Source organism: Shewanella sp. QJM3NY_23 (assembly GCF_056173105.1).
Window position 1 is genome coordinate 3,517,957 of record NZ_CM149657.1, and the last position, 115,343, is coordinate 3,633,299.

The following is a 115,343-nucleotide window of genomic DNA, read 5'->3' on the forward strand; positions in this document are numbered from 1 at the left end:
GCATCACGGGTATCGACCTTCACCACAGCGCTAAGCCCCGGCACTATGTGCGTGTCAGCCTCTAAGTTTAAGCGGATACGCACCGGAATACGCTGCACTATCTTAGTAAAATTACCTGTGGCGTTTTCCGCTGGTAAGAGGCTAAATTTGGCGCCCGAGGCGGGTGACAGACTATCGATAACACCGGTAAAGGTTTTGTCGGGAAACGCATCAAGATAGACCTGCACTTGCTGTCCGGGCTGCATATGTTGGATCTGGGTCTCTTTAAAATTAGCCGTGATCCACACCGCGCCATCGGGTACCAAACTGTATAGCGCCTGCCCTGGTTGCACATATTGCCCCGACAGGGCACCGCGCTTACCTATCACGCCAGAAAAAGGCGCTCTAATTTGGGTATCGGCTAGCTGAATCTGTGCTAACTCCAGCTCTGCACTGGCTAAATCCACCTGAGACTGACTTTGCAACAACTGCGCATTTAATACTGATAATTCGGCGCGTTTAGCCACCAGCGCGGCATTGGCCTCATCGAGCTGGCCTATTGCGGCATCAAAATCGGCGGTGGCTTGGTCGACATCATCCTGTGAACTGTAATCTTTATATTTAAGCTGTTGTGCGCGCTTAAGTTGCTGCGCCGCTCTCACCTGCTTGGCTTGCGCAGTGGCAACGCCTGCGGCGGCTTGGGTGATTAACGCATGCTGTAAATCTACTTGGGCAACCAGTGTTTGCAATTGGGCTTGACTGCTCTGTAACTTAGCTTGGCTCTGAGTCACTTTAGCCTGATATTGATTAGCCTCCAAAGACGCCAGAAGCTGCCCCTTGTTGACATGCTGATTATCGGTAACTTGGGTGCTAGTGACATAACCGGGCACCTTAACGCTAATATTGGAAATATCGGCTTCCACGTAGGCATTGTCTGTCGATTCGATAAAGCGCACTTGGCTCCACCAATAATACCCGCCAGCTGCCACCATCATCACCGCCAGTGGTAACCCAATAAATAATCCACGCTTTGCCATTCACACTCCAATTCATAAAACCCTTGATTAGTGTGCGCTAGTTTACTACTGTCTCACTATATTTATTAGATAGCTAAAAAATTACCAACTGTTTCACAGGTGCAACAATAGATGGATTTAAATCGTATTCAGATGTTTGCTCAAGTCGTCGATAAAGGCAGCTTTACTGCCGCAGCGAAGGCCATGGGGCTCACCAAAGCTACCGTCAGCCGAAAAATTGCCGAGCTCGAAACCGACTCCGGAGTGCAATTGCTGTATCGCACCACTCGATCCTTGAAACTCACCGAGGCAGGCAGCGTCTACTACAACAATATCCAACGGATTTTAAGTGACTTACAAAGCGCAGAAGATCAACTGAGCGCCAGCCAGCAGACGATTAAAGGCAGCCTAAGAATCGTCTGCCCAATCGAATTAGGACAACTGTTTTTTGGACGGATCTTTGCCCGCTTTCTTGAAGCCTATCCAGAGATGAGCTTAGAAGCCGAGCTCACCAACCGAAAAGTCGATGTGATTGAAGAGGGTATCGATATTTTATTTCAAGTCACAGACGTCAACGACAGCCGCCTGCAGAGTTACAATATTCTCAATACCGATAAAATCTTAATGGCTAGCCCTGATTATTTGGCTCGCTTTGGTACGCCAGCATGCCCACAAGATCTTAACCAACATCGTGCCATTCGACTCAAGTCTTCCCATATCGATGGTCGTTGGACCCTATTTAACGATAAAAAGTGGGTAGAATACCAACCTAAGGCCCAGTTAACCGTCAACAATGTCACCCTAGCCAGAGAAGCCGCAATCGAAGGGCTGGGTATCACTACAGTGCCTAGCCTAGTGGCCCAAGCCGCATTGCAAGATGGCCTATTGGTTCCGTTATTAGAAGATTTCCCTATGGCGCAAACTAAGGTCTCACTGAGTTTTCCGCGCCGAGCATATCTACCGCGCAAGTACCGCGCTTTTATTGAATTCTTTTATAACTCCCTGTTTGCCGCCCGAGTTGAGGCGATATTAGAGATCCCCGATTTCATTAACCGGCCAGAGCAAAAAACCTCGCAATAGTGATACTTAGCGCTGTTTTGATAAATTCATTATCCAAGTCTGCAAAAATGCCAATAAAACTGCTAACATTGGGCCAATTTTTTTAGCTTAAAGAGATAGATCAAGATGGGAAGAGCATACCAAAATCGCAAAGAATCTATGGCCAAAACGGCTGGGCAAAAAACTAGACTGTACTCTCGCTACGGCAAAGAGCTCTATGTTTGCGCAAAAAATGGTGGTTTCGATCCAGATGGCAACTTAGCACTGCGTCAAATGATCGCTAAGGCTAAAAAAGATCAGGTTCCGGCTCACGTGATAGATCGTGCCATCGAAAAAGCCCGTGGCGGCGGCGGTGAAGACTATGAAACAGCCCGTTATGAAGGCTTCGGCCCGGGTGGCGCCATGGTCATCGTCGACTGTTTAACCGATAACGGTAAGCGCACTTTCACTGAAGTGAGACAAGCCTTTGTTAAAAATGACGCCAAGTTAGGCGGCCCAGGCACGGTTGGTCATATGTTTGATCACCAAGCGGTATTTGTCTTTAAAGGTGACGATGAAGAAGCCATTTTAGAGCTGCTGATGATGGCCGATGTGGATGTTAGCGATATTGAAGTCGAAGACGGCATGGTCAGTGTTTTTGCTCCTCATACCGAATTTTTCAAAGCCAAAACCGCCTTAAACGAAGCGCTACCCGAAATCGAATTTGAAGTGGAAGAGATCACTTTTGTGCCGCAAACCATGACAGAGGTGACCGATCCTGAAGTGATCGCGCAATTCGAGAAGTTTCTAGCGGCGCTAGAAGATTGTGACGACGTGCAAAACGTCTACCACAATGCGGAATTTGCAAACTAACTGGTTGATTTATTAAATAGCGACGGCGGCTTTAATTTGAGCAACTCAATTCAAAGCCGCTTGATTTTTTCACCACCTACAGTAGTTAACCCACAAGCTGTTTTCAGCAAAGACTCATCACTCTTAATGGGTAAATAATCTATCCATATTACCCCTAACTAAATTAATTCTGGTTCATATCTCCCTATTGTTAATGTCTCAGACTTAAGACTGACAACGAAGTGTGTCTATAATGTATCTATATACGTCGTTCACTTCGCCTAGCGGCGTGAATTAACTCTTTTACACTCACTCTACACATGATGAACAGGTGATCTATGAAGTATTCTACATCGTTAATGGCCATCGCACTGACCAGCGTCCTCACCGCTTGTGGCGGCAGCGATAGCAATGACACCCCTGATGCACCCCTGTCAGGCAGCTTCAGTCTAGGGGTATCGGATAATCCTGCCGATGCCCAAATTGTCAATATCGCCTTTAAACAGGTCGTGCTCAAAGGTAATGGGCAGTCACTGTCGTTTGATGTATCAGATAACGGCGACCTCAAAATGGTCGACTTACTTACCGTTCAAGGCCAAGAGATGGCCACATTAGTCAGTGGCCAATCGGTTCCCGTCGGTGAATACCAAATGTGTATTTACATGAAAAACAGTCAAGTCGCCGATACCAATAGCTCCTACGTGAAAACCATGGACGGGACTGACGCAGGGCTAGTCACCAATAGTAATGGTAGTTGCGGTGGCGTAGGTGCCGATGACCCCGATACTGGCCGACTGTTTTTTAATAAGGCTTTTACTATCGCCGCCGGTAATAATCTGTTTGTTGCCGAGTTTAACTTAGCTAAAGGCATACAAGCTCCTCATGGCAATAAGGCATACTGGACACTCAAACCTACCTCGGTGCAACTGGTTAATAATGCCGAGGTGGGCGCCATTAGCGGTCAAATTAGTCTCGATACTGTGACAGCATGTGAAACCGATGCTGGGGGCTCAGAGTTTAGCCAAGCAGTCTATCTATACCCAGCAGAAACTGCACTGACTGACATGGTCGATTTCCGCCCAGATGCCGATATCACGCCACCTCAAGTGGCACCAATTGCCTCCTCACGAGTGCAACCAATACTGGATGACACCGAAACGCTTATCGGTTACCAATATGAGTTTGGCTTTGTCGCTGCAGACACTTACAGCTTGGGTTACACCTGTTTAGCCCAACATGATGATCCAGAATCAAGCAACGACGCAGACGACCCACAAGCTCCTTTCGTAATTCATGCCGATGAACAGAATGTCAGCGTTACCAAGGCTGCGGTAACCGAACGCAATATCCCTATGGATTTTGTCCCAGCCAACTAATTTAAGCGCTCAGCTTTACCCCACAAAAAAGGCACTCATTGAGTGCCTTTTTAATTATCTCCTGCGAGTAAGATTCAGGTGAAGCTTTAAATTAAGTTCTATGAGCAACAATCACGGCGCCACCAATTTTTAGGCAACTTTTCCAGCAACACCTTCAACATTAAGATTGCTAGCACAACGCCAGAGGTATAGACAATAGGCGCTGGCAACAGGCTGTGCTGCTCACCCACTTGCGGCATCACCTCAAAGCCAAAGGTATCGACAAGATAATTTACTATCACCCCAGAGACTAAGGCGACACCGAGTACGCCGCCCAAATAACCATACAAGGCGCGCTTACCCAGCTCTTTAGTGACCACGCCCAAGGTGGCGATATTCGTCGCAGGGCCTGCGAGCATAAACACCAATACCGCGCCGGGTGACACCCCGGCAAGTAATAGTCCTGCAGCAATCGGCGTCGATGCCGTAGCGCAGATATACATAGGCACAGAGATCAGTACCATCACCAGCATGGCAAGCAGGCCATCACCCCATTTCGCCATAAAATCGCCAGGGACATAAGTTTGTACCAAGGCCGCAAAGAACAAGCCAACCAGCAGCCAGATGGTGGTATCACGCACTAAGTCGGTTGCGGCATAATGCAGCCCTTTGCCCATTCTGGCGATCACCGAGGTGCCTTTTAGGTCACTGGCCATATCTTGGGTCGATTCGCAGCAACTGTCAGCTTCAGGGGCTTTGTTTGCCGTGCTGCAACAGCTCGATGCAGACTCGACTTTAACGGTAGCCTTATCACGACAACAGCTGGCGCTGGCAGCGACTGGCTTAAGGCGAGCCACTTGCGTCGTGCCTTGAGGCGACATTGCCATCATGCGCCTACTTTCACCTAATGGGCGCATGACGAGCGACTTATCCCCTTGGCTAGCACCACCGCCACTTTTTACGGGCGTTGCGGCTTTGCTACTGCAACAAGACGCCACCACGACCTCGGCTTTATTACTGCTACAGCAGCTCGCGGTTGCCGCGTCCTTGTCTGACACTGAGGTTGCAGGCGCTACTTGGTCATCATCGCGGCCAACTAACAAGCCTGCCACAATGGCGCTGGCAATAGCGGCAATCGGTCTGACAATCGCCATAAATGGCCCAAGCAAGACATAAGATACGCTGACAGAATCGACACCCGTTTCTGGGGTCGAGACTAAAAATGAGGTGGTCGCCGCTTTTGACGCGCCAGAGCGACGCAGCCCTACTGCGGCAGGGATCACGCCACAAGAACATAAGGGTAAAGGCGCGCCCAGCACCGCCGCCTTAACGGTGGTTTTAAAGCCATGGCCACCGAGCTGCTGTTGCATCCACGCCATGGGCACAAACATCTTTAACATACCCGCCAACACTAATCCCAGTAGCAACCAAGGGGCTGACTCTAAAAACAGATCGATAAAATGACTTAATAACATAACTAGCCCTTACGCTTACAGCTTGCTTTATTTGGGTTATCTTGATGCTGATGAGTATGGTTTTCAGGCTTTACTTCAGCAGAGTTTGATTCTAGCGCTTCTAATATTGAACAATGTTCGGCACTTTCAGGGCCGCCACAACAGGCATCGGACAAGCGCTTAAGCGACACCTGAAAATGATTAAGCTCGGCGATTTTTGCGCTCACCTGAGCTAACTTGATATCCACCATCCCTTTGACATCGGCGCACGCCCAATTGGACTTATCCAAGTCAATCGACAACAGCTCAGCGATTTCGGCCAGCGTGAACCCCACCGCTTTGGCCCGCAAGATAAAACGTAACCGCTCAGCGTCTTGTTCGGTGTACATGCGATAACCCGCTTCGGTTCGCATCGAAGGCGATAACAAACCATGTTTTTCATAAAACCGCAGGGTGTCGGCCTTCACCTCACACTGCTTTGCTAGTTCACCTATTCGATACATGCTTCATCCAAATCGCTTGGGATCATAGTCAATACCCCTGAGTATAAACCTTAGAGTTAAATCTAAGGTCAAGGGTTATTATGCGTATTTACAATCAAGATGCTTGTTCGCTTACGCGTATTGTGAAATCGTGCAGAAAAAAACAGCATGGCACACCATTTTACGATAAAATACGCGCGCCGCGATGGACAGTAACAATAGATTGAGGGACTTTTGGAAAGCAGAGCAAGGCACTAACTAAAGCCTTGTATTGTTTTCCGAAAGATCCTTAAAAATAACTACTGGACCCTGTACCCAAAATGAATAATGCCAGACCTATTCGTCGCGCGCTGTTAAGCGTTTCTGATAAAACCGGAATCCTCGAGTTTGCCAAAGCCTTGCATGCTCAAGGTGTTGAGCTGCTCTCTACTGGCGGCACCGCTGCCCTACTTGCAGACAACGGTGTGCCTGTCATTGAAGTCTCTGACTACACAGGTCATCCAGAGATCATGGACGGGCGCGTAAAAACCTTGCACCCCAAAGTGCACGGCGGCATCTTAGCACGCCGTGGTATCGATGAGCTGGTCATGGAACAAAATGCCATCAAGCCCATCGACTTAGTTGCCGTTAACCTCTACCCCTTTGCCAATACCGTTGCCCAAGAAGGCTGCACCCTAGCCGATGCGGTAGAAAATATCGATATTGGCGGCCCCACCATGGTGCGCTCGACCGCTAAAAACCACAAAGACACCACGATTGTTGTCAACGCGTGCGACTACGACCGCGTGATTGCCGAGATGCAAGCCAATAACGGTAGCACCACGCTTGAAACCCGTTTCGATTTAGCCATCGCCGCATTTGAGCACACCGCGGCCTATGACGGCATGATTGCCAACTACTTCGGTACTATGGTGCCAGCCCACAGCACCGATGAGTGCCACGCTGATTCTAAGTTCCCGCGCACTTACAACACCCAACTGGTGAAGAAACAAGATCTTCGCTATGGCGAGAACAGCCATCAGAGCGCGGCGTTCTATGTGGATCTGAATATCGACGAAGCTTCAGTCGCTAGCGCAGTACAGCTACAAGGTAAGGCGCTGTCCTACAACAATATCGCCGACACCGACGCGGCTCTTGAGTGCGTTAAAGAGTTTGACGAACCCGCCTGCGTTATCGTTAAGCACGCTAACCCATGCGGCGTGGCGATTGGTAGCGATCTGCTCGATGCTTATAACCGCGCGTATCAAACCGACCCAACCTCAGCCTTTGGTGGCATTATCGCCTTTAATGGCGAGCTCGACGCCGCCACCGCGAGCGCGATTGTTGAACGTCAGTTTGTGGAAGTGATCATCGCCCCAAGCGTGAGCCAAGCCGCACGAGAGGTGGTTGCCGCTAAAGCCAATGTGCGCCTGCTAGAGTGCGGCCAGTGGAACACTAAGACCACCAGCCTAGACTACAAGCGTGTCAACGGTGGTTTGCTGCTGCAAGACCGTGACCAAGGCATGGTGAGCCAAGCCGATGTTAAGGTTGTTTCGAAGCGTCAGCCGACCGAAGCGGAAATGAAAGATCTGATGTTCTGCTGGAAAGTGGCTAAGTTTGTTAAATCGAACGCCATTGTCTATGCCAAAAACAGCATGACCATTGGTGTAGGCGCCGGCCAAATGAGCCGCGTCTACAGCGCTAAAGTGGCGGGTATTAAAGCCGCCGACGAAAACCTCGAAGTGGTAGGCTCTGTCATGGCATCGGATGCGTTTTTCCCCTTCCGCGATGGTATTGATGCCGCAGCAGCCGCAGGGATCAGCTGTATCATCCAGCCAGGCGGGTCGATTCGTGATGAAGAGATCATCAACGCTGCCGATGAGCACGGCATGGCGATGGTGTTTACAGGTATGCGTCACTTCCGTCATTAATTTGTTGGCGCGAATTAAATTAAAAACGACTTAATTCGCGGATTAACCACATTCATTTTTAACGTTTAGCGCAAGCCATTTTCTCTAGGTCAAAGCAAGCAGGCGCACTGTTATAGGTAAGGATATACCCATACACAGGCATGCTTGATACAGAGAGAGGAAATGGCGCAGCTATAAAAGGTAAAGACATGAAAGTATTGATTATTGGTGGCGGCGGACGTGAACATGCATTAGCGTGGAAAGCCGCTCAATCAGCACACGTTGACACCGTCTTCGTTGCACCAGGTAACGCAGGCACGGCTTTAGAGCCTAAACTAGAAAACGTCGCCATTAACGTTGAAGAGATTAGCGCACTAGTCGAGTTTGCTCAGTCCAATAACATTGAGCTCACCATCGTTGGCCCAGAAGTCCCCTTGTCTTTGGGGGTTGTCGATGCCTTTAACGAAGCGGGTTTAGCGATTTTTGGCCCCACGAAAGGCGCAGCGCAGCTCGAATCCTCTAAAGCCTTCACGAAAGATTTCTTAGCCCGCCACAACATTCCAACTGCGGCCTATGCCAACTTTACCGAGATTGAACCCGCCAAAGCGTATGTGGCTAACGTCACCGCCAATACTGGCTACCCAATCGTCATCAAGGCCGATGGTTTAGCGGCAGGTAAAGGGGTGATTATCGCCCAAGACCAAAACGAAGCCGATGCCGCCATTGAAGATATGCTCGCAGGCAATATGTTTGGTGAAGCAGGCTCACGTGTCGTTATCGAAGAGTTTTTAAAGGGGGAAGAAGCCAGCTTTATCGTGATGGTCGATGGGCAAAACATTCTGGCTATGGCCACCAGCCAAGATCATAAGGCCCGTGACAATGGCGATAATGGCCCGAACACTGGCGGTATGGGTGCCTATTCTCCCGCGCCGGTGGTGACCCAAGCGGTGCACGACTGGACCATCGCTAATGTTATCCGTCCAACCGTCGATGGCATGGCCGCTGAAGGCAATGTCTACACAGGTTTCCTTTATGCAGGCCTAATGATCTCACCCGATGGCAGCGCTAAGGTGCTTGAATACAACTGCCGTTTTGGCGATCCAGAAACTCAACCTATCATGATGCGCCTTAAATCAGATTTAGTTGAGCTTTGCTTAGCCGCTACCCGTGGTGAACTAAACCAAGTGACTGCCGAGTTTGATGCGCGCGCCGCCGTTGGCGTAGTCATGGCTGCCGGTGGTTACCCCGATGCGTACCGTAAGCATGATGTCATTGAAGGCTTAAGCCTTGGTGATAATAACGCCAAAGTGTTCCATGCCGGCACTTGTATGCAAGAGGGAAAAGTGGTCACCAATGGGGGGCGCGTGCTATGCGCTACCGCACTGGGCAATACCGTTACCGAGGCACAACGTGCTGCATACGCCTTAGTGGATACCATCCATTGGGACGATGTGTATTTTCGTACCGATATTGCTTATCGCGCCATTGCTCGCGAAAGCTAACCCTAAGCTAGCATAATAAAAAACCGGCCATGGCCGGTTTTTTATTATCCACTCGCTCGCTGATAAACAATTAACAAACGTGAACTAGTTCACACATGAATATTGTTACCAAGTGCACTATATTCACTTGAGCGTTTTCAACTAAATCAGGAAAGCATGATGACATATACAATTGGCGATCTTATCTATAATGGCGAAAGAGCTGGCGTACATCACTGGAACACCCTTGCTGGTACGGCCTTTTATTGGCATCCTGACTGGCTACATATTGCAGAAGACATGACAGGCTTAAGGTCGACCACACCAGTGGTCGCGAGCGATGATGATGCGGCCACCCAAGCCGATGCCGAGCGCGCCATCATCAAACATTTAAACGAGCAGGAGTAAATCCCTCTCTCACGTGAGCGATAAAAAGGTTAATGGCCCGCGGCGATCGCTTTTTTGGCAATCTTATCGATAAGCTTAGGCGCGAATAGACGCAGCCAACGACCGACTCGCCCGCGCATTGAGGTGATCATCATACGTCTACGCTGAGCAATGGCAGGTAACATCATCTGCGCACATTGCTCGGCGCTAATAATTTTAGACTCCTGCATTGGGCTACGCCCCAGTGGCGCGCCTTGGCCATCGAGTGCCCGCTTATGGATTTCTGACACCACAAAATCGGGACAAATCACAGTCACCGCCACATTGTCATCGGCTAACTCAATACGCAGTGAGTCAAAAAAGCCCATCACCGCATGCTTAGATGCACTGTAACCACTGCGGGTTGGCACGCCCGTCAAGCCTGCCACAGAAGAGATCACCACCACTTGCCCTTGGCTGGCTTTTAAATGGGGTAACGCACTGTGGGTTAAATAGGCGGGGCCGAGATAATTGACCGTCATCACCTTGGCAAGAATGGTCAAATTCTCTAACTCATCGAAGCGTGACCACATAGTCATGCCCGCATTGTTAACCACAATATCGAGATGACCAAAATGGCTAATGGCACTATCGACGATATGTTGGCAACTGTCGGGTGAGCTAATATCGGCGCTGATCACCAAGGGGGTGTGATGACTCATCTGGGCTAACTCTTGTGCCAGTGAATCAAGCCGGGCTTGATTGCGGGCGGTTAATACTAATTTACACCCCAATGGCGCCATGGCTTTGGCCAATGCACGCCCTATTCCTTCAGAGGCGCCGGTAATGATCACCACTTTATCTGTCAATCCTTGCATCTTTGCTCTCCCTACCCGTTAACCACTTAAGCGACATAGACTTAAGCTCACACAGATAGCAGCAAAGCACAAGCATCACACCTTAACGCCCCTGTGCTGCGGCCTCTTGGATTAGCTGTAATTGTGGGTGCGAATCAAGATAGGTCTCTAGGCTCTGAGGCCGGCCAATGGCATAACCTTGCGCATAGTTAATGCCGATAGACTCTAGCCTGTCGATGATCTCTTCATTTTCGACAAACTCGGCGACCGTCTCTATGCCCATGACTCGGCACACATCATGAATCGATTTGACGATGGCATAATCTTTGGCATTTGTGGCCAACGTTTTGATAAAGCAGCCGTCGATTTTCACATAGTTCACAGGCAGCTCGCGCAGATAACCATAGGAGGCGAAGCCGGTACCAAAATCGTCGAGCGCAAATGCAAAGCCTTGTTTACGTAGGCGGTTTAGCATTTCCATCGCCCGATCGCGATTTTGAATCGCGCTGGTTTCAGTGATCTCAAAGCAGATGCAACTGCTAGGTATAGCAAAATGCTGCAACTGAGCGATGATATAATCGACCATGCCTTCGGCGCCTAAGCTATTGCCCGATAAATTAATCGATAGACAATGGTCATGCCATAGCTCTGGGTGAGAAGACAACCACAAGAAGGTTTTGCGGATCACCTCTTTATCAACCTCAGTCATTAGCTTAAAGCGCTCAGCAGCCTCAATAAATTGCGCTGGCGGCAAGATCCGCCCACAGGGCTCTTGGATCCGCAGTAGGATCTCCATGCGCTTATGTTGTGCGTTGCCACTAATGCCTTTAATCGGCTGATAATAGAGAATTAACTCATTACGTTCTATCGCCTGCGCAATTCTTACCGCCCATTTGGGTGCATTACGCTGATAGGTTAACTCTTTGTCTTTATTGTCATAAAAATGCACCTGATTACTGCCCTTACGTTTAGCGGCAATACAGGCAATATCGGCATCTTTGAGCAACTCAAGCGGTAAAATATAGGGCGAACGCGCCACCGCAACCCCAGCACTTATCCCTACGCGGTATTGGCATCCTTGGTGCTCCATGACCTGCTTGGCCACATTATCCATAATGCGTTTCACTTGCTGGGCAACCTGCAACAGGGTGTTGTCTTTAAGGGCTAAACCAAACTCGTCGCCGCCCAGACGAGCGACTAACACATCCCCCGTCAGACTCGATTGTATCGCTTTAGCGACTCTCTTAAGCATCACATCGCCTTGGCTATGACCACAAGAGTCGTTGATCAACTTAAATTGTTCGAGATCGAAATAACACATTGCCAGTATCTTGGCGTCGGCAGCAAAGTTCACTAAGCGTTCTTCAAAGGCGCTGCGGTTTAATAACGAAGTGATACCATCAAAATTAGCTTTACGTCTTAATTGATGTTTCAGCAACTCCTCTTGGGTGATATCCCTCAGCACAATCACACTGCCAATCACCTGGTTGTGTGGATCGCGCAAATTGTTAATGCTGCGCTCCATTATCTTACTGTTATCATTACAACATTTAACTTTACTTAATAAGGGTTGACTCACGCCACTTTGCATTAAAGCAAACAAGGTTTGGTTAATCTGCTTATCTGACTTAAACAGCCGCTCGATACTCTCGCCCACCGCCATATTAGACTCACACTGCAGTAAACGCTCTGCCTGAGGATTGAGATAGATAGCCTTCGCAGAGACATCGGTGAGAATCACCGCTTCGGCAATCGCCTCTAAGGTGGTTTTTGAACGCTCTTTTTGCTGGAAGATACGTGCCATCAAATGATTCACTTGTTCGGCGATGCCAGCCAACTCTTCACAGCCATCACCTCGCAGGGGCACATAGGTCTTAGCCGCAGGATCGATACTGGCTAATTCAGTCAACAATTGCCTAAAAGGGCTCACCAATCCCACTCTAAGCCATAAATACCCCATAAACAGCAATAAGCCACTCAGGCCGATAACACCATAGAGCAACAGGGTCGGTTGTTGATGAATATCGTTAAAGACACCATCAGAAAGAGTTATCGACAGATGCAGGGCTTCATCGTCAAGCAGGCTAGGCACATCCAGTTGGTGTGACAGGGTGGCGTAGTTTGGTATAAGACCTTTGGCTTTGCCACGCCCAAGTTGCAGGCGACTCAAGGCATCGTTAACTTGATAGCGATTTAACAGACTAACATCAACCCCTCTCACAAAGACGATAGATAAGCTCGGATCAACAGGAGCAACGCTGATAATAAAGCCCTTATCCTCTTGCAGGTAAAAGCCCGTTTTAGCTTGAGTGAGCTCAAACAGTGATGCGGGTAATTTGTCGGAGTCGAAGTAATTTATGGTTCCGCCACTGGAGGCGAAGGCGGTGGCTTTATCCTGATCCAAATAGAATAGACTGCGATGTTCGGCTAATCCGCTATTGAGCCAAGCCTGCTCAAAGCGCTGACGACTGGGGCGATCTAATGCCGAAATAGGCACACCGTATATTTGGGTGAATAACGCCAAACGCTCAAGCTCAGTATCAATTAGGCTGGCAATATTATCGAACTCGGCATCGATAGAGGCGTGTTTAAGCTGCTCGACCCGGTTGTCGAACCACAGATTGAGGGAGACTGTGATAGCAATGATGGCTGGCAAGCAAAATCCGACAACAAAAATCACTAATTTTTTGCTAATACGCATGTATCTACAGCCATCCTGTGTTAATTCATATTCGCATTAATACAAATGCGGCAGGCAAAATACCCTATTTAGCCAAGGGATTAAATAGCTTTTCGCACTCACCACTCCAAAAGTACTCATAACGACCGTATTTATAAAAAACTGTTGTGTTAAATGATAACGCCAGCCACTAACCACCTAAGCAAGCTTTACTGTGTATGCTGCCTAACAGAACAATGCACACTCGTCACGACTTAAAGCTTGTAAACAATCATAATTACGCGCCATAAGATCAAAAAAGCCCGTTTAACGGGCTTTTTAATAAGACTCATCTCAAGTACTGACTACTTATGATATTGAGGAGACAGTGCATGCACCGACTTGATAAATGAACCAGCACGCTCAGGATCAACATGTTGATGAATACCATGGCCAAGGTTAAATACATGGCCTGTACCTTCACCGTAAGAAGCTAAGATTTGATCCACTTCTTGATGAATACGCTCAGGAGTACCATATAGCACTGAAGGATCCATGTTGCCTTGCAGGGCAACTTTATCACCCACGCGGCGACGCGCATCGCCAATATCTACAGTCCAGTCGAGACCTAAGGCATCACAACCCGTTTCAGCCATCGCTTCTAACCACAAGCCACCACCTTTGGTGAATAGGGTCACAGGCACTTGACGACCATCGGCATGACGCGTCAGTCCATCAACAATCTTCTGCATGTAACGCAGTGAAAATTCACGATATGCGTGATGCGATAATGCGCCGCCCCACGAATCGAAAATCATCAATGACTGGGCACCGTTAGCCACTTGAGCATTAAGGTACAAGGTGACTGAATCGGCAAGCTTGTCGAGCAGCATATGCAGTGTTGCTGGCTCTTCGTAGGCCATTTTTTTAATTTTTTCGAACGCCTTGCTTGAACCACCTTCAACCATATAGGTCGCCAATGTCCAAGGCGAGCCAGAGAAACCAATCAGCGGCACTTCACCTTTAAGCTCGCGACGAATCGTGCTTACGGCATTCATCACATAGCCCAGTTCATCTTCTGGATCAGGAATGCACAGCTTTTTAATGGAATCGATGGTATCGGTAGGACGCTCGAAACGTGGGCCTTCGCCCGCTTCAAAATAGAGACCAAGCCCCATAGCATCAGGCACAGTCAAAATATCAGAGAACAAGATTGCGGCATCTAAGTCGTAACGACGAAGCGGCTGAAGAGTGACCTCACAGGCCAGATCTTGGTTCTTGCAAAGAGACATAAAGTCACCAGCTTCGGCGCGGGTAGCTTTGTATTCTGGAAGATAACGCCCAGCTTGACGCATCATCCAGACAGGAGTTCTATCAACAGGTTGTTTTAGTAAGGCACGCAAATAACGATCATTTTTTAGTTCTGCCATGGGGCTCTATTCCTACGCTTATTGATTTCCGCTGGGACAGTAGTTTAGCATTTACGTGAATAAAGTAACCTCCATCAGTACATTTATGTGACAAACGCCGCTTGATTATACTTTTATCGTCTACCTGTTTGTTTTTACACCAGACTATCGATGGATAATGGGGTAAAGGTTCACAATTCGTTAGAAAAACGTTGCACCACATCAAAGCCTTTGATATAAAAAGTCTGCGCTAGCAAGAACAATCAAGAAGCTCGTCGCATCGAGCCCGCAATACCTTTACTCGCCCAGCGATAGATTTCTATCGCTGGGCATTTTATTTTCAGCACCCCAGTGGCTCACCCATTCGTTTTACATACAAAACCAGCAGATTAGACCAGATGCAGCTTGATTCGGTTTACGCTAAAAAAGAGTTGATCAAAGCTGTGTTTGTCACCTACATTAGAAGTCATAGAACAACGTCGATGGGGAATGTCATGCTAAAGCAATTGGAAAGAGCTGAGCAAAAATGGAGAGGCTCCAATTCACTGATTGATCAATGGCTCAATCATCGACGTAAGTTGCTGATCCATTACTGCCAAGTTGCCGGATTGCCCCCCTATGAGTCTCACGATAAATCACTCCCCAGCTTTCAATCAGTTAAAGAGTTTTGCGATCTGTTAGTCGATTACGTGTCAGAAGGTCACTTTGAGGTTTACGATCGCCTGATTAGCGCCTGTGACAACAATGGGCAATCGAGCCAAAGCCTAACTCATGAGGTGATGCCAAAGATCAGTGAGACGACCGATCTAGCGCTCGACTTTAGCGACAAATACACCGAAGCCGATGATGACAAAATTCTGTATCAACTCGACCATGATTTATCATCCCTTGGTGACGCTATGGAAACCCGTTTTCAACTAGAAGACCAACTATTAGAAGCACTGCATCGTAAATCTGCTTAAGGTTGCACTTAAGTGATAGATTACATTTAAACAGCAATTTACTCACATTAAAAAGGCCAGCTAATAAGCTGGCCTTTTTGCTGTTTACCTAATCGAATCGATTCATTTATACCGCAGACTGGAAGATCACTTCGCCCGCTTTTTGAGTATAAGATTCAATTTTGTCGAAGTTCAAGTAGCGATAAGTATCTGATGCTGTCGCATCGAGCTCTTTAGCATAATCTTGATATTCAGTGACGCTTGGTAGACGACCCAGTAATGCCGCCACCGCCGCTAGCTCAGCCGAGGCTAAGTAAACGTTAGCCCCCGTACCTAAACGGTTAGGGAAGTTACGCGTAGAGGTTGAAACCACAGTTGCGCCTTCGGCTACACGTGCCTGGTTACCCATACACAATGAACAGCCAGGGATCTCGATACGCGCACCGACACGACCGAAGATAGCGTAGTAACCTTCTTCAGTGAGCTGGTCTCTGTCCATCTTAGTTGGCGGCGCGATCCATAGACGTGTTGGCAAGGTCGTTGCAAACTTGTCTAGCATCTTACCGGTTGCGCGGAAGTGACCAATGTTAGTCATACAAGAACCAACGAAGACTTCGTCAATCTTAGTATCGGCAACCGATGACAATAGCACTGCGTCATCTGGATCGTTTGGCGCACACAAAATAGGCTCTTTGATCTCATTCAAATCGATTTCGATCACTTCAGCGTATTCAGCGTCGCTGTCGGCTTCCATCAACTCTGGGTTCGCAATCCACTCTTGCATCGCAGTAATACGGCGCTCGATAGTACGACGGTCACCATAGCCTTCGGCGATCATCCACTTTAACATGACGATGTTAGAGTTGAGATATTCGATGATAGGCTCTTTATCTAGCTTGATGGTACACCCTGCAGCACTACGCTCGGCTGAGGCATCAGATAGCTCAAACGCTTGCTCAACTTTCAGCTTTTCAAGGCCTTCAATCTCCAGTACTCGACCAGAGAAAGCATTAATTTTACCTTTCTTCTCAACGGTCAGTAAGCCCATTTCGATAGCTTTGAGCGGAATAGCATGTACCAAGTCACGCAATGTGATACCGGGCTGCATCTCACCTTTAAAGCGTACCAATACAGATTCAGGCATATCCAGCGGCATAACACCTGTCGCGGCAGCAAACGCCACTAGACCGGAACCTGCTGGGAATGAGATACCGATTGGGAAACGCGTATGCGAGTCACCACCCGTACCAACCGTATCAGGCAGTAGCATGCGGTTTAACCACGAATGGATAACCCCGTCACCTGGACGCAGTGACACACCGCCACGGTTCATGATGAAATCAGGTAGCGTGTGATGCGTGTTCACGTCAACTGGCTTTGGATAAGCCGCGGTGTGACAGAAAGACTGCATGGTCAAATCGGCGCTAAAGCCAAGACAAGCCAAATCTTTTAGCTCATCACGGGTCATAGGGCCGGTCGTGTCTTGAGAACCGACAGAGGTCATCTTAGGTTCGCAGTATTGGTTTGGACGCACACCAGCAACACCACACGCCTTACCGACCATCTTCTGCGCTAGGGTGTAACCCTTGCCAGAATCAACCACATCTTGTGGACGAACAAAAATATCTGATGCAGGTAACCCTAGTGTTTCACGTGCACGATCAGTCAGGCCACGGCCGATGATCAATGGAATACGTCCACCAGCACGCACTTCATCTAACAAGACTTCGGTTTTCAGTTTGAATTCTGAAATCACTTCGTCAGTGCCGTGACGCTTAACCACACCTTGATATGGGTAGATATCAATCACATCACCCATGTTCATTTCGTTAACATCAAGCTCGATAGGCAAAGCGCCAGCATCTTCCATGGTGTTAAAGAAAATTGGGGCAATTTTACCGCCTAGACAGAAACCGCCAGCGCGTTTGTTAGGCACATAAGGAATATCATCGCCCATAAACCACAATACTGAGTTAGTAGCTGATTTACGTGAAGAGCCGGTACCGACAACATCACCCACGTACACGAGTGGATGACCTTTCTCTTTAAGGCTTGCGATCTCTTTGATTGGACCCACAACACCTGGCTCATCGGGTACGATACCGTCACGGGCATTTTTTAGCATAGCTAAAGCGTGCAATGGAATATCAGGACGAGACCAGGCATCTGGCGCGGGAGACAAGTCGTCGGTGTTGGTTTCACCGGTCACTTTGAATACGGTCAGGGTCACTTTTTCAGCTAGCTTCGGACGGTTCAAGAACCACTCGGCATTCGCCCAAGACTCAACCACTTGCTTAGCATGAGCGTTACCCGCTTGCATCTTCTCAACGACATCGTGATACGCATCAAACATCAGTAGGGTATTTGATAAGGCTTTCGCCGCTAACGGTGCCTGGGCATCGTTGTCCAGCTGAGCAATCAGTGGCTCAATGTTGTAGCCGCCTTGCATAGTGCCAAGCAGTTCAACAGCGCGCGCTGAAGATAGGATAGGTGAAGTCACCTCACCTTTGGCAAGTGCATCAAGAAAGCCTGCTTTGACGTATGCAGCTTCATCGACACCGGGTGGAATTCGATTTTCTAGCAGGTCAAGAATAAATTCTTGCTCACCCGCTGGCGGATTTTTGACTAATTCGATTAACTCGGCCACTTGATGGGCATCTAGTGGCTTAGGGACTACGCCCTCTGCAGCACGTTCTGCGACGTGTTTACGATATGCTTCTAGCACGGCAACATTCCTCTTTGTTTGGCGTTCTAACAGCGAAACTGCACGTCTTCAATTTTGAAGTAACATTTTGAAGTTAACAGTCAAGCAGGCTTAACCCGTATTTCCGGCCGCATTATACTACAGCTTTGCAAAAGTATGAATCAGATCACACTCTTAGAAGTGAGAAATTACCGGGATTCTCTAGGGCGCAAGGCAATTTATCTCAGTGATAAAACAAATGAAATTAGACAATAGTTTGAAACAAGCAATAACTAGTTGATAAACATTAATTTTGGTGCTTAACAATAATTTATTATAAACGCACTAAAAAGCGCATTTATGCGCAAAAATATTTTAAAAAACTTCACCTTATCGGTCGTATTTACCCCAGAAATACGCATAATATTCCATCGACAATGCGTAAATAACCATCAGGAATGGCTCAATGACCCACAAAAGAGTAGCTGCGGTGATCTTCGACATGGACGGGGTATTAATCGACTCTGAACCCAGCTGGCAAGCGGCTGAAATCAATGTATTTAGCCAATTAGGGTTGCCAATTTGCCTACAAGATACGCTACAAACCACCGGATTGCGTATCGACCAAGTGGTCGACTATTGGTATCGACGCCACCCTTGGCCAAATTATGATAATCAAGCCACGGCCAACGCCATTGTGCAGCAAGTCGCGGCAGAAATATTGCGCAGCGGTGAGGCCATGTGTGGCGCCATATCGGCACTGCAAGCCTGCCAAGATAAGCAATTAAAAATTGGCTTAGCCACCTCTTCATCATCGCCACTCATCGAAGCCGTACTGCAAAAACTGGATATAGGCCATTATTTTAATGCCATCTGCAGCGCCGAGTCGCTCACCTTTGGTAAACCGCATCCCGAGGTCTATCTTAATTGCGCAGCCGCTTTACAGGTCACACCCCAAGCGTGTATCGCCATTGAGGATTCCTTTAATGGCCTTATCGCCGCCAGAGCGGCCAATATGCATACTGTGGTGGTTCCGGCAAGCCATGAGGCCGAGCACGCTAAGTGGGCTGCAGCGCACCGTAAACTGGATGACTTGACTCAGTTAAATCACTATTTAACCCAGCTCATGTTTACCCAATAGCGCTAATCACCAGTGAATAAACGTAATGCCTGCTGCCGATTCAGCCATGAAGTAAAAAAGCCCACATCCAGTGATGTCGGCTTTTGCTCGTAATCCAATCACTCGGCTTACATAGGTGGTTGCAATCAAGGCCCAGTGAATATGCTTTAATTCAGGGTTACCAATTTTTACCTAAAAATAAAAACACCGATCTTTCACCGTCATCGGCCCAGCCAAAACCAAAGGCCGCCGGGCCTACCGAGGTATCGGTGCCAAAGTACAGACTGCCGCCATAGATTAACTCATTCATATTGATATCATCGCGTGCCAACCACACGTTACCGGCTTCAATACTGACCCCTAAATAGAGGGGGTAATCGGTCATTCCCAGCATATCGCGGCCAAGATCGTATTGGTAAACAAAGGCGCCAAACGCCTTATGTGGCCCAACGAGCGCATTTTTATGATAACCAGATAAATTAAGGAAGCCACCTAACTCTGAAACGTGCACACTAAATTGATCATCATTATCGACCGTTGCAAACGAAGCCATCCCCACCACGGCATGATTATTAAAACTTAAAGCGCCGCGCCAGCTACCCTCAAATTGAAAAGAGATATCTGATGGATTGGTCGCAATCTCCTGCGGGCTCTCATCTTTGCGATAATAAAAATCCAGTGTAATACGGTTACCCGAGGTCGGGAAATTAATACTGTCGAGATCGTCAAAGCCAAACTTAAGGTAAGCCCCATAGGACTGATAATCTAAATCCCCAGGTAAGAAGCCATTTTCCAAATAGCCGCTCTGCGCGGTAAAGCCTAACTCTACCGCTCCTTGATTGACATAATTATAACCAAGCCCCAGATCGGCAGCATAATTGGTTTGCCCTAAACGCAAAACTCGATTGTTTTTTTCGTAAAAATCCCAATCTTTGCGCTGATAAGAGAGTTCGGTACGAGCAAAAAAACGTTGATCAGAGTCGAGCGGTACATACAGCTCTGACGACAACAGTTTCTCAAACCCCAAGCGTAATTCGTTACGCCACTCCCCCCCATACTCGGTGAGGTCGGTTACGGTGTAAGCCACATCCAATGACACTACAGAATCGAGACTAAAATCATCTTCCCAGCTAAAACCGAGCTGAAAATAATTGGGCCCCCATGATTTAGCTTTAGTGGTCAGTATCAATATTCTGCCAGCATCAGTATCGATAAATTCGGCATTGACTCGCTCAAATTTATCTAATGCATAAATATTTTTAATTCCTTGTTCTAGCGTCTTTTTATCAACAACATCCCCTATATCAACCCCTAAGGTTTCACGCAATAGTTTGGCACTAACTTTAGAGTTGTTTTCAAAACGCAATTCGACCACAGGTTGCAAGATATTATTGTTCCAGCTTGATCGCCGGGCATCTTTTTTTACTTGATAATCGAGGTAGGATGCTTGACTGACTGATAAGCTTTTCAGTTTGTCGATTTGCGCCAATACTGCAGCATCTCCGAGATGATAGGCTTCGGGCATAATGGTGAAATCAGTGGTACTCAGCTCGCCCACATCTGGACGTATCAAAATATCTTGCTCAGTTAGCAGCTGCTTTTGGCGTTCGGTACTGGCGTTGGTCAACATGGTCGATAGCTGATTCAATACCGCTACCGTGCTGGCCAGCTGATCGCGCTTAACCAAAGAAGAGCCAATATCAACCGCAATCACAATATCGGCGCCCATCGCTTTAACCACATCGACAGGCATATTGTTGGCGATACCGCCATCAACCACCATCTTGCCATTGTATTGCGCCGCTTGCAGTGCACCGGGCACCGTTGCCGAGGCTTGCATAGCATCAACTAGACTACCGTGATCCATCACCACGGGCAGGCTAGTTTCTAAATCGGTGGCAACTGCACGATAAGGGATCGCTAGCTGATCGAAGCTACTAAATTTATGGACTAAATCTGTAGAACGTTGCAGCAATATCGACATAGTTTGACCACGAAGCAAGCCATTCGGTACCTTGACCTCTTTGTCGCTGTATCCCACATTGATGGGAATATTAAACCTGTCTCTTTGCTGCTTATCACGGTAACTTAGCGCCTCACGCGGGATGGTATCAGAATAACCATCACTCCAATTTTCCCCCATCATAATGGCTTCAATCTCACTGGCACTGTAGCCCAGCGCATACATGCCACCCACATAAGCCCCGATACTGGTGCCTGTGACAAAATCCACGGGGATCCGTTGCTGTTCGAGCGCCTTCAATACCGCCACGTGAGCAGCCCCTTTTGCACCACCACCACTAAGCACTAGGCCCACTTTGGGTCGAACATCGTCAGCAAGGGCGCTAACGCCATAAAGCAATGTTAAAGATAGCAGCAAAAAACGCATCATATGGGGGTCTTTATTCGAGTGATTGATACAAAGAAATACAGTCTAGCAAACATCTTAACAAACTAAAAAGTTTGCTTTTTATTCAATAACATTAGCAATTAATACTGTGCTGACTTGCGTTGTGGGTGTTGAGGTAAGCCTCAAACTCCGCCACCGCCATGGGCTTAGCAAAGTAGTAACCTTGAATGATGTAACACCCTCGACTAAAGACCTGTTCTAATTGCGCCTTAGTCTCTATACCCTCGGCCACAACCGTTAACTTAAGGTTACGCGCCAGCTCAATAATACTGCTGACAATAGCCTGATCGGCCTCATTATTGGCGATATCGATTAAGAAACAGCGGTCGATTTTTAAGGTGCTGACATCGAAACTGCGTAAATAAGCCAGCGACGAATAGCCGGTACCAAAGTCATCAATGGCCACATCAATGCCTAAAATGCGTAAGGCTTGTAGGTGCTCTTTGGCGATATGAAGCTCCTTCATCAACACCCCTTCGGTGATCTCCAGCCCTAACATTTGCGCTGGCATCCCAGATGTTTGCAATGCCTGTTCAATCCCTTGAATGAAGTCTGGCTGCCTAAAATGCACCGCAGAAATATTGACTGACAGTTGCAATGCATCGCCGTAACGTTTGGCCCATTGAGCCCCTTGCATACAGGCCTGCTTTAGCACCCAGCGATCGATATCAATAATCAAACCACAAGACTCGGCGACCTTAATAAAGATATCGGGACTGATATACCCCTCCTGCGGATGACGCCAACGCAGCAGTGCCTCCATGCCAACCACTGTATCATCTTTTAACATATCGATTTGCGGTTGGTAGTGCAGCTCAAACTCCTCTCGAGCGATAGCTTTATGCAGATCAGCCTCAAGCTTAAGATGGTATAAGGATTCTGCATTGCGCTTTGCAGAGTAATATTGGAAATTGCCCCGCCCCACCTCTTTAGCATGGTACATCGCCTGATCGGCATTTTTAATCAAGGTCTCCGCCTGCTTGGCATCATCGGGCCAGAGACTCACGCCGATACTGGTGGAGATAAAAAACTCACGACCAAAGAGTTCAAACGGCAGCTCAATTTGACGGATTAACGATTCGCATAGATGGTTTATCGCATCTATATCGTTAATGTTACGCAATAAAATCAGGAACTCATCACCACCAAAACGGCACAAAATATGCTCATCAGACACACAAGATTGCAGTCGCTTAGCCGCCTCAACCAGAAGAGCATCGCCCATGCTATGACCATAGGAGTCATTCACACTTTTAAAACGATCGAGATCGAGAAAGATCAGCGCCAACGTCTGGTTATTGGCTTCGGCGCGCTGAATACTTTTATCCAATCGAGTGGAAAATAACGAGCGATTGGGCAGCCCAGTCAACACATCATAGTTAGCTAACTGTCGCAGTGACGCCTCTGTCTGCTTGCGCTCTGAGATGTCGGAGAACACGGCCACATAATGGGTAATCCCTCCACCTTCATTGGTCATCGTCGATAAATTTAACCATACCGGGCACATTTTTTCAGCGGGGGTACAGAAACTATGCTCGCCAGTCCAGGTGTGGTCATGCTCAAGTAAAAGACGAATATCATTATTAGCAGCGTCCATATTTGCAGTTGAGCCATGATGGTGCAGCAATTGAGAGAAGGCACAATCAATCAACTCCTCTGCGCTCATCTGTAATATGGTTTGTGCCGCCTTATTTGATACCTTAACCTGTTCATCAGCATCGAGGATCAGTACCCCTTCTGAGGTGTTACTAAAGGCCTGAGCCAGCAACTTAACGTCATCCTCTAAGCGCCGCTGGGTGGTGATGTCGGTATAAATTCCAGCCACTTTCTTAATCGCACCACTAACAGGGTCAAATTCAAGCGGCTTGCCACTGACACGGGTCCAACCCCAAGTGCCATCGAGACGCCAATATCGATAGTCAACATCTAAACGGTCATCTTGTTGAGTAATTAAGCGTTGCCAGGCTTTAACCACTTTTGCGCGATCATCGTCATGAACAGGAAACTCCTTGATGCTGAGTAACAGCTGCTGTTCATGACTGGGGAAATTGCCACCGTGATTCTCCAAATTGAATAAACCATTATCACTGTGCCATTCCCATAATTCAGAGTCGCTGCCACGCAACGACTGCCGTAGACGGTCTTCACTTTCTCGCAGCGCGCGATTGACTCGTTTAAAGGCCGATAATTGCTTTTGCCTCACCATTAAAAAGCAGAATCCAATGGCGATCGTAGTCATAATAATCAAGGCTTTAAACCAGTCACTGGTTCACCAATAGTCTTGCACACTAAAGGAGTAAGAAAATGGCCTTGGTGACCAGACATCATTTTGCTCACTGAGAATATCTAGGGTGTAATGACCTTCGGGTAAGCCCGCAATATTGACCTGGGACTGCCCTTGCAACAACACATAGTTAGCGGGAGATTGGCCATTATCGCGCCGTAGGCGATACTGCAACTGCAAGGGTAAGTCTGTAAGATAATTTAAACTGGTGAGTTGAAAACTGATCATGTGAGCACCGGGCGCAACAACACTGTTGGGCTCAGGTAAAAGTGACCTTTCGGTGGTTTCATCAAAAAATACCGACATCGACTCCAGCATAATGCCATCAGCAGCCAAACGGTTGCTCAATTTGGAGACATCAATAAGTTCAACCCCATCAGGGCTGCCAATATACAAGCCAATTCCAGGCTCATAAAACGAGGCGCCATCGTTAAGCTCTTCGCTCAAAAGCCCATCTTGCTGCTCGATAACCAAGAGTTTTCCACTGGCTAAATCTTGGCGGATCAATGAAGTGTTGCAGCCCAACACCCGATAATCGGCTAGTTGCTCAATAAAATACACCGAGCCGCATTCAAGTTGCCAATCTTGGGTTAACGTATAATGCTGCCCTGTTTTAGGATAATATTCGACCAACCCATTAGGCGAGGTTCCCAGCCACAATACGTCCGAATCCACTTCACTGATATAACTAATATCGACCGCTCGCTCACCATCATCAATCACATCGCTGCGCGAATAGTAGATCCCCCGATTATCAACATAGCCAAAATGATCACCACCGCCCAACCAGAGCTTACCGTCACTGGCACGAAAAATAGCACGCAGGGGGCTTTGATATTGCTTTCCGTCTATATCTTGTAATGAAAAAGCGTACAGAGCTTGGCTACCTTGATCCCAGTAAAATAATCCTGTCGCCGTGACAAACCACCAACGATGGGTCAACAAGGGATCGTGGTACACCAAATAAATAATCTTATTTTCTAGCGACGATTGACCTCCAGTCCACTGCGCAAAACGTAACATCTGGTTATCATCGCGGTTATAGACAAACAAGCCATTGGTGGTGCCTAGCAAGAGGTGCGCCTCATCAAGTGGCTTAATGCTATATACACTATCACTGACCTCCATCGCATCAATGGAGATCAACTGGCTGCGGCGTTGCTCACGGTTGATTTCAATCAAGCCTTGATCTGTGCCTAGCCATAACCACTCTTGCTGAGCAAAAATACTCCACACCATATCATCGACAAGTTGGTAGGGGGGCTTACGCGTATAGCTCTCTATGACAAACTCGGCGGTATCGGCTAGGATAGCCAGCTCACTTCCTGAGCCACCGACCCAGACAAGATCGTTGCTATCAACCGCGATTTCATGCACATAGTTGAGATCGGCTACTAACTTAATCTGATCATCAAACAGCTTAAATAGCGCGGTATCGGGATGCCATTTTGCCAGTTCATCTCGACCCGCAAGCCACAAAAACCCACTTTTATCTTGGTCAATATCTGAGATATGAAATGAAGCCTGACTCATTTTTTCGACCGTTAACGAATCAGGATGCACACGATATAACCCGTTCGTCGACCCCAACCACACTCGCTGCTGGCTGTCTTCAAATAGGGTATTTATCTGCCCCATCGCTTCGATCCAGGTAAATACTCCCTTTAGCATGCCTAAGCTGTCTCTTAGTTGCAGTTCTCTTTTCTTGGCAAAAATAAATTGGTTGTTAGCACTGGCCGATAACGTTAACCATCTTGAATCCGGATCGTGAGGAAGAGCGTTGACAAAGGTCAATGTCATGGCTTGATAATCAAAACGATACAGCTCTGCAACGTTATTAAGCAGCAGATAATTGCCGTCGCTTAATAAAGATAGACCACGTAAACCACTGCGACGTACATCGCTAAATAACCTCAGATCGGTTTAACGTAACACTGAAATCACGTTGAATTCTGCTGATGTAATATTGAGTTGTGGCTTATTCTCTTTGAGTTGATAAGCCACTAAACCACCTATCACATTAAGCATGAAACCATGTACGCTGCGGTGCCGTGTATGCTCTATTTGTGAGATGTTTTTTAGCTGGTCATTGATTGTTTCGATAATAAATCGTCTAGAAAGCATGGCTCTATCCCATAATGATAAAGCCTTTGCTTTCATATTTTTACGCACGTTATTAACGATAGTTACCCCACGTTCTAATAGGTCGCCTGCTAACGCTTTGCCGATATACCCCTTATCAGCATAGAGTTTATCCATTGATTCAACGACCATATCTTTTACGGGTTTCGTGTCATGAACATTCGCAGGTGTTATTTTGGCTGCAACGATGCCACCTCGATGGTTCACAATAAGATGAAGTTTAAAACCATAGAACCAGCCCATCGTGCCTTTTCCTCGGCTGGCGAGACCTGCTAGCGTTTTATGCCTTGGAATTCGTAAATTATGACAAACCTTAATGCTCGTTGAGTCAACGAACTCGATGCCTGTCGGTTCGCTTTTTAAAGAGGAAAAATAACTGCACATTGGAATGACTGCACTCGGCATGACTTCAAGAAATCGAGTGTAGCTGAGTAAGTTTGGAAAATCAGATTTGTAGAAACGAGCCAGATATCCTGTGTAAAAATTCTTGAAGTCACGATGATTAGACATATGGAAGGCGATGATAATTGTCATAATTTCACTCATCGTCATTCTGCCTGCGCGCTTACGCTTGCGAGTTCCATCGGTTAGGCACTGTTGTTCCCATTGAGGAATAAAAGCATTACAAAAATCATCGACATCACAAAATACATCCACTAAATTATTCATATGCCCTCTGCGTGATTGATTAATCTTGGTCGAGAGATCTGATCACAAAGAGGGCTATTAGTTCAATTTCTTATCCCGAGTTCAGGTTAAATAATGCGTCGCTACCAAATAGGCTAAACTCATCGGTGACCATATTGTACAGATAGGTGTTGGCATAGGTACTGACCAACAAGTGGGTGTCACTCAACGACTCTGTCAAAGTGATAAATTCGTCTGACAGGCGGATACCATCGATATTCTTATCGATTCTTCGTGCCTTGATATCGCTAATTCGATAAAGACCCTCTTCGGTCGACAGCCAGGTGTAACCATGCTTATCGAAAGTAATGTCATTAACCTTCGCATTTTGTAAACCATCACGGGCACTAAACACCCGCTGCACCAACTGATCACCATAAGCAGGCAATAGCAAGCCAACCCATAGAATAGGCAGTAAAAGTAGACGCAAGAGTAACGTCATATTCATAAAAAATGCAGCTCAGCCAGACGAACGGTGAACCATAATAGAGGTGTTGTTATCGCACTCAACCTTTTGTAACAGAAATGATAAAAATAAAGGTGGAATTAGATTAACAAAAAAAAAGCGCTCAATGAGCGCTTTTTTTAATAACTTGAGGTTATTTTTTCTTCTTTGCCTTAGGATTAGGCAAATCAGTGATTGAACCTTCGTAGATTTCAGCAGCAAGACCCACTGACTCATGTAAGGTTGGGTGAGCATGGATCGTTAAGGCTAAATCTTCTGCGTCACAACCCATTTCGATTGCAAGACCAATTTCACCCAGTAGTTCGCCACCGTTAACACCCACGATAGCACCACCAATAACGCGATGAGTCTCTTTATCGAAAATCAGCTTAGTCATGCCGTCAGCGCAGTCTGAAGCGATTGCACGTCCACTGGCCGCCCATGGGAAAGTTGCCGTTTCGTAAGCAATGCCTTGCTCTTTAGCTTCTTTCTCGGTAACACCTACCCAAGCCACTTCTGGGTCTGTGTACGCAATTGATGGGATCACTTTTGGATCGAAGTAGTGCTTCATGCCCGCAATCACTTCAGCGGCAACATGGCCTTCATGCACACCTTTGTGAGCCAGCATTGGTTGACCCACGATATCGCCAATAGCGAAGATGTGCGGCACGTTAGTGCGTAGCTGCTTATCTACATTGATGAAACCACGCTCATCGATGTTAACACCCGCTTTATCAGCGTCGATTAACTTACCGTTTGGCGTACGACCAATGGCAACCAATACTGCGTCATAACGCACAGGCTCAGCCGGGGCTTTTTTGCCTTCCATTGACACATAGATACCATCTTCTTTGGCTTCTACTGCGGTCACTTTAGTTTCAAGAATAAGGTTAAACTTCTTCTTAATCTTCTTCGTGTACACGCGCACGATATCTTTATCGGCAGCAGGGATCACTTGGTCGAACATCTCAACCACGTCAATTTCACTACCCAGTGAAGAGTACACAGTACCCATCTCTAAACCGATGATACCGCCGCCCATAACCAGCAGCTTACCAGGAACTTCTTTCAGCTCTAGCGCGTCAGTTGAGTCCCAAATGCGTGGATCTTCATGAGGAATAAACGGTAACTGGATTGGACGAGAACCCGCAGCGATAATGGCTTTTTCAAAGTGGATCACTTTAACACCATCTTCACCGGCCACTTCAAGCGTGTTAGGACCAGTAAACTTACCTAGGCCATTAACGACGTCGACTTTACGCATCTTAGACATGCCGCCAAGACCGCCAGTCAACTGGCTAATGACGCTTTGCTTAAACTCACGTAGTTTATCAAGATCAATCTGTGGCTCGCCAAAGACCACACCGTGATGAGAAATCGCTTTCGCTTCTTCAATCACTTTAGATACATGCAACAGCGCTTTTGACGGGATACAGCCGACGTTTAGACATACACCACCAAGGGTGCTAAAACGCTCAACGATCACAGTCTCTAGCCCTAAGTCGGCAGCACGAAATGCCGCTGAATAGCCCGCAGGACCCGCCCCTAATACCACTACCTGAGTTTTGATTTCGTTACTCATGTTTTCCTCTATTCTTTTTCATTCCGTTGGGAGGAATCCCGGCCCAACGCTGTATGACGCCAGCTTTTGAACGTATGTTCTTGTAAGGTGGCCGCATTTTAACCTTTCAACGAGTTAAACAAAAGGCTACTCAACCTGAGTAGCCTTAATCATTACAAAATAAGTGTGCGTATGTCGGACAGCATACTTGACAGCGTCACACTGAAGCGTGCGGCCATAGCGCCATCGATAACGCGGTGATCATAAGATAAAGACAGCGGCAACATTAACTTAGGCTCGAAATCTTTACCATTCCACTTAGGTTTAATCTCTGACTTAGACACACCAAGAATCGCCACATCAGGGTAATTCACAATCGGTGTAAATGCTGTGCCACCAATACCGCCAAGGCTAGAGATGGTGAAACAGCTGCCCTGCATGTCGGTCGCTTTTAGCTTACCGTCACGGGCCTTGATAGAGATCTCCATCAGCTCGGCAGATAATTCAAGAATGCCTTTCTTATCGACATCACGTACAATCGGCACGACCAAACCGTTAGGCGTATCGACCGCCACACCGATGTGGTAGTACTTCTTCTTGATCAGCGACTCGCCATCAGGGCTCAAGCTAGCGTTGAACACTGGGAACTGTTGCAGTGTCTTAGCAACGGCTTTCATCATAAACACCAATGGGGTGATCTTGATGCCGCTCTTCTGCTTAGCCGCCAGCTCATTTTGCTGCTTACGGAACGCTTCCATCTCAGTGATATCGGCCTCATCAAACTGTGTCACATGCGGGATCGTGACCCAGTTACGGTGAAGGTTTGGACCCGAGATCTTCTGAATACGGCTCAGTGGTACTTCTTCCACTTCACCAAACTTAGCAAAATCAACCTTAGGTGCGGCAATCACATTCAGCCCACCAGCGCCACCCGCAACGGCTGTCGCCGCAGTGGCTTTTGGACGGCTTAGCTCATACTTGATAAACGCCTGAACGTCTTCCTTAAGAATACGTCCTTTACGTCCAGTACCAGTAACTAGGTTTAAGTCGGCACCAAATTCGCGTGCTAAACGGCGCACTGCAGGTGAGGCATGAACCGCGCCTGTCTTAGGCGTGCTACCGGCACTTGGGTGATGCGGTACTGGCGGCTTACTGGCCGCTGGAGCCTGTACAGGCGCAGCAGGAGCAACTGGCGCGGGCGCTGCGGCTGGTGTAGGTGCTGCAGCTGGCGCAGCAGACTGAGTTTCAACCGTAGCAATCACACTACCTTGAGACACTTTATCGCCCACCTTCACCGTTAACGACACCAGTTTACCGGCAAATGGCGCTGGCACTTCCATGGTCGCTTTATCGGTTTCAAGCGTGATAAGGCCTTGGTCGGCTTCAATCATATCGCCGACAGCCACCAACACTTCAATCACATCGACATCAGATGCATCGCCAATATCTGGCACGGCAATCTCTTTCACTTCAACCCTAGTTGCTGCTTGCGCGGCCGCAGGAGCTGGAGCAGCCTCTGCAACGGGTGCAGGCGCAGCGGCTTCACCGCCAGCAACTTGCAGCATCAATACTAGCGAGCCTTGAGACACCTTATCACCCACAGCGACTTTCAGTTCAGTCACCACACCCGCAGCAGGTGCAGGCACCTCCATGGTGGCTTTATCGGTTTCAAGGGTGATAAGCCCAGTATCCACATCGATACTGTCGCCCACAGCCACTAAGACTTCAATCACATCAACATCTGACGCATCGCCGATATCAGGCACGGTCACTTCAATGATTTGTGACCCAGATGCAGGCGCGGCAACAGGAGCAGGTTCAGCGGCAGGCGTGGCAGCGGGTGCTGACGTTTCTGCTGCTGGTTTTTCTGCTGCTGGCGCAGGCGCTGCAGTCTCTGCCCCCGCGGCGCTCATCATCGCAATCAAGGTGCCTTCTGACACTGTGTCGCCTACGGCCACTTTCAGCTCAGCAAGGGTGCCAGCGAAAGGCGCAGGAATATCCATGGTCGCCTTATCGCTTTCTACCGTAATGATCGACTCTTCTGCTTCGATACTGTCACCGACAGCAACACAGATCTCGATAACTTGTACTTCATCCCCACCAATATCGGGGACTAACACTTCTTTTAATTCAGCCATTATCTGTCCCCTTACGCGTACTGTGGGTTGATCTTATCAACGTCGATGCCGTATTCAGCAATCGCTTTAGTCAACACATCCACTGGCAATTCATTGCGGTCAACAAGTGACTTAAGTGCAGCGATAACAATAAACTTAGCGTCCACTTCAAAGTGATGACGTAAGTTTTCGCGGCTGTCAGAGCGGCCGAAACCGTCAGTGCCCAATACTTTGTAATCGGTTGGCACATACGCGCGCAGTTGCTCGCCGTATATCTTCATGTAGTCCGTCGCCACAATGGCAGGTGACTCACTCGACAGTACTTGGCTAATGTAAGCCTGCTTTGGCGTTTCAGTTGGGTGCAGCATGTTGTAACGCTCAGCAGCCTGACCATCGCGAGTTAGCTCGTTGAAGCTAGTGACGCTAAAGACATCTGACGAAATACCGAAATCTTTTGCCAGCGCTTGCGCCGCTTTACGCACTTGCTCAAGGATGGTGCCACAGCCCATAAGCTGTACCTTACCTTTGCCGCTACCCGAAACAGACTCAAGCTTGTAGATACCTTTAACGATACCCTCTTCTGCGCCTTCAGGCATTTCTGGCTGAACGTAGTTTTCGTTCATTGTGGTCAAGTAGTAGAAGATATCTTCTTGGTTTTCGCCATACATACGACGGATACCATCTTGAACCACAACCGCAATCTCATAACCGTAAGTTGGATCATAAGAGATACAGTTTGGAATTGTGTTGGCTAATACATGGCTGTGACCATCTTGATGCTGCAGACCTTCGCCGTTAAGCGTGGTACGCCCTGACGTGCCACCGACCATAAAGCCACGCGCACGCATATCACCAGCAGCCCATGCCATATCACCAATACGTTGGAAACCAAACATAGAGTAATAGATATAGAAAGGAATCGTTGGCATGTCGTTAACCGAATAACTGGTTGCCGCCGCGACCCAAGATGACATTGCACCTAGCTCGTTAATCCCTTCTTGCAGTACTTGGCCCGACTTATCTTCGCGGTAGTAAGCCACTTGATCAGAGTCTTGTGGGATATACTTCTGCCCTTCGTGTGCGTAAATACCCACTTGACGGAACAGACCTTCCATACCAAAAGTACGCGCTTCATCAGGAATAATCGGCACGATACGCTTACCGATTTTCTTGTCTTTGAGCAGTGCAGTCAAAATACGCACAAACGCCATGGTGCTTGAAATTTCACGGCCATTAGAGCCTTTAAGCACTGAATCAAAAATCTTCAGTGATGGCACTTCTAGATCTTCTGAGAATTTAGAGCGACGCGCAGGCATTGCCCCATGCAGCTCTTCACGACGTGCTTTGAGGTACTTAACTTCTTCAGAATCAGCACCTGGATGATAGAAAGGAATATCTTCTAATTGGTCATCGCTAATCGGAATATTGAAACGATCACGGAAGTATTTAAGCGATTCAACACCCATCTTCTTCACGTTGTGGGCGATGTTTTTACCTTCACCCGCATCACCCATACCATAACCTTTTACGGTTTTAGCTAGGATAACCGTTGGACGACCCTTAGTGTTTTTAGCATGCTGCAGCGCAGCAAAAATCTTAACTGGGTCATGACCACCACGGTTTAGACGCCAAATGTCATCATCTGACATGTTAGCGACCATCTCGGCAGTCTCTGGGTACTTACCAAAGAAGTGCTCACGCGTATACGCGCCGCCTTTGGCTTTACAGTTTTGGTATTCACCATCAACGGTTTCTTCCATCAACTGCAGTAGCTTACCGCTAGTGTCACGCGCTAATAGTGGATCCCAGTAGCGACCCCAAATCACTTTAACCGCTTCCCAGCCTGCGCCGCGGAATTCGCCTTCAAGTTCTTGGATGATCTTACCGTTACCGCGAACAGGGCCATCGAGGCGCTGTAAGTTACAGTTAACAATAAAGACTAAGTTATCCAGCTCTTCACGGGCAGCAAGGCCGATGGCACCTAATGTTTCAGGCTCATCACACTCACCATCACCCAAGAAGCAGTATACGGTTTGCTCAGAGCAATCTTTCAGACCACGGTCGGTAAGATACTTAAGGTAACGTGCTTGGTAAATCGCTTGAATTGGACCAAGACCCATAGAAACCGTAGGGAACTGCCAGTAGTCAGGCATTAACTTAGGGTGTGGGTATGAAGAGAGACCTTTGCCATCAACTTCTTGACGGAAGTTGTTCATCTGATCTTCGGTAATACGCCCTTCAAGGAATGAACGCGAGTAGATACCCGGTGCAATATGACCTTGGAAATAAACCAAATCGCCGCCATCTTTTTCATTAGGCGCACGGAAGAAATGGTTAAAACACACATCGTAAATCGTGGCACTAGAGGCGAAACTGGAAATGTGACCACCTAGCTCAAGATCTTTTTTCGATCCGCGCAGTACCATAGCCAAAGCGTTCCAGCGCACGATAGCGCGAATACGACGCTCCATCTCTTGGTTGCCAGGCATATGTGGCTCTTGGCCAGCTGGAATCGTATTTAAATACGCAGTCGTCGCTTTATAAGGTAGATGGGTACCGTTACGACGCGCCTTATCGATTAGCTTTTCTAACAGATAATGAGCACGCTCTGGGCCTTCCTGCTCTAATACAGCTTGCAGTGAATCAACCCACTCTTGAGTCTCTAACGGATCTAAATCTTGTAGCATATGTTCAGACATTTCGCAGTCCTTCCCTATATACATGAATAATATGAATTAAGTGATAAAAAATGGCGCTTAGGATAATTGCCTAAACGCCACTTTTTAGGCGGCGCAGACTACGCTGCAACCGACTGTCTTCTTCCCGTACAGACAACATCACTTCCTCGATATAACTTAAATGTTCGTTCGAGGCTTCTCTTGCTGCTTCGGGATCGCGGCGCACGATAGCGGCAAGTAAATCTCGCCGATGCTCATTTGCCATCTTAGAGGCGTCAGCTCTACGCTTAAGCAACTCTAAGTTTTGCGCCACATTCTTATGCAGCACGGGAGATAAACTTAGTACCAAGTGTAGCATCGCCACATTGTGCGATGCCTCGGCAACCGCGCGATAAAAACACACGATCGCTTCGGCCTGCTCCTCAATATTAGGAGCCGCTTCTACCGCTTGGATTTTTTGTTTGATGTTTTGCATATCCGCATCGGTACCCCGAAGCGCCGCAAAATAAGCCATCATGCCTTCAGTGGCGTGACGAAACTCGAGTAGGTCGTATTGACTCTCAGAATCGCTGTGCATCAGCTCCACAATAGGATCGGCCAAACTCTGCCAAAGTTGTTCTTTGACATAAGTGCCACCGCCTTGACGACGGAGCAACAATCCTTTTGCTTCTAACTTTTGAATGGCTTCACGAAGAGAGGGTCGAGAGACTTCAAATTGCAGTGCCAATTCACGCTCTGGCGGTAATTTTTGTCCCGGTTGCAGACTACCTTCAAGGATCATCTGCTCCAACTGACCCATGATCACGTCAGAGATTTTTGGCTGGTTGATTTTGCTATAAGCCATATGGGCCTCAGCTCCTATTGTAAATTGGTCTTACCAATTTAATTGACTGAGCGCACTTTATCAAATCACATTTGAGATGTCTAGTTCGTGATCTGCTTCATATTGCCTCAGGATTTGTGAGGATAGCTGATATTTTGCTGCAGGGGGTCTGACCATTTGCCAATAACAAGGTCAACGGCAACCCCCCGCGCTATCGTGGTGTGAGTCGGTGGCGCTATGCCACCACGCCAAATATCGTTAACAAAGATAATCCCGTGACTAACAGGATAAAATTTCGTTTACTCAACTGTAGCAAAGAGATAGTCGATTGCACGCATATGGGCGTCGCCGATGAAGCCTCGATAGTTTCGGCAGCCAAGGCCACCTCGGCTATCACGGTTCTGGCAGGCATTCGCCATTGCAGTGCCAAGCGGCGCCAGCGACTAAATGCAGCCGAAAAATGACCGCTCAAAACATAACCAAACGCGATCAAGCGACTCGGTAGCCAATCAAGCACAGCCAACGCCGAGTCCACCAGCGGTAAGCTCATTTTTTGGCTAGCGGCCTCATCAGAAAAATAACGCACGGTACAATAAAGCACGGCGCCAGCAGGCCCAAAGAAAATTAAATACAGCGCCACTGCGCCATAAAAACGATAATTAAGCCAAGCCACAGTCTGACCCACTTTAGCGCCTAAGTCCGTTTCCGATATCGCATCGAGGCTAACGCTGGGATCAAGCGCCTCGGCAAAGTGAAAACATGCTTGCGCATCCCCTCGGCACGCCGCTTGAATATATTGCTTAAAGACTTGCCGCTGTTTGAGGTGACTAAAGCATAAAATCGCCACCGCCACCCATAACAGTAAGCTAATAAGCCCCCAAAACATCCCCTCAACAAACCAAGCCAACACCTGTACACTCACCGCGGGTAACAGCAGTGCCAGCAGCATCATGGGTTCATTTTTCAGCGCATTATCACCAAAAAAAGCCTTGTTATACCAAGCCAACAAGGTCTCTAGCTGCCAGGCTTGTGGCAACAGTTTTAACCGCTCAATCATAATCGCTATCAACAACGAAAACAGCGCCATCTCAGTCTCCTTACCTTGTCAATCAATCGTCTTATCGGTATATCCGAGTAGACTCTGTTTAAACCTAGACCAGTCAAAACTCGCGCTTCGCACCGAGTTCGGTTTTACGCCAAGGCGCTATATCACTTAAATAACAATACCTTGCCAATCAATCGGCTTACCGGCTTACCCGAGTAAACCCTTTTTATACCTAGACCAGTCAAAACTCGCACTTCGCACCGAGTTCGGTTTTACGCCTAGGCGCTATATCACTTAAATAACAAAATCTTGCCAATCAATCGGCTTACCGGCTTACCCGAGTAAACCCTTTTTATACCTAGACCAGTCAAAACTCGCACTTCGCACCGAGTTCGGTTTTACGCCCAGGCGCTATATCACTTAAATAACAATATCTTGCCAATCAATCGGCTTACCCGAGTAAACACTGCTTATACCTAGACCAGTCAAAACTCGCACTTCGCACCGAGTTCGGTTTTACGCCCAGGCGCTATATCACCTAAATAACAAGACCTTGCCAATCAATCGGCTTACCGGCTTACCCGAGTAAACCCTTTTTATACCTAGACCAGTCAAAACTCGCTCCTGGGTCGGTTTTACGCCCAGGCGCTATATCACAGTGTCCTACTATTCGCTCGCCATTGAGCATAGGGTAGGCGTCAAACAACGCTAAGGTTAATTGTTGTAATGTTGCATATTGGGCATCGGTATAAGCAATATCATCTGTGCCTTCTAACTCAATCCCAATGGCAAAATCATTACACCCTTCGCGCCCCTCATAGCACGACACGCCCGCATGCCAGGCTCTGTCATCACAGCTGACATACTGCACTAATTCCCCATCGCGACGAATTAAAAAATGGGCCGATACCGTTAATTGGGCTAACTCACAAAAGCTGTCGTCAGCGCTAACATCGATGCAGCCTTGAAACAGCTGGTCAATATAAGGCAAACCAAATTGCCCCGCCGGTAAGCTAATGTTGTGGATCACCAATAAACTCACCTCGCCATGAGGGCGCGGATTAAAGTGTGGCGATACACAGCGCCTTGCATGGCTGACCCAGCCATCATCTTGCATTGTTAGTTTACTCATCTTGCCTCGAATGCGGCCAACTTGCCTATCTCTATATTGTCTAAATAGGTGTATGGCTCTATGCCAGCTATTGTTAACATTAATCACTGAGTTTAAAAGCCAATAGCTGCGAATTCACCCGCCTAAAATAGCAAAAAAAAGCGCGAAATCCACTTTACCTGCATTTGTCTCGCCCCGCCAGTTAAGGCGGAGTGAATCGATAAAACCTCATCAACAATCATCGCCATACCCACAGTGACTAACACTTATCACTGATTACAACCGCTTTGCTATATAAGGGCGGTAATTCAATCTACAATTTACGCTGCTTTTTCAGATTCAGATTTGCTATCATCCCGGTACAAAACACCAGTGCTAGCAGCTAATACGGGCACAACGCCATAAGGCATTTACGCCACTCTTAATGTCTCCACAAACGGGATAATTAACCACAGGTCGCTAACCGCCACGAGAGACTGCTACTCACAGAGGACAGAAACATGTTGGAAAATGATATAAGACTCGCGGTTAAAATCGCCCTCGAAGAAGATTTAGGCTACCAAGCCGACAGCAATTTGAGTGCCCAAGAAAAACTCAGCGCCGATATTACCGCCCAACTGATCCCAAGCGATCGCTATGCACAGGCCACCCTCATCACCCGTGAAGAGGGAGTCTTTTGCGGTAAGGCATGGGCAGAGCAAGTCTTTAATCAGCTCGGCAGCGAAGTCGCCCTCCATTGGCATGTCGACGACGGCGATCTACTCGTCCCCAACCAAGTATTGTGTGAACTGTCCGGCCCGGCGCGCGCCATTTTAACCGGTGAGCGCACCGCCATGAACTTTATCCAAACATTATCGGGCGTGGCCACCCTAACAAAACATTATGTCGATAGGATCGCAGGCTCTCACTGTAAACTACTCGACACTCGCAAAACCATCCCAGGGCTGCGCACCGCCCAAAAATACGCGGTCACCTGCGGTGGCGGACAAAACCATCGTATCGGGTTATTCGATGCCTTTTTAATCAAAGAAAATCACATCATGGCCTGCGGCTCAATCGCTAAGGCCATTAACGCCGCTCGTCAACTGGCCAGCGATAAATTGGTCGAGGTTGAGGTCGAAAGTCTCGACGAGTTAACCCAAGCCTTAGACGCCCAAAGCGATATTGTGATGCTGGACAATTTCGACGTCACCATGATGTTACAGGCAGTCGAGCTTAATAACCGCTACCCTGAGGCCCAGCGCGCTAAGCTTGAGGTATCTGGCAACGTCACTTTAGACACCATCGGCGACTTTGCCAGCACAGGTGTCGACTACATCTCAGTCGGCGCGCTCACCAAACACCTTAAAGCGCTCGACCTATCGTTAAGGCTGAAAGATTAGCCCCAACCGACTCGCCCTAAAGGTCATCAGTCTTACGCCATAAGCATGAGGTGACGCTCAAGGCCATACGCTAGCACCTCATCTATCTGACTTATCGAGCCGCATCACCAGCGGCTCGGCTTAATCACAACCACCTGAGTATCGCGGCGCCACCTTTAATAAGCCTGCGAACTCGATCTTAAATAGACATCAATTCACACGCTCGTGCAGTCGACATAGCTCGCGCGCTAATCAATCTGAGGTGATCAATAAACTGCGCTAGCTAAGCTAAAAGATAAGCCAAAAGATAAACCAGAAAATAAATCAAAAGAGACAGTCGATGCTGTACGACTGACGACTAAAGCCAGCCTAATCACAAGCTCTATTACGAGCCCTAATGGCAAGCCCTAATTACAAACCAAAGTTATGAGCCCTAATTACAAACCAAAGTTACAAGCGCTAATTACATTCTCAGAGCCGTGATACCACCACCGGTTTGTAACAAAAAAGATAATGCCAAGTTACTTTTAACGTGAGTTCCAACATACAATCAAGGCTAAATCACTCAAGCCAGTTATCGCGACCCAAAACCACAGCAACTACCTATAAATGAGTAAACAAGATCAATCCATATAAAACTTACGACTGACAATAATTTGGCTAAAAGGTCCAAGGTCACAACTGGTCTGCTCACTTAACAAACAACATTTTTTTGACTAACTGAAGAAATGTGCCATTTATTTAGACAGCGACAAAAATATGTTAGAACTGTTTTTACAAAAACACCCAAGCATTAGACAAATTTATCGCTAAATTAGTACTTTGTTGTCATTGGTAGTTCCATTTCAGTTAACTTTGTACTAACTTTGACAGCAGGTGAGACGGCCATTTTGGTCACCTCACCACCAAGCTAGACTAAATACTCAGTCGAAAGTATTAATATGGCGAAAATGAGCTAGTATTGCAGGGTATGCGCCACCAAAACAGGCTAAACAAAAAGATAAGATGAGTTAAATTAATTAACATTTATCTTTATTTTTGAAACCAAGGTGTTACATTGCCCGCTGGCAAATTTCAGCTAAAAAATAGCTAAAAAAGAGTTAAAGAGTGGCTAGAAGGTGGTGGTTGAAACTGAGGTTTAAACTGAGGGTTAAACTGAGGTTGAAACTGATAAACTTGCCCAAACGACATACAGTACACCAACAATGTTGTACAACTTATTAATGCACTACATTAACCTAGGATAACACCAGCATCATCGCTGCTAAATCCTCAAGTTAATGGCAATTGATAAGCCAATTACCTAAATTAGGTAGTTACTCTTTAGTGGCTAACTCGTTTTTAGGTAAAAAATAGTAAACGAAATAGTAAACGAAATAGTAAACAATAAGATAACATTATCGTCCGACGGAGAGCGTAACAATGAAAGGTATCCAATTGAACAAACAAATGAACAACGCTAAGGGTTTCACCCTAATCGAATTGATGATCGTAGTCGCGATCATCGGTATTCTAGCAGCCATCGCACTGCCTGCTTATCAAGATTACACTAAGAAATCTAAGTTTTCAGAAGTTGTGACGGCTGTTGGTGCTGCTCGTACAGCCGTAGAACTTTGTTATCAAGAAGAGGGAGCTCTAGCCAATTGTGATGCGGGCTACAGAGGCATCCCCGCAACAGTCGCAACTGGTACTTATGGTAATTTGGACACAATGACAATTGTTGATGGGGTGATTACTGCAACCGCAGTTGCAGGAATTGACTCGGTGAACCTAGTTGCTACACCGGTCCCAGACACAACTACTAAAGTTCTAGTTTGGACAGCAACATCTACTACAACCCCCAGTTGTTTAACAAATGGATGGTGTAAGCAGTTTAAATAACACTCCGACACGTATAATGCCAACCTCAGGCCTCCATCTAGGATTATCAACGCTATTTATCCGTAAAGGGCTGCTCAATGAGAGCAGCCTTGCGGAGGCCGTCAAGCAGTCTCAAAAAACCAAGCAAGCTCTGGTCACCACCCTAGTGACCAGTAAGCTTTTATCAGCCCGTGAGATTGCCGAGCTCTGTTATGAAGAATATGGCACGCCGCTACTAGACCTTAATGAATTCGACCTAAGCAGCATCCCCGAAGACTTTCTCAATCGTAAACTCATAGAGAAACACCGCTGCCTGCCGCTGTTTAAGCGCGGTAACCGCCTCTATATTGGTACCTCAGATCCCACCAATATTGCTGCCCTTGAGGATTTTCAGTTTAGCGCCGGCCTGCACGCCGAGGCGATATTAGTCGAAGATGATAAACTCACCAAAGCGCTGGAAAAGGTGCTCGAAGAGGATATCTCGGCGCTGGATTTAGACGGCATAGATGCCGACTCCCTCTCAGGTATCGAAATTACCGATACCGACAAGCGCCATGATGAGCCGACAGGGGACACCAGTGACGATGCCCCGATTGTTATCTATATCAATAAAATTTTGACCGATGCCATCCGTAAAGGGGCGTCGGACTTACACTTTGAGCCTTACGAGAAGCGCTACCGCATCCGCTTTCGGGTCGATGGCATATTGCATCAAGTCTCCGAGCCACCGGTGAATCTCTCTGGCCGCATCTCCGCGCGGCTAAAGGTAATGTCAAAGCTTGATATTGCCGAGCGCCGCGTGCCACAAGATGGCCGCATCAAGATGAAGCTGTCGCGCACTAAATCTATCGATTTTCGGGTGAGCACCCTGCCCACCATCTGGGGCGAAAAAATCGTAATGCGTATCTTAGACTCATCCTCGGCGCAGCTCGGCATCGAAAAGCTCGGCTATGAAGACGATCAGCGCGAGCTGTATGAGCAGATGCTGGCTAAACCCCAAGGGATGATCTTGGTCACCGGCCCTACAGGCTCGGGCAAAACCGTCTCTCTCTATACCGGGCTGAATATTCTCAACACCGAAGAGCGCAATATCTCCACCGCCGAAGATCCAGTCGAAATAAACTTAGAGGGCGTTAATCAGGTTCACATTAACTTAAAAGCAGGCCTCACCTTCGCCTCGGCGCTGCGCTCATTTTTACGCCAAGACCCTGACGTGGTGATGGTGGGGGAAATTCGCGATCTCGAAACCGCCGAAATCGCCATCAAGGCGGCGCAAACCGGCCACTTAGTGCTCTCGACCCTGCACACGAACTCGGCGGCCGAAACCTTAACCCGTTTGATCAATATGGGCGTGCCCGGTTATAACATCGCCAGCTCGGTCAACTTAATTATTGCCCAGCGCCTTGCCAGACGCCTATGCACCGAGTGCCGCGAGCCAGAAGAGGTGCCAGAAGATGAGCTGTTAAGGCTCGGCTTCACCCAACTGCAAATCGATGAGGGCTTTACCGTGTATAAGCCAGTGGGGTGCGACCTCTGCTCTGGTGGCTATAAAGGCCGCGTCGGTATTTATGAAGTGATGAAGATGTCAGATGAAATAGCCCGCACCATCATGGAAGGCGGTAATTCATTGCAAATTGCCACCCAAGCCAAGGAGCAAGGCATGCGTGACCTGCGCGGTTCTGGCCTGCGCAAGGTGATTGCCGGCGTCACCAGCATTGCCGAAATTAACCGTGTGACCAGCTTCTAGCCTAAAACAATAAGTGATTGGCGACTTACAGCCTAAGATTTACAACTTAATACATACAGCTCAATACTAAATACTTACGAGTTAAGGACACACCATGGCCAGCGCATCACTTGCCAAGTCAAAAAGCCTATCGAAAAGCAAAAAGAGCAAAGCGGCCAAGGCGCAGCCAAAGGTCGTCACTTTTGAGTGGAAAGGCACCAATCGCGATGGTAAAAAAACCGGTGGCGAGCTGCGCGGCACCTCGGCTGCCGAAATCAAAGCCCAGTTAAAATCCCAAGGGGTAAACCCCAAAGTCGTTAAGAAAAAAGCCGAATCGCTATTTAAGCGCGACCCTAAGATCACCGCCATGGATATCGCCATGATGACCCGCCAGATTGCCACTATGTTGGCCGCCGGCGTGCCCATTGTGACCACCTTGGAGATGCTCGGCCGCGGCCATGAAAAACCTAAGATGCGTGAACTGCTCGCCACCATAGTCGGCGATGTGCAATCGGGTATCCCGCTGTCGGACTCACTCAGACCCCACCGCAAATATTTCGACGATCTGTATGTCGACCTTGTGGCCGCGGGCGAGCACTCAGGCTCTCTCGATGCGGTGTTTGACAGAATCGCCACGTACCGCGAAAAAGCCGAGGCGCTCAAGTCTAAAATCAAAAAAGCCATGTTTTATCCGGCCGCCGTAGTGATAGTGGCAATTTTGGTCACCTCTTTGCTACTACTCTTTGTGGTGCCCCAGTTTGAAGAGATCTTTAATGGTTTTGGCGCCGAGCTGCCAGCCTTTACCCAATTAATTATTGGCCTGTCTCGTTGGCTGCAAGGCTCATGGTATTTCTTTGTCATCGCCATCATTATAGGGGTATGGGCATTCAAACGCGCCCACTTAACCTCTGAATCCTTTCGTAACCGCGTCGATGAAGCAGTATTAAAAATTCCAGCCATCGGCAATATTTTGCATAAAGGCGCCATGGCGCGTTTTGCCAGAACCTTAGCTACCACCTTTGCCGCCGGTGTGCCATTGATCGATGGCTTAGAGTCGGCCGCCGGCGCATCGGGCAACTATGTCTATCGCAAAGCCCTGTTGAATGTGCGCCAAGAAGTGATGTCAGGCATGCAGATGAACGTTGCCATGCGCACTACCGGCCTATTTCCCGATATGCTGACCCAGATGGTGATGATTGGTGAAGAGTCTGGCGGCCTCGATGAGATGCTTAATAAGGTGGCTAATATCTACGAAATGCAGGTAGATGATGCCGTCGATGGTTTATCTAGCCTTATCGAGCCCGTTATGATGGTAGTGATAGGTACCGTGGTGGGTGGCTTGATTGTCGGCATGTATTTACCCATCTTCGAAATGGGTAATGTGGTAGGCTAACCCTTGAATGAAGTGCGTTAATAAATAGCATTTAAAGCCATTATTTACATAAGCTATTGGTTAAATAAGCTATTGACTGACAACTTGACATAGAAGATACCATTTTTAGTAACTATTTAGCATTAAGCAGATAAGAATAATAATGACTCAATTTATCAATTTAATGGCGCAGCACCCTTGGCTGTTTGCCGCCATCAGTTTTGTCTTTGCTGCCACTATTGGCAGCTTTCTCAACGTGGTGATCCACCGTTTACCTGTGATGATGAAACGCGAGTGGCAGCAAGAGTGCAACCAATACCTCAAAGAATATCATCAGCCCCTGATTGCCCCTATCGCCGATAAACTCGGTGCGCCTATCGATGCCTTTCCAGCCAAATACAATTTGATTGTCCCTGGCTCGGGTTGCCCCAAGTGCAACACCGCGATCAAACCTTGGCATAACTTACCCATAGTGGGTTGGTTAATGCTTAGAGGCCGCTGCGCCAGTTGCAGCATGCCGATTTCACCTCGCTATCCGATAATTGAAGCGATAACCGGCGTTGCAGTAGCGTATTTAGCCCTGCATTTTGGTCCCACCTGGCAATTTGCCTTGGCAACATTGCTCACCTTCGCCCTACTGGCACTGACCTTTATCGATCTCGACGAAATGCTACTGCCAGATCAAATCACCTTACCGCTACTCTGGCTAGGTTTACTCATTAACCTCAACGGTACCTTTGCCACAAGCACTGACGCCATTATTGGTGCCGCTGCGGGTTATTTGAGCCTGTGGAGCGTCTTTTGGGGCTTTAAATTACTCACAGGCAAGGAAGGCATGGGCTACGGCGACTTTAAACTACTCGCCGTTTTTGGTGCCTGGTTAGGTTGGCAGATGCTGCCTTTAATCATATTGTTATCATCGGTTGTCGGGGCTGTGGTCGGCATCGCGATGATCGTCAATAAGAAAATCAACTCGGGTAACCCTATTCCGTTTGGCCCTTATATCGCCATCGCAGGATGGATAGCCATGTTATGGGGCGAGCAGATAGTCAACGCTTATTTAGCGACCCTATAGCCCTCTATCTTTGTCTATAACACTACTTTGAGAATTTAAGAGCCAGCCATGTCAAATTTTGTTGTCGGATTAACAGGGGGAATTGGCAGTGGAAAAACTACCGTGGCCAACCTGTTTGCCGAGTTAGGTATCACCTTGGTTGATGCCGACATCGTCAGCCGAGAAGTGGTTGCCAAAGGCAGTGAAGGATTAGCCAAAATAGTCGAACACTTTGGCGAAACCATCTTACTCGATAATGGCGAGCTTAACCGAGCAGCATTAAGGCAACGTATTTTTAGTAATACAGCCGAACGTGAATGGCTTAATGCCCTTTTGCATCCACTCATTAGGGCAGAAATGCTGTCGCAATTAGAAAAAGCCGACTCACCCTACGCTATTTTAGTTGTGCCCTTGCTATTTGAGAATGGTTTAGATAGCTTAGTCAATTGCACTTTAGTGGTTGATATTTCGCCTGAACTACAAACCAAGCGAACCATCGAGCGTGATGCGGTCAGTGCAGAACAAGTCCAAAATATAATAAACAGTCAGGCCAGTAGAGCCGAGAAACTGTCAAAAGCTGATGATGTCATCGACAATCAAGGAACGATATCAGCATTAAAAGGCAAGGTAGCTGTATTACATAATAAATACCTAACACTAGCCGGTCACACTTGATACTGTCATGAATGAATTGATCTATGAACAGCCACTGAATGAGAAGACCCGCAGTTATTTGCGGCTCGAATATCTTGCCAATCAGCTGCAAAGCAATCTAGATCAAGATCATCAACACCGATGCTTTTATCCGCTGTTTTCCTTGTGTGAACTCACTGAGCGTTGTGACTATCGCGGTGAAATCATCAAAGATATCGATAAACAGCTGCAACACTTAAAACAGTGGCAAAATCAAAATGAGATCGATAAACAACAGCTCACAGACTTTATCGATAAATTGCAAGATGCCAGAAAATGCTTAATCCACTGTCAACGTCCCGGACAAATACTCAAACAAGACCGCTTCTTATCCGCACTGAGACAACGATTTGGCATGCCCGGCGCCTGTTGCAATTTTGACTTACCCCAACTGCATTTTTGGTTAGCAAAACCCTTCGAAACCCGTCAGCAAGAATATAGAGCCTGGATAGCACACTTCGACTGCTTACTCACCCCCATCAAACTGCTACTTGAATTAACTCGCCAAACCACTCATTACACCGATGAAACCGCCGCAGCAGGTTTCTATCAAGGCAGTAGCGACCAAGCCCTATCATTGATTAGAGTGAAACTTGACGCTGCACAAGGCTGTTACCCCACCATTAGCGGTAACCGCAATCGTTACGCCATCCACTTCGTCGGCTTTGAGCAACAAAAACATTCAGACCAAACCATCGACTTTATGTTGGCAACCTGTCGCTAAACTGATTACCATTGGGCTTAATGCCAATCCAATTAATTAAGCGATCGACTTATTAATTCGCTTGGTATAAATCACCAAAGCGTCAATGGGAGCTTTTATGCCAACTGTAGTAAACTGCCCAACCTGCAAAGCCCAAGTAGAATGGACTGCAACATCTAAATTCAAACCTTTCTGCAGCGAACGCTGTAAGCTTATTGATCTTGGCGACTGGGCATCAGAGAAGCACGCCATTCCAGTGAAACCTGAGTTCGATGCCGAATCCTTAGATGCACTCGGGTATGATGAAGCAGATTTTTTCAAGGACAACTAACCGATGAAACGAGTACATGTCGCCGTTGGTGTTGTCATGAATGCCGCTAACCAAGTACTGCTAGCTAAACGCCCAAACCACCTTCATCAAGGTGGAAAATGGGAGTTTCCAGGTGGTAAAGTTGAAAACAATGAAACAACATCACAAGCACTAATCAGAGAGTTGCAAGAAGAGGTCAACATCACAGTTAGCGATACAACGCCTCTAATGACAATTGCTCACGATTATCCCGACAAACAAGTCCTACTCGATATCCATATAGTGAAAACCTTCTCTGGAGAGCCTAGAGGCCTTGAGGGACAAAAAGTGGAGTGGGCAGACTTACATAAGTTACAGCACTACGACTTTCCCGCTGCTAATGCACCAATCATAGATAAACTCCTCTCTTTATAGCCCTATCAGTCCAATATCCATAGATATTGGACTTTTCAAAGCCCCTACGTGGATGTAGAGAGTGCAGTAAATGCATGAGCTATTCACTACCCATCACATGAATTGAAGCTACTTATAGCCTCATATTCGAATGATTATTGCAAAGCAGTTAAACGAAAAAATCCCCAACACGCAGTGCTGGGGATTTATCGTTACTGTTTTGCCTTCACTTTTCTAAAAAGTGAAAACCAAAGTGGCGTCTGTTATGGTCAGCTTCGAGCTAGCTCTCCGCGTTCAGCGCCAGCATCAAGCTGCGCTTGATAAGCGCAGACGCTTCACCCTACTCTACATGGGTTTGAGCCTCACTACGTTCGGACTTTTTATTTCCCCATGTTCGAGTGGTTATCTCCAGGCTAAAACGAAAAAAGCCCGTTGCATTAGCAACGGGCTTTATCGTATTAGGCGTCTGGAAATGACCTACTCTCACATGGGGGTGAAAGTAAGCTGTTTTGAATACGCAGTATTCAGGCTTGCTTGAACGCGGAGAAGCTTGCCTTCGTAGCGGGGGAGCCCGCTCAGCGGCGGGTCGACATCGGGGTAGGCATTGCACGTACGTGCTTAAGTGGAAAAACCACCTGCCTACATTGAAATTTGCTATGGAAAGCAACGCTGAAAACTTATAAAACCCAAACGCAAAAAAGCCACCTTATGCAGGTGGCTTTTCGACTTAAATAGGCGTCTGGAAATGACCTACTCTCACATGGGGAGACCCCACACTACCATCGGCGCGATTGCGTTTCACTTCTGAGTTCGGGATGGGATCAGGTGGTACCACAATGCTATGGTTTCCAGACAAATTTGGAAATTTAGAAAGCTGTTTTAAATTTGAGTACACTAAATCAAGTGTCTGTATTCTTTCGCTAAAGTTAACCATTAACTGGAAACCCTTTTGGGTTGTATGGTTAAGCCTCACGGGTCATTAGTACAAGTTAGCTCAACGCCTCACAACGCTTACACACCTTGCCTATCAACGTAGTAGTCTCCTACGGCCCTTTAGAGGACTTAAAGTCCTAGGGATGACTCATCTTAGGGCTCGCTTCCCGCTTAGATGCTTTCAGCGGTTATCGATTCCGAACGTAGCTACCGGGCAATGCCATTGGCATGACAACCCGAACACCAGCGGTTCGTCCACTCCGGTCCTCTCGTACTAGGAGCAGCTCCCTTCAATCATCCAACGCCCACGGCAGATAGGGACCGAACTGTCTCACGACGTTCTGAACCCAGCTCGCGTACCACTTTAAATGGCGAACAGCCATACCCTTGGGACCGACTTCAGCCCCAGGATGTGATGAGCCGACATCGAGGTGCCAAACACCGCCGTCGATATGAACTCTTGGGCGGTATCAGCCTGTTATCCCCGGAGTACCTTTTATCCGTTGAGCGATGGCCCTTCCATTCAGAACCACCGGATCACTATGACCTGCTTTCGCACCTGCTCGACGTGTATGTCTCGCAGTTAAGCTGGCTTATGCCATTGCACTAACCGTACGATGTCCGACCGTACTTAGCCAACCTTCGTGCTCCTCCGTTACTCTTTGGGAGGAGACCGCCCCAGTCAAACTACCCACCAGGCACTGTCCTCAACCCCGATTCAGGGGCCAGAGTTAGAACATCAACACTACAAGGGTGGTATTTCAAGGTTGACTCCACAAGAACTGGCGTTCCTGCTTCAAAGTCTCCCACCTATCCTACACATGTAGGGTCAATGTTCAGTGCCAAGCTATAGTAAAGGTTCACGGGGTCTTTCCGTCTAGCCGCGGGTATACGGCATCTTCACCGCAATTTCAACTTCACTGAGTCTCGGCTGGAGACAGCGTGGCCATCATTACGCCATTCGTGCAGGTCGGAACTTACCCGACAAGGAATTTCGCTACCTTAGGACCGTTATAGTTACGGCCGCCGTTTACCGGGGCTTCGATCATGAGCTTCTCCGAAGATAACCCAATCAATTAACCTTCCGGCACCGGGCAGGCGTCACACCGTATACTTCCTCTTGCGAGTTTGCACAGTGCTGTGTTTTTGATAAACAGTTGCAGCCACCTGGTATCTGCGACTCCCGTCAGCTTAGAGAGCAAGTCTCATCACCAACAGGAGCGTACCTTCTCCCGAAGTTACGGTACCATTTTGCCTAGTTCCTTCAGCCGAGTTCTCTCAAGCGCCTTGGTATTCTCTACCCAACCACCTGTGTCGGTTTGGGGTACGATTCCTGCTAACCTGAAGCTTAGAAGATTTTCCTGGAAGCATGGCATCAACTACTTCAGTTCCGTAGAACCTCGTCGTCAACTCTCAGTGTATGTGCACCCGGATTTGCCTAAGTGCACCACCTACAGCCTTAAACGCGGACAACCAACGCCGCGCTAGCCTAGCCTTCTCCGTCTCTCCATCGCAGTTAGCAGAAGTACAGGAATATTAACCTGTTTCCCATCGACTACGCCTTTCGGCCTCGCCTTAGGGGTCGACTCACCCTGCCCTGATTAACATTGGACAGGAACCCTTGGTCTTTCGGCGTGGGGGTTTTTCACCCCCATTATCGTTACTCATGTCAGCATTCGCACTTCTGATACCTCCAGCGTGGGTTACCCCTTCACCTTCAACGGCTTACAGAACGCTCCTCTACCGCACTAGCGCAAGCGCTAGTACCCATAGCTTCGGTGTATTGCTTAGCCCCGTTAAATCTTCCGCGCAGGCCGACTCGACTAGTGAGCTATTACGCTTTCTTTAAATGATGGCTGCTTCTAAGCCAACATCCTAGCTGTCTAAGCCTTCCCACATCGTTTCCCACTTAGCAATAACTTTGGGACCTTAGCTGATGGTCTGGGTTGTTTCCCTTTTCACGACGGACGTTAGCACCCGCCGTGTGTCTCCCGAGTAGTACTCATTGGTATTCGGAGTTTGCAAAGGGTTGGTAAGTCGGGATGACCCCCTAGCCTTAACAGTGCTCTACCCCCAATGGTATTCGCTCGAGGCGCTACCTAAATAGCTTTCGAGGAGAACCAGATATCTCCCGGTTTGATTGGCCTTTCACCCCCAGCCACAAGTCATCACCGCATTTTTCAACATACGTGTGTTCGGTCCTCCAGTTGATGTTACTCAACCTTCAACCTGCCCATGGCTAGATCACCGGGTTTCGGGTCTACACCTTGCAACTAAACGCGCAGTTAACACTCGGTTTCCCTACGGCTCCGCTATTCGCTTAACCTCGCTACAAAATGTAAGTCGCTGACCCATTATACAAAAGGTACGCAGTCACGGTCTCAAGAACCGCTCCCACTGCTTGTACGTATACGGTTTCAGGTTCTATTTCACTCCCCTCACAGGGGTTCTTTTCGCCTTTCCCTCACGGTACTGGTTCACTATCGGTCAGTCAGGAGTATTTAGCCTTGGAGGATGGTCCCCCCATGTTCAGACAAGATGTCACGTGTCCCGTCCTACTCGTTTTCACGTAAAGTTAGTTTTCATGTACGGGGCTATCACCCTGTGCCGCTGTGCTTTCCAACACATTCCACTAACACCCTCTACGCTTAAGGGCTAATCCCCGTTCGCTCGCCGCTACTAGGGGAATCTCGGTTGATTTCTTTTCCTCCGGGTACTTAGATGTTTCAGTTCCCCGGGTTCGCCTCACAACACTATGTATTCATGTTGTGATACATGCTTATGCATGTGGGTTTCCCCATTCGGACATCGTTAGCTCAAATGCTTGTTACTAGCTCGCCAACGCTTTTCGCAAGTTACTACGTCCTTCATCGCCTCTGACTGCCAAGGCATCCACCGTATACGCTTAGTCACTTAACCATACAACCCAAATGAGTTTCACAAACTAATGTTTACAAAACACATCCTATCAAGCGGGTAAGCTTGATGGCTGTATCGCAACTAATGGTGTTTACTTTCGCCAAAAGAATACTCATGAATCATCATTACAATAATTCGGCACTTGATTTAAGTGTTTGAGAACTCAATTTTAATTTTCGCGTCAATGCTACAAATAACCACGTACAAGTACGTCATTATCCCTTTCACATTAACACTATCAGCTTTCCAAATTTTTAAAGAACAAGCATCGCCGTTAAGACGTGCCACCTGCTCTAACAAGAACAAGTTATCTGTGTGAACACTCAACAAACATTAAGTTAGTCGTATAGGTAAGGAGGTGATCCAGCCCCAGGTTCCCCTAGGGCTACCTTGTTACGACTTCACCCCAGTCATGAACCACACCGTGGTAAACGCCCTCCCGAAGGTTAAGCTATCTACTTCTGGTGCAGCCCACTCCCATGGTGTGACGGGCGGTGTGTACAAGGCCCGGGAACGTATTCACCGTGGCATTCTGATCCACGATTACTAGCGATTCCGACTTCATGGAGTCGAGTTGCAGACTCCAATCCGGACTACGACAAGCTTTGTGAGATTAGCTCCACCTCGCGGCTTTGCAACCCTCTGTACTTGCCATTGTAGCACGTGTGTAGCCCTACTCGTAAGGGCCATGATGACTTGACGTCGTCCCCACCTTCCTCCGGTTTATCACCGGCAGTCTCCCTAAAGTTCCCACCATTACGTGCTGGCAAATAAGGATAAGGGTTGCGCTCGTTGCGGGACTTAACCCAACATTTCACAACACGAGCTGACGACAGCCATGCAGCACCTGTCTCAGAGCTCCCGAAGGCACTAAGCTATCTCTAGCGAATTCTCTGGATGTCAAGAGTAGGTAAGGTTCTTCGCGTTGCATCGAATTAAACCACATGCTCCACCGCTTGTGCGGGCCCCCGTCAATTCATTTGAGTTTTAACCTTGCGGCCGTACTCCCCAGGCGGTCTACTTAATGCGTTAGCTTGGGAACCCAGTGTTCAAGACACCAAATTCCGAGTAGACATCGTTTACGGCGTGGACTACCAGGGTATCTAATCCTGTTTGCTCCCCACGCTTTCGTACCTGAGCGTCAGTCTTTGTCCAGGGGGCCGCCTTCGCCACCGGTATTCCTTCAGATCTCTACGCATTTCACCGCTACACCTGAAATTCTACCCCCCTCTACAAGACTCTAGTCTGCCAGTTCGAAATGCAATTCCCAGGTTGAGCCCGGGGCTTTCACATCTCGCTTAACAAACCGCCTGCGTACGCTTTACGCCCAGTAATTCCGATTAACGCTTGGACCCCTCGTATTACCGCGGCTGCTGGCACGAAGTTAGCCGGTCCTTCTTCTGCGAGTAACGTCACACCTAAACGCTATTAACGCTTAAGCTTTCCTCCTCGCTGAAAGTGCTTTACAACCCGAAGGCCTTCTTCACACACGCGGCATGGCTGCATCAGGCTTGCGCCCATTGTGCAATATTCCCCACTGCTGCCTCCCGTAGGAGTCTGGGCCGTGTCTCAGTCCCAGTGTGGCTGATCATCCTCTCAGAACAGCTAGGGATCGTCGCCTTGGTGAGCCATTACCTCACCAACTAGCTAATCCCACCTAGGTACATCCAATCGCAGAAGGCCCGAAGGTCCCCTCTTTTCCCCCGTAGGGCGTATGCGGTATTAGCAGTCGTTTCCAACTGTTATCCCCCTCGACTGGGCAGTTCCCTAGGCATTACTCACCCGTCCGCCGCTCGTCAGCAAAGAAAGCAAGCTTTCTTCCTGTTACCGCTCGACTTGCATGTGTTAGGCCTGCCGCCAGCGTTCAATCTGAGCCATGATCAAACTCTTCAATTAAAGTTTTGTTGTTTGACTTACGTCAAACGGCTCAACGAATTCTGTTCGAACTAATCTTGCGATTAATTCTTTGTACATATTGCTATGAACACTCATCACCTCTCGTGAGAGAAAGTGAAAGAATTGGTTGATTTAATTCTTTGATTGCCAACCCGAAGGTTAGGCAATTTCGATTAACTCAACACCTGTGAGTGTCCACACAGATTTCTTGTTCCATCTTGTTAAAGAGCGTTGCTAACATCAGAGCAATTAATGCGTTAAGTTAGCCGCCGTTGACGCTAGGTCGTTGGCTTAGGGATGCGTATTCTACACGTCCCGTTGTTGGCGTCAAGTGCTTATTTTAAGAAGTTTTCCAAGCGATGATTTCTTAAACAGAAGCCATCAAGCGAAGCCCTTAAAAGCGCTTATCACCTGAATTAAATCTCCGAAGAGTTTAACTCGCTAACACCGCTGCAAGTCCTGTACTACCTAGGTAGTTGGCCTGCTGTGCCGTGTCAGTGGATGCGCATTATAGGCAGTTCTCGGATGGGCGCAAGGGCTTTTTTCACTAAAAAAGCAATTAGTTTTTATACCTCACTTAAGCACATAGACCACACTGGTTATGCACAGACTTACCCACAAAATAACAACCTAACGCATAAACTAATCAAACTTATCACTGCTTCACGACGAAACTATCACAGCGAATAAGGTTCGCTTGGAACAACAAAATTACATAATTCCCCTATGGTCTAAACCTTTACGGGCTAACGAAGGTATTTAAAACAGCAGCAGCTTAAATATAGTTACTTATCGGTGCTGTACGAACATGTACAAAATAAAGTGAAGCCATAACATTCCTTTATAAATAATGCAGCAATGACACTTCGCTAATAGCACTTCACTTTAGGCAGATTTCACAAGCATCGCCCAACTGGACGTGACTCACTTGTCAGTACAGACGTACTTACTGGCATATAAGGCGACTCCAGCCCTTTAATCATTTCTCATTGCTCAAGCTTCCGCCCTACCCAGCATAACTAAACCTTAATTGCACAGTGTTGGCAGTGTCTTAACCAGAGTTCCTTATCTAGTAAGGTATTCTAAAATTTTGCTAACAGATTTGAGCAAATATCTGATGTAGAACACTGATATTTCTGTTCGAAATAGAGTCAGCAGCCACCTGTAATTGTCTTAAGCAATGTAGGTAAGTATAAAAACAATAAAGCCCTAGCCACTTCTTTCCATTCGAGATTTGCTAGGGCTTTTTCGAATCTCTTTCGAAAATAATTAGGTATCTGGAAATGGCAGGCTACGAGTAACCTCTTCGCGTTGACTCACATGGATGTGAGCAATGTCATAAACGCATGGATGTAGTTTCTGATCAAGCTCAGCCAGGTGGCGACCATCACTGATGGCGGAAGTGTCGATATTGAACGACGATAAGGATATAGGAAGTAACGTAACGCATGCAGTTGTTACCGAGGAGCTGCTATCGACCGACCTAGGGGTAGTGATTCATGCTTAGTTCGAGGCGGAGAGTTAAACATCTTACACATCCCCAAACGCAAAAAAGCCACCTTATTCAGGTGGCTTCTCTACTACTCTTTACGAGTAAAATAGGCGTCTGTCATGGTCAGCTTCGAGCTAGCTCTCCGCGTTCAGCTCCAGCATCAAGCTGCGCTTGATAAGCGCAGACGCTTCACCCTACTCTACATGGGTTTGAGCCTCACTACGTTCGGACTATTTACTTCCCCATGTTCGAGTGGTCATTTCAAAAACGGTTAAACGAAAAAATCCCCAACACGAAGTGCTGAGGATTTATCGTTTATTAGGCGTCTGGAAATGACCTACTCTCACATGGGGAGACCCCACACTACCATCGGCGCGATTGCGTTTCACTTCTGAGTTCGGGATGGGATCAGGTGGTACCACAATGCTATGGTTTCCAGACAAATTTTGTTGATACTGTGTATTTAAACTCAATATCTAAATAATGGTGCTGATACCCAGAATCGAACTGGGGACCTCATCCTTACCAAGGATGCGCTCTACCGACTGAGCCATATCAGCACAAAACTCTACGTGAATCAGATGTCTTACATAAAATTGCATCTTTCACTTAACTATTTCATTTTCATATCGAAAACAAATTAGGCGTCTGGAAATGACCTACTCTCACATGGGGAGACCCCACACTACCATCGGCGCGATTGCGTTTCACTTCTGAGTTCGGGATGGGATCAGGTGGTACCACAATGCTATGGTTTCCAGACAAATTTGGAAATTTAGAAAGCTGTTTTAAATTTGAGTACACTAAATCAAGTGTCTGTATTCTTTCGCTAAAGTTAACCATTAACTGGAAACCCTTTTGGGTTGTATGGTTAAGCCTCACGGGTCATTAGTACAAGTTAGCTCAACGCCTCACAACGCTTACACACCTTGCCTATCAACGTAGTAGTCTCCTACGGCCCTTTAGAGGACTTAAAGTCCTAGGGATGACTCATCTTAGGGCTCGCTTCCCGCTTAGATGCTTTCAGCGGTTATCGATTCCGAACGTAGCTACCGGGCAATGCCATTGGCATGACAACCCGAACACCAGCGGTTCGTCCACTCCGGTCCTCTCGTACTAGGAGCAGCTCCCTTCAATCATCCAACGCCCACGGCAGATAGGGACCGAACTGTCTCACGACGTTCTGAACCCAGCTCGCGTACCACTTTAAATGGCGAACAGCCATACCCTTGGGACCGACTTCAGCCCCAGGATGTGATGAGCCGACATCGAGGTGCCAAACACCGCCGTCGATATGAACTCTTGGGCGGTATCAGCCTGTTATCCCCGGAGTACCTTTTATCCGTTGAGCGATGGCCCTTCCATTCAGAACCACCGGATCACTATGACCTGCTTTCGCACCTGCTCGACGTGTATGTCTCGCAGTTAAGCTGGCTTATGCCATTGCACTAACCGTACGATGTCCGACCGTACTTAGCCAACCTTCGTGCTCCTCCGTTACTCTTTGGGAGGAGACCGCCCCAGTCAAACTACCCACCAGGCACTGTCCTCAACCCCGATTCAGGGGCCAGAGTTAGAACATCAACACTACAAGGGTGGTATTTCAAGGTTGACTCCACAAGAACTGGCGTTCCTGCTTCAAAGTCTCCCACCTATCCTACACATGTAGGGTCAATGTTCAGTGCCAAGCTATAGTAAAGGTTCACGGGGTCTTTCCGTCTAGCCGCGGGTATACGGCATCTTCACCGCAATTTCAACTTCACTGAGTCTCGGCTGGAGACAGCGTGGCCATCATTACGCCATTCGTGCAGGTCGGAACTTACCCGACAAGGAATTTCGCTACCTTAGGACCGTTATAGTTACGGCCGCCGTTTACCGGGGCTTCGATCATGAGCTTCTCCGAAGATAACCCAATCAATTAACCTTCCGGCACCGGGCAGGCGTCACACCGTATACTTCCTCTTGCGAGTTTGCACAGTGCTGTGTTTTTGATAAACAGTTGCAGCCACCTGGTATCTGCGACTCCCGTCAGCTTAGAGAGCAAGTCTCATCACCAACAGGAGCGTACCTTCTCCCGAAGTTACGGTACCATTTTGCCTAGTTCCTTCAGCCGAGTTCTCTCAAGCGCCTTGGTATTCTCTACCCAACCACCTGTGTCGGTTTGGGGTACGATTCCTGCTAACCTGAAGCTTAGAAGATTTTCCTGGAAGCATGGCATCAACTACTTCAGTTCCGTAGAACCTCGTCATCAACTCTCAGTGTATGTGCACCCGGATTTGCCTAAGTGCACCACCTACAGTCTTAAACGCGGACAACCAACGCCGCGCTAGCCTAGCCTTCTCCGTCTCTCCATCGCAGTTAGCAGAAGTACAGGAATATTAACCTGTTTCCCATCGACTACGCCTTTCGGCCTCGCCTTAGGGGTCGACTCACCCTGCCCTGATTAACATTGGACAGGAACCCTTGGTCTTTCGGCGTGGGGGTTTTTCACCCCCATTATCGTTACTCATGTCAGCATTCGCACTTCTGATACCTCCAGCGTGGGTTACCCCTTCACCTTCAACGGCTTACAGAACGCTCCTCTACCGCACTAGCGCAAGCGCTAGTACCCATAGCTTCGGTGTATTGCTTAGCCCCGTTAAATCTTCCGCGCAGGCCGACTCGACTAGTGAGCTATTACGCTTTCTTTAAATGATGGCTGCTTCTAAGCCAACATCCTAGCTGTCTAAGCCTTCCCACATCGTTTCCCACTTAGCAATAACTTTGGGACCTTAGCTGATGGTCTGGGTTGTTTCCCTTTTCACGACGGACGTTAGCACCCGCCGTGTGTCTCCCGAGTAGTACTCATTGGTATTCGGAGTTTGCAAAGGGTTGGTAAGTCGGGATGACCCCCTAGCCTTAACAGTGCTCTACCCCCAATGGTATTCGCTCGAGGCGCTACCTAAATAGCTTTCGAGGAGAACCAGATATCTCCCGGTTTGATTGGCCTTTCACCCCCAGCCACAAGTCATCACCGCATTTTTCAACATACGTGTGTTCGGTCCTCCAGTTGATGTTACTCAACCTTCAACCTGCCCATGGCTAGATCACCGGGTTTCGGGTCTACACCTTGCAACTAAACGCGCAGTTAACACTCGGTTTCCCTACGGCTCCGCTATTCGCTTAACCTCGCTACAAAATGTAAGTCGCTGACCCATTATACAAAAGGTACGCAGTCACGGTCTCAAGAACCGCTCCCACTGCTTGTACGTATACGGTTTCAGGTTCTATTTCACTCCCCTCACAGGGGTTCTTTTCGCCTTTCCCTCACGGTACTGGTTCACTATCGGTCAGTCAGGAGTATTTAGCCTTGGAGGATGGTCCCCCCATGTTCAGACAAGATGTCACGTGTCCCGTCCTACTCGTTTTCACGTAAAGTTAGTTTTCATGTACGGGGCTATCACCCTGTGCCGCTGTGCTTTCCAACACATTCCACTAACACCCTCTACGCTTAAGGGCTAATCCCCGTTCGCTCGCCGCTACTAGGGGAATCTCGGTTGATTTCTTTTCCTCCGGGTACTTAGATGTTTCAGTTCCCCGGGTTCGCCTCACAACACTATGTATTCATGTTGTGATACATGCTTATGCATGTGGGTTTCCCCATTCGGACATCGTTAGCTCAAATGCTTGTTACTAGCTCGCCAACGCTTTTCGCAAGTTACTACGTCCTTCATCGCCTCTGACTGCCAAGGCATCCACCGTATACGCTTAGTCACTTAACCATACAACCCAAATGAGTTTCACAAACTAATGTTTACAAAACACATCCTATCAAGCGGGTAAGCTTGATGGCTGTATCGCAACTAATGGTGTTTACTTTCGCCAAAAGAATACTCATGAATCATCATCCTAACTAAAGGTAATGATTCGGCACTTGATTTAAGTGTTTGAGAACTCAATTTTAATTTTCGCGTCAATGCTACAAACAATCACGTACAAGTACGTCACTATCCCTTTCACATTAACACTATCAGCTTTCCAAATTTTTAAAGAGCGGGCTTAAAAAAGCCAAAGATAAATTTTGCATTTATCTTTGGCATCTCTATCCATGTGCAAGTAAATGGTGGAGCTATGCGGGATCGAACCGCAGACCTCCTGCGTGCAAGGCAGGCGCTCTCCCAGCTGAGCTATAGCCCCATTTACATGCAGTCAAACAAAAACATACGTTACTTATTGCTAAGTCATTACCAAATCGAGTGATACAAGGCATGTAGAGAGGACGTTTAGCCTGCTAAACGACGAACTACATAACGCAGTAACACGAAGATTTTGGTGGGTCAGAGTGGACTTGAACCACCGACCTCACCCTTATCAGGGGTGCGCTCTAACCAGCTGAGCTACAGACCCATTTATACTTGTTTCTTTGCTTCAATTCAGCGTTGCTTTCGTCGTTCAATCAGTCATGTAGCGAACTACACTCCCTCTTTCTCTCCTCAAGCGCCTTGACTTGAAACAAATTAACGTCGTCTAAATAGACACGTATATTTTTGCTCTTTCTTTCTATCAAGTAATCTGTGTGAACACTCAACAAACATTAAGTTAGTCGTATAGGTAAGGAGGTGATCCAGCCCCAGGTTCCCCTAGGGCTACCTTGTTACGACTTCACCCCAGTCATGAACCACACCGTGGTAAACGCCCTCCCGAAGGTTAAGCTATCTACTTCTGGTGCAGCCCACTCCCATGGTGTGACGGGCGGTGTGTACAAGGCCCGGGAACGTATTCACCGTGGCATTCTGATCCACGATTACTAGCGATTCCGACTTCATGGAGTCGAGTTGCAGACTCCAATCCGGACTACGACAAGCTTTGTGAGATTAGCTCCACCTCGCGGCTTTGCAACCCTCTGTACTTGCCATTGTAGCACGTGTGTAGCCCTACTCGTAAGGGCCATGATGACTTGACGTCGTCCCCACCTTCCTCCGGTTTATCACCGGCAGTCTCCCTAAAGTTCCCACCATTACGTGCTGGCAAATAAGGATAAGGGTTGCGCTCGTTGCGGGACTTAACCCAACATTTCACAACACGAGCTGACGACAGCCATGCAGCACCTGTCTCAGAGTTCCCGAAGGCACTAAGCTATCTCTAGCGAATTCTCTGGATGTCAAGAGTAGGTAAGGTTCTTCGCGTTGCATCGAATTAAACCACATGCTCCACCGCTTGTGCGGGCCCCCGTCAATTCATTTGAGTTTTAACCTTGCGGCCGTACTCCCCAGGCGGTCTACTTAATGCGTTAGCTTGGGAACCCAGTGCTCAAGGCACCAAATTCCGAGTAGACATCGTTTACGGCGTGGACTACCAGGGTATCTAATCCTGTTTGCTCCCCACGCTTTCGTACCTGAGCGTCAGTCTTTGTCCAGGGGGCCGCCTTCGCCACCGGTATTCCTTCAGATCTCTACGCATTTCACCGCTACACCTGAAATTCTACCCCCCTCTACAAGACTCTAGTTTGCCAGTTCGAAATGCAATTCCCAGGTTGAGCCCGGGGCTTTCACATCTCGCTTAACAAACCGCCTGCGTACGCTTTACGCCCAGTAATTCCGATTAACGCTTGGACCCTCGTATTACCGCGGCTGCTGGCACGAAGTTAGCCGGTCCTTCTTCTGCGAGTAACGTCACACCTAAACGCTATTAACGCTTAAGCTTTCCTCCTCGCTGAAAGTGCTTTACAACCCGAAGGCCTTCTTCACACACGCGGCATGGCTGCATCAGGCTTGCGCCCATTGTGCAATATTCCCCACTGCTGCCTCCCGTAGGAGTCTGGGCCGTGTCTCAGTCCCAGTGTGGCTGATCATCCTCTCAGAACAGCTAGGGATCGTCGCCTTGGTGAGCCATTACCTCACCAACTAGCTAATCCCACCTAGGTACATCCAATCGCAGAAGGCCCGAAGGTCCCCTCTTTTCCCCCGTAGGGCGTATGCGGTATTAGCAGTCGTTTCCAACTGTTATCCCCCTCGACTGGGCAGTTCCCTAGGCATTACTCACCCGTCCGCCGCTCGTCAGCAAAGAAAGCAAGCTTTCTTCCTGTTACCGCTCGACTTGCATGTGTTAGGCCTGCCGCCAGCGTTCAATCTGAGCCATGATCAAACTCTTCAATTAAAGTTTTGTTGTTTGACTTACGTCAAACGGCTCAACGAATTCTGTTCGAACTAATCTTGCGATTAATTCTTTGTACATATTGCTATGAACACTCATCACCTCTCGTGAGAGAAAGTGAAAGAATTGGTTGATTTAATTCTTTGATTGCCAACCCGAAAGTTAGGCAATTTCGATTAACTCAACACCTGTGAGTGTCCACACAGATTACTTGATAAATTGTTAAAGAGCGTTAGCACATCTTGGTAGTTCCAAGTGGCTAGGGCTGCGTATTCTACGCAATCCTTGGTTCGCGTCAAGCAGTTTTTAAAAACTTTTTGATGCGGCACTTTTCAGTGCCTGACCACCCTGTAAGCTAGGTGTTTAACCAAGTTACTTAGTGCTTTACGACTTATCTCTGCGAGCTTCGCCGTGTCAGTGGTTGCGCATTATAGGGAGTTATCTTGGGGGCGCAAGCTGTTTTTGAAGAAAAGTGGCACTTTTTGCAATCTTTTTAGATAGCCACATAATACGCACCTCTTACCCCCAACTTTATCCACAGAACACGGCTAAGCGAGCAAAAATCACACTATACACTGCACTGAGATTACTGGCTCGTCCACTTAATAGGTCTACCTTATTAGTGGATCACTGTGCTGACTTGGTTTATGCAGTGATTAATTGCCATGTTCTTTAAAGCGATAGGGCAACATAGGCAAGCGATAGCGATTTATACGTTTATAGCATTTGGTTAATGCATGCTAACTGGTGTGCTGCTGCCCTCCACTTTGTGTAAGGCAGCATTATCCACGTAAAGCACCATTATCACCGTAAAGCACAGCGCGAGTGGAGTAAGATCAAAAAAGCCATCCTTAAGGATGGCTTTTTAATTAGACTGCCAGCATTAGCTTAATTTGCCGTGGCACTGTTTGTACTTGCGACCCGAGCCACAAGGACAGGGATCGTTACGGCCCACCTTTTCACCTTCGCGCACGACAGGCTGTGTAGCAGCAAGCGCTTGAGCCTCTTCGGCGCCAACCAATGCCTCAGCTTCTGCGTGTTGATAATCGCGACGGATTTTCGCTTCTTCTTGACGACGACGCTCTTCCATCTCTTCGACATCGGATTGTGCTTGCACTTGTACCTTTGACAATACACTGATCACATCATGCTTTAAGGTATCTAGCATCTGCTGGAACAGCTCAAACGATTCTCGCTTGTACTCTTGCTTAGGGTTCTTTTGCGCATAACCACGTAAGTGAATACCTTGACGCAGATGATCCATTGCAGCTAAGTGTTCCTTCCACAGGCCATCGAGTGTTTGCAGCATGACCGCTTTCTCGAATTGACGTAGCACTTGAGCACCGACCATCTCTTCTTTGGCTTGATAAGCTTTTACCCAAGTATCGACGATACGCTCGCGTAATGTCTCTTCGTGCAGATCATCTTCTTTATCTAGCCACTCTTGCACTGGCATCTTTAAGCCATACTCTTGCTCAAGGCGCGTTTCAAGACCAGCAACATCCCATAACTCTTCGACCGACTGAGGTGGAATGTATTGATCGATAAGTGCGTTGACCACATCGGCTTGAATATTGACGATAGTATCTTGAATACTGTCGGCATCCATTAATTCATTACGCTGTGCGTAAACCACTTGACGTTGATCATTGGCAACGTCATCGAACTCGAGTAGCTGTTTACGGATATCGAAGTTACGTGCTTCTACTTTACGTTGTGCATTTTCAATCGCACGTGACACCCATGGATGCTCAATCGCTTCACCCTTCTCCATACCCAGTTTCTTCATCATTGAAGCAACACGATCCGAAGCGAAGATACGCATTAAACTATCTTCCATCGACAAATAGAAGCGTGAAGAACCCGCATCACCTTGACGACCAGAACGACCACGCAACTGGTTATCGATACGACGCGACTCATGGCGTTCGGTACCCAGAATATGTAAACCGCCGGCAGCAACCACTTCATCGTGGCGAATTTGCCAATCGGCCTTAATTTTGGCTTTTTGCTCTGGCGTTGGATTGTCGAGCGCTTCGATCTCCATATTCCAGTTGCCACCTAACACGATATCGGTACCACGACCGGCCATATTTGTGGCAATCGTGACGGCACCTTTGCGGCCAGCTTGCGCCACAATGTCAGCTTCACGTTCATGGAACTTAGCGTTAAGTACTTCGTGTGGGATTTTGGCTTTCTTTAACAAGCTGTGCAGCAGCTCAGATTGCTCAATCGATACGGTACCGACCAATACAGGCTGACCGCGTTCACGACAATCTATGATGTCTTTGATGATCGCTTCATATTTTTCGGCCGCAGTTAAGTAAACTAAATCGGGATGATCTTTACGCACCATAGGGCGGTTGGTTGGGATCACTACGGTGTCGAGACCGTAAATATGCTGGAACTCAAACGCTTCGGTATCTGCAGTACCCGTCATACCGGCCAGTTTTTCATACTGACGGAAGAAGTTCTGGAAGGTGATCGATGCTAGCGTTTGGTTTTCATTTTGAATATGCACGCCTTCTTTAGCTTCGACAGCCTGATGCAGACCTTCAGACCAACGACGACCAGGCATGGTTCGACCGGTGTGCTCATCGACAATGATCACTTCATTGTCTTGCACTATATAGTCGACATCTTTTTCAAATAGTGTGTGTGCACGTAGCGCAGCATTCACATGGTGCAATAAAGAAATATTAGCAGCAGAGTAGAGTGAATCCCCCTCGGCAAGCATACCGCGCTCGGTAAGCAGCACTTCTACTTTCTCTTGACCGCGTTCGGTCAGATGCACTTGCTTGGCTTTTTCATCGACAGAATAATCGCCCTCGCCCACCTCCTCTTCGGTATCTTCTTTCTCTTGACGAATAAGATGAGGAATTAGGGTGTCGATCTTTTTATAAAGTTCAGAGCTGTCTTCAGCGGCGCCAGAAATAATCAATGGCGTACGCGCTTCATCGATAAGGATCGAGTCAACTTCATCGATCAATGCATAATGCAATGGGCGCTGAACGCGTTCGGCTGGTGAAAACGCCATATTATCGCGCAGATAATCGAAGCCAAACTCGTTGTTGGTACCATAGGTAATATCAGCATCGTAAGCCATCTTCTTCTCAACTTGACCCAAGCCAGCAACGTTAATGCCAACAGTCATGCCAAGGAATTCAAAAAGAGGACGGTTATTTTCGGCATCGCGGCGGGCCAAGTAATCGTTCACTGTGATAACGTGAACGCCTTTACCCGTAAGTGCGTTCAGGTAAGCTGGCAAGGTGGCGGTTAACGTTTTACCTTCACCGGTACGCATCTCTGCAATACGGTTACTGTCGAGCACCATACCACCGAGCAATTGCACATCGAAATGACGCATATCAAAAACACGTTTAGAGGCCTCTCGCACAACCGCAAACGCTTCAGGTAGCACATCATCGAGAGTCTCTCCTGCGGCTAAGCGTGCCTTAAACTCAGCCGTTTTTGCCTTCAACTCTTCATCGGAGAGCTTCTCGAAATCGGCTTCAAGCGCATTAATTTTAATGACAACCTTACTAAGCGCTTTAAGGGTGCGATCGTTACGACTACCAAATATTTTTGTCAGTAATTTACCAAACATCTGAACCACTTTTATGTTATTGGCTTAGTCTCTATTGAAACTGGAAGCCTATTTTTAATTTAACCTGCCTTGCGGTAGACATATTTTTTGGGATCTATCTGTTGCCCATTTCGTAACACTTCATAATGCACATGGGGACCCGTCGAACGACCCGTACTGCCCATTTGGGCAATACTTTCGCCTTTGGCGACCACATCACCTACAGCTACTGACAAAGACTTATTATGCCCATAGCGAGTGCGCAGACCATTACCATGGTCAATTTCGACTAACTCACCATAACCAAACATACTGCCTGACCACGTTACGACACCGCCAGCGGTTGCCACAACATCAGCCCCCTCTTTACCGGCAAAGTCGATACCTTTATGCATCGTTCTTCTGCCATTAAAAGGGTCATTACGTAAACCGTAGTGGGATGATAACCAGCCTTTTTGGATGGGACGTCCCGAGATATAACGCTCATCATCTATATGGAGATTAGATGTCACTGTTTCAAGTAGTGCTAATTGAACATTATTGTTATCTATGCGATAGACTAGCCTATCCATATCTTGGATAAGCTGATCGAGTTCGATGTTGCTGCCTAGTTCACTCAGGCCGCCGACACCGACTTCTGAAGAGAAATCGAATTGATCTTCGAGTTTGTAATCTTTGGCAACTTGTTGCCCCAGCGCCTCTAAACGAGTCACTTTGGCCTGCATGCGGGCGACATGAGTCACCAGCATCGCCAACTGCGATTCTGTGGCACCTTTTAACTCGATGAGTTGATGCAGCTGTTCTTCTCGAGCAACACGTTCGTTATCAACGTTGTTTTGTTGCTGCACAATTTGTTTAGCGTGATGCTGGTATAGCCCGGTACCTGCTGCAATGAGCAAAATAGGGAGTAATAGCCAACGTTTGCCTGGTTGCCAGCGCGTGGCACCATTTCGACCTTGAATAAAAACTGTTACACTCATAGCCTCATTAAGCCATTTTATTATGTGATGAAATGAAAAAGCCCCCGCAGGATCTAAGCCAGTTACTACATCAACAAGGTCAGTTACCTTCACTTGCTGAAAAAGCAGAACTGTTACTTCACTTGGATCACTATGTGAAACAGGTGATGACAGGTCCTGTCACGGAGCAACTTAAAGTTGCCAATTTCCGTCAAGGTGTTCTTGTTATCGAAACCACGACTGCTGCATGGGCCGCCAGAATTAACTTTCAAAAGCCCAAAATGTTACAACAGTTACGAGCCGAAACGCTCCCCATGCTGTCCGCTATCGAGGTTAAAGTCAACCCGGGCTTGAACTTGTATGCAACAAAATCAAAGCCAGCTCACAACCAGATTAGCGAAACTGCAGCAGCCCATATACAGGCCCTAGCAGATCATACAGAAGGTTCACTAGGCGTAAAACTAAAACGGCTGGCTGCTTTAGCCAGCCGTTCAAGGCAATCTTAATATCGAGTTAGGCGAAGGTGGCACCGCTTGGCACCGCAAAGCTCACTGGAGCCTCTTCTTCTTTCTCGAAACTCACAAGCTCCCAAGCATCTTGTTCAGCCAGCAACGCACGCACTAATTGATTGTTAAGTGCATGGCCTGTCTTGTAGGCGCAAAACTCACCAACAATCGCATGACCGGCTACATAGAGATCGCCAAACGCATCGAGTATCTTGTGCTTAACAAACTCATCCTCATAACGCAGACCATCGGGGTTGAGGACACGATATTCATCAAGCACAACGGCGTTCTCCATGCTGCCACCTAATGCTAGGTTGTTCGCCCGTAGATATTCGATATCACGCATAAACCCAAAGGTTCTTGCACGGCTAATATCACGAACAAAAGCTGATGAAGAAAAATCCATCACCATATGTTGCTGACTTCTGGCAATTTCAGGGTGATCAAAATCGATGGCAAAATCGACTCTAAAACCTTTATATGGACGTAATTCGGCCCATTTATCACCATCTTCAACACGTACGGGACGCTTGATTCTTAAATATTTTTTTGCTGCTGACTGTTCTTGTATTCCTACTGATTGCAGCAGGAAAACCCATGGACTGGCACTGCCATCCATGATCGGGATTTCGGGTGCATCGACTTCAATGACGGCATTGTCGATCCCAAGTCCCGCTAGTGCGGCAAAAAGATGCTCAATCGTTGAAATACGAACACCATCATCATTGACCAGTGCCGTACACATGGTCGTTTCACGCACTTGATCCGCCTTGGCTGCTATTGCAACGTTTGGGGTTAAGTCGGTACGTACCAAGACGATCCCGGTGTTGACTGGCGCGGGCTTGATCGTCAAAGTCACCTTATTACCGGAATGCAATCCGACACCGGTGGTTTTAACCATCTCTTTAACAGTTCTTTGAAAAATCATGTTTTTACCCGTTATATCTCAACCAAAAGCAGTATATTTTTACACAACGAAACAGCGCGCACGGGCGCGGCAGGTCGGACATGATAGCATATCTTTGCAAATTCACAAAAATTTACTAGTTAAGCCACCTAGCCAGTTATCTTAATAATAACAGCCACACATCCCTGCTTATCACAGCTGATTAATCAGCTTGCTTGCGCAAAAATGCTGGAATATCTAAATAATCAAGATCGTTCTTAGGCTGAATTGTCGGCTCAACTTTGTGAACAGGCAAGACATTACCACCACTAATCATCGGCTGCATCGCCTCTTCAGCAGGTAACTCAACCTTAACTTCTGTTGCCGTTACTTGTTCAGGACGTGCAGGCTTAGACACCAGTTGAATATCTGGTTTCTTCTCGGCGCCAATACCTGTCGCAACAACGGTAACACGTAGCTCATCGCTCATTTCTGGGTCGATAACCGCACCCACAACCACAGTCGCATTGTCTGATGCATAAGCCTTAACATGGTTACCCACTGTTTCGAACTCTTCGATGCTCATGTCCATACCCGCGGTGATGTTAACCAACACACCACGCGCGCCAGCAAGATCGATATCTTCTAGCAGCGGACTGGCCACAGCAGCTTCAGCGGCTTCTTCAGCACGGTCTTCACCGCTTGCCACGCCAGTACCCATCATGGCATTACCCATCTCTGACATGACGGTTTTCACATCCGCGAAATCCACGTTGATAAGACCTGGGCGAGTAATAAGCTCAGCAATACCTTGCACCGCACCAAGCAATACGTTGTTTGCTGCAGCAAATGCGTCAAGCAAAGAGGTACCGCGACCTAGTACTTTAAGCAGCTTCTCATTGGGAATAGTGATCAAAGAGTCAACATGCTTCGCGAGCAGTTCGATACCTTGGTCGGCATAAGCCATGCGCTTTTTACCTTCAAAAGGAAACGGCTTAGTCACAACTGCAACGGTAAGAATCCCCTCTTCACGGGCGATCTCGGCAACCACTGGCGCAGCGCCAGTACCTGTACCACCGCCCATACCCGCTGCAATAAAGATCATGTCAGAGCCTTTAATTGCATTGCGGATATTTTCTCTATCTTCTTCTGCCGCTAAACGACCGATTTCAGGGTTTGCCCCGGCGCCGAGCCCTTTAGTAACGTCACGACCCAGTTGGATCGTTGTACCAGCCGCAGACTTACGTAACGCCTGAGCATCTGTATTTGTGGCAACAAACTCAACACCTTCGATGTTGTGCTTGACCATATGTTCGACAGCGTTGCCGCCACCTCCACCGACGCCGATGACTTTAATCACCGCCTCGTCTGAATGACTATCCATGATCTCAAACATGGTATTCTCTCCGTTTAGTCTGCGTTATTAATTTAAAACTCGCCTTTAAACCAGCTTTGGACTCGATTCCAAAGGCTGGTTACCCCTTGACGCTCTGGACGCTCAAACTGACGTTCGATCACCCTTCTTGCGCCGTAATGCAACAACCCAACTCCCGTGGAGTAGATGGGTTGATTTACATATTCAAATAACCCTTTTACCGCTAATGGCTCAGCCACTCGCACTGGCATACCAAAGGTGGCTTCAGCCACATCCACAGCACCTTCAATCGATGCCGTGCCGCCAGTTAATACAATCCCTGCAGCGACTTGATCTTCCATGCCACAGTCTCTTAATTCTTTACGGACTAACTCAAACAACTCTTGATACCTAGGCTCAACCACCTCAGCCAAGGTATGACGCGACATAGTGCGCGATGGACGCCCACCAACCGATGGCACCTCGATGCTGTCTTCACGGCTGACCATAGAACTACGCGCACTGGCATACTGCACTTTGATCTGCTCGGCATGAGACAAAGGCGTACGGAATATTTTGGCGATATCATTGGTCACCTGATTACCCGCCACTGGCACTACCGCACAATGACGCAGTGCACCGTTGGTATAGATAGTGATATCGGTAGTACCGCCACCCATATCGACCAAACACACACCCAGATCTTTTTCATCATCGGTCAGCACTGAATCTGCCGAAGCGATGGCGGAAAACACCAGATCATCAACCTTTAAACCGCAACGCTCGACACTCTTAGTGATATTTTTTGCCATGTCGTTTGCACAGGTGACAATATGCACCTTAGCTTCCATGCGCATGCCCGACATACCGATAGGGCTCTTAATACCATCTTGCACATCAATCGCATATTCTTGCGGTAACACATGCAAAATACGACGCTCAGTTGGGATCTTGACCGAACGCGCAGTATGGATAACGTTATCAACATCTTCTTGGGTGACTTCTTCGTCGTTAATCGAGACCATGCCATTTTCGTTTTGGCATTGGATATGCTTACCCGAAATGCCTAAATAGACAGAGGCCACTTGGCAGTCGGCCATAAGTTCGGCCTGATCTAATGCACGCTGGACACTGCGCACCACAGAGTCGAGATCATTCACGCCGCCTTTATCCATGCCGCGAGAGGGATGACTGCCTAAGCCAACCACGCTGATCTCTCCATCAGGTAACACCTCGCCAATGATCACTGCGACCTTTGATGTCCCTATGTCCAATCCAACGATCAGATTTCTATCTTGATTCTTGGTCATTAATTAATGGCTCTCATCTTGTGCATTATCCCAACCTACGGCCAATCCGGTATCGTAGCGCAAATCCACTCTGGCAACGGGTTTACCTTGGGTTACTAATGTGGGGTACACATCGATAAACCGTTGAACCCGTGCCATTTTATCTTCTCGTCCTAAATTTAACTCTATGCCGCTGTCTAAAATGCCCAGCCAAGCATGTCGAGGACTCAATTCTAAATGGGTTAATTTAAACCCATTTATGGTTAATAACTCACCAATCTGACGGTAGTGGGTTAAGACCGACATTGCCTGATCGTTTGGGCCAACTAAACTCGGTAGTTCACCTATCCCTGGTTTCATTGGCGCCACAAATACTTGCCCTTGCTCATTAACCCAATCGGTTTCATTCCAATGAGCGACAGCTTTCTGCTCTATCAGATACACCTTGAGCTTTGCCGGCCACTCACGTCGCACCGATGCTTGATACACCCAAGGCAAATTTTCTAACGCCTGTTGTACCTGATTCACATCAGCCGAAAAAAAACTGCGCTGCATTAAATCTTTCAGTGCCGCTTGGATCTCTGCGTCACTGGTAAATTGCCTATCACCTTTTACCGCTACCGCTTCAATAGGCAAAGCATCGGCATCGTTGAGCACTAGGTTTAACTTCCAAGCCCCCATGAACAAGCCACTGAACACTAGAAACAGAAAGATCAATCCAAGGCACAGATACCAATCGACCCGTAATAGTCGCTCTCGCCCACGATTAAGCCGCTCGTTCCAGGACACGATTTACCGTCCTAACACACTATTTTTAGTACATAAAACATTCAAAGTGTCACACATGTACTGTAATAAATAACCGGGCATTATAACGACCTCAACCATAGCGTCAAAAGCTTCATCGTCGGCCTATCGTGACAGTGATAACACCATCACGACTTCACCTGTTCAAATAACAAATTGGCATCGGCCAGTTGGCGACTAATTGCCCCAATATTGCCAGCCCCTTGGGTCAGTAACAGATCGCCATCTTGTAACACACCAGGTAAAATCGCTTCTAACTGCTGTGGATCGGCGACAAAAATAGGATCAAGTTGCCCGCGTTGGCGAATTGAGCGACACAATGCACGGCTATCGGCACCTGGCACTGGCGCTTCCCCTGCACTATACACATCGAGTAACAGCAAACAGTCGACCTGGGCTAATACATCAACAAAGTCATCATACAAATCTCGGGTACGGCTGTAACGATGAGGCTGATACAACATCACTAAACGCTTATCTGGCCAGCCAGAGCGCGCCGCCTTAATGGTTGCCGCGACTTCACTGGGGTGATGACCATAATCATCGACCAACATGACGCTACCCGTTTGAGTGTTAAATTCACCCAACTGCTGAAAACGACGACCAATACCCTGAAACTCTGCCAAGGCTTTTACAATCGCCTCATCTTCAATTTCATCTTCGGTTGCTACGGCAATCGCCGCCAACGCATTAAGCACATTGTGTTGCCCTGGCAAATTAACGCTTAAGTCCAGATCGGCCATCGCTTCACGGCGCACGGTAAAACTGCAACGATAACCTTGCTGCACAAAATTGAGCGCCTGCACATCGGCATCTTCGCTAAAACCGTAAGTCACCACCTTGCGACTGATACGGGGCAATAACTCTCTTACTACAGGATCGTCAATACAGGCCACCGCAACCCCGTAAAAAGGCAGGTTGTGCAAAAAGTCGATAAAGGTCGATTTGAGTTTCTCAAAATCACCGCCATAGGTGTCCATGTGATCGGCTTCGATATTGGTTATCACACTCACCATAGGTTGCAGGTGCAAGAAGCTGGCATCACTCTCGTCCGCTTCGGCTATCAAATAACGGCTCTTACCTAAACGTGCATTGGTGCCCGCACTATTAAGCAAACCGCCAATGACGAAGGTCGGATCGCGCTCTGCCTGACCATAAATACTGGCAATTAAACTGGTGGTAGTGGTTTTACCATGTGTGCCCGCAACGGCAATGCCGTGACGATAGCGCATCAATTCAGCCAGCATCTCTGCCCGGCGAACAATGGGAATGCGCAGATCTTTGGCCGCCAATATTTCAGGGTTGGTGGCATCAATCGCGGTGGAAACCACAACCACATCGGCGCCTTGCACCTGTGCAGCCTTATGGCCGATATACACAGTTGCCCCTAAACGACGTAAACGGGTGGTCACCGCATTATCGGCGATATCCGATCCGCTTAAACGGTAGCCCTCATTGAGCAACACTTCGGCAATACCGCCCATCCCCGCACCACCGATGCCAACAAAATAGATCTGTTTAACCCGGCGCATCTCAGGAATAATGCTTCTTAAGGGGGCGTATTTTTCTTCGGTTTTACTCATCTGAATCCTTATTGGCCAGCGCGGTGCACACGGCCGCCACTCGCTCTGTTGCATCTAACACTGCGACACTTCTCGCCAATTCGCCCATCTCTCTCAGGGCGTTGCGATCACCAGCTAGCATCTGCAGTTTACTGATCAATTTGTCACTATCTAATACGGTTTGCGGCAATAAAAAAGCGCCGCCCGCCTCGACTAATACTTGGGCATTTTTAGTTTGATGATCGTCTACCGCGTGTGGATAAGGCACCAAAATACTAGGTAAGCCTACCGCCGCCACTTCTGACACGGTCAGCGCGCCAGCACGGCATAACACCACATCAGCCCAGCGATACGCCGCTTCCATATCATCAATAAACTCGGCCACCTTAACACTGCCCGACTGGCCACGTTGTAAATAGTCATTTTCAACGCTGGGCAAATTACCTTTACCCACCTGATGCCACACAGTGATCGAATGATGCTTGCTCACCTCAGCCATCACCGCTGGCATTAAATCGTTAAATACTTTGGCACCCAAACTGCCACCCACCACTAACACACGCAAGGCGTCGTCTGTGCTCACCGTCCGGCGCCGACCTAAGTTAATCAGCTCGCGGCGTATGGGGTTGCCCACCACTTCGGCGCCACTCTCGAAGGTATTATTGAAGGCACATAGCACGCGGCTGGCGATACGCGACAACAGTTTATTAGTCATGCCAGGGATCGCATTTTGCTCATGCAACACCAGCGGAATACCGCTTAGCCTTGCGGCTATGCCACCTGGGCCACTGGCAAAACCGCCCATGCCTAATACCACATCAGGCTTAAATTCGTTAATTACCTCACGGGCTTGCATAATTGAGCGCACAATTTTAAACGGCGCCGCCAACTTACGCAGCACACCATTACCACGCACCCCCTTGATATCGATAAAGTCGATATCAAAGCCATGCTGAGGCACAAGGCGCGCCTCCATCCGCTCTGCGGTGCCCAACCAACGCACCTGCCAGCCTCGTTTGGCTAAATGCTTGGCCACCGCTAACGCCGGGAATACATGCCCTCCCGTGCCGCCAGCCATGATCAAAATACGTTTTTGTAAGACCATTATTTCACCTTGCCTTGCACTGCCTGTATCAGGCTTAATCGCCGTTCATGGTCAATTCTAATTAATATCATCGCGGCCGCGGTCATCACCCAAAGGCTACTGCCGCCATAGCTAATAAAAGGCAGAGTTAACCCTTTTGTCGGCAACATGCCAATGCTAGCCCCCACATTGACCACGGTTTGAAAGCAAAACCAGATGCCAATTGAATAGGCTAAATAGCCTTCAAAAGCCCTGTCTCTGAGTAAGCATAAATTGCCCAGCTTAATCGCCCGAAGCGCCACAAATAATAAAGCCGACAACACAAAAATGATGCCAACAAAACCCAACTCTTCCCCAATCACCGCAAAAATAAAGTCGGTATGAGCCTCGGGGAGGTATTCCAATTTTTGGATACTGTTACCTAACCCTTGACCAAACCAGTCGCCACGACCATAAGCCATTAACGATTGCGTCAATTGGTAGCCGCTACCAAAAGGGTCCTGCCAGGGATCCCTAAACGAAGTGACTCGTGCCATCCGATAAGGCTCTAACATCACCAAGACAACAAATGCCACCGCACCGGTTAAGATCAACGCAAAGAAGTCGAGCAATCTCGCCCCGGCTAAAAACAATAACCCGACCGTGCCCACAAACAGCACCACCACAGTACCTAAGTCCGGTTGCAATAAGATCAAGAAGGCATAAAGCGCAAATACTGCGATCGGCTTATAGAAGCCTTTAGCGTTCTCACGCACCTCTTGATGTCGCCTGACCAAATACCCAGCCATGTAGATCGCAAAGGCAAACTTAGCGAGCTCAGCCACCTGAATGCGCACCGGCCCAACGGCTAACCAGCGTGTGGCACCATTAACCGTGGTACCGATAAGGGGCACCAAGACCAACATAATGCCAACCAACAGCAATAATATCGGACTAAACTGTTGCCAACGGTACATCTCAACTCGCAATACCGCGGCGGCGATAATCACACACCCGCAGATATAGGCGACATGACGCCACACAAAATGAAATGGATTACCGGTTAATGTCTGTGCCTCTGGCATAGAAGCCGACATCACCATAATAAAACCGAAACAAATTAAACCGATAATGGCAAACAGTAACGAGCGATCGTATAGCTGCATGCCCGGCGCATCACGCTGACTAAACAGATTAGGTAGCGACCAATGAAGGCCGCTTCCAAATAGGTTGAGTTGGCGCTCATGGCTACGCATGCCCAGCCTCGGTATCGAGCGCAATGACTTGCGCACGAAAATCATCGCCACGTTCCATAAAGTTACGATACATGTCGAGGCTAGCGCACGCCGGTGATAGCAGCACTATGTCGCCATCGTTCGCTAAGCGAGCCGCTTGCTCAACCGCTGCGGCCATAGAGTCGACCTTTATTGCGCCGTCAAACAATGCCGCAATATTATCGCCATCTTTGCCTAAGGTGATTAGCTGGCTGACGCCCTGCAGTGCATCTTTAAGCGGCGAAAAGTCTGCGCCTTTACCGTCACCACCTGCGATAAGAACTATCTCGCCTGCATGGCTAGCCAATCCTTGTAATGCCGCCAGGGTAGCGCCCACATTGGTCGCCTTAGAATCATTCACATACATCACGCCATGGTGTTTCGCGACTAACTCACAACGGTGAGCTAACCCGGTAAACTGCTGGGCCACTTGCACCATAGCGGCCTTAGGAATACCGGCACTGTCTGCCAGCGCCATCGCGGCTAACAAGTTAGCGTGGTTGTGGCTGCCGACAAGGGCAAGCTCGCTTACCGCCACATATTCTGTGGTGCCATGCACCAGCATGCCATGTTCAATGCCCCATTCATCACCTTTAGGTGCCGATAAACCAAAGCTTTGCAGGTTCATTGGCTCGCTTGGCATGGTTTGAGCGTCATCGCGATTCACAATCACCAATTTAGCCTGACCATATAGACTCAGCTTGGCCTGACGATACGCCTCTAAATCGGCGTAGCGATCCATATGATCTTCACTGATATTGAGACATGTTGCGCTAATACATTTAAGGCTGTGCGTGGTCTCTAATTGGAAACTAGACAGCTCCAGCACGTACAAGGCAGATTGCTGGTCAAGCAGATCTAAGACCGGCACACCAATATTGCCGCCCAGCACATAATCAAGCCCGGCACTCGCAGCCATATCTCCCACTAGTGTCGTGACGGTTGACTTGCCGTTTGAGCCGGTGATACCAATCACACAGGCAGGGCGATCGGCTATCGCACGAGCAAATAACTCCACATCACCGACCATATCAATCCCCATATCGATAGCAACCCTAATTTCCGGGGTATCGAGCGGGATGCCTGGGCTAATCACAATTTGGCTCGCTTGCACTAAATAGCGGCAATCAAATCCGCCGGTAAGTAACTCGACCTGCGGGAAATCATGACTCAGCGTTTCACGGCCAGGTGGGTGCTCGCGGCTGTCCATCACCAGCGGCGTGATCCCTTGCTTCGTTAAATAACGCACCACCGACAGCCCTGTGGCTCCCAGTCCTAACACTATGTGCGTATAACAACTCGTCATGAGTGTTTACCTTAACTTTAAGGTTGCTAAGCCTAGCAACACTAAAAACAGTGAAATAATCCAGAAACGAACGATAACCCGCGGTTCTGGCCAGCCTTTTAATTCATAGTGATGATGAATGGGTGCCATTCTAAAAATGCGTTGACCACGCAGCTTGTATGACCCCACCTGCAAGATGACCGACACGGTTTCCATCACAAATACGCCGCCCATTATCACCAGCAAAATCTCTTGGCGTACTAGCACAGCTATGGTTCCGAGCGCAGCGCCCAATGACAAAGAGCCTACATCGCCCATAAAGACTTGTGCAGGGTACGTGTTAAACCACAGGAAGCCCAACCCTGCGCCCACGATTGCGGTGCAGACTATCACTAACTCACCAGAACCTGGCAAATAGGGAATATGCAGATAGTTGGCAAATTGCACGTGCCCTGAAAGATAAGCAATCAGAGCAAACGCCGCCGCTACCATCACCGTTGGCATAATCGCCAAGCCATCGAGACCGTCGGTTAGGTTAACCGCATTACTTGACCCCACAATGGTGAAGTAAGCCAAGACGATAAAGAAGCCACCCAACTGCGGCATCACATCTTTAAAGAACGGTACCACCAACTGGGTTTCACCCACAGTTTGCGCCGAAGCGTATAAGTAAAAAGCGATAGCCAATGCCGCTAATGATTGCAGGATATACTTCCAGCGAGCAATCAAGCCCTTGGTATCTTTACGCACCACCTTACGGTAGTCATCAATAAAACCAATCAGACCAAAAGCCGCCAGTACAAACAACATCACCCACACATAACGGCTGCCCAGATCGCCCCACAGCAGCACACTAATGAACACGCCGGCTAAGATCAGCAATCCCCCCATAGTTGGGGTTCCGCGCTTACTAAAGTGTGATTCTGGGCCATCGTTACGCACCACTTGGCCAATTTGCAGTAACTGCAAACGCTCAATCATCTTAGGTCCCCACCACAGGCTAAATAGCATGGCAGTTAACAGACCAAGGATCGCCCTAAATGTCACATAAGAAAAAACGTTAAACCCTGAATAATACTGGGTTAAATACTCAGCCAGATAAACCAGCATTAACACAACTCCTTGCGCTCGAAGGCGGCAATTAGGGCCTCTACCACGCGCTCCATTTTGGCACTGCGAGAGCCTTTGACTAACACAGTCACATCTCCATCTAACTGGTTAAAATAATTAATTAAATCGACTACTAACTCATCTAAATGGGTAAAGTGTTGCCCCGAAAATGCGTCACTGCTGTTTCGGCTAAGCTCTCCGAGTGAGAACAAGGCATCGATCCCTTGCAACTTGGCCTTTTCGCCGAGCTGCCAATGTAAAAGGGACGCATTGTCACCTAATTCGCCTAAATCGCCCAGCACTAAACAGCGATTTCCGTTAATTTCTTGAAGCCAGTCAATTGCCGCCCCTACCGAGGCAGGATTTGCGTTGTAACTGTCATCAACTAACAACATTCGTCCAAGCTGTGTGGGCAACATACGGCCTTTCACTGGCATCAATTTGTGTAAGCCATCGACAATCTCATGCAGCGACAGCCCTAAGGCTAAACAACATGCGGTGGCTGCTAAGGCATTACTCACCTGATGGCGCCCCGACAACGGCAAACTCACCAGGTAACACTGCTGCTGATAGTGCAGGTTAAAGCGATAGCGTCCCACTACATCGGCCTGCAAATCGCAAGCGACGACATCGGCCCGCTTAGCAAGCTCTGCCTCGGCTTCAGTACTCTCTTGTATCGAAAAGGTCAGCTGTGCAATGCCTGCGGCCGCAGCATGCATCACATCGGCAAAAGCGTCATCGGCATTGATCACCGCAACGCCAGCTTTCGCCAGATGGTTGAAAATTTCAGACTTGGCCTTAGCCACACCTTCGAGTGAACCAAAGCCCTCTAGGTGCGCCGAGGCGACATTATTAACCAGAGCCACATCTGGTTGCACTAAAGATGAAGTGTAATTAATCTCGCCGATATGATTAGCGCCTAATTCGAACACGCCAAATTCATGTTGTGGCTCTAAACGCAGCAGGGTTAAGGGCACGCCAATCTCATTATTGAAGTTACCCGCGGTGTAAAGTACTTGATGCCGCTGGGATAAAATCGTTGCGACCATCTCCTTAACACTGGTCTTGCCATTAGAGCCGGTCAGCGCCAGCGACTTAGGCGCAACTTGTTGTTTTACAAAGGCACCTATTTGGCCCATCGCCAGCTGACTATTGCCTACGACCAACTGCGGTACGGGTAATGGCAACACGCGCTCGACTAACAAGGCCGCAGCTCCGTTATCAACCGCTGTGGCGGCAAAGTCATGACCGTCGAAACGCTCCCCTTTTAGGGCGACAAATAAGGTCTGCGCATCGACGGCGCGGCTATCGCTAGCCACTTTGCTTACAGTTAAGTCATCACCGACTAATCTGCCACCGAGTTGAGTGGCTAATTGCGTTAAGGTTAAGGGGATCATACGGCTCTCCCAGCAATCGCGGCCGCTAAGGCGCGTTCATCATAATCGATACGGTGCCCAGCTATCTCTTGATAAGCCTCATGGCCTTTACCTGCCAGTAAAATTAGATCGCCTGGAGCTGCATTGGCCACCACTTGCTCAATCGCTTGCTGGCGGTCAACATTTGTCAGCGCCATCTCAGGTTGAGCAAGTCCGGCGATAATATCGGCAATAATAGCTTCGGGAATTTCGCTACGGGCATTATCACTGGTGACCATTAGACGATCGGCATGCGCCTCGCCAGCTTGTGCCATCAATGGGCGTTTGCCTTTATCCCTATCGCCACCACAGCCAAACAAACACCACAGCTGCCCTTGGCAATGGCCTCTAAGCGCAGTTAATGCTTGGGCGAGTGCATCTGGCGTGTGGGCATAATCCACCACTAACGTCACGCCATTTTGGGTCGTAAAACGCTCCATGCGCCCAGCGACAGGTTGTAACCTTGCCACATGCTTAAGCAGCTCAGCCATGGAGTAACCACACAGATACAAAGCTCCTAATGCGGCGACCAAATTGGCCAGGTTAAATATGCCCAATAATGGGCTATCCACTTGGGCTTGTCCCTCTGGCCAAACTAATGTGGCACTGACGCCATTAGCATGTTGCTTTACCTCTGTGGTGTAAATGGCAGCACGAGGATGAGCTTTAACGCTGTAACCGACAAGGTGTTGGCCATGGCTATCATCGAGCCACTGCTCACCAACAGGATCGTCGATATTAAGTAGCCCATGAGACAAAGAGGCAAAACGAAATAACCGCTGCTTTGCAGCGCCATAGGCGTCCATCGTGCCGTGATAATCGAGGTGGTCGCGGCTTAAATTAGTAAATACCGCCACATCAAAGGGCACCGCATCGACACGGCCTTGTACCAGTCCATGACTCGATACTTCCATGGCACACACCTGCGCGCCTTGGCGATTAAATTCATGCAGCTGACGCATCACAGTAATAGGGTCGGCAGTGGTATTGCCGCTATCGACTAATTGCCCCCAAATCCCATTACCTAGGGTGCCCATAACCGCACTGCGACATGCCATGCTCTCACACAACTGGGCAATTAATTGGGTGACCGACGTTTTGCCGTTAGTGCCAGTCACGCCGATGATTTTACAACGCTCGACGCCCAAGTGATAAACTTGCGCCGATAAGGCTGACAACTGACGCGATAGCTGAAAGAAAAAAATCTGTAAGCCGCCTTCATGGCTCACTTGACCGTGCAGCTCTGGCGAGTCGGTATGCACAATGGCGGCATTCGCGCCTTTAGCAAAGGCGGCTGCAATATATTGCCGACCATCGACCTGGTGGCCAGGCACGGCAACGAAGACACAACCAGGCGAAATATCGCGGCTATCTAAACTTAAATGTGTCATTGCTTCGGGGCCCGCATAATGAAACCAGGGCGCCAGTACATCACGCAGTAACATTACTCACCTCTCCTAACATTACCGGCTAATCTCACTTTTTCTGGAGCACTAATAGGCTCAACATTCAACATCTGTAACGCCCCTGACATCACTTTGGCAAACACCGGAGCTGCAATATCACCGCCATAATAACGATCGCCTTTGGGTTCGTTGACCACGACGACAATCGCCAACTTAGGATTATGTACCGGAGCCACACCAGCGAATAACGCCACGTAGTCGTCACCATAGCCACCAGCTACCGCCTTACGTGCTGTGCCCGTTTTACCCGCAACCGGATAACCATCAATATGGGCTTTCTTGGCGGTGCCACCGGGCTCGGTCACCCCTATCAGCATCTGCATTACGTTTTCGGCCACCTCGGTCGATACCACGCGCTGCCCTTCAGGTGGCTGATTTAATTTAAGAATGGATGAAGGATACAAGATGCCACCACTGCCTAGCATGGCGTACATTCTGGCTATCTGCAGCGGCGTTACCGTTAAGGCATAACCAAAAGAGAGGGTCGCACGTTCAAAATCAGACCAGCGACGGCGATCATGAATGAGTCCGGCGCTTTCACCTGGAAGGTTAATGCCAGAGTAGCTGCCCAGCCCCATCGCTTGGTAATAGCCTAATAGCTCTTGCACCGGCATAGAGAGCGCAATTTGGGTCATGCCCACGTTGCTTGAATGCACCAATACATCGGCAAGGCTCATGTCACCGTAGTTGCGCCCATCACGCACAATTTTACCACCGATACGAATGCGTCCTGGGTGAGTCTTAAAAATCTGATTAACGTCAATGGTGCCCGCTTCCAATGCCGCCGCGACCACAAACGGCTTAATAGTTGAGCCCGGTTCATAGGCATCGGTGAGCGCGCGATTGCGCATGCGGTAACTCTGCAGATTATCCCTAGAGTTAGGGTTATAAGAGGGAGTATTCGCCATGGCTAATACTTCGCCCGTATGCACATCGAGCACCACAATCGAGGCTGACGTCGCTTGGTTGATTTCCGTAGTACGTTTGATCTCACGGTAGGCAAGCTGCTGAATGCGCTGATCGATACTGAGCACTAAATCATTAGAGTTTTCACCCATTTGCACCGTGTCTAACCGTTCAACCACATGACCATCGCGAGACTTACGTACCTGTTGCTTAGTCGGTGTACCCGTCAGCCAGTCGTTATAGGTATTTTCAATGCCTTCAATACCGATATCATCAATATTGGTCAGCCCCACCAGCTGCGCCGAAATTTCACTGGTGGGATAGTATCGCCGCGACTCGGCTTTTAAGTACACGCCGGGTAACTTAAGCTGCTTAATGTAATCGGCAACGGCGGGCGTGACTTGACGCTTAAGGTAGGTAAAGCGGCGCTTTGGGTTTGATTGCACCCGCGTAAGAATCTCGCTTTTAGGCTCGTGCAATACGTCGGCCAACGCTTGCCAGCGACGCATATCAGCAAAACCATCTTTGTCATGCACCACTTTAGGATCGGCATAAACCGCCTTAACGGGCACACTAACGGCAAGCATCTCGCCGTTGCGGTCGGTGATCAAGCCTCGGTGCACTTCGCGGCTTGTGGTACGTAGCGTGCGCATATCACTCTCGTGGCGCAGCTTTTCTGGCTCAATAATTTGAATATACGCCGCGCGTCCCACTAAGCTGGTAAACAACACACACACAAACGCCACTACGACGTATAGACGCCAGTGGATAAGTTGTGGTTTTTGCTTACGTTTCGCTTGCTTATTCACGGTATTCTTATCACCACTTCTTCGTTAGGCAAAGGCCTTATCATCTCTAACTCTTTGGTCGCAATACGAGTCACACGGCTGTGCTCAGATTGCGACTGCTCTTCTAACAGCAAATTACGCCACTCAATATCGAGGCGGTCGCGTTCTTGCAATAACTGCTCCCACTGACTCGTGTATTTGCGACTGGCATGGCTGGTGTACACCACCAACACGGCATTAGCTAACACGGCCACCGCGAGCAATAGCACCCACTTGTGATGCCATAAATCCAGTAACACGATGCGGGTCAAGTTGAGCTGTGTTTTACTCACTAGAATCCCTTATCTCAAAACCCATCGCGAGGTTAATAATCGAGTCGCTCAGCGATGCGTAACACCGAACTTCTTGCTCTGGCGTTGCGCTCAATCTCTTCAGCTGACGGCTTAATCGCCTTACCTATCGGCTTAAGTAATTTGGTTTTATTGATTTCAGCTTCAGTAATAGGTAAGCCATGAGGCACAGACTCTCCCTGACTGTGGCGACGAATAAAACGCTTTACCATACGATCTTCTAACGAATGAAAGCTGATGACCGATAAGCGCCCTTGTGGTGCAAGTACACTTAAAGCGCCTTCCAGCGCTTGATCTATCTGTTCTAACTCGCTGTTAATGTAAATACGGATCGCTTGAAACACTCGAGTTGCGGGATGCTTGTTACGCTCTTTACTCTTACTGATACGCGCGATCAAATCCGCTAACTCTTTGGTGCGTAAAAAGGGGGTTTTATCACGATCAGCGGCGATGCAACGGGCAATATGACGGGCGTTTTTCTCTTCGCCATAGGTTTTAAATACCCAAGCCATATCTTCAATTTCGGCGCGAGCTAGCCATTGTGCTGCGGTTTCGCCTTGTGAGTTGTCCATGCGCATATCTAGCGGACCATCGCGCAGAAAGCTAAAGCCACGTTCGGCATCATCAAGTTGTGGGGAGGAAACACCAAAATCAAATAAGATGCCGTCTATCTTACCTTTGAGATTAAGCTCGTTAACATATTGCGCTAACTGACCAAACCCACCATGCACGATAGAAAAACGTTTATCATCGGCAAACTGCTCCGCAGCAGCAATCGCCTGCGGATCGCGATCGATAGCGATGAGGCGGCCAGTTTCACCTAACTGCTTGAGCACTTCTCTAGAATGCCCACCACGCCCAAAGGTGCCATCAATATAGATACCACCTGGCTTAATGTTGAGTCCTGCTACCGTTTCGTTCAACAGTACTGATAAGTGCGCAAATTCTTGAGTCATCGCTCTCTTCTATCTATTAGGTTAATCTCTTTATTACAAAGAGAAGTCAGCCAAACGTTCGCTGTCTGCAAACGCTTCGCTTTGAATCATTTCACGGCTAAATTCGATCTGTTGCTGCCATTGCGCTTCATCCCACAGCTCAAATTTATTCAATTGGCCCACCAACATCGCACGCTTGTCTAAATTAGCGTACTGACGCAGAGGAGGGGGCAATAGCAGGCGACCATTGGTATCTAATTCACATTCGTGGGCATAGCCGAGTAACATGCGCTTCATCGAACGCTCGGTCTTTTGAGTGTCTGATAACTGCAATAACTTGGCTTCGATCTTCTTCCAAGCTTCTAGCGGATATAGCAATAAACAGGGGTCGTCAAAATCAACGGTGATAATCAACTGGCTATTAAATTCGACGTGCAGCGTCTCTCGGTATCGCTTTGGAATGGCGATCCGTCCTTTAGTATCAAGGTTTATAGCGCTCGCACCACGAAACACGTTAATTCATCCTTGTTAAAATTAAGAGATCCACAAATATCCACAATTTCCCACAGATGCTAAGTTTAGAGATACTATGCAAGTATTGTCAAGGAATGAAACTATTTATAAAGCCAGTATTCAAGCGGCTTAGCGGCATGTTTGTAAATATTTAATAACAGGGGTAATTCACGACAAAAAGCGAGAGTGAGGGATTAGGAACTTGTTGTTTAAGTACAAAATATCGCCACAAATAACCGAAATCAGCCATAATGTGGATCTGTCACCCTAAATTGGACAAGGTTAGCGATTATTGCCCTCGTTGGATTCGCAGAAGCGTACATCTTAGTATCAATAGCCCGCACCACCTTACGAGCTGAAATCGTCAGATAAAGCGGTTATACCTTACCTTATTGAGCATCACCAGCCTCATACCATCGTAATAACGCAGTATCGCGCTGACACAAGAAAAAACGATTGGTAAAAAATAAAAAACACCATAGACTAAAATTTAGCCAAGACTGGTCGATATAATCTAATACAGGGAGGACAAAGAAAATGCCAAGGCAGAGGTCAACATGATTAGCTTAGACAGTGTATATGCCATGCTCGCACGACCTGTGGTGCAAATCACCAAACGTAAGCGGATCGTAGAGCAAACTGAAAACATTGAGGCTATCCATGCCGACAGTCATGAGGCGCCTCAGTCTCAATTACCTCCGCACCTTGAGCGCCGTAAAAAAGAAGAACGCCGCGCTAACCCGCGCGGCGATCGTCGTGGTCGTGCACATCGTAAAGCCCAAGAACAACGCGCCCAAGATGAAGCACTATCGTCGCCTCTGCCCCATATCGACATTGACGTCTAGGACTGGCTTAGCTTGACGTGACCAGACAAGCCACAATAACTAATGTTCAGTGACTTGCGCCACCGCCTGTTTCCACCCCTGATATAGCGCTTGACGCGTATCAGGGCTAATTGACGGAGTAAAACACCGATCCACCCCCGCCTTATGTTTTAATTCAGCCGTAGATTGCCAGAAACCCACAGCCAGCCCCGCCAGAAATGCCGCGCCCATGGCGGTCGTTTCAGTAACAGCAGGACGCTGCACTTCAACATTGGTAATATCAGCCTGAAACTGCATCAAGAAATCATTTGCCACCGCACCGCCATCGACTTTTATCTGCTTTAATTGCACGCCACTATCTTTGATCATGGCATCGAGCAGATCCTTACTTTGGTAGGCAATAGCCTCAAGCGCAGCACGGATAATGTGATTACGATTAGCACCACGAGATAACCCCACCAGTGCGCCACGGGCATTGGCATCCCAATAAGGAGCGCCTAATCCCACAAACGCTGGCACCAGATAGACGCCATTAGTGTCACTCACTTTTGAGGCAAAATATTCGGTATCTTGAGCATCACGGATAAGCCCTAATTCATCACGCAGCCATTGAATGGTTGCTCCGCCCATAAATACCGAGCCTTCTAAAGCGTAATTCACTTCACATTGGGCACCAATGGCAATAGTGGTCAATAGCCCATGACGTGATTGCACCGCCTGCAGGCCAGTATTCATCAGTAAAAAACAGCCTGTGCCATAGGTATTTTTAGCCATACCTTCATCTATGCATAACTGACCAAAAAGCGCCGACTGCTGATCGCCCGCCATGCCTGCAACGGGTATCTCACCGCCTTCCCCAGCAATACGAGTATTCCCATAGATGGCACATGAGGGTTTAACCTCGGGTAACATGGATGCGGGGATATCAAGCTCTTTAAGCAGTTGTGGATCCCACTGCTGCTTATGAATATCAAATAACATGGTACGCGAAGCATTAGTAGGATCAGTCACATGAACCTTGCCCTCAGTCAGTTTCCATACTAACCAAGTATCGATAGTGCCAAACAGCAGCTCGCCAGCTTGGGCTTTTTCCCTCGCTCCTGCGACATTGTCTAAAATCCAGCGGATCTTAGTGGCCGAAAAATAGGGATCGAGCAATAAACCTGTGGTCTGCTGAATATATTGAGTTAAGCCACGCTGCTTAAGCGCCTCACACAGGGGCTGACTGCGACGACACTGCCACACAATTGCATTATAAATGGGTTTACCCGTGGTTTTGTCCCACACAACGGTGGTTTCACGCTGATTAGTAATACCAATTGCGGCGACCTCATCGCCATGGATCCCCGCACGTGCTAAAGCTTCGATTAAGGTCGAACTTTGCGATGACCAGATCTCCATCGGATCATGTTCAACCCATCCCGCCTTGGGGTATATCTGTGCAAATTCTCGCTGCGAAACGGCAACAATATTGGCATCATGATCAAAAATCATCGCTCGAGAACTGGTTGTGCCCTGATCCAGTGCGATGACATAACGCTTATCCACTATAACAACTCCATATTATGACTTAAGAGGTTAACGCGCTTCATCAGCATGATTCACAGCAGGGATATCATCACAGGCATGAGCCGGCAAATACCAAAACTCGGCAATTTTGCCCTCTTGCACTCTAAAATTACCAATACTGCATTGACTCAGCTCTTCGCCTTCGTGAGTCCAACTGACTCGCTCGACCGTGCTGACATAATGCGATGAATCGATCATCTGTAAAATAGTGGCTTTGGGATGGTTCAAGGTTTCGAAGTAATCTGTCATCGCAGCGCCAAACTGGTCTTTGTTAGCCGTTTCAATATCGACTTGGCTGCCCGTAATGTGCATCCAGCGTACATCATCGGTCACATACTGCATCATCTGCTCGACACTATGTTGGTTATAAGCGTCAATAAAGCCTTTAACGACTTCTGTTGACTGGGGGTTGGCAATAGCCGACATCGGCAGCAGCGCTATGCTTGCGGCTAGGAGTAAGGGTTTCATTTTGCACCTCTTATGCGAATTAAGGTCAAGCCAATAACACCATAACGGCCGACGGGGTAATACTGCAACAATCAGCAACAGTGAATAATGGTTTGATATTGAGAAGAATATAATCGCCTAAGATCCATTTTGCGAATAAAAGTTGCCTACCATCCCATACAAAAAGCTGCTGCGACCCAACAACTTGCATAAAAAAAGGGGCGAAGCATCACGCTTCACCCCCTTTTAGGTTCAGTTAGCCCTTAAAAGCGATAGCTTGCCTGAACACCGAATAACATAATGTTACCGCTGGTGGTACCGCTAAATGTGCCGCCAAAAGGAGCAGATGTTAGATCAGACGCGATACCTGAGCGCGGCTCCTTGACTGCAGACTCGTCGGCAAAGATATAGGTAACGCCGACATCTAGATCCAACTGCTTGCTCATCTTATAACTGTAACCGGCGCTCACCCAAACACGGTCCATTTCAGGGATCGTAAGGGTACGGTTGTCATCCGACACTGCCGATTTGTCATAAGCGACACCAGCACGCAGTGTCGATAACGCCGACAGGTCATAGGTCGCGCCTAAGGCAAAGCGATAGCTGTCTTGCCAGTTTTCTTGCTTCACCAGTTGTGTTGGCTCAGGTAGCGCTGGGATCACGGCTTCTAGCTTTTCAAATGAACTCCAATCAGTCCAATTGATGCTCGCGTGCACCGCAATATCATTACTTAGCTGGTGAAAAGAGGCGATCTCAGCCGTTGCCGGCAACGACAACTCCATAGAGCCAGCTAGCTGCTTGTTTGGATCGAGTGGGTTGAAGGCAAAACCATTGGCTTCACCTTCAAGGGTTTGATCAACCGCTGAGCGGTAGTTAACACCGATACGATGCGCATCGTTTAACTGCCAAGCGGCACCTAACTGCCAACCCCAGGCGACATCATCGCCTTCCATATACTTAAGACTCGTGCCTTTAGGTACAATAATGCTACCCATTTCTGGGGGTAACGTCACCTCAGCAGAGCTCTTAGCACCGATGCTACCTTCGCCTAAGACTAAACGTACACCAGCACCAACACTGAACTGGTCATTAATACGGTAAGCCACATTTGGGTTAATTTCGATTGTAGTCACTGACGCTTCGTTACCAAACTGTGTGCCGCGGAAACTGTCATCTAACTCGGTCGCCATACCGAAGTTACTACCGATACCTAGGCCTACAAACCACTGGTCATTCAACTGATGCGACAGGTAAAAGTTAGGCACTACCGCGTCATCAGCAATATCTTGTGCAGAAGTGGCATTAATACCATCGGTATAAGTAACTTCGCCATTGATATCGATATTTGGCATAACCAAAATCGCACCCGCGGTCATTTGAGTGCCCGCTAAATAAGTTAGCATGGCTGGATTGCGGTTTTGCACGGCAGCGTTATCCGCCATCGCCGCTTCACCGGCATAGGCGCGGCCTAAACCTGTGGCTGAATATTCTGCAAGCTGAAAACCTGCTGCTTGAACTTGAGTTAAAGGCGCCGTCATGGCTGCAAGTACCGCTAAAGATAAAATACGCTTATTCATCGTGGCTCTCTTATTGTTATCATCTGACTTAGAGTTATCACTCCAGTCTTTTAGTGAGCCGCAGTCTACTTACGCAGAATATCTTTACAAGCAAAGAAATCATTTTAGTTAATTATGCTAACAAACTCGCTTCAGAGCAGTGAAATACACAGTAAGTCGCTCATAAAACTTGCACGAAACTGGCTAAAAATGTGATCCATGTTCACTTAACCAAGCCTAAAAGCATATAACAAAAAACAAAAAACCTTATTTATCATATAAATATATGCGAAAAATTAATAACACAAGTGTTCACTATTACTCATTAAAAACGGCAGCATAAATCACTACTCTTGCTCGGCTCACATAAAAAAACACAACACAAACACATTAAGTCATTGTAAGTAAAGATAGTTACTTACATTTACACGCGGCCAATATAGCAAAGCCAGCACAACACATTGTTGAACTGGCCCAATTTTGAACAGGTACAGTACAGCTGTACGCTAAAAATTTAAGGTAACATTAAGCTCGCCAAGCGGGACTCTGCGCCTCATAAGCAGCAATAGCCTCGCTGTAGGTTAAGCTAATGCCGATGGCATCCAATCCATTAAGTAGGTTGTGTCTCGCCGATTCGGCAATCGTAAAGGCAAACTCGGCACCTGAAGGCGCAATAACGTGTTGGCGCTGCAGATCAACCGTCACCTGGGCACCTTGCTGTGCGCTGACCTCATCCATCAACTGTTGTACTTGCGCCTCAGTCAAACAGACAGGCAACAGGCCATTGTTGATTGAGTTGCCATAAAAGATATCGGCAAAGCTTGGGGCGATAATCACTTTAAAACCAAAATCGGCTAAGGCCCATGGCGCATGCTCGCGGCTTGAGCCACAACCAAAGTTCTCTTTGGCGAGCAACACTGATGCGCCGGCATAGCGCGCTTGGTTTAAGCTAAATGCAGGGTTAGGTGTATCCCCAGCGTCATCAAGATAACGCCAGTCATGAAACAGATGCACTCCAAAACCGTCACGAGTCACCTTAGATAGAAACTGCTTAGGGATGATTTGATCGGTATCGATATTAGCGCTATCAATCATGGTCGCTAGGCCAGTATGAGTGGTAAATGCTTGCATAATGCTCTCCTAATAGGCTTTGCGAATATCGACGAAATGACCAGCAACCGCAGCAGCGGCTGCCATGGCTGGACTCACCAAATGGGTGCGACTGCCGCGCCCTTGGCGTCCTTCAAAATTACGGTTACTGGTGGAGGCGCAGCGATCGCCCGCTGCTAACCTGTCGTCATTCATCGCCAAACACATAGAGCAACCGGGCAAGCGCCACTCGAAACCTGCGTCGATAAAGATTTTATCTAACCCTTCGGCCTCGGCCTGTTCTTTCACTAGGCCTGAGCCTGGCACCACTATGGCGGTGACGCCCGCAGCCACCTTGCGCCCTTTGGCCTGATGTGCCGCTGAGCGCAGATCTTCGATACGCGAATTGGTGCACGAGCCGATAAACACTTTATTAATTGAGACATCTGTCATGCGGGTCCCCGCTGTAAGCGCTACATACTCAAGGGCTTTTTCGATACTGCTGCGCGAGGTAGGATTGGTTTCATCCAGCGGATTAGGTACCGGCTGATCGATAGCCACTACCTGACCAGGATTGGTACCCCAAGTCAGTTGCGGTGCGATGTCCGCAGCCTGTAACACCACATGAGCATCAAAAACAGCATCATCATCGCTGCGTAATTCACGCCATGCGGCAACGGCACTCTCCCAATCGGCCCCTTTAGGTGCAAATTCACGCCCTTTGACATAATCGATAGTCGTCGCATCAGGCGCTACCATCCCCGCCTTGGCGCCCATCTCAATCGCCATGTTACACACAGTCATACGGCCTTCCATCGACAGGGCTTCAATCGCCTCACCACAGAACTCAACCACATAACCCGTACCGCCATCCATGCCGATTTTACCGATAATGGCCAGCACGATATCTTTAGCGGTAATGCCATCGGCAACGTAACCACGCACCTCAATCTTCATGGTTTTCGCTTTAAGCTGGCGCAGAGTCTGCGTCGCCATCACATGCTCAACCTCAGAGGTACCAATACCAAATGCCAGTGCGCCAAAAGCGCCATGCGTCGCGGTATGGGAATCACCACACACAATGACAGTGCCTGGCAAGGTGATCCCCAGCTCTGGGCCCATCACATGCACTATGCCTTGGTTTTTATGGTGAATGTCATAAAGACGAATACCAAACTCTTCGCAGTTTTGCGCCAAGGTTTCTACTTGGATGCGAGCCATTGGGCTTAGGGCATCTAAGCTGGCACTCTTGGTGGAGGTATTGTGATCCATGGTGGCAAAGGTTTTTTCAGGGGCGCGCAATTTACGACCCGCCACCTTTAAGCCACTAAACGCTTGAGGTGATGTCACCTCGTGCACCAAATGTCGGTCAACATAGATCAATGGCGCTTCGCCTTGGGGAGCGGCAACAATGTGGCTGTCCCATACTTTTTCATAGAGTGTCTTCGCCATTAGTTTGCCTCTCTGACTGCTTGAGCGATGTAGTCGCCCATTTCACGGGTTGATTTGGCATTACCGCGCTTGCTAGCGGGCAATAATTCTGCGGTTAAATAACCGTCGCTCAGCGCCTTAGCCACAGCGACCTCGATAGCCTCGGCGGCCTGTTCTAACTTAAGACTGTGGCGCAATAATAAGGCGGCAGAAAGGATTTGAGCCACGGGATTGGCAATGCCTTGGCCTGCAATATCCGGTGCACTGCCACCAGCGGGTTCATACAAACCAAAGCCATCACTATTAAGGCTGACCGATGATAGCAAGCCCATTGAGCCAGTTAACATGGCGATTTCATCGGAGATAATGTCGCCAAATAAGTTAGAACACAGCATCACGTCAAAATCGAACGGACGACGTAGCAGCTGCATGGTGGCGTTATCGATATAGATATGTTCAAGCTCAACATCGGGAAAATCGGCAGCCACCTCTTCAACCACTTCACGCCATAACACCGAACAGGCTAAAACATTGGCCTTGTCGACCGAGGTCACTTTTTTGCGGCGCCCTTGGGCGGCTTCGAAGGCGATTTTGGCAATGCGGCGGATCTCTTTGCGGCTGTAACGCATAGTATCGAAGGCTTCTTCATTTTCACCTTCTCCTTGACGCCCTTTAGGTTTACCAAAGTAAATTCCGCCAGTGAGCTCACGTACACATAACACATCAAAACCTTGTGCTGATATGTCGCTGCGCAGCGGCGACATGTGCTCTAGACCCGTGTGTAATTTGGCAGGGCGGATATTACAAAACAGCTCAAAGTGGCCTCTTAGTGGCAGTAACGCGCCGCGCTCTGGCTGCTCATTAGGGGGCAAGTGTTCCCATTTTGGCCCCCCCACAGAACCAAATAATATGGCATCGGCAGTTTCACACCCCTTGAGTGTCACCTCTGGTAATGGACAACCGTGATTGTCGATGGCCGCGCCGCCCACATCGTATTCGCTGTATTCGATATCTAAGTTAAACCGCTCTTCAACGGCGCTCAGTACCTTGCGTGCTTCGGCCATTACTTCTGGCCCAATACCATCTCCGGCGAGCACTGCTATTTGATAACTCATTAATCACCCACTCCCTGCTTATTTGCTCAATTATGGTCAAAAAGGTCCGCTCATGTTGGCGTTACACACCACCTAATACCGCCCGGCCTTGTTGAATTTTAGTTTTATTCTCGGCGACCTTATCGGCACGCCACGTTAGGTTCATCACATGGATAAGGGCTTGTACAGAGGCCTCAACCACATCGGTAGCCAGCCCCACCCCATGGAAATTCTGCTCATGGTACTTAGCGGTAATGTCGACTTGGCCTAGGGCATCTTGGCCTTCACCTTTGGCGCTTAATTTATAGCTAGAGATATTGATTTGGCAGTCACTGGCGCGGGTAATGGCGTTGTACGCTGCATCGACCGGGCCATTGCCCGTGGCGGCTTCGGTGACCACTTGCTCGCCCACCTCTAACGTCACCGTCGCGGTGGCCTGTCCTTGGGTGGAATCAGAATGCACCACTAACTGTTGCAATTTATATTGATTTTCATCATCGGCCTGCGCCTCTATAAAGACCAAGGCTTCAAGATCGTAATCGAACACTTGGCCTTTTTTGTCCGCCAGCTTTAAGAAAGCCTCATAGAGAGTATCCATATCATAATCGTGCTCGGCATAGCCCATCTCTTGCATGCGATGCTTAATCACATGGCGGCCTGAGCGCGAGGTCATATTCAAATTATTACGATTTAGCCCTATGCTCTCGGGTGTCATGATCTCATAGGTATTTTGCGCCTTAAGCATGCCATCTTGATGGATACCCGAAGAGTGAGTAAACGCATTCGCCCCCACAATCGCCTTATTGGCTTGCACTGGCATATTGCAAAGCTGGCTAACAAGGTTAGAGGTGCGGTGGATCTCTTTGGCATTAATGCCCGTTTCTAACCCTAATGCCGCTTTTCGAGTGGCTAAGATCATGGCGATCTCCTCTAGCGAGCAGTTGCCGGCACGCTCGCCGATACCATTGACGGTACATTCAATCTGTCTAGCACCGTGCTGCACTGCGGTAATTGAGTTAGCCACAGATAGCCCTAAGTCATCGTGGCAATGCACAGAGATCACCGCTTGATCGATATTAGGCACACGGTTGAACAGGGTTTCGATGATGCCGCCAAACTCGCTGGGGATGGTATAACCCACAGTATCTGGAATATTGATGGTCTTGGCGCCCGCCTTAATGGCTTCTTCCACCATTCGGCAAAGATTATCGATTGGCGTGCGCCCTGCATCTTCGCAGGAAAACTCGACATCATCGGTAAAACGACGGGCGTATTTGACTGCCGCCACCGCCATCTCAAGCACTTGGTCGAAAGAGCGTTTTAACTTACTTTCTACATGTATGGTCGAGGTAGAGATAAAGGTGTGAATACGAAATTGCTCCGCGACCGATAACGACTGAGCAGCGGCGTCAATGTCTTTCTCTAGCGCACGGGCTAAGGCGCAGACTCGACTATTTTTAATCGTGCGGGCAATGGTTTGCACCGAGTCAAAATCGCCAGGGGAAGACACTGGAAAACCGACCTCCATCACATCTACACCGAGCCGCTCCAGTGATAGTGCTATCTGTAATTTTTCCTTCACGGTTAAACTGGCCGCCAGCGCTTGCTCGCCGTCACGTAAGGTTGTATCAAATATTATCACTCGGTTAGACATCTCGTTTCTCCGTGAACGACTAGGTTCTTTGTTGCGTGTTTATCCAACCCATATACAAAAAAACCCCGCGGTGTTGAGCGCGGGGTTTATGAATGCTGTTGGTGTTATTAAGCGTGCAACACTACATTCTCCGCGCAGGTTCTGCGAGAAGGAGAATAATGAGGCTGAGTAATGCACGGTTAGTAATCATCTTCTATCTATTCAAAAAAAATAAGTATTTATTCGATATTTTCGAGGTAACACTTAACTTTTTAACGTGTGCAGCCTAAATAGTCAACCCCATATTTTTCACATTTAATGAAACATAACCATAACAACGTCGATTTACCGTACAGATCGTGGCGATAAAACAGCATATTCGGCCAACAAGCGGCCTCCTTACAATATGATAAATGTAAACCCAGCGAGATCACGCTTTACAAGTGAAGGCGTTAATTTTTATGCAATCACTGATGAAAACTCAGTATAATGCGACCAATGGAGTATTTTTAACGGTTTGGTCTCGGAGTTTTAAAAATGGATTTTCGTCTCATAGTGTTCAGCTTCAGCCTATGGCTGTTGCCCTCTTGGGCAGACACTGTGACAGAGTTAGATGAACTCTCCGCCATTGTTTATCAATACCCTAGTGACGCGCTGTCGAATATTACCATCTTAGAGCAGCGCCTAAATGACAAGAATAGTACGCCTGTACCACAGCTAAGATTATCACTGCTCAAGTGTCACGCCTTGGTGCAATTAGGCGAAAATGAAGCCGCCATCAACTTAGCACGCCTGGGCGATGCCAAAGCAAAATCTCTTGATATCCAACAGGCTAGCCCCTATTTCTTAAACTGCATGGCAGAAGCTTATATTGATTACGGCGATCTACGCCAAGCCTTAACATTACTCGATACCGCCATTTATCAATCTCGAGAATTTGAACAGCCTCAGTCTTTAGTTAACGGCTTAATGTTACGTGGACAAATAGATACCCACATAGAAAACGACAGCAGTGCATTAGAAGACTTTCGTTTAGCACGGGATATCTATCCAGCAGCTTTACGCCAACCTACTCAATGGATCACTCCCCCACAGGCTTATCTGCAATTAGCCAGAGCCAAGTTATTAAGAAAAAAAGGCCAACTTAACCAATCTTTTAATACGGCAAAACTGGCGTTAACTTATCCACAAACGATAGGTAAAGTCAGGCTAAATATCTTGTTAGCATTGGCAAAGATCGCGCACGAGAATCAAGAGGTAAAGTTCAGGGACGATATGATTTTAGAGGCTAAAATTTTAATGCCTGAACTCGCTACGGCCAACGAACTCGCCGAAAGTTACACCGAGCTCGCCGAGGTAGAATTTCTGCGTAACAATGACAAAAATGCCATCCAACTGCTTAATATCGCGCTTAATACCTTTAATAAAAACAAAAAAATTAATGATAGCCTGAGGGCCACTCGTTTACTGGCCCGGATCCAGTTAGCCAATGGTGAGGAACAGCAAGGATTAGACTTGATGCAGCAAGCCATCGCAATAGGGCAACGTACGAATCAATATGATGAATTGGTCATTTGCCATCAGCTATTGAGTGAATACTTCGCCGGGATGGGTAACTATCGCCAAGCCTATCATTACCAACTACAGCGGGTGGACAGTATTAAAAGCAGTTATGAATTTTTAAAAAACACTCGCCTCTTACAAATTAAGGCGCAACTTGGCCGCTACCAAAAACTGGCACAAAACCAGCAGCCCAAGCCCATCAAGCTCGATGCACGTATTAATGATAACTATGGCTTAATTGCTATTCTCGTATTTGCCCTGTTATTACCCTTGCTGATGTTGTTATCTCGTTTACGCAAAGAGCACACCGCGCCACAGATGCCACACCAAGATGCACCATTGACGGCCCAAGAAAGGATGTTGGCACTGATTGCCAGCGCCAAACAGATTGGATATCCAATAACGATTTTATTGATTAATCCAAGCCATCTTGCGCCTAGCAATGTCGCCACATTATTGGATGAGGTACGACAGAAGCTTCGCCAACAAGATATTATGCTCGATAAAGCCAGCGACCAGTTGCTTATCATGCTGCCTTTTACCTCCCTCTCTGGGGCGAAAGAGATTGTCAAACAGTTAAAAGCGGTTATAGCCCCATTACCGGGCGGTGACAAAGTTAGGATAGGTATGGCAGAGATGCAATATTACGACACCTTGTCATCACTGACCAAGCGTGCAGGCATAGATCAACTCAGTCGGCACAACGAGCAATTAGGGCGTTAATCCCGCGTTATGAACCTTCGGCTAGGTAATCGCTGATCTCATCGAGAAACTCATCGCCAAAACGCTTGAGCTTAGTTTCGCCTATGCCATTGACCGCTAACATCTCACCCGGGCTTGTGGGTAACATCGCGGCCATCTCGGCTAATGTCGCATCGTTAAACACCAGGTAGGGTGGCACATCGAGCTCTTCGGCCAAACTGCGACGCAGTAACTTTAGGCGAGCAAACAATTTTCGGTCGTAATTTAACGGCGCACGACTGTTGCCACGACGTTTGACATCTGTCGTTAAGGTGATGCGTGGTTCGGCTAATAACAAAGGCAATTCCCCTTTGAGCACCGCCCGCGCTTGAGGATTGAGCTTAATAGATGAGCCACGAGTGATATCTTGGCTCGCAAAACCTAAATGAATGATCTGCCTGATAATACTAAGCCAAAATTCATGGCTCTTATCTTTACCTATACCCCAGGTTGAGAGTTTATCGTGCCCTCTATCGACCACGCCAGCCGACTTTGAGCCCCGTAGCACTTCGATCAAATGGTTAATACCAAATTTCTGTTGCAGTCTAAAAATGCACGACAACACTTTTTGTGCATCTTCAACCCCATCGTAGCGTTTAGGGGGATCTAAACAGATGTCACAGTTACCACAGGGATCAGACGCACTCTCATCGAAATAATGTAGCAACACCTGACGTCGACACGTTTGCGCCTCGGCAAACGCCGCCATCGTATTGAGCTTATGAAATTCGACCTGTTGTTGTGGCCCAGGTTCTGCCTGTTCAATTAGATGCCGTACCCGGCCAATATCGGCTGGGTCAAACAGCATTAACGCTTCGGCATCGAGGCCGTCACGTCCAGCTCGGCCGGTTTCCTGGTAATAGGCCTCGACACTCTTAGGGATGTCGTAATGCACCACAAAGCGCACATTAGACTTGTTAATCCCCATGCCAAAAGCCACGGTTGCCACCACAATATCTAACTGATCTTTTAAGAAACGCTCTTGAATATCGCCGCGCTCTTCTTGTGTTTTACCCGCATGATAACCATCGGCTTTATAGCCTTGCAGACGTAACCGCTCTGCGACTTCATCGACGCGGCGACGACTGCCGCAATAAATAATGCCGCTATTACCGTTTTGCGCCTGAATAAATTGCCTGAGCTGATTGGCGGCATTGAGCTTTTCGGCAACGGTATAGCGGATATTAGGCCGGTCGAAACTGGTTAATAGCACATAGGGGCTGATCCCTAGGCGCTGACAAATATCTTGGCGGGTCGCCTGATCCGCCGTGGCTGTCAAGGCCATAATGGGCACATGGGCAAACAGCTGTCTAAGGCGACCTAACGCCGCGTATTCGGGCCTAAAATCATGCCCCCATTGAGAAATACAATGCGCTTCATCGATGGCAAATAGCGAAATATGCAAGGCTTGCATACGCTCAACAAAACTGTCCATTAACAGCCGCTCTGGTGACACATAGAGCAACTTAAGTTCGCCGCGGTGCATCTGCTGGAAAATCTGTTGCGATGCTTCACGGGACTGCGATGAGTTTAAGTATGCCGCCGCTACACCCATCTGCTTGAGGCTATCAACCTGATCCTTCATCAAAGAGATCAAGGGAGACACCACCACAGTTAACCCGGGGAAGAGTAATGCTGGCAGTTGATAGCATAAACTTTTACCACCACCCGTTGGCATAATCACCAACGCATCATGACCGAGAAAGACTTGATCAATAACCTCTCGCTGACCCTGCCTAAAGGTGCGATAACCAAATACCGCCTGCAAACAACTGGCGAGCGGATCTGTGTTTTGGGGTTCAACTTGGGTTACTGCAGAATCCATTGGGCATCATAGTCATCAATCGGGCCGCCTATTCTAATCAAGCTCATCGCGCTTGTCTCGGTTACGCTAACAATTGCGCCATTTTTTATTGTCATCACCCATGCTAGCTTAACCATGGTGGTGATATTTTAAGCAAAAGCTTGCTTCATAGCATTGTTTAGATATAGGTTAATTACTCTATACCAAGCCGATGATTAACGGAGTAATCGCTTAATGACAACCGCAATTCAAGCACAGGTTTTGGCCAGCGTCGCCGAGATATTTGACCAACAAGTGCCGTTTCATAATCTTCTCGACCTACATATTCAGCATTACGATATCCACGGTGTCGAAGTAGTAGTAAAAATGAAGCCTCAGTTAATTGGCAATATCCATCAACAAATTTTACATGGCGGCGTAACCGCCACAGTGCTCGATGTGGTGGGTGGTCTGACTGCATTTTCAGGACTGGTGGCCAGCCGGGATGATTGGAGCCTAGATGCCTTACAACAACGCTTAACCACCCTTGGCACTATCGATCTACGTGTCGATTACTTACGCCCAGGCAGAGGCGAGATATTTACCGGCACAGGCACGGTGATTCGTGCGGGCAATCGTGTTTCCGTCTGCCGCATGGAGCTGCATAACGAGCAGGGGTCTCACATCGCTTTTGGTACTGGCACTTACATGGTGGGCTAACGCCACTTAAAACAGCAGTGCAATTGCGCCGTGTAGCCTAAAGTTGATACGGTCATAATACGTGGCTTACTGCTCGTTCACACGAGCAAATAACCTGCTTGAGTCCAAACCGCTTGCGCCCTACAATGCGTCTCCTTGTTACGACTAGAATCCCAGGTTATGGCCGATACTGAATATCGCAAAGGGGTGGTGTTGGCGCTTTGCGCATACTGCCTTTGGGGCTTTGCCCCTTTATATTTCAAACTATTACACAATGTGTCTGCGACAGAAATACTACTCCACCGCGTGATTTGGTCTTTTGTTTTTATGATCATCCTCATGCAATTTATCGGCGGTTTTTCTAAGCTTAGAGCCCTATTTCGACGCCCCAAACAGCTGGGCGTATTGGCCATCACCTCGGTATTAATTGCCGGCAACTGGTTACTGTTTATTTGGGCGGTGAATAATGATCACATGCTCGATGCCAGCCTAGGCTACTTTATTAACCCCTTGTTTAATGTATTGCTTGGCATGATATTTCTTGGTGAGCGGTTACGTAAACTGCAATGGTTTGCGGTGAGCCTCGCCTGTACTGGAGTACTGATCCAGCTGATCTCTTTTGGGTCAATCCCACTGGTGTCATTGGCACTGGCATCATCGTTTGGTTTTTATGGTCTATTGCGTAAAAAGGTCAATGTCGATGCTAAAACGGGGTTATTGGTTGAAACCGCGCTATTGCTTCCTGTGGCAGTGCTCTATCTGTTTTCGACTTTAGATTCGGCCACTGCAAATATGCTGACCAACGATATCAATATGAACTTATTACTTATTGCGGCTGGTGTGATCACCTCGGTACCGCTGCTGTGTTTTGCCGGAGCAGCAACACGTATTCCGTTGTCAATATTAGGTTTCTTCCAATACATTGGCCCCAGTATTATGTTCGTTTTGGCCGTTAGTCTATTTAATGAACCGTTCGATTTAGAAAAAGGCATCACCTTCGCCTTCATCTGGAGTGCATTGGTGATATTTACGCTTGATATGGCGTTAAAGCGTCGACGCAAGCAACAGGGCTAGTAACGGCTCTGCCCGCTCAACACTCAATATCAGCAGATAGCCCTCCGTCGTTGGCAACACCAGCACATGATGACTACCGGTAACGGACAATAGGGCTTTATCGCTATTGGCGATGGTATCTTTTAACTTAAACCAGCCCAATCGATAGCCGGGCAAACCCACGCCATTACTTCTATAACTCAACTGTGGCGCATCAGCGTCATCCAAGCTAACAATGCGTGCCTGCGAAATTAAAAGACTCTCCAAAGGCAATTCAGTGCGATACAAAGGAATGTCGACCGTCATTGATGTGGGGGTGACACGAATATTGGCATCATAGGCCTTAAAGAACACCCAAGATAATAGACCCAATACAGTAATCACCATACCCAGCGCAGCAAATTTAGCGCCTTTGGGTAATGGTTTGATCTTTAGAAGAATTAAAATAAAGCCGATGCCGACCAGTAAAGAGACAAATGTCGCACTCGTTGCAGCATCGAAAGCCGTTAGCTGAAAGACTTGAGTATCCATGTTCAAGCACCCTATTTTTAATGTCATTGAGGTCTCTGTTGAGCCCCACGATATAAGATTGAGTGGTGGCTCATCCTCAAATTGAATAGCCTCACTATGCACTGCACGACATACTATGTCAAAAAGTGCATAACGCCCAACACAAGCAAAAAGACCACGCCTTAACGTGGTCTTCTAAGTGAGCTTTTACTAGAGATCTAACGCGAGAATTTTTGATTTACGTTGGTAGTTATACAACTGCTTTTTCATATTAGGTAATGCATCAACGTCAACGATTTCAAAGCCATGCTCAAGAAACCAGTGGATACTGCGCGTTGTCAGTGCAAACAAGCGAGAATAACCTCGCACCTTGGCTTGCCCAATAATGTTCTTCAGCAGTATGCTACCTCTATCGGCATCACGATAGTCAGGATGCACCACCAAACACGCAAATTCACCGGCATTATCTTCCTCAAACGGGTACAGCGCGGCGCAACCAATCACTAAGCCGTCACGCTCAATCAGCATAAACTGCTCAATCTCCATCTCAAGCTGTTCACGGGAGCGACGCACTAAAATACCGCTTTGCTCCAGTGGGCGGATTAAATCTAGCACCCCACCAATATCAGAGATCGTCGCTCTACGTAAACGCTCTGCACTCTCTGTCACGATTTGCGTGCCGATGCCATCGCGTGAAAACAACTCCTGCAACAGTGCGCCATCATCGAGATAACTGACAAAGTGACAACGGGCTACTCCGTTACGACAGGCATCAATACTCGCCTGTAAAAAAGCCCGAGTGGCCACACACCAATCATCGTTTTCGCTCTGCTCAGATAAGATGCGCTGTGCATCGGTTGGCATTAACTCCGCCAGCACTTCGCCATCACTATCTAAGATGCCTTTTTCGGCGCTAAAACCAATCATCTTATCGGCTTTGAGCTTCACGGCAATTTGGGTGGCGACCTCTTCTGCGGTGAGGTTAAAACTCTCACCCGTCACCGATGCCGCTACAGGGCCCAATAGGACGATGCCATGGTTGTCTAATTGACGCCGTAGGCCCTGAACATCAATCCTTCTCACTTTGCCACTTAGGCAGTAATCGACACCGTTATCGACGCCCAGCGGTTGAGCAATAACAAAATTACCGCTGACCACGTTAATCTGCGCCCCTTGCATCGGGGTATTGCTTAAGCTCATCGACAGCCGCGCGGTAATATCGAGCTGCAACCCACCGACCACCTGTTTAATCACTTTAAACGAGTCTTCATCGGTAATACGCACGCCGTTATAGTATTCAGGCATCAACTGCTGTTGCTTTAAGGCGGCATCGATTTGCGGCCGTGCACCATGCACCAACACTATGTTGATCCCAAGGCTATGCAGCAAAGCGATATCATTGATGATGGAGCGAAATTGGTTTTGCGCTAATGCTTCTCCACCCAACATCACCACAAATGTTTTGCCCCTATGTGCATTGACATAAGATGCAGAATGACGAAATCCATCGACTAGTTCAGTAGTGCGCACGTATGACCTCTAAATAACAAGAAATGGGAGCAGCTTTGACCACATGAGAATAACAACCCGATAATATTGCATTTAAATTCACTTTAAAAGCATTTGTTTTCATTTCGTACAATTAGTTCAGTCTGCCGTCATCTAGCAAACCCACGAGTGCACAGCTCAATTAAGCAGTAACAAAATAAGCACTGGAGTTAATCTATCAGTAAGGCGAGGTGAAGCTTAAATAAACGTGATGGCATGACATAGAAGATGAGTACAGCTGGGAGAGGAATTGCGTATGCAGAGAGCGCAACAGACTATTCAACCACAGTGGCGAGTCCTACCTGTTGGACGAGGTCCCCGTGTAAAAAGGGCAAAAAAAAAGCCCCTACAAGTAGGGGCTTTTCAAAAAACGTTATCAAGAATTACTTGATTTTCGCTTCTTTATACATAACGTGCTGACGAATAACTGGATCAAATTTCTTGATTTCCATTTTTTCTGGCATGTTACGTTTGTTTTTCTCAGTCGTGTAGAAATGACCAGTTTTAGCGCTAGAAACTAGCTTGATCTTCTCACGGTTACCTTTAGCTTTAGCCATGGTTTATTACACCTTCTCGCCGCGGGCACGAAGTTCTTTAACAACAACTTCGATACCTTTCTTATCGATAATACGCATACCTTTAGTAGATACACGTAGTTGAACGAAACGCTTTTCGTCTTCTAACCAGAAACGGTGGTTCTGTAGGTTAGGTAAAAAACGACGACGAGTCGCGTTCTTAGCGTGCGAACGGTTGTTACCAACCATCGGCTTCTTGCCAGTAACTTGGCATACTCTTGACATGTCAATCTTCTCCAAAAACAATTTAACGCTCGAGCATTAATGTACCTCGAATATGGCCGTCGCCCGAGGCACACAAAGAGGGCGCATTTTATACAGCATCTAAAATCAAAGATCAAGGGATATTCAATCTATCCATCCCCTCTCTGCGAACGACACTATCTCATGATCGCCTATAACCATATGGTCTAACAGCGAAACATCGATAGTTGCTAGCGCGTATTTCAATCGCTCAGTAATTCGCCGATCGGCATGACTTGGTTCCGCAACCCCCGAAGGATGATTGTGGCAAACAATGACGGCCGCGGCTTTTTTCTCAAGCACTAGGCTGACCACTTCACGTGGATAAACCGAGGCTGAATCTATGGTACCACGGAACAATTCAACGAACTGAATCACTCTATGTTGGCTATCGAGTAATAAGATGGCAAACACTTCATAGGCACGATCCCCTAATTGTCTCATTAAATAGTCTCGAGTTAAATCAGGATCTGTTAAAATCTTGCCTCTTTGTAGATTTTCTTTCGAAATTCGCTTACTTATTTCGATTGCAGCCTGCAATTGGGCGTATTTTACCGGTCCAATACCGTTAATCACGCACATTTCACTCTGCTTCGCCGACATCAAGGCTCGTAATCCACCAAAATGACCTATCATGGTGCGAGCTAACGACACCGCACTTTGGCCCGGCAAGCCATTTCTAAGCAACACGGCTAATAACTCAGCATCTGACAGTTGCGCCGCGCCTTGATGCAATAACTTTTCTCTTGGGCCCTCACCGCTGGGCCAATCCTTGATGGTCATACAACCTCCATGTTGCAGCGCTAGGCTGGCAATTATGTTTGCCACATTTTTATTTGAGTTATTGAGTATGGCTCAGTTTTTACAAACTTGTTTGCTCTACTTTACTCTGATTGTGGTATGGTTAGCCGGATGCGAAGCAAGGCAAATTAACGCGATTAGTGATCAATATGAGTCTGACAAATAAAAAGATATTACTGGGCATTGGTGGTGGTATTGCTGCCTATAAATCGGCTGATTTAGTGCGCCGACTCAAAGAGCGTGGCGCCGATGTAAGAGTGGTGATGAGCCAGAGTGCTCAAGAATTTATAACTCCGCTGACACTACAGGCCTTATCTGGTCACCCTGTTGCAAGCGATCTGCTTGACCCCGCAGCCGAAGCGGCTATGGGGCATATTGAACTAGCCCGCTGGGCCGATATGGTGCTGATTGCTCCTGCAACCGCCAATCTTATTGCTCGTATCAATGCTGGCATGGCTGATGAGCTGATCACCACCACTTGCTTAGCCACCGAGGCTCCCGTGGTATTGTGCCCCGCGATGAATCAACAGATGTATCGCAATGCTGCAACCCAAGCCAACTTAGACTCGCTACGTGGCAGAGATATCACCATCTGGGGACCCGCTTCGGGCAATCAAGCCTGTGGTGAAGTAGGCCCTGGGCGCATGGAAGAACCGCTGGTGATTGCCGAGCGAGTCGAACAGTTTTTTGCCCCTAAAATCTTACAAGGTCTATCGCTATTACTCACGGCAGGACCCACGCGCGAAGCCATCGATCCGGTGCGATATATTTCCAATCATAGCTCAGGCAAGATGGGCTTTGCCCTTGCTAAAGCCGCCATCGAGATGGGTGCTAAAGTCACCATAGTGGCAGGGCCAGTCAATATTGAAACCCCACTAAACATCAATCGCATCAACGTAGAGTCGACCCAAGAGATGCTCGACGCCGTTATGCAGCAAGTGCATCATAGCGATATATTTATCGGCTGCGCCGCCGTTTGTGACTACCGAGTTGCCGATATTGCCACCGATAAAATCAAAAAATCAGCACACGAGATGGCACTTGCGCTAGTGCGTAATCCTGATATCTTAGCCAGCGTTGCCGCCCACCCACAGCGGCCGTTTACTGTCGGTTTTGCCGCAGAAACCCAAGACGTGGCGCATTATGCAAAAGACAAGCTTAAGCGTAAAAATTTGGATATGATTGCCGCTAACGATGTATCAGATCCCTCGCAGGGTTTTAATAGTGATACCAATGCGCTAACCGTCTTCTGGTCTCATGGTCAGTATGAGTTACCCGCAACCGATAAGCTGACCTTAGCCAGACAGTTACTCACCTTAATTGCACAGCAGATGAAAACAGCATGAAGACACCAATTGAACTAAAAATTTTAGATTCACGTATAGGTTCACAGTTTCCACTGCCCGCTTATGCCACCCCTGGCAGTGCTGGCATGGATCTTCGTGCCATGCTTGACACCACCTTAGTGATTGCACCGGGTGAAACCCAGTTAATCCCAACAGGTATTGCTGTACACGTTGCTGACCCTAGCCTAGCGGCGATCATTTTACCTCGCTCAGGTTTAGGCCATAAACACGGCATAGTGTTGGGCAACTTAGTCGGCCTTATCGACTCAGATTATCAGGGGCCATTAATGGTCTCCTGCTGGAATCGCAGCAATGAACCTTTCAGCCTAGAAATTGGCGACCGACTGGCACAACTGGTGTTTGTGCCTGTGGTGCAAGCTGAGTTTAAGCTGGTTGATGAGTTTGATAGTTCAGATAGAGGTGAAGGTGGTTTCGGCCACTCAGGCACCCAATAATCTGCCACGCCAGACAAGTATAATTAGAGAGCCATGGTGATTAACTTATACCATCGGCTCCTGTAGTAATTGAGTAAAGGAAACTTAAATGGCTGCAAGCCCTAAAATCAATCGTCGTGAACACATTCTGCAATGCCTCGCCACCATGTTAGAAACCAGCCCGGGCCAACGTATCACCACGGCTAAACTCGCCGCAGAAGTGGGCGTGTCAGAAGCGGCGCTGTATCGTCACTTTCCCAGTAAAGCCAGAATGTTTGAAGGGCTTATCGACTTTATTGAAGAGTCATTATTGTCGCGCATCAATCTGATCATGGACGATGAAAAAGACACCATGAAGCGCTGCCAGCTATTACTGCAGCTGCTACTGGTCTTCGCCGAGCGTAACCCTGGCATCTCACGCGTACTCAATGGCGATGCACTGCTTGGCGAAAATGAGCGTCTACGCAGCCGCACCAGCCAAATATTTTCAAAAGTCGAAACCCACTTAAAACAGATTTTACGCGAAAAGACCCTGCGCGAAGGCAAAGGCTTTCAGTTAGACGAAGCCATTTTGGCTAACTTGTTATTAGCCGTTGCTGAAGGCCGTATCGCCCAGTTTGTTCGCAGCGACTTTAAGCAAAAACCCACCACACATTTTGTCGAACAGTGGAACTTTATTCAGCTGCAATTACTACAAAGTTAACCGAGACAAAGCTGATAGCGGTTAGCAACATCCCATGCCGCTGTAGCATGTCTATCACCTAAGCATTTGATGGTTCAATCCGCTTCATCCTTCAGCTCCGAATTAAAAAGCCGATTATCAACATCGGCTTTTTTGTTATTCCCCTACGTTTTCTGGGTATAAATTGGCCGTCATTCAGGGTATTCTCCTTGCCCGCCTATTAGCCTTTACCTAGATAGGCGATCTATAATCATTACTTTGAAGCGGCAAAATATTCATATTATTGATAATTTACCGCAATTGAACTAACCACTATCAATATGGTGGAGGATCCAATGGCATTAAGTGAAGCAGCACAACAGGTGCAAACCGCATTATTAGCGCGGGGGTTAGAGACCCCTATGGTACCTTGTGGACTCAGCGCCAATAAGCGCAAAGAAAAGATAGAACACCATATGCGTGAGATCTTAACCTTAATGTCTCTGGATTTACGTGACGACAGCTTAGTCGACACCCCAAAACGCATTGCCAAGATGTATGTTGACGAGATTTTCTCTGGTCTCGACTATGCTAACTTCCCCAAGATCACTGTTATCGAAAATAAGATGGGGTTTGATGAGATGGTTAAGGTGAAGGATATCAGCCTCACCAGTACCTGCGAGCATCACTTAGTGACCATAGACGGCGTCGCGACCGTGGCCTATCTACCACGCAAAAACATTATTGGCTTATCGAAAATCAACCGTATCGTACGCTTCTTTGCTCAGCGCCCCCAAGTGCAAGAACGCCTAACCCAGCAGGTACTCGTAGCACTGCAAACGCTACTTGAGACCCAAGATGTGGCAGTAAAGATGGACGCGGTGCACTACTGCGTTAAGTCACGTGGTGTAATGGACTCCACCAGCTCCACCACCACTACGGCACTGGGCGGTATTTTTAAATCTAACCCAGCCACCCGCGCCGAATTTCTACATCAATAAAGCTTATCAAACTACTCATGCTGCGGCCTCGGCCGCAACATTTAATTAACAAAAAACTTGACTTCACTAATCGACTATCTTAGTTTTCAAAAATTACTGCTCAAATATCATGCAATGCGGGTTATCTATAATTAAGGATTTATACCCTAGTCAAGGAAGATATAAATATGAAACACGTCTTCACTATGCTTAGTTTCATATTACTAAGTAGCTTTATTACTATGTCTAATGCTTACGCAAGGATAACCTATACCACCTGTAATGATTGTGGTGTCGCCCAGCAAGGGTTAGCCGCAACTCAAATTCCTATGCTTAATAATAATGACAGGGTATTTGTTTTTAATTATATCAACCGAACGGTTAATGAATTCAAAATTATTCAACGTGAAGGAGAAGAACATCCAAATACTAATATTCCGAGAATATTCAATGTATCTGAGCTACAACCTAAAACGGCCGCAACTATAGAGTTAGAAAGAGCCTATGAAAATGCAATAATCCAGCTGGGACCCAACGGGGAAAACCTTTATAACTCTGCAGAAGAGTTACCAGATGATTTTATTATCCCAAGCGCTGCAGATCTAGTAATGAACCCCGCAGTGACTGTAACTATTGCTGACTACATCAATCAATATTTAAACAGCCAAACAACGATTAACAGAACTTTATCTCTCCTCGAAATTCAAGCCAGAAACTTAAACCTTTCAATCGGCCCATTTAGTCATATCCTGCCAAGTAGTAATACTTTTTATGTTAAATTTCCTGATGGTACATTATCTAGAGTAAATATTTCTTTGGTCAAAATAGGGACTAATTTCGAGGTTAAAATCACTTACGATGGCGCTTCAGTTTTTGCTGATGGGACGCCTATTCCACAAAGTACACATCAGTTTAAAAACTTAATGCAATCAGCTACCAAGATATATCTGCCATCATTGATCCAGCTTGGGGCGTCCCTCGGTGTCCCCATTAGTTTCTCAGGTAGCCAAACTTGTGAACCCACCGAGATGGTCTGTGATGATAATATCCGTTGCACTGTAAGCACCGTTTGCAATTAAGATTAATCCATAGAATGCGGTAATGATGAAAAGCAAAATGCAGCAACCGTTTACTAGAGAGTAAAAAAAACAAAAAGCAAAATCTTATATTAAGATTTTGCCTTTTTTAACCGAGAGCTAACATACAGCTTTAACCTGAGCTCTCGAGCGCACTAACTCTTTACGTTATCGCTTAAATCCCGTACTGGGCGCGATAAGCACTCACCGCGGCCAACTCGGTTTCCATGCCTGGCTTTTCACTTAAATAATCAACTAAGTCAGCAAGCTTAATAATCGCGATCACCGCGCAGCCATAGTCACGTTCCACTTCTTGAATCGCCGACAACTCACCCTTGCCTTTTTCTTGGCGATCGAGCGCAATCAAGACGCCCGCTAAGCTAGCATCATGAGCCTGAATAATATCCATCGACTCACGGATCGCTGTACCTGCTGTGATCACATCATCGACCAACATCACCTTGCCCGTCAGCTCACTGCCCACTAACGACCCACCTTCGCCGTGATCTTTTTTCTCTTTGCGGTTAAAGCAATACGGCATATCGACATTATGATGATCACAAAGTGCTACCGCAGTTGTCGTGGCAATCGGGATGCCTTTGTATGCAGGGCCAAACAGCAGATCATATTCGATGCCAGCATCCATCAGCGCCGATGCATAAAAACGTCCAAGACGCGCTAAATCACGGCCTGTGTTAAAAAGGCCCGCATTAAAAAAGTAAGGGCTAGTGCGGCCTGACTTTAACGTAAATTCGCCAAATCGTAATACCTGACGCTCAAGGGCAAACTCAATAAACTCACGTTGATAGGCTTTCACAATCTCTCCTTAAAAATGTAGGGTAACGTATAATGTGTAAAATTTTACTCAAAAAAAGGACCCCTTCGGGGCCCTAATAACAAACGAATGATTTAGCTCAATGCGGCTTTCTGCACATCGACGATTTCACGAATACCGTGCTTGGCCAGTTCAAGTAGACTGAGCAACTCTTCGTGGCTAAACGGCTCGCCTTCTGCGGTGCCTTGGATCTCAATGATCTTGCCCGTTTCGGTCATTACCACGTTCATGTCGGTTTCAGCGGCACTATCTTCGATATATTCAAGGTCACAAATTGGCTCACCTTTATAGATGCCCACGCTAACCGCTGCGATAAGGAACTTAAGCGGATTGCTCTTAATGATCCCTTTACCACGAGCCCAGTTCAGCGCGTCAACCAATGCCACACATGCACCAGTGATAGCAGCGGTACGCGTGCCACCATCGGCCTGAATCACGTCACAATCGATAACTATGGTGTTCTCGCCAAGTGCTTTCATATCAACCGCAGCACGTAGTGCGCGACCAATAAGACGCTGGATCTCCTGCGTACGACCAGATTGCTTACCACGGGCCGCTTCACGATCCATACGGCTATGAGTAGAACGTGGCAACATACCGTATTCAGCCGTTACCCAACCTTGGCCTTGGCCTTTTAGAAAACGCGGCACGCCTTCGGTGAAGCTGGCTGTACAAAGTACTTTGGTTTCACCAAATTCAACCAAAACAGAACCTTCTGCGTGAGCGGTAAACTGTCGAGTAATAGTTACTGGACGAGATTGAGCGGGCGTTCTGTCACTTGGGCGCATAGGAAATTCCTGTTTTGAAATATGAAAAGCTAAATTGGCTGCATATTATAGGGGCTTGAGACGACGGATGCCATGATATTCACGACCAAAACCCGAAACAGACAGAGTTTACTTTAACCCATGAGGTCATCGGACTATAATCGAGGCTAACTTTATCGATTTAAACTATTGGAATAACCATGATCCAAAGCATGACAGCCTACGCTCGCATCGAGCACAAAGCACAATGGGGCACCGCCTCTTGGGAGATCCGCTCGGTTAATCAGCGTTATCTAGAAACCTACCTACGCCTACCAGAGCAACTTCGCAGCCTAGAGCCTGTGCTAAGAGACCGTCTGCGCAAACGTTTAAATCGCGGTAAAATCGAAGTTAATCTACGCTATGACCTAGGTGAAAATAAAGACAGCGACTTGCAACTTAACCAAGCCTTAGCAGCGCAAATTATTCAAGCCGCTAACTGGGTAAAGCAAGAGGCCGGTCAAGGCGAAATCAACGTCGTCGACGTACTACGTTGGCCAGGCGTGATGTCGGGTAGCGAGCAAGATATGGACGCTATCAGTAAAGAGTTATTAGTTGCATTCGATGATGCCGTTGCACAGTTTATCGAAGCACGCGGTCGTGAAGGCGATGCAATCAACACCATGCTACAGACTCGCCTTGATCAAATTGTCGAACAAGTCGCTATCGTGCGTGAACACATGCCAAGCGTTATGCAATGGCAGCGCGATAAAATCACCAATCGTTTAAGCGAAATTCAGGGCGAGCTCGATCCAGCTCGTATAGAACAAGAAATGGTACTCCTCGCCCAGAAAATGGACGTCGCCGAAGAGATGGACCGGCTCGACGCCCACGTAGCCGAGACGCGTCGCATCCTCAAAAAAGGCGGCGCTCAGGGCCGCAGACTCGACTTCATGATGCAAGAATTTAACCGCGAATCTAACACCCTCGCCTCTAAATCTATCAGCAGCGAGGTCACCGCCGCAGCCGTCGAGCTCAAAGTACTCATCGAGCAGATGCGCGAGCAGATCCAAAACGTGGAATGATGTTTTAGACTGTACCAGCAAGTAAGAAAATCCGTTATAACACAGGTTATTACGGATTTTTTGTTTTTACAGGTTCGTCATTGTTTGCTATTGTTTGATAAAAAGTGGGACTAAAGTGGTGACTAAATTGATTAGTCACCACTTTAAAATAAGTTAGTCACCAATTTGGACTTAAGCCAATGAATGATAAGCAGATAAAATCTTTTTTAAAAAGCAAAGAGCTGGGGCGTAAAGCTATTGGGGATGGATTGTATATCAGAGTACAAACTGAGGGCGTCGCATATTGGGAGGTCCGATACAGCATTAACGGTAAGCGACGCTCTATGATGTTAGAAGGTGGCATTTATCCGGCCATGCCACTAGTTGAGGCTAGAGCGGAAGCTGCAAAGGTCAAGTTACTAGTCAAACAAGGTGTCGATGTCCTGGCTGAACGAGAGCGTCAACAAGAGGAAACGATTGTTACCGTTAATGATCTATTTGACGATTGGTACCAAACCATTAGTGCTCGCTTGAAACATCCCGAAATTCCAATGCGCATGTACACGAAAGATATTAAGCCGACTATCGGTCAATTGCGGATTGCTGATGTAAATGCACGAGATATCAGAGCTATCATTCATAAAGTCGCTACCAGTAACCGCCCAACGGTTTCCAACAAGACCCTACTGTGCTGTAAACAGCTCTTCAATCATGCCTGTAAGTTAGACCTCATAGCTGGTAATCCTGCTACACCATTTAAACCCATCGATGCTGGTGGAGTCGAAAAGAGCAGAGATAGAGCTCTAAAATTGCCTGAGCTTGTTAGCCTTTTCAAAGTATTAAGAGATAACAGTCAAATCTTTACCAGAGACAACTATCTAGCAGTCGCTCTATTGCTTGCTCTAGGGGTACGTAAAGGAGAACTGATTGCTGCCAAATGGAGTGAGTTTGATTTTGAAAAGCAGCTTTGGCATATGCCAAAAGAGCGAAGTAAAACTGGTGTAGCGATAACTATCCCTCTACCAGCTCCAACTATCGACTGGTTTCAAGAACTTCATGCACGAGCTGGTGGTTCCGAGTTTGTGTTTCCATCGCGCCGCACAAGTAAACGTCATGGTCATATCTCCAGCGATACACTTAACCATGCCTTGGCAAAGCTCTTCGGGAAAAAGGTTGATAGTCACAAACAACCCTATGACAACTTACTAGGACAAGCTGGCATCGAGCATTTCACCGTGCATGACTTACGTCGAACCTGTCGCAGTTTGTTAGCTGAATTAAAAGTACTCCCTCATATTGCTGAGCGCTGCCTTAATCACAAACTAAGAGGCATTGAAGGAGTTTACAATCAACATGACTATCTACAGGAGCGTAAAGAGGCATTAAATAAATTAGCCCACCTACTCAGTCCAATAATCGACAATCAAGAAAATGTAATACCTTTTCTTCCAATGAAAAACGCATAAATTTTTATTAAAGGTTGCTAAATGAGTCTTCCAGAAACAGATAAAAAATTCCGAATCAATGACATCAGTAAAATGATCTTGCCTGAAATGGTGCCTGAACAACTTCAACTTTTGGGAATTACGAAGAATGATATTAGTAACGGCTGCTTTGAAGAAGCCAGCCAAAAGGAAGCTCCTGGTCTTGAGAAAATCAAGCTAATTAATGAGCGAGCTAGATCTATAAAAGCTAAAAATAACGATTTATATGCCGAGTTCAGTACTAAGGAGAAGCCTTCCCAGCTCTGCCTTGTGATTGAAAATTCAGATATCTTCATGTATCAAGCCAAACAGTTATTAGGCCTACTACCAAACACACCTAAAAATGAACCAATCTATAAAATCGTGGATCAGCTGATAGAGACAGCTACCATGGTTGGTTATTCCACAGGTAGCAATGACTCTTTCGCTCTCACTGATAGATATACCAACTCTGGTTATAATACTAGCGTGACTAAACCACAAAGCGGTGGCAAGTCGAAAGCGCAAAAATCAGAAAACGTTAAAACCTTAGTCAATGAAATGGCTCGCCATATTTACCAAGATGAAAATTTATGTGCCGCACCCAAAAAAATGCTGGCGGAGGCCATTCAAAAAAGATTGGCTGATTTTTCAATCCAAGGTAATAACAAGACCATTCCAGCCTTGTTGCAGTTCACTAATCGCACCCCTGAATACAACTCAATCATGAAATGGCTTAAACCAATGAAACAACCAAAAAACGCTATCCCTACCCCAAAACCGAGTTTGGAAAGAATCATCGTTGAGTTAAAAACAGCATTTAAACCCCAGCGAATCAAAAAGCATTTAAATATTTAAATGATTAAAAACATATAATTAACTAATTTTTTAGATACCTCTGCTCAGTAGGGCGACTTTGCTTTACTGAGTAACAAGCCAAAATCACTCCCGAACAAACTTAAACGGGAGTGACCCATGACCACATCAGCTAATACATCAAAAACCACTGCACCGGACCGCATAGTTCGTGAGGCAGAACGTAAAACCATCACTGCTATTTCAAGAACCACTGCATGGTCACTTGAACGTAAAGGGTTATTTCCGAAACGTAGACAACTCTATCCGCAAAGTACCTCTGTAGGTTGGTTACTATCTGAGCTCAATGAATGGGTCGCCTCTCGTCAATCTATCAATTAAGGGTTAGTTAAAATGACCCACATTACAAAAGACTACCTAGCACAGTACTTAGACGAGAATCGACTAGTGAAAAAACCAGAGCTGCAAAGACTTTTGGGGATAAGTCGTTCAACCTTAGGTCGGTGGATCAAGTCTGGACAGTTTCCTCCACCAGTACTAATTCAGAGCGGTCGCTCATTTTGGCGGTTTAAGGATATTGATCAGTGGCTCTCTAACAAGTAACCAATAAAGCAGGTTTAGCCCTGCTTTTTTTATCAAGGGCGATGACACACTTTGAATCATGAATAACACACTGCATAACAAGCTAAAAAGCCGTCAACCCCTTACGTACAGCATAATTCAGTCTCAAACCGACAATGTATTACGGCGGATATTAAATAATATATCCCCAGCAAACTAAACACATGTCAAACAACTAGAAAATGACAATGCCTAAGAATAAATGTAAAACTAAACACCGTAAGCCATTCTTTATAGCCAAGCACAACTCCATCTTGTTTGCCTACAAGAACCATGCTTACAGTATTTTCAAGCCTCAACATAAATGCTTTAAAAGCAAAGTAGTCAACACCATCATCTCTGATTACGAAATTATGCTTAGCCATTACAGCCGAGTATTCGTTGTTAGAATCGATCTCCATCCAAAGCACTACTCAGCAGATAACCAAGCAATCAAGCGATTCTTAAAACAACTAACAACAACCTTAACCAACCAATACAAAAGCAAAGTTATTTATCATTGCGCCAGAGAGCAAAACACTTCTGATCGCGAACACTACCATCTTGCCCTCATGCTCAGTGCACATAAGATTAAGCACTCAGAACGCTTGCAATCACTCATTAAAGCAATGTGGGAAAAGCACTCTGGCGGTACTGTGGCAAAAGTCGACAATCCATACTGCATTGTATTTAGAGGCAACAAAGCCTCTCTAAAACATGCTATTTACCGTTCAAGCTATTTAGCTAAGGAACACACTAAAGAGCTGAACGGTGAAGCTAAAGGCTTTATAAGCAATAAGCTACAAGCAGCCAAAACCTTTGACCCTACGACTGACTTCATGCTGGTTGATCCCAAGATTACCTTCGCTAAGAAACAACATCAGCAGTCATTTCAAGCAGCTCAGGCTTCTAAAGGTTCTCACTGCACCAAAACACATAAATCTGCAAAATATAGTTGGTTCAACATCCAGTCCCACGCGTTACAACTCGAAGAATGTATAAGCTCAAGGACAACCAGCTTAAATCACTTAACAAAAAATCATCCAAGAATTTATCAATATAAGGAAACAAAAAATTTACTCTCAGGTTGATTTAACGCCTCTCAATGGTAGTGGATCACTAACACGTAATGGATCTATATCAATGGTTGTTTTTCGCCAGTGCAGCACTCCTTAAACCGGAAAATTTATATACGAATAGTCTCAATAGTGATCCACTTACCGGGCTTCATTTAATAAATCAAAAACAAACTAAAACAACCTCAAGCTAGTGCTTCAGGGGGAGCAGTGGATCTCTTGCATGCTTTAACTTTAAGTCGATTGGCAGAAATGCAAAACAAAGCCCATGAACCGAAAAATATCGAACAACAACTAATGAAGTGATCCAAAAAATAAGGAGCGATTATGGCTAAATTTAACTTAGCAAACCTGCCTAAATGCGGGGCTAAAACTAGAAGTGGAAAACCATGTCAACGCTTTGGCAACAAGGTTAATGGGCGATGCAAATTACATGGAGGACGCTCGACAGGTGCAAAAACCAAAGAGGGAAAACTAGCCGTGCGAGTTAATGCACTGCTCAATCACTTTGTTTGGTTCTTTGATAATCGATTTTATATGAAAATCAAGAAGACAGACCTTAAAATGGCACTCACTGCTTACTTAAGTTTAATTGAGCTATGTAGCCTGAAATCAAATCAACTTGATAATAAGATTATTGACATTGTCAGCCAGTATCGAGTTGAGTTAGAAATGTGCAAGTACTACATTGCCAAATATGAAGGCTCAGATGCTCTACTTCTTATTCAATCAGCACTTGATCATTACTACAAAGACACAGCAAGCCAGCATTTACAATTTCATGTATACACCCCAATTTACCCTACACCTTTTTACAACAGAGAGTTTGGCTCACAGGCAGAGAAAGAAAAAATAATGCAAATACAGGATAATACAACACGTAAAAAAGGATGTTTTTATTCCCCTAGGGTATACCCAAGTCCAGAGCAAAAAGCACTTAAGGAATATTTTAAGGGGCTAAAAGGATGAGACAAAGATATTTAAACTAAAGTACTAAGATTCGATTTCGGTAGTACCAGGATAAAAAAGGTGTAGCAATGCCACACCTTTTTAAGAAACTTAACTTAAGATTAATTAAATACTTACTGGTTAATCATCGCCCAAGTAAGCATCATTATTGGGGTTATGGACATCAGCCCAATCATCCATATCTGCGTCATTGTTGGGATTGTAGTTAGGGAGCAGAGCTTCATCGGTTTTTTTCGCTATCTAACGTTTGATAACCAGCTCTTTGTCATTAAGGGAAATGCTTCGCCCCCACTGGTCATAGCCATTACCCACCATTTTACGTCCGCCTTCACAGTAAAACGTTGCTCGTAACACATCAAAAGCTTGTATCGTTGGTGAAGAGGCTATTTTTTATAGGTAGGCAAGGGCCACCAGCAAGGTAAGAAAAAGGCCGCTAGTTGCGGCCCTCTTTCTTAGTATAAGACTACGATATCATCATCTATCAATCTTACATCCTCTTCACCATCTGGATCAGCCATAGCGGCTAGATCGTCGCTACTTGGTAACACCTCGTAACCCAAGCCCTCTAGCGCGTAAGCAAGCCCCCAAGGTGAGGCTATATCACCCTCGATAGTTCTATCGTAAGCATCATCTTGACCGTCTACGTTAGCGATTAAAGCCTTTAAGGTGACATCGCTATCCTCTAACACGTCAAAATAGCTTTGCCCGAATGGATCATCAGATTCATCAAAATTATTAAATCTAACCATTATTGTTTCTATCGGGCCTATCGCTGTTATATCCATTAAGACTGCTCACTTTTCATGTATGCAATGGCGGCTATTATAAGCTCAAAGTAAATCTTGTCCACCATCAGCCTGCGCGCCATTTTCTTATCTGAAAGCCATTCAAAGCCCTTTGATATCAGTTTGATAGCGGCTGCTTAGTCTGTGCTGGCCTTGCTAGTTGTGGTGTAGAATTTAGTCTCATAAGGGCTAGCCGCAAAGTTGTTAACGATGCACTCCCCTTTGCCGCACCATGGCCAGTAAGTTTTTAGGTTAGCGATAACAGGCTTAAGTGTGGCCCGCGCTTTTCTTGAGCGTAGCAATGCCAAAATTAGCTTGTACAGGGTTAATCAAGTGCCTGCCAATAGGCCTACCCATTAAACCCGCTAATTGTGAACCTGCTGAATTACTGGTTCTAGCCACCATACAAATTTTAAAAGGTAAATCCTTTTTATAGTGAAGTAGTGGCGATTCAAAGTGTACAGCTCATCACAGTTAAGTGTATAATTTATTGACTATTGTTTGGGTTATCTTGATTATAAAAGTCAATTTTGTTGAGGAAGATGTCAATGGCAAAGGATTTGTCCCATGAACGCTTTTTATTACTCGAGTTGCTTGCCTGGTGGCAAGGTTCGATAACCAACAAACAGCTAGTCACTGAGCTGAGTATTAGTCGTCAGCAGGCATACAGTGATCTCAAACAGTATAGTGAGCAATATCCCAATAATCTCATCAAAAATGCACAAGGGTATGTGCCTTCTCCTTGCTTTAAAGCCCACTATATTTCTGGTGATGTGGGGCAGTTCTTAAACTGGTGGTCGACGGGACAGATAATGACCACAGAAGCAAAACCGATACATGTTGCCCATTTAACTATCCCACCTCGTACTGTTTCCGTTAGCGCTGTTCGGACGCTCGTTCAGGCAATAACTCAAGGTAAAAGTGTCGAGGCCGCTTACGTCTCTCTATCTCATCCTGAAAATGATGGCCGAATTTTCCATCCTCACACCTTCGTTAATTCAGGCTTTAGATGGCATGTCAGAGGCTATTGTGAAAAATCTCAAGGGTTTCGCGATCTCGTATTAAGCCGATTTCGTGATCAAACCGAACTGCTGGGGAGCTCTGAGTATTCGATTAATCAAGACCAAGCCTGGCAAACCAAGATAGATATTATTCTTAAACCCGATCTTCGCTTATCGCCACTACAGCAAAGTGTATTGGCCAACGATTATCAACTAGTCAATGGTCAATTGATCATTAACACTCGTGCCGCCTTAGCCAACTATCTCCTACAAGAGATGCGAGTGAATATAAAAATGCTAGACGGTACTCCCGAAGCACAACAATGGATTTTGGTAAATACAGATGACATTAAACCTTGGGTTTTTTAAGACTTCATCTGATTTACCCATGTTTTAGCTTACTGAATGTCAACTGAATTTACCTGTGTTTATTAACAGTCTTTCAGCCTTCATCAGTTAGCAATAAAGTGTATAGCGCCTAGCTGATGGAGAACCACATGGACGACTTTAGCCCGACAGATTTAAAAACAATATTGCATTCGAAACGCGC

The 115,343-nt window shown here is 47.4% G+C and carries 87 protein-coding genes, 3 tRNA genes and 7 rRNA genes (2 of these 97 only partly in view); 36 read left to right on the forward strand and 61 right to left on the reverse strand.

The genetic code is table 11. From position 1 onward, the window contains the following. Positions 1-1,016, reverse strand: the 5' portion of a protein-coding gene (locus AC0VXX_RS15595) for an HlyD family secretion protein (RefSeq protein WP_475515012.1). The gene continues 46 nt to the left of window position 1, outside the view; 1,016 of the gene's 1,062 nt are visible here — the first part of the coding sequence; it begins with the start codon at positions 1,014-1,016; its stop codon lies beyond the left edge, outside the window. A gap of 111 nt (positions 1,017-1,127) precedes the next feature. Here AC0VXX_RS15595 and AC0VXX_RS15600 point away from each other — a divergent pair, with 111 nt between their 5' ends. The 3 genes from AC0VXX_RS15600 to AC0VXX_RS15610 all read left to right on the forward strand — a co-directional run bounded on the left by AC0VXX_RS15600 (position 1,128) and on the right by AC0VXX_RS15610 (position 4,261). Beyond that, a complete protein-coding gene (locus AC0VXX_RS15600) occupies positions 1,128-2,075 on the forward strand; it encodes a LysR family transcriptional regulator (RefSeq protein WP_475515013.1) in 948 nt (315 codons plus the stop codon). Positions 2,076-2,180: 105 nt separating this feature from the next. After that, positions 2,181-2,906, forward strand: a complete 726-nt coding sequence (locus AC0VXX_RS15605) for a YebC/PmpR family DNA-binding transcriptional regulator (protein WP_475515014.1) — start codon at positions 2,181-2,183, stop codon at positions 2,904-2,906. Between the two features lie 317 nt (positions 2,907-3,223). Further along, positions 3,224-4,261, forward strand: a complete 1,038-nt coding sequence (locus AC0VXX_RS15610) for a DUF4382 domain-containing protein (protein ID WP_475515015.1) — start codon at positions 3,224-3,226, stop codon at positions 4,259-4,261. A gap of 98 nt (positions 4,262-4,359) precedes the next feature. Here AC0VXX_RS15610 and AC0VXX_RS15615 read toward each other — a convergent pair whose 3' ends face one another. Beyond that, on the reverse strand, positions 4,360-5,715 hold the full coding sequence (locus AC0VXX_RS15615) for an SO_0444 family Cu/Zn efflux transporter (protein WP_475515016.1): 1,356 nt from the start codon (positions 5,713-5,715) through the stop codon (positions 4,360-4,362). A 2-nt stretch (positions 5,716-5,717) separates the two neighbouring features. Then, positions 5,718-6,197, reverse strand: a complete 480-nt coding sequence (zntR, locus tag AC0VXX_RS15620; protein WP_475515017.1) for a Zn(2+)-responsive transcriptional regulator — start codon at positions 6,195-6,197, stop codon at positions 5,718-5,720. Between the two features lie 299 nt (positions 6,198-6,496). Between zntR and purH the strand changes: the two genes are divergently transcribed. The 3 genes from purH (at position 6,497) to AC0VXX_RS15635 (ending at position 9,954) form a co-directional block, all read left to right on the forward strand. Further along, positions 6,497-8,086: a bifunctional phosphoribosylaminoimidazolecarboxamide formyltransferase/IMP cyclohydrolase gene (gene purH / locus AC0VXX_RS15625; RefSeq protein WP_475515018.1), complete on the forward strand. Its 1,590-nt coding sequence runs from the start codon at positions 6,497-6,499 to the stop codon at positions 8,084-8,086. 188 nt (positions 8,087-8,274) lie between these two features. Next, positions 8,275-9,567, forward strand: coding sequence for a phosphoribosylamine--glycine ligase (gene purD / locus AC0VXX_RS15630; RefSeq protein ID WP_475515019.1), 1,293 nt, complete (start codon positions 8,275-8,277; stop codon positions 9,565-9,567). Positions 9,568-9,726: 159 nt separating this feature from the next. Then, positions 9,727-9,954, forward strand: a complete 228-nt coding sequence (locus AC0VXX_RS15635) for a hypothetical protein (protein ID WP_475517053.1) — start codon at positions 9,727-9,729, stop codon at positions 9,952-9,954. A gap of 29 nt (positions 9,955-9,983) precedes the next feature. On the opposite strand, the gene AC0VXX_RS15640 is transcribed toward AC0VXX_RS15635, so the two are convergent. From AC0VXX_RS15640 to hemE, 3 genes are all read right to left on the reverse strand, one after another. Beyond that, positions 9,984-10,790 carry an SDR family oxidoreductase gene (locus tag AC0VXX_RS15640; RefSeq protein ID WP_475515020.1) on the reverse strand — a complete coding sequence of 269 codons (807 nt, stop codon included), beginning with the start codon at positions 10,788-10,790 and terminating at the stop codon, positions 9,984-9,986. An 82-nt stretch (positions 10,791-10,872) separates the two neighbouring features. After that, on the reverse strand, positions 10,873-13,470 hold the full coding sequence (locus AC0VXX_RS15645) for a putative bifunctional diguanylate cyclase/phosphodiesterase (RefSeq protein ID WP_475515021.1): 2,598 nt from the start codon (positions 13,468-13,470) through the stop codon (positions 10,873-10,875). A gap of 323 nt (positions 13,471-13,793) precedes the next feature. Continuing rightward, positions 13,794-14,858 (reverse strand): uroporphyrinogen decarboxylase, encoded by a 1,065-nt coding sequence (gene hemE, locus AC0VXX_RS15650; protein ID WP_119978066.1) that lies wholly within the window; start codon positions 14,856-14,858, stop codon positions 13,794-13,796. A gap of 473 nt (positions 14,859-15,331) precedes the next feature. Here hemE and rsd point away from each other — a divergent pair, with 473 nt between their 5' ends. Continuing rightward, complete coding sequence (gene rsd, locus AC0VXX_RS15655) at positions 15,332-15,799, forward strand: sigma D regulator (RefSeq protein WP_475517054.1); 468 nt, start codon at positions 15,332-15,334, stop codon at positions 15,797-15,799. A gap of 106 nt (positions 15,800-15,905) precedes the next feature. Here rsd and acnB read toward each other — a convergent pair whose 3' ends face one another. Further along, complete coding sequence (acnB, locus tag AC0VXX_RS15660) at positions 15,906-18,503, reverse strand: bifunctional aconitate hydratase 2/2-methylisocitrate dehydratase (protein WP_475515022.1); 2,598 nt, start codon at positions 18,501-18,503, stop codon at positions 15,906-15,908. A gap of 424 nt (positions 18,504-18,927) precedes the next feature. Between acnB and hxpB the strand changes: the two genes are divergently transcribed. Next, positions 18,928-19,602: a hexitol phosphatase HxpB gene (hxpB, locus tag AC0VXX_RS15665; protein WP_475515023.1), complete on the forward strand. Its 675-nt coding sequence runs from the start codon at positions 18,928-18,930 to the stop codon at positions 19,600-19,602. Positions 19,603-19,759: 157 nt separating this feature from the next. On the opposite strand, the gene AC0VXX_RS15670 is transcribed toward hxpB, so the two are convergent. The 11 genes from AC0VXX_RS15670 to ampD all read right to left on the reverse strand — a co-directional run bounded on the left by AC0VXX_RS15670 (position 19,760) and on the right by ampD (position 36,905). Beyond that, positions 19,760-21,973, reverse strand: a complete 2,214-nt coding sequence (locus AC0VXX_RS15670) for a patatin-like phospholipase family protein (RefSeq protein ID WP_475515024.1) — start codon at positions 21,971-21,973, stop codon at positions 19,760-19,762. 91 nt (positions 21,974-22,064) lie between these two features. Beyond that, entirely contained in the window at positions 22,065-24,230 is a 2,166-nt protein-coding gene (locus AC0VXX_RS15675; RefSeq protein WP_475515025.1) for a putative bifunctional diguanylate cyclase/phosphodiesterase, read from the reverse strand. Between the two features lie 30 nt (positions 24,231-24,260). Further along, positions 24,261-26,075 carry a ligand-binding sensor domain-containing protein gene (locus AC0VXX_RS15680; RefSeq protein ID WP_475515026.1) on the reverse strand — a complete coding sequence of 605 codons (1,815 nt, stop codon included), beginning with the start codon at positions 26,073-26,075 and terminating at the stop codon, positions 24,261-24,263. A 123-nt stretch (positions 26,076-26,198) separates the two neighbouring features. Next, positions 26,199-27,086, reverse strand: coding sequence for an IS982 family transposase (locus tag AC0VXX_RS15685; RefSeq protein ID WP_475514308.1), 888 nt, complete (start codon positions 27,084-27,086; stop codon positions 26,199-26,201). Positions 27,087-27,156: 70 nt separating this feature from the next. Further along, a complete protein-coding gene (locus tag AC0VXX_RS15690) occupies positions 27,157-27,552 on the reverse strand; it encodes a hypothetical protein (RefSeq protein WP_475515027.1) in 396 nt (131 codons plus the stop codon). Positions 27,553-27,703: 151 nt separating this feature from the next. Continuing rightward, entirely contained in the window at positions 27,704-29,131 is a 1,428-nt protein-coding gene (gene lpdA / locus AC0VXX_RS15695; RefSeq protein WP_475515028.1) for a dihydrolipoyl dehydrogenase, read from the reverse strand. A 152-nt stretch (positions 29,132-29,283) separates the two neighbouring features. Beyond that, positions 29,284-31,248 (reverse strand): pyruvate dehydrogenase complex dihydrolipoyllysine-residue acetyltransferase, encoded by a 1,965-nt coding sequence (gene aceF, locus AC0VXX_RS15700; protein ID WP_475515029.1) that lies wholly within the window; start codon positions 31,246-31,248, stop codon positions 29,284-29,286. 11 nt (positions 31,249-31,259) lie between these two features. After that, positions 31,260-33,926, reverse strand: a complete 2,667-nt coding sequence (gene aceE / locus AC0VXX_RS15705) for a pyruvate dehydrogenase (acetyl-transferring), homodimeric type (protein ID WP_475515030.1) — start codon at positions 33,924-33,926, stop codon at positions 31,260-31,262. A 70-nt stretch (positions 33,927-33,996) separates the two neighbouring features. Beyond that, the gene (gene pdhR, locus AC0VXX_RS15710; protein ID WP_110457013.1) at positions 33,997-34,749 is read right to left on the reverse strand and encodes a pyruvate dehydrogenase complex transcriptional repressor PdhR; all 753 of its coding nucleotides are present in this window, start codon (positions 34,747-34,749) and stop codon (positions 33,997-33,999) included. 214 nt (positions 34,750-34,963) lie between these two features. Further along, a complete protein-coding gene (gene ampE, locus AC0VXX_RS15715; protein ID WP_475515031.1) occupies positions 34,964-35,815 on the reverse strand; it encodes a beta-lactamase regulator AmpE in 852 nt (283 codons plus the stop codon). Between the two features lie 535 nt (positions 35,816-36,350). Continuing rightward, entirely contained in the window at positions 36,351-36,905 is a 555-nt protein-coding gene (gene ampD / locus AC0VXX_RS15720; RefSeq protein ID WP_475515032.1) for a 1,6-anhydro-N-acetylmuramyl-L-alanine amidase AmpD, read from the reverse strand. Positions 36,906-37,384: 479 nt separating this feature from the next. Between ampD and nadC the strand changes: the two genes are divergently transcribed. The 9 genes from nadC to mutT all read left to right on the forward strand — a co-directional run bounded on the left by nadC (position 37,385) and on the right by mutT (position 46,377). Next, the gene (gene nadC / locus AC0VXX_RS15725; RefSeq protein ID WP_475515033.1) at positions 37,385-38,266 is read left to right on the forward strand and encodes a carboxylating nicotinate-nucleotide diphosphorylase; all 882 of its coding nucleotides are present in this window, start codon (positions 37,385-37,387) and stop codon (positions 38,264-38,266) included. 1,428 nt (positions 38,267-39,694) lie between these two features. Next, on the forward strand, positions 39,695-40,126 hold the full coding sequence (locus AC0VXX_RS15730) for a pilin (RefSeq protein WP_475517055.1): 432 nt from the start codon (positions 39,695-39,697) through the stop codon (positions 40,124-40,126). 16 nt (positions 40,127-40,142) lie between these two features. Beyond that, positions 40,143-41,852, forward strand: a complete 1,710-nt coding sequence (pilB, locus tag AC0VXX_RS15735; RefSeq protein ID WP_475515034.1) for a type IV-A pilus assembly ATPase PilB — start codon at positions 40,143-40,145, stop codon at positions 41,850-41,852. A 94-nt stretch (positions 41,853-41,946) separates the two neighbouring features. Next, positions 41,947-43,224, forward strand: a complete 1,278-nt coding sequence (locus AC0VXX_RS15740) for a type II secretion system F family protein (RefSeq protein WP_475515035.1) — start codon at positions 41,947-41,949, stop codon at positions 43,222-43,224. A 142-nt stretch (positions 43,225-43,366) separates the two neighbouring features. Next, entirely contained in the window at positions 43,367-44,278 is a 912-nt protein-coding gene (locus AC0VXX_RS15745; protein WP_475515036.1) for a prepilin peptidase, read from the forward strand. A gap of 48 nt (positions 44,279-44,326) precedes the next feature. Then, on the forward strand, positions 44,327-44,932 hold the full coding sequence (gene coaE / locus AC0VXX_RS15750; protein ID WP_475515037.1) for a dephospho-CoA kinase: 606 nt from the start codon (positions 44,327-44,329) through the stop codon (positions 44,930-44,932). Between the two features lie 7 nt (positions 44,933-44,939). Then, entirely contained in the window at positions 44,940-45,674 is a 735-nt protein-coding gene (gene zapD, locus AC0VXX_RS15755) for a cell division protein ZapD (RefSeq protein WP_475515038.1), read from the forward strand. Between the two features lie 97 nt (positions 45,675-45,771). Beyond that, positions 45,772-45,984, forward strand: coding sequence for a DNA gyrase inhibitor YacG (yacG, locus tag AC0VXX_RS15760; RefSeq protein WP_119978225.1), 213 nt, complete (start codon positions 45,772-45,774; stop codon positions 45,982-45,984). 3 nt (positions 45,985-45,987) lie between these two features. Next, positions 45,988-46,377, forward strand: a complete 390-nt coding sequence (gene mutT / locus AC0VXX_RS15765; RefSeq protein WP_475515039.1) for an 8-oxo-dGTP diphosphatase MutT — start codon at positions 45,988-45,990, stop codon at positions 46,375-46,377. A 716-nt stretch (positions 46,378-47,093) separates the two neighbouring features. On the opposite strand, the gene rrf (AC0VXX_RS15770) is transcribed toward mutT, so the two are convergent. From rrf (AC0VXX_RS15770) to AC0VXX_RS15825, 12 genes are all read right to left on the reverse strand, one after another. Next, positions 47,094-47,209 (reverse strand): 5S ribosomal RNA (gene rrf / locus AC0VXX_RS15770). A gap of 105 nt (positions 47,210-47,314) precedes the next feature. Next, positions 47,315-50,208, reverse strand: a 23S ribosomal RNA gene (locus AC0VXX_RS15775). A gap of 351 nt (positions 50,209-50,559) precedes the next feature. Continuing rightward, positions 50,560-52,104: ribosomal RNA gene (locus AC0VXX_RS15780) — 16S ribosomal RNA — on the reverse strand. A 1,816-nt stretch (positions 52,105-53,920) separates the two neighbouring features. Then, positions 53,921-54,036, reverse strand: a 5S ribosomal RNA gene (rrf, locus tag AC0VXX_RS15785). Between the two features lie 44 nt (positions 54,037-54,080). Then, a tRNA-Thr gene (locus tag AC0VXX_RS15790) sits at positions 54,081-54,156 on the reverse strand. Positions 54,157-54,242: 86 nt separating this feature from the next. Further along, positions 54,243-54,358 (reverse strand): 5S ribosomal RNA (gene rrf, locus AC0VXX_RS15795). Positions 54,359-54,463: 105 nt separating this feature from the next. Then, positions 54,464-57,357 (reverse strand): 23S ribosomal RNA (locus AC0VXX_RS15800). 339 nt (positions 57,358-57,696) lie between these two features. Next, a tRNA-Ala gene (locus AC0VXX_RS15805) sits at positions 57,697-57,772 on the reverse strand. Positions 57,773-57,905: 133 nt separating this feature from the next. Continuing rightward, positions 57,906-57,982, reverse strand: a tRNA-Ile gene (locus AC0VXX_RS15810). Between the two features lie 205 nt (positions 57,983-58,187). Beyond that, positions 58,188-59,731, reverse strand: a 16S ribosomal RNA gene (locus tag AC0VXX_RS15815). The 16S, 23S and 5S rRNA genes sit together here with 3 tRNA genes alongside, the layout of an rRNA operon. Before the next feature lie 880 nt (positions 59,732-60,611). Further along, a complete protein-coding gene (gene secA / locus AC0VXX_RS15820) occupies positions 60,612-63,335 on the reverse strand; it encodes a preprotein translocase subunit SecA (RefSeq protein ID WP_475515040.1) in 2,724 nt (907 codons plus the stop codon). 59 nt (positions 63,336-63,394) lie between these two features. Beyond that, entirely contained in the window at positions 63,395-64,294 is a 900-nt protein-coding gene (locus AC0VXX_RS15825) for a peptidoglycan DD-metalloendopeptidase family protein (RefSeq protein WP_475515041.1), read from the reverse strand. A gap of 32 nt (positions 64,295-64,326) precedes the next feature. Here AC0VXX_RS15825 and AC0VXX_RS15830 point away from each other — a divergent pair, with 32 nt between their 5' ends. Then, positions 64,327-64,779 (forward strand): DUF721 domain-containing protein, encoded by a 453-nt coding sequence (locus tag AC0VXX_RS15830; RefSeq protein WP_475515042.1) that lies wholly within the window; start codon positions 64,327-64,329, stop codon positions 64,777-64,779. 7 nt (positions 64,780-64,786) lie between these two features. On the opposite strand, the gene lpxC is transcribed toward AC0VXX_RS15830, so the two are convergent. The 15 genes from lpxC to mraZ all read right to left on the reverse strand — a co-directional run bounded on the left by lpxC (position 64,787) and on the right by mraZ (position 81,782). Next, complete coding sequence (gene lpxC, locus AC0VXX_RS15835) at positions 64,787-65,707, reverse strand: UDP-3-O-acyl-N-acetylglucosamine deacetylase (RefSeq protein ID WP_475515043.1); 921 nt, start codon at positions 65,705-65,707, stop codon at positions 64,787-64,789. A 181-nt stretch (positions 65,708-65,888) separates the two neighbouring features. Then, positions 65,889-67,061: a cell division protein FtsZ gene (gene ftsZ, locus AC0VXX_RS15840; protein WP_475515044.1), complete on the reverse strand. Its 1,173-nt coding sequence runs from the start codon at positions 67,059-67,061 to the stop codon at positions 65,889-65,891. Between the two features lie 32 nt (positions 67,062-67,093). Beyond that, the gene (gene ftsA, locus AC0VXX_RS15845) at positions 67,094-68,329 is read right to left on the reverse strand and encodes a cell division protein FtsA (RefSeq protein ID WP_110457551.1); all 1,236 of its coding nucleotides are present in this window, start codon (positions 68,327-68,329) and stop codon (positions 67,094-67,096) included. A gap of 3 nt (positions 68,330-68,332) precedes the next feature. Then, complete coding sequence (locus AC0VXX_RS15850) at positions 68,333-69,097, reverse strand: cell division protein FtsQ/DivIB (RefSeq protein ID WP_475515045.1); 765 nt, start codon at positions 69,095-69,097, stop codon at positions 68,333-68,335. A gap of 146 nt (positions 69,098-69,243) precedes the next feature. Further along, positions 69,244-70,698, reverse strand: a complete 1,455-nt coding sequence (gene murC / locus AC0VXX_RS15855; RefSeq protein ID WP_475515046.1) for a UDP-N-acetylmuramate--L-alanine ligase — start codon at positions 70,696-70,698, stop codon at positions 69,244-69,246. After that, a complete protein-coding gene (gene murG, locus AC0VXX_RS15860) occupies positions 70,691-71,782 on the reverse strand; it encodes an undecaprenyldiphospho-muramoylpentapeptide beta-N-acetylglucosaminyltransferase (protein ID WP_475515047.1) in 1,092 nt (363 codons plus the stop codon). Before murG ends, murC begins: the two co-directional genes overlap by 8 nt. Continuing rightward, the gene (gene ftsW / locus AC0VXX_RS15865) at positions 71,782-72,996 is read right to left on the reverse strand and encodes a cell division protein FtsW (RefSeq protein WP_475515048.1); all 1,215 of its coding nucleotides are present in this window, start codon (positions 72,994-72,996) and stop codon (positions 71,782-71,784) included. Before ftsW ends, murG begins: the two co-directional genes overlap by 1 nt. After that, entirely contained in the window at positions 72,989-74,320 is a 1,332-nt protein-coding gene (gene murD, locus AC0VXX_RS15870; RefSeq protein ID WP_475515049.1) for a UDP-N-acetylmuramoyl-L-alanine--D-glutamate ligase, read from the reverse strand. The genes ftsW and murD overlap by 8 nt, the downstream gene beginning before the upstream one ends. Positions 74,321-74,326: 6 nt before the next feature. Continuing rightward, complete coding sequence (gene mraY / locus AC0VXX_RS15875; RefSeq protein WP_475515050.1) at positions 74,327-75,409, reverse strand: phospho-N-acetylmuramoyl-pentapeptide-transferase; 1,083 nt, start codon at positions 75,407-75,409, stop codon at positions 74,327-74,329. After that, positions 75,409-76,806, reverse strand: a complete 1,398-nt coding sequence (locus AC0VXX_RS15880) for a UDP-N-acetylmuramoyl-tripeptide--D-alanyl-D-alanine ligase (protein ID WP_475515051.1) — start codon at positions 76,804-76,806, stop codon at positions 75,409-75,411. Before AC0VXX_RS15880 ends, mraY begins: the two co-directional genes overlap by 1 nt. Next, entirely contained in the window at positions 76,803-78,269 is a 1,467-nt protein-coding gene (gene murE, locus AC0VXX_RS15885; RefSeq protein ID WP_475515052.1) for a UDP-N-acetylmuramoyl-L-alanyl-D-glutamate--2,6-diaminopimelate ligase, read from the reverse strand. The genes AC0VXX_RS15880 and murE overlap by 4 nt, the downstream gene beginning before the upstream one ends. Continuing rightward, positions 78,269-80,005: a peptidoglycan D,D-transpeptidase FtsI family protein gene (locus tag AC0VXX_RS15890; RefSeq protein ID WP_475515053.1), complete on the reverse strand. Its 1,737-nt coding sequence runs from the start codon at positions 80,003-80,005 to the stop codon at positions 78,269-78,271. The genes murE and AC0VXX_RS15890 overlap by 1 nt, the downstream gene beginning before the upstream one ends. Beyond that, the gene (gene ftsL, locus AC0VXX_RS15895) at positions 80,002-80,316 is read right to left on the reverse strand and encodes a cell division protein FtsL (protein WP_110457561.1); all 315 of its coding nucleotides are present in this window, start codon (positions 80,314-80,316) and stop codon (positions 80,002-80,004) included. The genes AC0VXX_RS15890 and ftsL overlap by 4 nt, the downstream gene beginning before the upstream one ends. 32 nt (positions 80,317-80,348) lie before the next feature. Next, positions 80,349-81,290 carry a 16S rRNA (cytosine(1402)-N(4))-methyltransferase RsmH gene (gene rsmH, locus AC0VXX_RS15900; RefSeq protein ID WP_475515054.1) on the reverse strand — a complete coding sequence of 314 codons (942 nt, stop codon included), beginning with the start codon at positions 81,288-81,290 and terminating at the stop codon, positions 80,349-80,351. 33 nt (positions 81,291-81,323) lie between these two features. Continuing rightward, positions 81,324-81,782 (reverse strand): division/cell wall cluster transcriptional repressor MraZ, encoded by a 459-nt coding sequence (mraZ, locus tag AC0VXX_RS15905; RefSeq protein ID WP_475515055.1) that lies wholly within the window; start codon positions 81,780-81,782, stop codon positions 81,324-81,326. Positions 81,783-82,339: 557 nt separating this feature from the next. Between mraZ and AC0VXX_RS15910 the strand changes: the two genes are divergently transcribed. Beyond that, the gene (locus AC0VXX_RS15910; protein ID WP_110457564.1) at positions 82,340-82,627 is read left to right on the forward strand and encodes a hypothetical protein; all 288 of its coding nucleotides are present in this window, start codon (positions 82,340-82,342) and stop codon (positions 82,625-82,627) included. A 39-nt stretch (positions 82,628-82,666) separates the two neighbouring features. On the opposite strand, the gene glpK is transcribed toward AC0VXX_RS15910, so the two are convergent. From glpK to leuA, 7 genes are all read right to left on the reverse strand, one after another. Continuing rightward, positions 82,667-84,154, reverse strand: coding sequence for a glycerol kinase GlpK (glpK, locus tag AC0VXX_RS15915; protein WP_475515056.1), 1,488 nt, complete (start codon positions 84,152-84,154; stop codon positions 82,667-82,669). A 30-nt stretch (positions 84,155-84,184) separates the two neighbouring features. Beyond that, on the reverse strand, positions 84,185-84,643 hold the full coding sequence (locus AC0VXX_RS15920; RefSeq protein ID WP_475515057.1) for a nuclear transport factor 2 family protein: 459 nt from the start codon (positions 84,641-84,643) through the stop codon (positions 84,185-84,187). Between the two features lie 242 nt (positions 84,644-84,885). Continuing rightward, positions 84,886-86,199 (reverse strand): outer membrane protein transport protein, encoded by a 1,314-nt coding sequence (locus tag AC0VXX_RS15925; RefSeq protein ID WP_475515058.1) that lies wholly within the window; start codon positions 86,197-86,199, stop codon positions 84,886-84,888. 504 nt (positions 86,200-86,703) lie between these two features. Next, the gene (leuD, locus tag AC0VXX_RS15930) at positions 86,704-87,309 is read right to left on the reverse strand and encodes a 3-isopropylmalate dehydratase small subunit (RefSeq protein ID WP_475515059.1); all 606 of its coding nucleotides are present in this window, start codon (positions 87,307-87,309) and stop codon (positions 86,704-86,706) included. Between the two features lie 9 nt (positions 87,310-87,318). Continuing rightward, entirely contained in the window at positions 87,319-88,719 is a 1,401-nt protein-coding gene (gene leuC / locus AC0VXX_RS15935) for a 3-isopropylmalate dehydratase large subunit (RefSeq protein WP_475515060.1), read from the reverse strand. After that, complete coding sequence (gene leuB / locus AC0VXX_RS15940) at positions 88,719-89,813, reverse strand: 3-isopropylmalate dehydrogenase (protein ID WP_475515061.1); 1,095 nt, start codon at positions 89,811-89,813, stop codon at positions 88,719-88,721. Before leuB ends, leuC begins: the two co-directional genes overlap by 1 nt. A gap of 61 nt (positions 89,814-89,874) precedes the next feature. Then, positions 89,875-91,446: a 2-isopropylmalate synthase gene (gene leuA / locus AC0VXX_RS15945; RefSeq protein WP_475515062.1), complete on the reverse strand. Its 1,572-nt coding sequence runs from the start codon at positions 91,444-91,446 to the stop codon at positions 89,875-89,877. A gap of 516 nt (positions 91,447-91,962) precedes the next feature. On the opposite strand from leuA, the gene AC0VXX_RS15950 reads away from it, so the two are divergent. After that, positions 91,963-93,711 (forward strand): tetratricopeptide repeat protein, encoded by a 1,749-nt coding sequence (locus AC0VXX_RS15950; RefSeq protein ID WP_475515063.1) that lies wholly within the window; start codon positions 91,963-91,965, stop codon positions 93,709-93,711. A gap of 7 nt (positions 93,712-93,718) precedes the next feature. On the opposite strand, the gene recQ is transcribed toward AC0VXX_RS15950, so the two are convergent. Beyond that, on the reverse strand, positions 93,719-95,554 hold the full coding sequence (gene recQ / locus AC0VXX_RS15955; RefSeq protein WP_475515064.1) for a DNA helicase RecQ: 1,836 nt from the start codon (positions 95,552-95,554) through the stop codon (positions 93,719-93,721). Positions 95,555-95,767: 213 nt separating this feature from the next. Between recQ and AC0VXX_RS15960 the strand changes: the two genes are divergently transcribed. Both AC0VXX_RS15960 and rarD read left to right on the forward strand, forming a co-directional pair. Continuing rightward, complete coding sequence (locus AC0VXX_RS15960; RefSeq protein WP_475515065.1) at positions 95,768-96,232, forward strand: thioesterase family protein; 465 nt, start codon at positions 95,768-95,770, stop codon at positions 96,230-96,232. Between the two features lie 159 nt (positions 96,233-96,391). Continuing rightward, a complete protein-coding gene (rarD, locus tag AC0VXX_RS15965) occupies positions 96,392-97,285 on the forward strand; it encodes an EamA family transporter RarD (RefSeq protein ID WP_475515066.1) in 894 nt (297 codons plus the stop codon). On the opposite strand, the gene AC0VXX_RS15970 is transcribed toward rarD, so the two are convergent. The 5 genes from AC0VXX_RS15970 to radC all read right to left on the reverse strand — a co-directional run bounded on the left by AC0VXX_RS15970 (position 97,256) and on the right by radC (position 100,923). Further along, positions 97,256-97,795, reverse strand: coding sequence for a PH domain-containing protein (locus tag AC0VXX_RS15970; RefSeq protein WP_475515067.1), 540 nt, complete (start codon positions 97,793-97,795; stop codon positions 97,256-97,258). The genes rarD and AC0VXX_RS15970 overlap by 30 nt on opposite strands. 189 nt (positions 97,796-97,984) lie before the next feature. Beyond that, the gene (argA, locus tag AC0VXX_RS15975) at positions 97,985-99,304 is read right to left on the reverse strand and encodes an amino-acid N-acetyltransferase (protein ID WP_475515068.1); all 1,320 of its coding nucleotides are present in this window, start codon (positions 99,302-99,304) and stop codon (positions 97,985-97,987) included. A gap of 401 nt (positions 99,305-99,705) precedes the next feature. Continuing rightward, complete coding sequence (gene rpmG, locus AC0VXX_RS15980; protein ID WP_028773492.1) at positions 99,706-99,879, reverse strand: 50S ribosomal protein L33; 174 nt, start codon at positions 99,877-99,879, stop codon at positions 99,706-99,708. Between the two features lie 6 nt (positions 99,880-99,885). Continuing rightward, on the reverse strand, positions 99,886-100,122 hold the full coding sequence (rpmB, locus tag AC0VXX_RS15985) for a 50S ribosomal protein L28 (RefSeq protein WP_110457577.1): 237 nt from the start codon (positions 100,120-100,122) through the stop codon (positions 99,886-99,888). 123 nt (positions 100,123-100,245) lie between these two features. Continuing rightward, a complete protein-coding gene (radC, locus tag AC0VXX_RS15990) occupies positions 100,246-100,923 on the reverse strand; it encodes a RadC family protein (RefSeq protein ID WP_110457578.1) in 678 nt (225 codons plus the stop codon). Positions 100,924-101,090: 167 nt separating this feature from the next. Here radC and coaBC point away from each other — a divergent pair, with 167 nt between their 5' ends. The 5 genes from coaBC to AC0VXX_RS16015 all read left to right on the forward strand — a co-directional run bounded on the left by coaBC (position 101,091) and on the right by AC0VXX_RS16015 (position 105,441). After that, on the forward strand, positions 101,091-102,287 hold the full coding sequence (coaBC, locus tag AC0VXX_RS15995; RefSeq protein WP_119978595.1) for a bifunctional phosphopantothenoylcysteine decarboxylase/phosphopantothenate--cysteine ligase CoaBC: 1,197 nt from the start codon (positions 101,091-101,093) through the stop codon (positions 102,285-102,287). After that, entirely contained in the window at positions 102,284-102,742 is a 459-nt protein-coding gene (gene dut / locus AC0VXX_RS16000) for a dUTP diphosphatase (RefSeq protein ID WP_119978594.1), read from the forward strand. The genes coaBC and dut overlap by 4 nt, the downstream gene beginning before the upstream one ends. An 88-nt stretch (positions 102,743-102,830) precedes the next feature. After that, entirely contained in the window at positions 102,831-103,424 is a 594-nt protein-coding gene (gene slmA, locus AC0VXX_RS16005; protein WP_110457581.1) for a nucleoid occlusion factor SlmA, read from the forward strand. 314 nt (positions 103,425-103,738) lie between these two features. After that, the gene (folE, locus tag AC0VXX_RS16010) at positions 103,739-104,383 is read left to right on the forward strand and encodes a GTP cyclohydrolase I FolE (protein ID WP_475515069.1); all 645 of its coding nucleotides are present in this window, start codon (positions 103,739-103,741) and stop codon (positions 104,381-104,383) included. A gap of 167 nt (positions 104,384-104,550) precedes the next feature. Beyond that, on the forward strand, positions 104,551-105,441 hold the full coding sequence (locus tag AC0VXX_RS16015) for a hypothetical protein (RefSeq protein ID WP_475515070.1): 891 nt from the start codon (positions 104,551-104,553) through the stop codon (positions 105,439-105,441). A gap of 172 nt (positions 105,442-105,613) precedes the next feature. On the opposite strand, the gene pyrE is transcribed toward AC0VXX_RS16015, so the two are convergent. Together pyrE and rph are read right to left on the reverse strand one after the other, a co-directional pair. Then, positions 105,614-106,255: an orotate phosphoribosyltransferase gene (pyrE, locus tag AC0VXX_RS16020; RefSeq protein WP_475515071.1), complete on the reverse strand. Its 642-nt coding sequence runs from the start codon at positions 106,253-106,255 to the stop codon at positions 105,614-105,616. 92 nt (positions 106,256-106,347) lie between these two features. Then, entirely contained in the window at positions 106,348-107,061 is a 714-nt protein-coding gene (gene rph / locus AC0VXX_RS16025; RefSeq protein WP_028763040.1) for a ribonuclease PH, read from the reverse strand. A gap of 179 nt (positions 107,062-107,240) precedes the next feature. On the opposite strand from rph, the gene AC0VXX_RS16030 reads away from it, so the two are divergent. From AC0VXX_RS16030 to AC0VXX_RS16060, 7 genes are all read left to right on the forward strand, one after another. Then, a complete protein-coding gene (locus AC0VXX_RS16030; protein ID WP_475515072.1) occupies positions 107,241-108,104 on the forward strand; it encodes a YicC/YloC family endoribonuclease in 864 nt (287 codons plus the stop codon). Between the two features lie 179 nt (positions 108,105-108,283). Beyond that, the gene (locus tag AC0VXX_RS16035; RefSeq protein WP_475515073.1) at positions 108,284-109,549 is read left to right on the forward strand and encodes a tyrosine-type recombinase/integrase; all 1,266 of its coding nucleotides are present in this window, start codon (positions 108,284-108,286) and stop codon (positions 109,547-109,549) included. Between the two features lie 21 nt (positions 109,550-109,570). Further along, on the forward strand, positions 109,571-110,404 hold the full coding sequence (locus tag AC0VXX_RS16040) for a hypothetical protein (protein WP_475515074.1): 834 nt from the start codon (positions 109,571-109,573) through the stop codon (positions 110,402-110,404). 117 nt (positions 110,405-110,521) lie between these two features. Further along, a complete protein-coding gene (locus AC0VXX_RS16045) occupies positions 110,522-110,743 on the forward strand; it encodes a helix-turn-helix transcriptional regulator (protein WP_119978588.1) in 222 nt (73 codons plus the stop codon). Positions 110,744-110,755: 12 nt separating this feature from the next. Then, positions 110,756-110,965, forward strand: a complete 210-nt coding sequence (locus AC0VXX_RS16050) for a helix-turn-helix transcriptional regulator (protein WP_475515075.1) — start codon at positions 110,756-110,758, stop codon at positions 110,963-110,965. A gap of 206 nt (positions 110,966-111,171) precedes the next feature. After that, entirely contained in the window at positions 111,172-112,053 is an 882-nt protein-coding gene (locus AC0VXX_RS16055; protein WP_475515076.1) for a YagK/YfjJ domain-containing protein, read from the forward strand. Between the two features lie 312 nt (positions 112,054-112,365). Beyond that, entirely contained in the window at positions 112,366-113,007 is a 642-nt protein-coding gene (locus AC0VXX_RS16060) for an HGGxSTG domain-containing protein (protein ID WP_475515077.1), read from the forward strand. 452 nt (positions 113,008-113,459) lie between these two features. Here the strand turns inward: AC0VXX_RS16060 and AC0VXX_RS16065 are convergent, their stop codons facing one another. After that, positions 113,460-113,756, reverse strand: coding sequence for a hypothetical protein (locus tag AC0VXX_RS16065; protein WP_475515078.1), 297 nt, complete (start codon positions 113,754-113,756; stop codon positions 113,460-113,462). A gap of 584 nt (positions 113,757-114,340) precedes the next feature. Between AC0VXX_RS16065 and AC0VXX_RS16070 the strand changes: the two genes are divergently transcribed. Further along, positions 114,341-115,162 carry a BrxR family helix-turn-helix transcriptional regulator gene (locus tag AC0VXX_RS16070; protein ID WP_475515079.1) on the forward strand — a complete coding sequence of 274 codons (822 nt, stop codon included), beginning with the start codon at positions 114,341-114,343 and terminating at the stop codon, positions 115,160-115,162. A 128-nt stretch (positions 115,163-115,290) separates the two neighbouring features. Beyond that, on the forward strand, positions 115,291-115,343 hold the start of the coding sequence (gene cas1f, locus AC0VXX_RS16075) for a type I-F CRISPR-associated endonuclease Cas1f (protein ID WP_475515080.1). The gene runs 925 nt beyond the window's last position; the window shows 53 of its 978 coding nt (coding positions 1-53); its start codon is at positions 115,291-115,293; its stop codon lies off the right edge, out of view.

Coding starts and splice junctions, on each gene's coding strand:
- yacG (WP_119978225.1), top strand. CDS start 45,772: ATGCCAACTGTAGTAAACTGCCCAACCTGCAAAGCCCAAGTAGAATGG.
- AC0VXX_RS16045 (WP_119978588.1), top strand. CDS start 110,522: ATGACCACATCAGCTAATACATCAAAAACCACTGCACCGGACCGCATA.
- radC (WP_110457578.1), bottom strand. CDS start 100,923: ATGACCATCAAGGATTGGCCCAGCGGTGAGGGCCCAAGAGAAAAGTTA.
- hxpB (WP_475515023.1), top strand. CDS start 18,928: ATGACCCACAAAAGAGTAGCTGCGGTGATCTTCGACATGGACGGGGTA.
- AC0VXX_RS15605 (WP_475515014.1), top strand. CDS start 2,181: ATGGGAAGAGCATACCAAAATCGCAAAGAATCTATGGCCAAAACGGCT.
- AC0VXX_RS15690 (WP_475515027.1), bottom strand. CDS start 27,552: ATGAATATGACGTTACTCTTGCGTCTACTTTTACTGCCTATTCTATGG.
- AC0VXX_RS15645 (WP_475515021.1), bottom strand. CDS start 13,470: ATGCGTATTAGCAAAAAATTAGTGATTTTTGTTGTCGGATTTTGCTTG.
- lpxC (WP_475515043.1), bottom strand. CDS start 65,707: ATGATTTTTCAAAGAACTGTTAAAGAGATGGTTAAAACCACCGGTGTC.
- AC0VXX_RS15680 (WP_475515026.1), bottom strand. CDS start 26,075: ATGACATTGACCTTTGTCAACGCTCTTCCTCACGATCCGGATTCAAGA.
- murG (WP_475515047.1), bottom strand. CDS start 71,782: ATGGTCTTACAAAAACGTATTTTGATCATGGCTGGCGGCACGGGAGGG.
- AC0VXX_RS15925 (WP_475515058.1), bottom strand. CDS start 86,199: ATGAATAAGCGTATTTTATCTTTAGCGGTACTTGCAGCCATGACGGCG.
- ampD (WP_475515032.1), bottom strand. CDS start 36,905: ATGAGTAAACTAACAATGCAAGATGATGGCTGGGTCAGCCATGCAAGG.
- leuD (WP_475515059.1), bottom strand. CDS start 87,309: ATGCAAGCATTTACCACTCATACTGGCCTAGCGACCATGATTGATAGC.
- AC0VXX_RS15675 (WP_475515025.1), bottom strand. CDS start 24,230: ATGACTACGATCGCCATTGGATTCTGCTTTTTAATGGTGAGGCAAAAG.
- lpdA (WP_475515028.1), bottom strand. CDS start 29,131: ATGAGTAACGAAATCAAAACTCAGGTAGTGGTATTAGGGGCGGGTCCT.
- leuB (WP_475515061.1), bottom strand. CDS start 89,813: ATGAGTTATCAAATAGCAGTGCTCGCCGGAGATGGTATTGGGCCAGAA.
- mutT (WP_475515039.1), top strand. CDS start 45,988: ATGAAACGAGTACATGTCGCCGTTGGTGTTGTCATGAATGCCGCTAAC.
- AC0VXX_RS16015 (WP_475515070.1), top strand. CDS start 104,551: ATGAAACACGTCTTCACTATGCTTAGTTTCATATTACTAAGTAGCTTT.
- AC0VXX_RS16065 (WP_475515078.1), bottom strand. CDS start 113,756: ATGGTTAGATTTAATAATTTTGATGAATCTGATGATCCATTCGGGCAA.
- AC0VXX_RS16030 (WP_475515072.1), top strand. CDS start 107,241: ATGATCCAAAGCATGACAGCCTACGCTCGCATCGAGCACAAAGCACAA.
- ftsA (WP_110457551.1), bottom strand. CDS start 68,329: ATGACCAAGAATCAAGATAGAAATCTGATCGTTGGATTGGACATAGGG.
- ampE (WP_475515031.1), bottom strand. CDS start 35,815: ATGGCGCTGTTTTCGTTGTTGATAGCGATTATGATTGAGCGGTTAAAA.
- dut (WP_119978594.1), top strand. CDS start 102,284: ATGAAGACACCAATTGAACTAAAAATTTTAGATTCACGTATAGGTTCA.
- leuA (WP_475515062.1), bottom strand. CDS start 91,446: ATGTCTAACCGAGTGATAATATTTGATACAACCTTACGTGACGGCGAG.
- AC0VXX_RS15960 (WP_475515065.1), top strand. CDS start 95,768: ATGACAACCGCAATTCAAGCACAGGTTTTGGCCAGCGTCGCCGAGATA.
- AC0VXX_RS15745 (WP_475515036.1), top strand. CDS start 43,367: ATGACTCAATTTATCAATTTAATGGCGCAGCACCCTTGGCTGTTTGCC.
- murE (WP_475515052.1), bottom strand. CDS start 78,269: ATGTTACTGCGTGATGTACTGGCGCCCTGGTTTCATTATGCGGGCCCC.
- AC0VXX_RS15635 (WP_475517053.1), top strand. CDS start 9,727: ATGACATATACAATTGGCGATCTTATCTATAATGGCGAAAGAGCTGGC.
- hemE (WP_119978066.1), bottom strand. CDS start 14,858: ATGGCAGAACTAAAAAATGATCGTTATTTGCGTGCCTTACTAAAACAA.
- rph (WP_028763040.1), bottom strand. CDS start 107,061: ATGCGCCCAAGTGACAGAACGCCCGCTCAATCTCGTCCAGTAACTATT.
- ftsZ (WP_475515044.1), bottom strand. CDS start 67,061: ATGTTTGAGATCATGGATAGTCATTCAGACGAGGCGGTGATTAAAGTC.
- purH (WP_475515018.1), top strand. CDS start 6,497: ATGAATAATGCCAGACCTATTCGTCGCGCGCTGTTAAGCGTTTCTGAT.
- rsd (WP_475517054.1), top strand. CDS start 15,332: ATGCTAAAGCAATTGGAAAGAGCTGAGCAAAAATGGAGAGGCTCCAAT.
- AC0VXX_RS15880 (WP_475515051.1), bottom strand. CDS start 76,806: ATGATCCCCTTAACCTTAACGCAATTAGCCACTCAACTCGGTGGCAGA.
- recQ (WP_475515064.1), bottom strand. CDS start 95,554: ATGGATTCTGCAGTAACCCAAGTTGAACCCCAAAACACAGATCCGCTC.
- rpmG (WP_028773492.1), bottom strand. CDS start 99,879: ATGGCTAAAGCTAAAGGTAACCGTGAGAAGATCAAGCTAGTTTCTAGC.
- folE (WP_475515069.1), top strand. CDS start 103,739: ATGGCATTAAGTGAAGCAGCACAACAGGTGCAAACCGCATTATTAGCG.
- AC0VXX_RS15740 (WP_475515035.1), top strand. CDS start 41,947: ATGGCCAGCGCATCACTTGCCAAGTCAAAAAGCCTATCGAAAAGCAAA.
- AC0VXX_RS15610 (WP_475515015.1), top strand. CDS start 3,224: ATGAAGTATTCTACATCGTTAATGGCCATCGCACTGACCAGCGTCCTC.
- leuC (WP_475515060.1), bottom strand. CDS start 88,719: ATGGCGAAGACACTCTATGAAAAAGTATGGGACAGCCACATTGTTGCC.
- zntR (WP_475515017.1), bottom strand. CDS start 6,197: ATGTATCGAATAGGTGAACTAGCAAAGCAGTGTGAGGTGAAGGCCGAC.
- zapD (WP_475515038.1), top strand. CDS start 44,940: ATGAATGAATTGATCTATGAACAGCCACTGAATGAGAAGACCCGCAGT.
- secA (WP_475515040.1), bottom strand. CDS start 63,335: ATGTTTGGTAAATTACTGACAAAAATATTTGGTAGTCGTAACGATCGC.
- rpmB (WP_110457577.1), bottom strand. CDS start 100,122: ATGTCAAGAGTATGCCAAGTTACTGGCAAGAAGCCGATGGTTGGTAAC.
- AC0VXX_RS15600 (WP_475515013.1), top strand. CDS start 1,128: ATGGATTTAAATCGTATTCAGATGTTTGCTCAAGTCGTCGATAAAGGC.
- AC0VXX_RS16035 (WP_475515073.1), top strand. CDS start 108,284: ATGAATGATAAGCAGATAAAATCTTTTTTAAAAAGCAAAGAGCTGGGG.
- AC0VXX_RS15920 (WP_475515057.1), bottom strand. CDS start 84,643: ATGAAACCCTTACTCCTAGCCGCAAGCATAGCGCTGCTGCCGATGTCG.
- AC0VXX_RS16055 (WP_475515076.1), top strand. CDS start 111,172: ATGCCTAAGAATAAATGTAAAACTAAACACCGTAAGCCATTCTTTATA.
- AC0VXX_RS15670 (WP_475515024.1), bottom strand. CDS start 21,973: ATGATGCGTTTTTTGCTGCTATCTTTAACATTGCTTTATGGCGTTAGC.
- AC0VXX_RS15830 (WP_475515042.1), top strand. CDS start 64,327: ATGAAAAAGCCCCCGCAGGATCTAAGCCAGTTACTACATCAACAAGGT.
- AC0VXX_RS15825 (WP_475515041.1), bottom strand. CDS start 64,294: ATGAGTGTAACAGTTTTTATTCAAGGTCGAAATGGTGCCACGCGCTGG.
- slmA (WP_110457581.1), top strand. CDS start 102,831: ATGGCTGCAAGCCCTAAAATCAATCGTCGTGAACACATTCTGCAATGC.
- purD (WP_475515019.1), top strand. CDS start 8,275: ATGAAAGTATTGATTATTGGTGGCGGCGGACGTGAACATGCATTAGCG.
- murD (WP_475515049.1), bottom strand. CDS start 74,320: ATGACGAGTTGTTATACGCACATAGTGTTAGGACTGGGAGCCACAGGG.
- nadC (WP_475515033.1), top strand. CDS start 37,385: ATGTTGGAAAATGATATAAGACTCGCGGTTAAAATCGCCCTCGAAGAA.
- coaE (WP_475515037.1), top strand. CDS start 44,327: ATGTCAAATTTTGTTGTCGGATTAACAGGGGGAATTGGCAGTGGAAAA.
- aceE (WP_475515030.1), bottom strand. CDS start 33,926: ATGTCTGAACATATGCTACAAGATTTAGATCCGTTAGAGACTCAAGAG.
- murC (WP_475515046.1), bottom strand. CDS start 70,698: ATGAGTAAAACCGAAGAAAAATACGCCCCCTTAAGAAGCATTATTCCT.
- mraY (WP_475515050.1), bottom strand. CDS start 75,409: ATGCTGGTTTATCTGGCTGAGTATTTAACCCAGTATTATTCAGGGTTT.
- AC0VXX_RS15615 (WP_475515016.1), bottom strand. CDS start 5,715: ATGTTATTAAGTCATTTTATCGATCTGTTTTTAGAGTCAGCCCCTTGG.
- AC0VXX_RS15910 (WP_110457564.1), top strand. CDS start 82,340: ATGATTAGCTTAGACAGTGTATATGCCATGCTCGCACGACCTGTGGTG.
- pilB (WP_475515034.1), top strand. CDS start 40,143: ATGCCAACCTCAGGCCTCCATCTAGGATTATCAACGCTATTTATCCGT.
- AC0VXX_RS15640 (WP_475515020.1), bottom strand. CDS start 10,790: ATGCAAGGATTGACAGATAAAGTGGTGATCATTACCGGCGCCTCTGAA.
- rsmH (WP_475515054.1), bottom strand. CDS start 81,290: ATGACTCAAGAATTTGCGCACTTATCAGTACTGTTGAACGAAACGGTA.
- pdhR (WP_110457013.1), bottom strand. CDS start 34,749: ATGGCTTATAGCAAAATCAACCAGCCAAAAATCTCTGACGTGATCATG.
- rarD (WP_475515066.1), top strand. CDS start 96,392: ATGGCCGATACTGAATATCGCAAAGGGGTGGTGTTGGCGCTTTGCGCA.
- AC0VXX_RS16040 (WP_475515074.1), top strand. CDS start 109,571: ATGAGTCTTCCAGAAACAGATAAAAAATTCCGAATCAATGACATCAGT.
- AC0VXX_RS15950 (WP_475515063.1), top strand. CDS start 91,963: ATGGATTTTCGTCTCATAGTGTTCAGCTTCAGCCTATGGCTGTTGCCC.
- AC0VXX_RS15730 (WP_475517055.1), top strand. CDS start 39,695: ATGAACAACGCTAAGGGTTTCACCCTAATCGAATTGATGATCGTAGTC.
- AC0VXX_RS16070 (WP_475515079.1), top strand. CDS start 114,341: ATGGCAAAGGATTTGTCCCATGAACGCTTTTTATTACTCGAGTTGCTT.
- ftsW (WP_475515048.1), bottom strand. CDS start 72,996: ATGCGTAGCCATGAGCGCCAACTCAACCTATTTGGAAGCGGCCTTCAT.
- AC0VXX_RS16060 (WP_475515077.1), top strand. CDS start 112,366: ATGGCTAAATTTAACTTAGCAAACCTGCCTAAATGCGGGGCTAAAACT.
- AC0VXX_RS15970 (WP_475515067.1), bottom strand. CDS start 97,795: ATGGATACTCAAGTCTTTCAGCTAACGGCTTTCGATGCTGCAACGAGT.
- AC0VXX_RS15685 (WP_475514308.1), bottom strand. CDS start 27,086: ATGAATAATTTAGTGGATGTATTTTGTGATGTCGATGATTTTTGTAAT.
- AC0VXX_RS16050 (WP_475515075.1), top strand. CDS start 110,756: ATGACCCACATTACAAAAGACTACCTAGCACAGTACTTAGACGAGAAT.
- coaBC (WP_119978595.1), top strand. CDS start 101,091: ATGAGTCTGACAAATAAAAAGATATTACTGGGCATTGGTGGTGGTATT.
- aceF (WP_475515029.1), bottom strand. CDS start 31,248: ATGGCTGAATTAAAAGAAGTGTTAGTCCCCGATATTGGTGGGGATGAA.